Annotated in this window: 102 protein-coding genes, 1 tRNA gene and 1 pseudogene (2 of these 104 running past the window's edge); 65 read left to right on the top strand and 39 right to left on the bottom strand. The window is 60.7% G+C overall.

The features are described from left to right. Together AB7813_RS30680 and AB7813_RS30675 are read right to left on the bottom strand one after the other, a co-directional pair. Positions 1-48: the beginning of a branched-chain amino acid ABC transporter permease gene (locus AB7813_RS30680; RefSeq protein ID WP_441228961.1), read on the bottom strand. It extends 819 nt beyond the left edge of the window; 48 of the gene's 867 nt are visible here — the first part of the coding sequence; the start codon lies at positions 46-48; its stop codon lies off the left edge, out of view. A gap of 191 nt (positions 49-239) precedes the next feature. Beyond that, positions 240-1,409, bottom strand: coding sequence for an ABC transporter substrate-binding protein (locus AB7813_RS30675; protein ID WP_441228960.1), 1,170 nt, complete (start codon positions 1,407-1,409; stop codon positions 240-242). A gap of 247 nt (positions 1,410-1,656) precedes the next feature. Here AB7813_RS30675 and AB7813_RS30670 point away from each other — a divergent pair, with 247 nt between their 5' ends. The 4 genes from AB7813_RS30670 to AB7813_RS30655 all read left to right on the top strand — a co-directional run bounded on the left by AB7813_RS30670 (position 1,657) and on the right by AB7813_RS30655 (position 5,375). Then, complete coding sequence (locus tag AB7813_RS30670; RefSeq protein ID WP_441228959.1) at positions 1,657-2,148, top strand: MarR family winged helix-turn-helix transcriptional regulator; 492 nt, start codon at positions 1,657-1,659, stop codon at positions 2,146-2,148. Between the two features lie 694 nt (positions 2,149-2,842). Continuing rightward, entirely contained in the window at positions 2,843-3,040 is a 198-nt protein-coding gene (locus AB7813_RS30665) for a Trm112 family protein (RefSeq protein ID WP_441228958.1), read from the top strand. 385 nt (positions 3,041-3,425) lie between these two features. Next, the gene (locus AB7813_RS30660) at positions 3,426-4,463 is read left to right on the top strand and encodes an acyltransferase family protein (protein ID WP_441228957.1); all 1,038 of its coding nucleotides are present in this window, start codon (positions 3,426-3,428) and stop codon (positions 4,461-4,463) included. A gap of 33 nt (positions 4,464-4,496) precedes the next feature. Further along, positions 4,497-5,375, top strand: a complete 879-nt coding sequence (locus AB7813_RS30655; RefSeq protein WP_441228956.1) for an acyltransferase family protein — start codon at positions 4,497-4,499, stop codon at positions 5,373-5,375. Between the two features lie 1,178 nt (positions 5,376-6,553). Here the strand turns inward: AB7813_RS30655 and AB7813_RS30650 are convergent. After that, a complete protein-coding gene (locus AB7813_RS30650) occupies positions 6,554-7,654 on the bottom strand; it encodes a glycosyltransferase (RefSeq protein WP_441228955.1) in 1,101 nt (366 codons plus the stop codon). A gap of 205 nt (positions 7,655-7,859) precedes the next feature. Between AB7813_RS30650 and AB7813_RS30645 the strand changes: the two genes are divergently transcribed. Next, entirely contained in the window at positions 7,860-8,087 is a 228-nt protein-coding gene (locus AB7813_RS30645; protein ID WP_441228954.1) for a hypothetical protein, read from the top strand. A 944-nt stretch (positions 8,088-9,031) separates the two neighbouring features. Here AB7813_RS30645 and AB7813_RS30640 read toward each other — a convergent pair. Then, positions 9,032-12,157: an autotransporter outer membrane beta-barrel domain-containing protein gene (locus tag AB7813_RS30640; protein WP_441228953.1), complete on the bottom strand. Its 3,126-nt coding sequence runs from the start codon at positions 12,155-12,157 to the stop codon at positions 9,032-9,034. Positions 12,158-12,539: 382 nt separating this feature from the next. On the opposite strand from AB7813_RS30640, the gene AB7813_RS30635 reads away from it, so the two are divergent. Then, positions 12,540-12,719 carry a hypothetical protein gene (locus AB7813_RS30635; protein WP_441228952.1) on the top strand — a complete coding sequence of 60 codons (180 nt, stop codon included), beginning with the start codon at positions 12,540-12,542 and terminating at the stop codon, positions 12,717-12,719. 28 nt (positions 12,720-12,747) lie between these two features. On the opposite strand, the gene purU is transcribed toward AB7813_RS30635, so the two are convergent. Continuing rightward, entirely contained in the window at positions 12,748-13,608 is an 861-nt protein-coding gene (gene purU / locus AB7813_RS30630) for a formyltetrahydrofolate deformylase (protein WP_441228951.1), read from the bottom strand. A gap of 144 nt (positions 13,609-13,752) precedes the next feature. Between purU and AB7813_RS30625 the strand changes: the two genes are divergently transcribed. The 7 genes from AB7813_RS30625 (at position 13,753) to AB7813_RS30595 (ending at position 22,357) form a co-directional block, all read left to right on the top strand. Further along, positions 13,753-14,589: a uroporphyrinogen-III synthase gene (locus AB7813_RS30625; RefSeq protein WP_441228950.1), complete on the top strand. Its 837-nt coding sequence runs from the start codon at positions 13,753-13,755 to the stop codon at positions 14,587-14,589. A gap of 61 nt (positions 14,590-14,650) precedes the next feature. After that, entirely contained in the window at positions 14,651-17,095 is a 2,445-nt protein-coding gene (locus AB7813_RS30620; protein WP_441228949.1) for a CoA transferase, read from the top strand. 128 nt (positions 17,096-17,223) lie between these two features. Beyond that, positions 17,224-18,456: a branched-chain amino acid ABC transporter substrate-binding protein gene (locus AB7813_RS30615; protein ID WP_089268117.1), complete on the top strand. Its 1,233-nt coding sequence runs from the start codon at positions 17,224-17,226 to the stop codon at positions 18,454-18,456. Positions 18,457-18,658: 202 nt separating this feature from the next. Beyond that, a complete protein-coding gene (locus tag AB7813_RS30610; protein ID WP_068738207.1) occupies positions 18,659-19,606 on the top strand; it encodes a branched-chain amino acid ABC transporter permease in 948 nt (315 codons plus the stop codon). Further along, positions 19,603-20,916 (top strand): branched-chain amino acid ABC transporter permease, encoded by a 1,314-nt coding sequence (locus AB7813_RS30605; protein ID WP_441228948.1) that lies wholly within the window; start codon positions 19,603-19,605, stop codon positions 20,914-20,916. Before AB7813_RS30610 ends, AB7813_RS30605 begins: the two co-directional genes overlap by 4 nt. Further along, the gene (locus AB7813_RS30600; protein ID WP_441228947.1) at positions 20,913-21,662 is read left to right on the top strand and encodes an ABC transporter ATP-binding protein; all 750 of its coding nucleotides are present in this window, start codon (positions 20,913-20,915) and stop codon (positions 21,660-21,662) included. Before AB7813_RS30605 ends, AB7813_RS30600 begins: the two co-directional genes overlap by 4 nt. Beyond that, the gene (locus tag AB7813_RS30595; protein WP_089268120.1) at positions 21,662-22,357 is read left to right on the top strand and encodes an ABC transporter ATP-binding protein; all 696 of its coding nucleotides are present in this window, start codon (positions 21,662-21,664) and stop codon (positions 22,355-22,357) included. The genes AB7813_RS30600 and AB7813_RS30595 overlap by 1 nt, the downstream gene beginning before the upstream one ends. Before the next feature lie 7 nt (positions 22,358-22,364). Here the strand turns inward: AB7813_RS30595 and AB7813_RS30590 are convergent, their stop codons facing one another. Further along, positions 22,365-23,039 (bottom strand): Crp/Fnr family transcriptional regulator, encoded by a 675-nt coding sequence (locus AB7813_RS30590; protein WP_093760121.1) that lies wholly within the window; start codon positions 23,037-23,039, stop codon positions 22,365-22,367. A gap of 228 nt (positions 23,040-23,267) precedes the next feature. On the opposite strand from AB7813_RS30590, the gene AB7813_RS30585 reads away from it, so the two are divergent. The 6 genes from AB7813_RS30585 (at position 23,268) to AB7813_RS30560 (ending at position 30,385) form a co-directional block, all read left to right on the top strand. After that, complete coding sequence (locus AB7813_RS30585) at positions 23,268-24,089, top strand: ABC transporter ATP-binding protein (RefSeq protein WP_120290615.1); 822 nt, start codon at positions 23,268-23,270, stop codon at positions 24,087-24,089. Beyond that, entirely contained in the window at positions 24,086-26,017 is a 1,932-nt protein-coding gene (locus AB7813_RS30580) for a long-chain fatty acid--CoA ligase (protein ID WP_120290613.1), read from the top strand. The genes AB7813_RS30585 and AB7813_RS30580 overlap by 4 nt, the downstream gene beginning before the upstream one ends. After that, positions 26,014-26,907, top strand: a complete 894-nt coding sequence (locus tag AB7813_RS30575) for a branched-chain amino acid ABC transporter permease (protein ID WP_120290611.1) — start codon at positions 26,014-26,016, stop codon at positions 26,905-26,907. Before AB7813_RS30580 ends, AB7813_RS30575 begins: the two co-directional genes overlap by 4 nt. A 3-nt stretch (positions 26,908-26,910) precedes the next feature. Further along, on the top strand, positions 26,911-27,984 hold the full coding sequence (locus AB7813_RS30570) for a branched-chain amino acid ABC transporter permease (protein ID WP_120290609.1): 1,074 nt from the start codon (positions 26,911-26,913) through the stop codon (positions 27,982-27,984). Between the two features lie 60 nt (positions 27,985-28,044). Continuing rightward, the gene (locus tag AB7813_RS30565; RefSeq protein ID WP_120291147.1) at positions 28,045-29,325 is read left to right on the top strand and encodes an ABC transporter substrate-binding protein; all 1,281 of its coding nucleotides are present in this window, start codon (positions 28,045-28,047) and stop codon (positions 29,323-29,325) included. Between the two features lie 220 nt (positions 29,326-29,545). Beyond that, positions 29,546-30,385: an ABC transporter ATP-binding protein gene (locus tag AB7813_RS30560; protein WP_441228946.1), complete on the top strand. Its 840-nt coding sequence runs from the start codon at positions 29,546-29,548 to the stop codon at positions 30,383-30,385. On the opposite strand, the gene AB7813_RS30555 is transcribed toward AB7813_RS30560, so the two are convergent. Further along, the gene (locus AB7813_RS30555) at positions 30,382-31,008 is read right to left on the bottom strand and encodes a VTT domain-containing protein (RefSeq protein ID WP_441228945.1); all 627 of its coding nucleotides are present in this window, start codon (positions 31,006-31,008) and stop codon (positions 30,382-30,384) included. The genes AB7813_RS30560 and AB7813_RS30555 overlap by 4 nt on opposite strands. Positions 31,009-31,081: 73 nt before the next feature. Between AB7813_RS30555 and AB7813_RS30550 the strand changes: the two genes are divergently transcribed. Then, on the top strand, positions 31,082-32,311 hold the full coding sequence (locus AB7813_RS30550; RefSeq protein WP_441228944.1) for a phenylacetate--CoA ligase family protein: 1,230 nt from the start codon (positions 31,082-31,084) through the stop codon (positions 32,309-32,311). Positions 32,312-32,402: 91 nt separating this feature from the next. After that, positions 32,403-32,855, top strand: a complete 453-nt coding sequence (locus AB7813_RS30545) for a GtrA family protein (protein WP_441228943.1) — start codon at positions 32,403-32,405, stop codon at positions 32,853-32,855. Positions 32,856-32,868: 13 nt separating this feature from the next. On the opposite strand, the gene AB7813_RS30540 is transcribed toward AB7813_RS30545, so the two are convergent. From AB7813_RS30540 to AB7813_RS30520, 5 genes are all read right to left on the bottom strand, one after another. After that, positions 32,869-33,975 (bottom strand): AGE family epimerase/isomerase, encoded by a 1,107-nt coding sequence (locus AB7813_RS30540; RefSeq protein ID WP_439066613.1) that lies wholly within the window; start codon positions 33,973-33,975, stop codon positions 32,869-32,871. Between the two features lie 194 nt (positions 33,976-34,169). After that, positions 34,170-35,537 (bottom strand): DUF2142 domain-containing protein, encoded by a 1,368-nt coding sequence (locus tag AB7813_RS30535; RefSeq protein WP_441228942.1) that lies wholly within the window; start codon positions 35,535-35,537, stop codon positions 34,170-34,172. A gap of 213 nt (positions 35,538-35,750) precedes the next feature. Beyond that, complete coding sequence (locus AB7813_RS30530) at positions 35,751-36,554, bottom strand: FkbM family methyltransferase (protein ID WP_439066321.1); 804 nt, start codon at positions 36,552-36,554, stop codon at positions 35,751-35,753. Continuing rightward, entirely contained in the window at positions 36,551-37,321 is a 771-nt protein-coding gene (locus AB7813_RS30525) for a class I SAM-dependent methyltransferase (protein ID WP_439066320.1), read from the bottom strand. Before AB7813_RS30525 ends, AB7813_RS30530 begins: the two co-directional genes overlap by 4 nt. Beyond that, positions 37,321-38,784, bottom strand: a complete 1,464-nt coding sequence (locus AB7813_RS30520) for a glycosyltransferase (protein WP_439066319.1) — start codon at positions 38,782-38,784, stop codon at positions 37,321-37,323. Before AB7813_RS30520 ends, AB7813_RS30525 begins: the two co-directional genes overlap by 1 nt. Positions 38,785-38,986: 202 nt before the next feature. Here AB7813_RS30520 and AB7813_RS30515 point away from each other — a divergent pair, with 202 nt between their 5' ends. Continuing rightward, a complete protein-coding gene (locus AB7813_RS30515; RefSeq protein ID WP_441228941.1) occupies positions 38,987-40,384 on the top strand; it encodes a hypothetical protein in 1,398 nt (465 codons plus the stop codon). Here the strand turns inward: AB7813_RS30515 and AB7813_RS30510 are convergent. Further along, positions 40,381-43,326, bottom strand: a complete 2,946-nt coding sequence (locus tag AB7813_RS30510; protein WP_441228940.1) for a glycosyltransferase — start codon at positions 43,324-43,326, stop codon at positions 40,381-40,383. The two genes, AB7813_RS30515 and AB7813_RS30510, sit on opposite strands and share 4 nt — an antisense overlap. A gap of 162 nt (positions 43,327-43,488) precedes the next feature. Between AB7813_RS30510 and asnB the strand changes: the two genes are divergently transcribed. Beyond that, positions 43,489-47,418: an asparagine synthase (glutamine-hydrolyzing) gene (asnB, locus tag AB7813_RS30505; RefSeq protein WP_441228939.1), complete on the top strand. Its 3,930-nt coding sequence runs from the start codon at positions 43,489-43,491 to the stop codon at positions 47,416-47,418. Here asnB and AB7813_RS30500 read toward each other — a convergent pair. The 3 genes from AB7813_RS30500 to AB7813_RS30490 all read right to left on the bottom strand — a co-directional run bounded on the left by AB7813_RS30500 (position 47,397) and on the right by AB7813_RS30490 (position 50,752). Beyond that, a complete protein-coding gene (locus tag AB7813_RS30500) occupies positions 47,397-48,845 on the bottom strand; it encodes a class I SAM-dependent methyltransferase (protein ID WP_441228938.1) in 1,449 nt (482 codons plus the stop codon). The genes asnB and AB7813_RS30500 overlap by 22 nt on opposite strands. Positions 48,846-49,206: 361 nt before the next feature. Further along, a complete protein-coding gene (locus AB7813_RS30495; RefSeq protein ID WP_441228937.1) occupies positions 49,207-49,929 on the bottom strand; it encodes a class I SAM-dependent methyltransferase in 723 nt (240 codons plus the stop codon). 85 nt (positions 49,930-50,014) lie between these two features. Beyond that, complete coding sequence (locus AB7813_RS30490) at positions 50,015-50,752, bottom strand: class I SAM-dependent methyltransferase (RefSeq protein ID WP_439066313.1); 738 nt, start codon at positions 50,750-50,752, stop codon at positions 50,015-50,017. A 105-nt stretch (positions 50,753-50,857) separates the two neighbouring features. On the opposite strand from AB7813_RS30490, the gene AB7813_RS30485 reads away from it, so the two are divergent. The 4 genes from AB7813_RS30485 to AB7813_RS30470 all read left to right on the top strand — a co-directional run bounded on the left by AB7813_RS30485 (position 50,858) and on the right by AB7813_RS30470 (position 56,203). Next, positions 50,858-51,985, top strand: coding sequence for a class I SAM-dependent methyltransferase (locus AB7813_RS30485; protein ID WP_441228936.1), 1,128 nt, complete (start codon positions 50,858-50,860; stop codon positions 51,983-51,985). Positions 51,986-52,178: 193 nt separating this feature from the next. Next, a complete protein-coding gene (locus AB7813_RS30480; protein ID WP_439066311.1) occupies positions 52,179-53,246 on the top strand; it encodes a methyltransferase domain-containing protein in 1,068 nt (355 codons plus the stop codon). 337 nt (positions 53,247-53,583) lie between these two features. Then, entirely contained in the window at positions 53,584-54,423 is an 840-nt protein-coding gene (locus AB7813_RS30475) for an FkbM family methyltransferase (RefSeq protein WP_439066310.1), read from the top strand. Positions 54,424-54,538: 115 nt separating this feature from the next. After that, positions 54,539-56,203: a hypothetical protein gene (locus tag AB7813_RS30470; RefSeq protein WP_441228935.1), complete on the top strand. Its 1,665-nt coding sequence runs from the start codon at positions 54,539-54,541 to the stop codon at positions 56,201-56,203. Between the two features lie 80 nt (positions 56,204-56,283). On the opposite strand, the gene AB7813_RS30465 is transcribed toward AB7813_RS30470, so the two are convergent. Further along, complete coding sequence (locus AB7813_RS30465) at positions 56,284-57,606, bottom strand: ABC transporter ATP-binding protein (RefSeq protein ID WP_439066308.1); 1,323 nt, start codon at positions 57,604-57,606, stop codon at positions 56,284-56,286. Continuing rightward, positions 57,603-58,382: an ABC transporter permease gene (locus AB7813_RS30460; RefSeq protein WP_439066307.1), complete on the bottom strand. Its 780-nt coding sequence runs from the start codon at positions 58,380-58,382 to the stop codon at positions 57,603-57,605. Before AB7813_RS30460 ends, AB7813_RS30465 begins: the two co-directional genes overlap by 4 nt. A 336-nt stretch (positions 58,383-58,718) precedes the next feature. Here AB7813_RS30460 and AB7813_RS30455 point away from each other — a divergent pair, with 336 nt between their 5' ends. From AB7813_RS30455 to AB7813_RS30425, 7 genes are all read left to right on the top strand, one after another. Next, a complete protein-coding gene (locus AB7813_RS30455) occupies positions 58,719-58,973 on the top strand; it encodes a hypothetical protein (RefSeq protein ID WP_441228934.1) in 255 nt (84 codons plus the stop codon). A 140-nt stretch (positions 58,974-59,113) separates the two neighbouring features. Further along, positions 59,114-60,019 (top strand): hypothetical protein, encoded by a 906-nt coding sequence (locus AB7813_RS30450; RefSeq protein ID WP_439066305.1) that lies wholly within the window; start codon positions 59,114-59,116, stop codon positions 60,017-60,019. Between the two features lie 123 nt (positions 60,020-60,142). After that, positions 60,143-61,204, top strand: coding sequence for a dTDP-glucose 4,6-dehydratase (gene rfbB / locus AB7813_RS30445; protein WP_441228933.1), 1,062 nt, complete (start codon positions 60,143-60,145; stop codon positions 61,202-61,204). A gap of 29 nt (positions 61,205-61,233) precedes the next feature. Beyond that, positions 61,234-61,791: a dTDP-4-dehydrorhamnose 3,5-epimerase gene (gene rfbC / locus AB7813_RS30440; RefSeq protein ID WP_439066303.1), complete on the top strand. Its 558-nt coding sequence runs from the start codon at positions 61,234-61,236 to the stop codon at positions 61,789-61,791. A gap of 6 nt (positions 61,792-61,797) precedes the next feature. Next, positions 61,798-62,697: a dTDP-4-dehydrorhamnose reductase gene (gene rfbD, locus AB7813_RS30435; RefSeq protein WP_439066302.1), complete on the top strand. Its 900-nt coding sequence runs from the start codon at positions 61,798-61,800 to the stop codon at positions 62,695-62,697. 19 nt (positions 62,698-62,716) lie between these two features. Continuing rightward, positions 62,717-63,631 carry a glucose-1-phosphate thymidylyltransferase RfbA gene (gene rfbA / locus AB7813_RS30430; RefSeq protein ID WP_439066301.1) on the top strand — a complete coding sequence of 305 codons (915 nt, stop codon included), beginning with the start codon at positions 62,717-62,719 and terminating at the stop codon, positions 63,629-63,631. Between the two features lie 42 nt (positions 63,632-63,673). After that, positions 63,674-64,717, top strand: coding sequence for a rhamnan synthesis F family protein (locus AB7813_RS30425; protein WP_441228932.1), 1,044 nt, complete (start codon positions 63,674-63,676; stop codon positions 64,715-64,717). Between the two features lie 8 nt (positions 64,718-64,725). Here AB7813_RS30425 and AB7813_RS30420 read toward each other — a convergent pair whose 3' ends face one another. Both AB7813_RS30420 and AB7813_RS30415 read right to left on the bottom strand, forming a co-directional pair. Then, positions 64,726-65,655, bottom strand: coding sequence for a glycosyltransferase family 2 protein (locus AB7813_RS30420; RefSeq protein ID WP_441228931.1), 930 nt, complete (start codon positions 65,653-65,655; stop codon positions 64,726-64,728). Positions 65,656-65,773: 118 nt separating this feature from the next. Then, positions 65,774-66,622 (bottom strand): SDR family oxidoreductase, encoded by an 849-nt coding sequence (locus AB7813_RS30415; RefSeq protein WP_439067352.1) that lies wholly within the window; start codon positions 66,620-66,622, stop codon positions 65,774-65,776. A 162-nt stretch (positions 66,623-66,784) separates the two neighbouring features. On the opposite strand from AB7813_RS30415, the gene AB7813_RS30410 reads away from it, so the two are divergent. The 3 genes from AB7813_RS30410 (at position 66,785) to AB7813_RS30400 (ending at position 69,391) form a co-directional block, all read left to right on the top strand. Then, positions 66,785-66,910 (top strand): hypothetical protein, encoded by a 126-nt coding sequence (locus AB7813_RS30410; RefSeq protein WP_441228930.1) that lies wholly within the window; start codon positions 66,785-66,787, stop codon positions 66,908-66,910. Between the two features lie 235 nt (positions 66,911-67,145). Beyond that, positions 67,146-68,339 (top strand): CaiB/BaiF CoA transferase family protein, encoded by a 1,194-nt coding sequence (locus AB7813_RS30405; protein WP_441228929.1) that lies wholly within the window; start codon positions 67,146-67,148, stop codon positions 68,337-68,339. 122 nt (positions 68,340-68,461) lie between these two features. Continuing rightward, positions 68,462-69,391, top strand: coding sequence for a glycosyltransferase family 2 protein (locus tag AB7813_RS30400; RefSeq protein ID WP_441228928.1), 930 nt, complete (start codon positions 68,462-68,464; stop codon positions 69,389-69,391). A 29-nt stretch (positions 69,392-69,420) separates the two neighbouring features. Here AB7813_RS30400 and AB7813_RS30395 read toward each other — a convergent pair whose 3' ends face one another. The 5 genes from AB7813_RS30395 to AB7813_RS30375 form a co-directional block, all read right to left on the bottom strand. Beyond that, positions 69,421-70,938, bottom strand: coding sequence for a tripartite tricarboxylate transporter permease (locus AB7813_RS30395; protein WP_441228927.1), 1,518 nt, complete (start codon positions 70,936-70,938; stop codon positions 69,421-69,423). 10 nt (positions 70,939-70,948) lie between these two features. Then, positions 70,949-71,491, bottom strand: coding sequence for a tripartite tricarboxylate transporter TctB family protein (locus AB7813_RS30390; protein ID WP_441228926.1), 543 nt, complete (start codon positions 71,489-71,491; stop codon positions 70,949-70,951). Positions 71,492-71,730: 239 nt separating this feature from the next. After that, positions 71,731-72,738 (bottom strand): Bug family tripartite tricarboxylate transporter substrate binding protein, encoded by a 1,008-nt coding sequence (locus AB7813_RS30385; RefSeq protein WP_439093835.1) that lies wholly within the window; start codon positions 72,736-72,738, stop codon positions 71,731-71,733. Positions 72,739-72,940: 202 nt separating this feature from the next. Beyond that, positions 72,941-73,738 carry an enoyl-CoA hydratase/isomerase family protein gene (locus AB7813_RS30380; RefSeq protein WP_441228925.1) on the bottom strand — a complete coding sequence of 266 codons (798 nt, stop codon included), beginning with the start codon at positions 73,736-73,738 and terminating at the stop codon, positions 72,941-72,943. Positions 73,739-73,849: 111 nt separating this feature from the next. Further along, complete coding sequence (locus AB7813_RS30375) at positions 73,850-75,049, bottom strand: aminotransferase class V-fold PLP-dependent enzyme (protein WP_120290503.1); 1,200 nt, start codon at positions 75,047-75,049, stop codon at positions 73,850-73,852. Between the two features lie 232 nt (positions 75,050-75,281). Between AB7813_RS30375 and AB7813_RS30370 the strand changes: the two genes are divergently transcribed. The 7 genes from AB7813_RS30370 (at position 75,282) to AB7813_RS30340 (ending at position 84,169) form a co-directional block, all read left to right on the top strand. Next, positions 75,282-78,251 carry an FAD-binding and (Fe-S)-binding domain-containing protein gene (locus tag AB7813_RS30370; protein WP_441228924.1) on the top strand — a complete coding sequence of 990 codons (2,970 nt, stop codon included), beginning with the start codon at positions 75,282-75,284 and terminating at the stop codon, positions 78,249-78,251. Between the two features lie 12 nt (positions 78,252-78,263). Then, positions 78,264-78,695, top strand: coding sequence for a GlcG/HbpS family heme-binding protein (locus AB7813_RS30365; RefSeq protein ID WP_439061255.1), 432 nt, complete (start codon positions 78,264-78,266; stop codon positions 78,693-78,695). Between the two features lie 7 nt (positions 78,696-78,702). Beyond that, the gene (locus AB7813_RS30360) at positions 78,703-79,668 is read left to right on the top strand and encodes a metallophosphoesterase (protein WP_441228923.1); all 966 of its coding nucleotides are present in this window, start codon (positions 78,703-78,705) and stop codon (positions 79,666-79,668) included. Between the two features lie 114 nt (positions 79,669-79,782). Beyond that, on the top strand, positions 79,783-80,796 hold the full coding sequence (galE, locus tag AB7813_RS30355) for a UDP-glucose 4-epimerase GalE (RefSeq protein ID WP_441228922.1): 1,014 nt from the start codon (positions 79,783-79,785) through the stop codon (positions 80,794-80,796). 97 nt (positions 80,797-80,893) lie between these two features. After that, positions 80,894-82,324: a hypothetical protein gene (locus AB7813_RS30350; protein WP_439083745.1), complete on the top strand. Its 1,431-nt coding sequence runs from the start codon at positions 80,894-80,896 to the stop codon at positions 82,322-82,324. A 154-nt stretch (positions 82,325-82,478) separates the two neighbouring features. Beyond that, positions 82,479-83,471 (top strand): glycosyltransferase family 2 protein, encoded by a 993-nt coding sequence (locus AB7813_RS30345; RefSeq protein WP_441228921.1) that lies wholly within the window; start codon positions 82,479-82,481, stop codon positions 83,469-83,471. Positions 83,472-83,485: 14 nt separating this feature from the next. Then, positions 83,486-84,169, top strand: coding sequence for a class I SAM-dependent methyltransferase (locus AB7813_RS30340; protein ID WP_441228920.1), 684 nt, complete (start codon positions 83,486-83,488; stop codon positions 84,167-84,169). Position 84,170: 1 nt separating this feature from the next. Here AB7813_RS30340 and AB7813_RS30335 read toward each other — a convergent pair whose 3' ends face one another. The 4 genes from AB7813_RS30335 to AB7813_RS30320 form a co-directional block, all read right to left on the bottom strand. Beyond that, entirely contained in the window at positions 84,171-85,562 is a 1,392-nt protein-coding gene (locus AB7813_RS30335) for a hypothetical protein (RefSeq protein WP_441228919.1), read from the bottom strand. A gap of 156 nt (positions 85,563-85,718) precedes the next feature. Next, positions 85,719-86,498 carry an enoyl-CoA hydratase/isomerase family protein gene (locus AB7813_RS30330; RefSeq protein WP_439089484.1) on the bottom strand — a complete coding sequence of 260 codons (780 nt, stop codon included), beginning with the start codon at positions 86,496-86,498 and terminating at the stop codon, positions 85,719-85,721. A gap of 45 nt (positions 86,499-86,543) precedes the next feature. Then, positions 86,544-87,194 carry a glutathione S-transferase family protein gene (locus tag AB7813_RS30325; RefSeq protein ID WP_120290486.1) on the bottom strand — a complete coding sequence of 217 codons (651 nt, stop codon included), beginning with the start codon at positions 87,192-87,194 and terminating at the stop codon, positions 86,544-86,546. A 240-nt stretch (positions 87,195-87,434) separates the two neighbouring features. After that, positions 87,435-88,724 carry an acyltransferase family protein gene (locus tag AB7813_RS30320; protein WP_441228918.1) on the bottom strand — a complete coding sequence of 430 codons (1,290 nt, stop codon included), beginning with the start codon at positions 88,722-88,724 and terminating at the stop codon, positions 87,435-87,437. 268 nt (positions 88,725-88,992) lie between these two features. Between AB7813_RS30320 and AB7813_RS30315 the strand changes: the two genes are divergently transcribed. Further along, complete coding sequence (locus AB7813_RS30315; protein WP_120290482.1) at positions 88,993-89,178, top strand: hypothetical protein; 186 nt, start codon at positions 88,993-88,995, stop codon at positions 89,176-89,178. 126 nt (positions 89,179-89,304) lie between these two features. On the opposite strand, the gene AB7813_RS30310 is transcribed toward AB7813_RS30315, so the two are convergent. The 4 genes from AB7813_RS30310 to AB7813_RS30295 form a co-directional block, all read right to left on the bottom strand. Then, entirely contained in the window at positions 89,305-90,060 is a 756-nt protein-coding gene (locus tag AB7813_RS30310; RefSeq protein WP_120290480.1) for an IclR family transcriptional regulator, read from the bottom strand. 83 nt (positions 90,061-90,143) lie between these two features. Next, entirely contained in the window at positions 90,144-91,232 is a 1,089-nt protein-coding gene (locus tag AB7813_RS30305; protein WP_120290478.1) for an extracellular solute-binding protein, read from the bottom strand. A 31-nt stretch (positions 91,233-91,263) separates the two neighbouring features. Continuing rightward, the gene (locus AB7813_RS30300; protein ID WP_199712078.1) at positions 91,264-93,057 is read right to left on the bottom strand and encodes an ABC transporter permease subunit; all 1,794 of its coding nucleotides are present in this window, start codon (positions 93,055-93,057) and stop codon (positions 91,264-91,266) included. Then, a complete protein-coding gene (locus tag AB7813_RS30295; RefSeq protein WP_441228917.1) occupies positions 93,054-94,205 on the bottom strand; it encodes an ABC transporter ATP-binding protein in 1,152 nt (383 codons plus the stop codon). The genes AB7813_RS30300 and AB7813_RS30295 overlap by 4 nt, the downstream gene beginning before the upstream one ends. 251 nt (positions 94,206-94,456) lie before the next feature. Here AB7813_RS30295 and AB7813_RS30290 point away from each other — a divergent pair, with 251 nt between their 5' ends. The 9 genes from AB7813_RS30290 to AB7813_RS30250 all read left to right on the top strand — a co-directional run bounded on the left by AB7813_RS30290 (position 94,457) and on the right by AB7813_RS30250 (position 102,801). After that, on the top strand, positions 94,457-95,263 hold the full coding sequence (locus AB7813_RS30290; protein ID WP_320447567.1) for a CoA transferase subunit A: 807 nt from the start codon (positions 94,457-94,459) through the stop codon (positions 95,261-95,263). Next, a complete protein-coding gene (locus AB7813_RS30285) occupies positions 95,263-96,030 on the top strand; it encodes a CoA-transferase (RefSeq protein ID WP_441228916.1) in 768 nt (255 codons plus the stop codon). Before AB7813_RS30290 ends, AB7813_RS30285 begins: the two co-directional genes overlap by 1 nt. 33 nt (positions 96,031-96,063) lie before the next feature. Continuing rightward, complete coding sequence (locus AB7813_RS30280) at positions 96,064-98,376, top strand: molybdopterin-dependent oxidoreductase (RefSeq protein ID WP_441228915.1); 2,313 nt, start codon at positions 96,064-96,066, stop codon at positions 98,374-98,376. 15 nt (positions 98,377-98,391) lie between these two features. Continuing rightward, a complete protein-coding gene (locus tag AB7813_RS30275; protein WP_441228914.1) occupies positions 98,392-98,961 on the top strand; it encodes a peroxidase-related enzyme in 570 nt (189 codons plus the stop codon). Positions 98,962-99,037: 76 nt separating this feature from the next. Next, complete coding sequence (locus AB7813_RS30270) at positions 99,038-99,724, top strand: L-fuculose-phosphate aldolase (RefSeq protein WP_441228913.1); 687 nt, start codon at positions 99,038-99,040, stop codon at positions 99,722-99,724. Between the two features lie 33 nt (positions 99,725-99,757). Beyond that, positions 99,758-100,720, top strand: a complete 963-nt coding sequence (locus tag AB7813_RS30265) for a sugar kinase (protein ID WP_441228912.1) — start codon at positions 99,758-99,760, stop codon at positions 100,718-100,720. Between the two features lie 42 nt (positions 100,721-100,762). Continuing rightward, a complete protein-coding gene (locus tag AB7813_RS30260; RefSeq protein ID WP_089267913.1) occupies positions 100,763-101,509 on the top strand; it encodes an SDR family NAD(P)-dependent oxidoreductase in 747 nt (248 codons plus the stop codon). 296 nt (positions 101,510-101,805) lie between these two features. Next, on the top strand, positions 101,806-102,225 hold the full coding sequence (locus AB7813_RS30255) for a hypothetical protein (RefSeq protein ID WP_120290464.1): 420 nt from the start codon (positions 101,806-101,808) through the stop codon (positions 102,223-102,225). Positions 102,226-102,564: 339 nt separating this feature from the next. Continuing rightward, a complete protein-coding gene (locus AB7813_RS30250) occupies positions 102,565-102,801 on the top strand; it encodes a hypothetical protein (protein ID WP_120290462.1) in 237 nt (78 codons plus the stop codon). 354 nt (positions 102,802-103,155) lie between these two features. Here AB7813_RS30250 and AB7813_RS30245 read toward each other — a convergent pair whose 3' ends face one another. Next, the gene (locus AB7813_RS30245; protein WP_441228911.1) at positions 103,156-103,635 is read right to left on the bottom strand and encodes a hypothetical protein; all 480 of its coding nucleotides are present in this window, start codon (positions 103,633-103,635) and stop codon (positions 103,156-103,158) included. A 227-nt stretch (positions 103,636-103,862) separates the two neighbouring features. After that, a complete protein-coding gene (locus AB7813_RS30240; protein ID WP_158596812.1) occupies positions 103,863-104,315 on the bottom strand; it encodes a helix-turn-helix domain-containing protein in 453 nt (150 codons plus the stop codon). Positions 104,316-104,317: 2 nt separating this feature from the next. Here AB7813_RS30240 and AB7813_RS30235 point away from each other — a divergent pair, with 2 nt between their 5' ends. The 7 genes and pseudogenes from AB7813_RS30235 to AB7813_RS30205 all read left to right on the top strand — a co-directional run. Continuing rightward, positions 104,318-105,565 (top strand): MBL fold metallo-hydrolase, encoded by a 1,248-nt coding sequence (locus AB7813_RS30235; protein WP_441228910.1) that lies wholly within the window; start codon positions 104,318-104,320, stop codon positions 105,563-105,565. Further along, a complete protein-coding gene (locus AB7813_RS30230; RefSeq protein ID WP_441228909.1) occupies positions 105,562-106,584 on the top strand; it encodes a hypothetical protein in 1,023 nt (340 codons plus the stop codon). Before AB7813_RS30235 ends, AB7813_RS30230 begins: the two co-directional genes overlap by 4 nt. A 113-nt stretch (positions 106,585-106,697) precedes the next feature. Next, on the top strand, positions 106,698-107,456 hold the full coding sequence (locus AB7813_RS30225) for a PP2C family protein-serine/threonine phosphatase (protein ID WP_439083761.1): 759 nt from the start codon (positions 106,698-106,700) through the stop codon (positions 107,454-107,456). Positions 107,457-107,515: 59 nt separating this feature from the next. Further along, complete coding sequence (locus AB7813_RS30220; protein ID WP_441228908.1) at positions 107,516-107,929, top strand: hypothetical protein; 414 nt, start codon at positions 107,516-107,518, stop codon at positions 107,927-107,929. Between the two features lie 11 nt (positions 107,930-107,940). Then, positions 107,941-108,717, top strand: a complete 777-nt coding sequence (locus AB7813_RS30215) for a hypothetical protein (protein WP_441228907.1) — start codon at positions 107,941-107,943, stop codon at positions 108,715-108,717. Between the two features lie 31 nt (positions 108,718-108,748). After that, entirely contained in the window at positions 108,749-109,321 is a 573-nt protein-coding gene (locus tag AB7813_RS30210) for a hypothetical protein (protein WP_441228906.1), read from the top strand. A 435-nt stretch (positions 109,322-109,756) separates the two neighbouring features. Continuing rightward, a pseudogene (locus AB7813_RS30205) lies at positions 109,757-110,168 on the top strand (transposase); the annotation flags it as partial. An 89-nt stretch (positions 110,169-110,257) separates the two neighbouring features. Here the strand turns inward: AB7813_RS30205 and AB7813_RS30200 are convergent. After that, positions 110,258-110,674, bottom strand: coding sequence for a hypothetical protein (locus AB7813_RS30200; protein WP_441228905.1), 417 nt, complete (start codon positions 110,672-110,674; stop codon positions 110,258-110,260). Between the two features lie 651 nt (positions 110,675-111,325). Here AB7813_RS30200 and AB7813_RS30195 point away from each other — a divergent pair. From AB7813_RS30195 to AB7813_RS30180, 4 genes are all read left to right on the top strand, one after another. Continuing rightward, positions 111,326-111,820: a hypothetical protein gene (locus AB7813_RS30195; RefSeq protein ID WP_439083766.1), complete on the top strand. Its 495-nt coding sequence runs from the start codon at positions 111,326-111,328 to the stop codon at positions 111,818-111,820. A 116-nt stretch (positions 111,821-111,936) separates the two neighbouring features. Continuing rightward, positions 111,937-112,350, top strand: coding sequence for a hypothetical protein (locus tag AB7813_RS30190; RefSeq protein ID WP_441228904.1), 414 nt, complete (start codon positions 111,937-111,939; stop codon positions 112,348-112,350). A 209-nt stretch (positions 112,351-112,559) separates the two neighbouring features. Next, positions 112,560-112,823 (top strand): hypothetical protein, encoded by a 264-nt coding sequence (locus AB7813_RS30185; protein WP_120290438.1) that lies wholly within the window; start codon positions 112,560-112,562, stop codon positions 112,821-112,823. A 13-nt stretch (positions 112,824-112,836) separates the two neighbouring features. Beyond that, positions 112,837-113,877, top strand: coding sequence for a hypothetical protein (locus AB7813_RS30180; RefSeq protein WP_441228903.1), 1,041 nt, complete (start codon positions 112,837-112,839; stop codon positions 113,875-113,877). 39 nt (positions 113,878-113,916) lie between these two features. Here the strand turns inward: AB7813_RS30180 and AB7813_RS30175 are convergent. The 3 genes from AB7813_RS30175 to AB7813_RS30165 all read right to left on the bottom strand — a co-directional run. Next, positions 113,917-113,992 (bottom strand) — tRNA-Lys (locus tag AB7813_RS30175). 173 nt (positions 113,993-114,165) lie between these two features. After that, positions 114,166-114,819, bottom strand: a complete 654-nt coding sequence (locus tag AB7813_RS30170) for a Spy/CpxP family protein refolding chaperone (protein ID WP_439089082.1) — start codon at positions 114,817-114,819, stop codon at positions 114,166-114,168. Positions 114,820-114,957: 138 nt separating this feature from the next. After that, positions 114,958-115,343 carry the end of a TRAP transporter large permease gene (locus AB7813_RS30165; protein WP_175366840.1) on the bottom strand. Its footprint extends 940 nt past the window's final position, so only the last 386 of its 1,326 coding nucleotides appear in the window; its start codon lies beyond the right edge, outside the window; it ends in the stop codon at positions 114,958-114,960.

The following is a 115,343-nucleotide window of genomic DNA, read 5'->3' as shown; positions in this document are numbered from 1 at the left end:
CAACATGCCGTAGGCGACGCCGTCGAACAGAATGGTGAGAAGGGTCATGCAGGCTTCGCACTTTCTTGTCCCTCCCCCTTGCGGGGAGGGTGGCCGGCCGCAAGGCCGGTCGGGTGGGGGTGCCGCATACTCTGCAGAACTCGGGGCACCCCCACCCCGGCCTCCGCTTCGCTCGGCCGACCCTCCCCGCAAGGGGGAGGGAGACCATTAGCGACGTCGCGTCACGTCAAGCTTGATACTTACTTCTTCGTCTTGCCGGGATCCTTCACCGCCTCGAACGTCGCGAATTCGATGTTGTAGAGTTCGCCGTCCACCTTCTCGACCTTGCGGATATAGATGTTCTGCACGATGTCGCGGGTCTCCGGATCGATCGAGATCGGGCCGCGGGGGCTCTCCCACTTCATGCCCTTCATCGCCGCGATCAGGCTGTCGCCATCGGCCTTGCCGCCGGTCTTCTTCAGCGCCTCATAGACGAGATGGATGCCGTCCCAGCCACCGACCGCCATGAAGCCCGGACGCGTGTTGTAGGCCTTCTTGTAGGCCGCAACGAACTCCTTGTTCATCGTCGACGGATGGGCTGCCGAATACAGATGCGCGGTCACGGCGCCAAGCGCTACGTCGCCCATGTTGTTGAGCAGGTCGTCGTCCATCACGTCGCCGGGTCCGATCACCTTGATGCCGGACTTGTCGAGGCCACGCTCGGCATACTGCTTCATGAAGTTGCCGCCCTGCCCGGCCGGCACGAACACGAACACCGCGTCGGGCTTGCTGTCCTTCATGCGCTGCAGGAACGGCGCGAAGTCCGGATTGGCGAGCGGCACCTTGACCTCTTCGACGATCTCGCCGCCGCCGGCGGTGAAGTACTCCTTGAAGAATTGCAGCGCGTCGTTGCCCGGTGCGTAGTCGGAGGTCAGCGTCGCGACTTTCTTGATGCCGTTCTTGGCAGCCCAGTCGCCGATGATGGTGGAGGACTGCGCCAGCGTGAACGAAGTACGCACGATATAGGGCGAGCGTTCGGTGATGATCGAGGTGCCGGCAGCCATCACGATCTCTGGCACCTTCGCCTGGGTCGCGAGCGGCGCTGCGGCGAGCGCAGCCGGCGTGACGCCGAAGCCGGCGATGATGTTGACCTTCTCGTTGACGATCAGTTCCTGCGCGAGGCGCTTGGTGTTGTCAGGCAGCGCCGCGTCGTCCTTGAGGATGACTTCGACCTTCTTGCCGGCAACGGTGTCGCCGTTCTTCTGCTGATAGAGCTTGATGGCGTTATTGATCTGCTGGCCAGTCGAAGCCTGGCCGCCGGTCATCGGCACGATCAGGCCGATCTTGACGGTCTCCTGCGCCTGTGCGAGCCCGCCGATGGACAGCACGCTGACAGCGGTCACGGTCGCGGAAATCAAATTCCTCAGCATTAATTCCTCCTCTGTAGGTGATGCCGGCTCTTCAAGGCCGTGAAGTCATAGTCCCCATACGCTGTCGCCCGCGATGATGATCGCCCGCGATAACGGAGCCATGTTGACCTGTCAACGGGTGGGTTGACAACACAACGCGGTCTGTTGAACTGCGTAATGCCGACGCATCGTGGCATGCTGCTAAAGTCTAGCCAAGCATTCACGGGCCGCTCGATTTCCGTTCATTCAGATTGCAGATCGTATCCAGATGACAAAGCCGGTGATCAACCATGGACGATATGTACCGGCGCTCATCAATTTCCTGGGCAACAAGCTCGCCGCGGGTGCCTCGAGTGCCTATCGACGCGAATTCGGCGTCGGCGTCACGGAATGGCGAATCCTCTCGAAGCTCGCCAGCGAAGACGCGTGCACCGCACAACAGATTTGCCAGTATTTCGACCTCGACAAGGGTCTCGTCAGTCGCACCCTTAAATCTCTGGTCGATAACGGCAGCGTGACAGTGACCGATCTGGCCGGCGACAACAGGCGCGTCGTCATCCTGACCAAATCCGGCCGCGCGCTGCATGACCGGATCATCGAACTGGCGCTGGACCGCGAACGCGTGCTGCTGGATTGCCTCGATGAGAAGGAAGTCGAAAAGCTGATCGACATGCTGGGCCGCCTGCTGGCACAGGCTCCGGCGGTCAACGCGGTACAGGTTCGCAAACCCACGACACCGCGCCGGAAGACTGCCGTCTGACGCAAGTCTTTGGTAAAGGAGAGGTCCCCAGCTCAATCCTGTCTGGCGCACCACTCAATCTTTTGATTTGGTTTATTTTATTGGAATTTCGGTCTTTAGCGCCACTCAATGTGCCACACAGATCATGGTTTCCCTAAAATTTTCGATGGTCTCCCGCTCGCGCTCTTCCGTCTCTCAGTTCGTGTTCCGACGAGGCTTGTTAACCAGCTAAGGGCCAGGCTCGTCCTGCTGTACCTCAGCAGAAATAATGCCCCCTGAGGCCTGCGATGGTCCCACTTGACGACGACACCGCTCCAGCTGCTCTCGGTAACTGTGCCGGCGTCGCCCGCATCGTTCTTCCAATAGACGCGAGCGCCGATCTTCAGTTTTCTCGATTGGTCGCCGGTCATGCACACAGCCTTTCAGTGAACGTTATTCCCGTTTCTTCCTGAAAAGACCACGTGCGCCGGCCCTGAACGCCGCGGCAGCACCGGCTTCGCTCGCCCACGCCGGTCGTCAGAAAGAACCACTTCCAGCGACAGATCGCGTATCCGTAGAAATAGTCCCGCCAAGCTTCAGTAACGCTGGCGTCACGCCACGGCATAGGATCTGGCACTCGCCATCGGCATCAGGGATCGCGATCAGCCGGCCCTTGCGCTCTGGCGGGCTTTGCCCAAAAAGAGTTCGCGGCAAAAGAATGCCGCTGAGCGGAGGAATGATGACAAGCGAGAATGAGCATCAGGCGAGTTTCGATCCCAAATTGCTTGAAATTCTTGTTTGCCCTGTGACGAAGAGCAAGCTCGAATTTGACGCGGCCCGGCAAGAGCTGATCTCGCGCCAAGCCAAGCTGGCGTATCCGATCCGAGACGGCATCCCGATTATGCTGCCGGAAGAGGCGAGAATGATCGCATAGCTGAAGCTCAATTTATACGCCAGCACGAGACTGATATGAGGGGCTATTACCCGGCTGCCGAAGCAAACGTATGACACGCCGCCATGGCAGAACGCGATGCACGTCTTGATTCAGGCGGCCGAGTACGACGGGCCGATCGAGTTCGCGCGCCTCGGTATGCTGCAAGCACTCTTCCGAAAGGAACGCCGTCTATCATTCGGTCGACAAAGACCGGAAGTGGCGCAACCGCTATACGCGCGTGGGGGAAGATGAACCTGTCTGACCAGGAACTCACGCACACCGCGGCCCAGGTGATTGCGAGTTCCTCTAGCCGCGGTCATTGATTGCTACGCCGTATTTCAATATGTTTCCATTGATGACACGTCGCCCAGGAAATTTCGATCTCATGCGGCTGTTGGCCGCCTCAATGGTTTTCTGGTCACATCAATTCCCGATAGCCGGACTCGCAGAACCTTCCATCCCGACGGTGGGGTCGTTGGGCGGCTTGGCTGTATTCGTGTTCTTCGCGATTAGTGGGTATCTCAATTCCAAAAGCATTCTGCGCTCACGATCGTCGACAGAGTTTCTGGTCAGTCGGGCGTTTCGCATCTTTCCCGCTTTAGTCGTCTGCATGGTTTTCTGCGTCGTCTTGGGTGCTTTTGTCACGACCCTACCGCTGAGCGAATACATATTCCCGCATGAACTAGGTTTCAGCGGTCGCGCTGCTCCTTTTTCGTTTCTTTGGCGCAACTCCACGCTTTTCTTTGGGCTAGATTACTCGCTTCCAGGAGTTTTCCAGTCGAGCCTCACCGCGAAAGCGATGGCTGGCCCTATATGGACACTTCCTGAAGAAGCGAAGTTGTATATTTTTCTCGCAATTATCGCGTTCTGCCTTCGCTTTAACGCGCGCTTCTTGGGAAGCTTGATCGTAATCGGAATTGGCGGCTTCGCTATCTCTGGCATTTGGTACGACTTAACGCCCGCTTGGCTCAGTCACCGGGGCCTGACTTGCGCCATCCTGTTCGCCAGTGGCGCGGGCGTCGCAATAGTAGAAAGCTGCAGCAACAAGACGGCTTCAATCGCATGCTTTGGTATAATTTCATTGTTGCTGTTGGGGTGCGGGCAGATCGAAACGATGGTGCTTGTCGCAATCGCTCCAGCATGCGTCCTGCTAAACGACGTGCCACTTCCATCGTGGACTGCTCCAAGGCTTGATATCTCGTTCGGTGTTTACCTTTATGCGTTCCCCATTCAGCAATTAACAGCGGGACTACTACCGGAGTTTTGGGCGAACGGATTATTCGCGTTCGCACTGACGTTGATCGCTGGCGCTCTTTCGGCATTGCTGGTTGAACAGCCCATGCTGAACGTTCGGAAGAGGTTGAAAGCTCCGGCGAATTCGCACCAGTTGGCAACGGCCCGGGTGATGTCAGTCGCTGGATAGAGAAACCGAAGCGCTAGCGAGTCTTTGGGGGAAATGTTGCGCTACGGATTGATCCAAGCCTTGCGAGCCATAGCCGCCAACATGGTGGTGGCTTCACACATCATCGGCCTTCACGAACGGTTCTACCCGCAATTCGGCAAGTGGCACGACCTCTCCCTAAATCTCGCCATTTGGGGCGTCGGCTGCTTCTTCGTGATCAGCGGTTTCGTTTTGACCCGCGCTGCCATGCGAGAGGACTGGCTACAGTTTCTGATGCGCAGATTATTGCGCATCTATCCAATCTACTGGATTTATCTGCTTATCACAGCGGCTTTCATTGTCCTCTGGCAAGGTGAACATATCGACTTCTCCCGCGTCGTGGCATCGACCTTACTCATCCCCGGCGCACCCCAAATAGTCTCTGTCGCGTGGTCGCTGGTGTTTGAAGTCTACTTCTACGGTGTGATCGTCGTCTTCCTTTTTCTCGGTGCAAATCTGCGCTACGCTTACGGCTTATGGGCACTAGCCGTCGTTGGCCTGAGCCTCGTCGCACCGAGCAGTTTCCTTGGTCACCTAATTGCCTTGAAATTCATGGCTGGTGCGGTTGGCGCGCTGTTCCTACGAACGTTGGTTGATCGAGCGATATCGGCCGTCTGGACGCCGCGTTGGCTGCAGCCGATCGGTGATGCATCCTATTCCATCTATCTTGGGCACTTTCTAGTGGTTGCGGCGCTCAGCCGCGTACTGTTCGCAGTAATACCCGGCCAGGCCGTATTGAGTTGCACTACTTGCCTGCTAGCCGCGAACGTCGCCGGGTTGGCCAGTTATAGATGGGTCGAGAGACCGATTCTGAATTTGCTCAAAAATTTCCAATGGGCTCGTTCAGCCACGTCGGCATCCGCACATAGTCGCCAGCGATCGTTGGAAATGTGAGATCGCCACGCTGGTTTAGAAATTCATAAGCCAAAGCCTTGCCGGAGTGATCAGCATCAATCGCACTCTTCATTGCGGTAACGGTCTCTTCCACGGCAACAATACACTCGTGATCCTGTCGCCCTCTCGAGACGAATCGATGCAGCGTGCCCTTGACGTGTCGTGATCCGCACGAAGGCCACCGACTGTTGGCCCTGTTCGTCACCGTGACGTGGCTGCCGAAGCGCTTGGTAGCATCCCCCGCGCCGATGGTGGACGTCCGCTTAGGTGCCGATAACGGACTCAGGTCGGACATCGCCTCGAGTTCGAGAAGTGCCAGGATCGGAAGTCGCGATCCATGGTTCAAGTCTCAGAGCAAGGCTACCAGAGCCGCACAACACGATTTTGCGGCGCTATTCCGAGACCTATCGCAGGGCGGTTGCGCGCGGCGCCGTCGCGCGTCGGGGTGGAACGTATTTCGTTAGTTGAGATTTCAATCTCGACTAAGCAACCGGGATACTTGCGATGTTCACCAGAAACGGAACTACAATTCCAGGGACTACCCCCGAGCAGGCTGCCCTGCTTGAATTTGCCCGCAGAATTCTAGCGGAGGCGCGAGCTAGTCGAGAAGGGTGTATCCCACACGCAAGGGTCCCAACGCAACGAGTGCGGCGATTGACATCATTGGATTATCATCTGGATGTGTACAAGCAGGTTATTTGAAGGTTTGCCCAAATGACCGCGAATGGTCAAACGGCGTTGGATTGCGTGGGTAGCGCTTTTGTCATCCGGCTTGACGTGCCCGATCCGGCGCCAGCGATGTTCAGTCTTAAGTGCCCGAAATGCACAAAACTCTGGCTTTACTCTCCCCGCGATATTCGAATTATAGCCGCACCGGATTGTCCGCCACCGGATGAGTGAAATCGCTCGCTACAAGGGGAGCGACCGTCATTGGATTTTCCTTCACGGTGATTTGCGCGGGTGCGCGATACGACTCTTGATAAGCGTGATTTTGCAGGCAAGGATTCCGGCGTCGGAGAGACGGCCGATGTGCATTCTCGAAAAACTGCTGGTCGGATTCGGGCGGCGCGCCGCTGCGTCGGGGATGCTCATGGCAATAGCCATCTACGCTTGAAGCCCTCGCTCCAGCTCAAATCATGGACCGAAGCCCGCCACAGGGGCGCGGCGGCTCATCGGTCCTAGCTCGCCTTCATCATCTGCCCGTAGATGCCGAAATACTGGTCGCGCATATTAGCGATATCGAATTCGGTGACGAAGTCCTTGGCGGTCTTCGCGATCTTCGCGGCAAGCTCGGGCTGCGCCGCAAGCGCCGCGATCTTGTCGGCAAGATCCTCGGCGGATCCGACCTTGAATTTGATACCGTTCGAACCGTCTACCAGCAGTTCGGCCGGGCCATCGACATCCGCGGCGATGACAGGCAGGCCGACCGCCATGGCTTCGAGCAGCACCAGTCCGAAACCTTCGAAACGCGATGGCAGGACGAAGATATCGGCCTCGTCCAGCGGATGGCGCACATCGGTACGCCCGCACAGGAAGCGAACGCGATCGGCGACATTCTCGGCGATCGCCTGCGCCTTCAAACTCAGAAGGGTCGACTCGTCGCCCTCCGGTGGGCTGCCGACGAAATCGCAGCGAACGTCGAGCCCGCGCGCGACGCAGAGGCTGACCGCCTTGATTAGGATGTCCTGCCCCTTCTGCTTGGGATAGATACGGGCGACATTGATCAAACGTAATGGCGAGCTGAAATGGCGTTCACGGGCCATGGCGCGGAAGGCGCCCAGAGGAATGCCGTTATGCACCTTGAACAACCGCTGTAGATGCACGGCCTGGCATTCGCGTTCGACGGCGGCGGAGATGGCGATGTTCCAGTCGACGAAGCGGCGGTGCAGGCGCAGCTTCACGCGATCCCAGGTACCCGCGATGCCGGTATTGTGGATCGTGTAGCCGACGCTCATGGGCCGATACAATTTGCTCAGCATCGCGAAATGTTTCGCCCCGCTGTCATGCGCATGAATGACGCGAATGTCATGGCGGCGAATGATATTGAGCAGCGTCAGAATGATGCGCGGATTGCGATTGCCCGGCGCGCGTTTCAGAAAATAGATCGGGTGACCGGTGGCGGAGAGTTCGGCGGCGAGATCGGGATTGAGCCGGTCATTGATGACGACAAACACCTGCGGCACGCCCGCACCCGGTTCGCAACTGGCCGCAAAGTTGATCAGCAGCCGTTCGGCCCCGCCCACGGTCAGGGATGAAATCAACTGAAGTACAGACGCCACGTTTAAAATGCCCCCGGCCCGGATGCCGCGCAAATTCCCAGCTAGACCGTCATCCGGATTATTCCGCAGCAGCAATTGCGTAGAATTTCACAGGCGTCCGGACCGTGTTTCGCAACCTATTTCGACTGATGGTCATGGCTATTCTGCGGCGCACTGCGCCACGGAAACGAATTTAGGCGGAAAAGGCCAGGGCAACAACAGCGCGGTGTTTCCGACCTATGTGCAGGGCATCTGCGCGCAGTCGGGCCTCTGGCGGTCGTCGAAAAACTACAAGGACAAGACCTTCGCGGCGGCGATTGCGGTCTGGTCCGGCGGCAACAACGTCGAACCTTATATCAAGTTCGTCCTCGATCGGGTCATAACACCTTACGAGCCATGTGTACCGCATGGGCAACCGAGCCAGATCGCTTCAGGCTCAATCCAACCCACTTGACCTCGGGACTGATCGAACTTTCATAAGAAAATAATCTGAGAACACGTTATGAGCATGGAGGTATTTGAGAACCAGGTTATGAGATTGAAGCAGCAGCCTTTTACTCGGTTCGGTTGCCGGGCTAGGCTGATTGCGTGGGGGAATCGGCCGAAGCAATTTGCCGGGATAGGAAGCAAAAAATTGGAACGTCTATTTCTGACGTGGATCTATGCTGAGGGGTTCGGCGCGCGAGCCTTCAAGAGCCGAACGATTTGTGTCGCGGTTGTCTTTGTTGCCTCACTTTGGATGCTCGGAGTTTCTTTCGAGAAGATCGCTCTCATCGCAATATGTGCGACGTTCATACGCAGAGCCCCGATCTCAGTAAGCCTGATCGAAACCGCTGCGGTCGCGATTTTTCTTTTAGCTGTCTATCAGGAACTGAGGATTCCGCTCGGAAGCTTCGCACTGGCAGCCGTCCCGTAGGCGGTTTGAAAAGCTGGCCTTTACAGCACACGAAGGTGTCCGTCGGCAGGTGATTTGAGACTGATCAGGGGTTTATTGAAGGGAGGCTCGCCGAACCGCAGAGGCCGCGGAAACGCCTTTCGACGCTCCATCGTGGCGATTTCTGTCCCCGGGACCGTTCTTCCGGGCAAAGGCGCAGACCTCCGCAGTCCGCTTATCCCGACGGTTTCCCGCCGTTCACCAATGCCACGTCCAGCCAGCATGAGTGGCAGACCCCCGTAGTGGGGCCGGACGGTGACCAAGGCCTCCCGAGTGCGTGAGGGAACGTCTCCCTCCCGCCCGCAGGCGCCACATTCCGCCCCGCGCTAACAAGCGTCCCTGGCAACGCCCCTCAAAGTGGGACGGGATGCAGGAGAATATAATCTGCACCGGAATGGCGTCAAGGATTATTTTCAGATCCCTGCCGAACGAATGCGCGCACCGCACCGCGCCCTCGGCGCCTGCTACCACGTATAACGCGCAACACCCTTGCCAGCATAGCTGCGCGTGACATCCGAGAACTCGCCCTCGAATGTCGCTGCCAGCGAGAAGCCGCTGATGAAGCTCATCTCGGCCGAGGCGGTTGTCAGCGCTGCATCGCGTGCCGGCGCTGCGCCCGACACCGTGAACGATGCGCCTGGCAGCGACTGGAACGTGGCGGCGATGCTGCGATCGCTGTTGAAGTCATGCGCCCATGCCGCGCGGCCACGCAGCGTGAGGATCGCATCGGCCACGGCGAAGGACTTGTCGGTGCGCAGGCCGAGTTCGCTGCGGGTCGATGTCACTGTCTTGCCCGCGTAGTTCAGCGCAAAGGTGCTGGCGCCGCCATTGACGGTTTCCGCATAGGACGGCAGGTCAAATGCGATCACCTGCGCGGCGACATAGGGCGTCACGCCGACGCCGCCGAGCCATGGACCCACAGTGCGATTACCGCCTTCGACCCGCGCCGAATAGGAATTCGCAGTGAATTGCGCATGCAGGCGATCAAGGCCGGCGACGGTCACGATGCGATCGGTGGTGATGTCCTGCCAGCCATAGGCGGCCGCGGCGGTGATATAGGCAGACGACACGCTGTGGCGCACGAAGGCGCCCATCTGAAACATGTCCGAATGACCGCTGCCGCCATTGGCCACGGAGAAATTCGTGCCGGCGCCCGCGAGCGAGAATCCGGCCACCGTGTTCGGCGACAACAGCACATCGGCGCCGACGGCGGTGCCGCCGATGCTGCTGCGCGCGGTGTTCGATCCCGTCGTCGCATTGCCGTCGGTGGTCTGCGAGCCGCCGAAGCCCGCAGCCCAGACGCTCCAGCGTGTCTCGAAGGACGGCGCGCGCGGCGGCGCCTTGGTGAACATCGCGAAGGCATCGCGCGGCTTGCGCGCCTCCGCATATCCCATCGCGCCCGGCGCATCGAATCCCCTGCCCGCGCTGAACGGATCGGTCATCATGCCCATGAACTGCGTCATGGCGTTGAATGTCGTCTGCTGCGATCCCGTCGCCGTTTCGCCGGAGGTCTGCGTCAGCGCGTTGCGCAGCGCATCGCCGGTGAGTGCAAACAGCGCGTTGAACTGGCTCGGCATCGTGCCACCGCTCACCAGCGCATTGTCGATGGCAGTTGCGACGGCCTTCTGATTGCGGCTGGCACTGTCCGGCAGGTTCGGGCTGAGCAGGCCGGGATCGACGGTCAGCAACACGTCGTTGCCCACATAGCTCAGCCGCGCATTGCGCGCGAAGTTATTGACCACGGTTGTTGTGTCGAAGCTGCCGCTGATCGTGCCGGCAGTCAGGATCGTATAGGTCGTCGTCGCGGCGATGCGCGCCAGCGGATCGACCTTGACCTTGCCAGCCAGCGTCGCGGTGCCGGTGACGATGGTCTTGTCGGATGATGCTCCGGAGATCTGCACCAGATAGGTCGATGCCGCCGTCATCGTCAGGCTGCCGCTAACGGTGAGCGTGCCGATCGAATTGCCCGGCGCCAGCACGCCGCCATTGATCAGCATGTCGCCGACAAAACCGTTGCCGCCGAGCGTGCCGCCTAGATTCACCGTGGTCAGCGACGACGACGCGATCGAACCGTTGACGCTGAGCGTGCCGGCGTCGACCGTCGTCGTGCCGGTATAGGTGTTGATCCCGCTCAGCACGGTGTCGCCCGCACCGGTCTTCACCAGTTTGCCCTGGTCGGCGCCGCTATCGGAAATGACTCCGTCGAAGCTGTAGAAGTTCGAGCGATTGAAGATCAGCGTGCCGCCGTTGGTGACATCGCCGACAATCGAACCGGTGGGGCCGCCATTGCCGATCTGCAGCGTCGAACAGAAGCAGATCGCGGTGCCCCCGGTATAGGTGTTGGCGCCGGTCAGTGTCGTGACGCCGGCGCCGTCGATCCACAGCGACATCTTCGCCGCCGCGCCATCCCTGATCACGCCGGCAAAGGTCGTGCTGCTGTTGTTGAGGCCGACGACCAGAACCGCATCGGCGGCGTTGGCATTGGTCACGCTGCCGGCGCCGGCCAGCGAGCCGATGAACTGGAACGGGCTGTCGAGGGTCAGCGTGGCGCCGGCCGCGATCGTATAGGCGCTGTCCGGGCTGAGCGAGCCGCTCGCGAGCAGCGTGCCGGCAAGAATATTGGTGGCGCCCGTATAAATGCTGTTGCCGGTGAGCGACAGTGTACCGCCGCCGGTCTTGGTCAATGCGCCAGGCGTCCCGCCGCTGTCCGCGATATTGCCGGACAGTTCGAGAGTGCCGGTATCGACCTGCAGGGTGCCGCCGCCAGTGCCCAAAGCAATGTTGCGCGCCGATGAAAAGCCGGCAGTCGTCTGCAGCGTGCCGCCGGTGAAGGTCAGCGCACCCGCTGCACCGCCGAGGTTGGCATCCTGCGCGACGCTGATGGTGCCGCCGGCAAAGGTCGTGCCGCCGGTGTAGGTGTTGATCCCGGACAGGATCATCGTGCCGGCGCCAGTCTTCACCAGCGAGCCGCCGGTGCCGCCGTCGGCGATGACGCCGGTGACGTTGGTCGAGAGGTTGTTGCCGCCGACCGTCAACTCTTTTTGGCCCAGTCTGAAAGTGCCGCCGCCGTTGATAGAGCCGGCGCTGAGCTTGTTGTCGCCAAGGGGCCCGGTCGATCCGCCGAAATCCGTGGTACCCGCCGCGCCATTGGTGATGGCCGCGTTGCCGGCCGTGCTGGTGTTGATGAATTGCAGTTGGAAGTTGTTGGCGATGGTGGCACTGCCGGCCGTGCTGGAGTTGGCGAAAGCCATTACGCTGTTGTTGGTGATGTCGACTGAGCCGCCGTTGACGACGATGCCGGCGCCGACGAAAAAGAGACTGCTGCCGACGGCGAAGCTGTAAGCCGAAGCACCGGCATTGAAGGTCCAGCCGCCGAGGGTCGTAGAGACCGAAAATGACAGCGCGGCGACGCCGGACGTGCCGAAGAAGGCGGTGCCGGTCGGCACCGCGGCCGGGCCCCAGTTCGCTGCCGTGTTGAAGTCGCCCGAGCCAGGCGCGCTCAGCCAGGTTGCGTCCTGCGCCGCCGCAGGCAGCGTCGTCAGAACCAGCGCCGTTGCGGCGACAAGGTGGGCGAGCCAGCGGCGCGCCACTCGTTGATTAAAAACCCGCATCGCTACCCGCCACCCGTTGCAATTTAACGCAGAGAGCGCGGTGAGTTCATGCACTCGAATCCAATATGGCATGATGCTACCGCGTCGTCGCCTCATTATTTCTCACCGCAAGCGACTGGAGGAGCTGGTCGGCTTTTGGCAGCGAGATTGCCGGCGCACTGAGGCCGCCCAGCCACGCTCGGTAATATTCGACCATTGATTTGCCTTCAATTGTCGGCAAAACCCGTCGCAGATCTGCTATATTCCGCAGACCGCCTCAAATGATGTTGCCGCCATGCCAGTAGCCCGCCGCGTCCCCGTTTTTGTCTGTCTTGTGCTGTTGTCCTGCAGCCTTGGCGGTTGTGGCTCAATCAGTTCATTCATGGCCGGCGGCATGGCCGACCTGATCCCGGCATGGGCTGGCGGACTGCCAGCAGACGCGCCGCCGCGTCCGGGCTCTCCCGAATACGAAGCCTATGCGAAGCGGCACGAGCAGCAGCAGTCCGGCGCCATGACGGGGCCCGACGCCGCCACATCGCCCTCTGCAGAAGCCGTTCGCTGATCGCGCTATCGCGCCCCGACGGCGTCGCTCAGTTCATGAAAACAACGGTCTTCATTCCGTTGAGGATCACGCGATCCTCGAGGTGATAGCGCATCGCGCGTGCCAGCACGCGGCGTTCGATGTCGCGGCCCTTGGCCACGAGTTCTTCCGGCGTGTCGCGATGGCTGATACGCTCGACGTCCTGATCGATGATCGGACCTTCGTCGAGATCGCTGGTCACGTAATGCGCCGTGGCGCCGATCAGCTTGACGCCGCGCGCGTGCGCCTGGTGATACGGCCGTGCGCCCTTGAAGCCCGGCAGGAACGAATGATGGATGTTGATGCACTTGCCGGACAGTTTCGCCGACATCTCGTCGGACAGGATCTGCATGTAACGCGCCAGCACCACGAGCTCGGTCTCGGTCGTGCCGACCAGATCCCAGATCGCCTGCTCCTGCTCGCGCTTGGTCTCCTTGGTGATCGGCATGTGGTGGAACGGGATGTCGCCGAAATCGAGATCCTTGAAGGCTTCGCGCGGATGGTTCGAGACGACCGCGGTGGGGATCATATCGAGATCGCCGGTGCGCCAGCGATACAGGATATCGACGAGGCAGTGATCGGACTTCGACACCAGCAGCATGACGCGGCGACGCGTCGCCCGGTCGCGCATCTGCCAGTCCATCTTGAAGCGCTCGGCGATGGCGCCGAAGCCGGTCTTCAGCGCCGCCAGCTCGACATTGACATCTGCGGCGTTGAACACGACGCGCATGAAGAAGTGGCCGGTCTCGACATCGTTGAACTGCTGGGCATCGAGAATGTTCTGGCCATTTTGGGCCAGAAAGGTCGATACCGCGGACACGATGCCAGGGCGGTCTGGACAGGACAGGGTCAGGACGAATTGATGGGACATGGGACGGGCTGATCTGCTTCAAGTGAACCGGAAATCGAGGCCCTGCTCTATCATCCGCGGCGGCCTTGCGCCAATCCAATTGCGCGCTGCAATATGGACGTCATTGCCAGCGAATTAACGTGCGAAAACAGGCAGAAAACAGAGATGGCTGACAAGCTCAACGGTTACCGCATCCTGATCCTGGAGACCCGCGAGGAAGCGCAATTCTCCCGCCTGCTGACCGAACAGGGCGCCAATGTGCTGCAATGTCCGATGTTCACCATCGAGGACACGCCGGATTCCGCTCCGGTCGAGGCCTGGATCGGCCGGTTCATCGCTAACCCGTTCGACGACCTCGTTTTAATGACCGGCGAAGGGCTTCGCCGGATGATGAAAATCGTGCGTCAACGCGGCATCGAAAAAGAGTTCGTCGCCGCGGTCGGCAAATCCCGCAAATTCGCACGCGGACCGAAGCCCGGTCGCGCCTTGCGCGAGATCGGCCTCGAGGCTGACATCACCACCGAGAAGCCGACCTCCGAAGGCGTCGCCGAAATGCTGTCGCGGCTCGATCTCAAAGGCCATCGCCTCGGCCTGCAGCTCTACCCCGAGAAGGACCACACCGTTCTGATATCAGCGATCACCGCCTGCGGCGCCGAGGTCGATACGGTGCTGCCTTACGTCTACGACTCCAAGGCCGCTGAAACGAACATCCTCTCGGCCATCGACGAAATGGAAGCCGGCCGCGTCGATGCCATCGCGCTGACGAGTTCGGGTCAGGTGCGCCGTCTCGTCGATGCTGCGAAGGCGCACGGCCACGAGGATCAATTGCGCAGTGCACTTTCAAAGACACCGATCGCATCGGTTGGTCCCGTCGTGTCTGATGAATTGAAATCGTACGGCCTCGAGGCCGACATCTATCCAGCCAATGATGCGTTCTTCATGAAGCCGCTGATCTCGGCGATGTCGATCGCGCTCGACAAGGCTGCAGCGCGCGCCGAATGACTTGACGCCCGCACACATCTCGACATGATGCCCCGACACATAAAAAAATGATCGGGCGGAAATGCCAAACTTGCCACTATCGGATTTGCGTGTCGCGGAAATCGGATCCGGCGATACGCTGGATTACTGCGGCAAACTGTTTTCCGATTTCGGCGCCGAGGTCATCAAGATCGAACCGCCGGGCGGCGATCATGCGCGGCAATACCCGCCGCTCGTCGATGCCGGCAATGGCCGCCGCGAGAGCGGATATTTCGCCTGGCTGAATACCAACAAGCGCAGTGTCATCGCCGATCTCAACAAGTCCGACGATGTCGCGCGTGTTCGTGCATTGCTTGCGACATGCGACCTGCTGATCGACGCGCGCGCGCCTTCGGAGATTCCGAACTCACTTTTGACGCATGATGATCTGCGCAACGAGCAACCCGGCCTCGCGATCACCGCGATCTCGTGGTTCGGCGAACACGGCCTCTACAGCAATTATCAGACGACGGACTCCGTCTGTCGCAGTCTCGCGGGCAGCGTGAAGCTGGTCGGTGCGCAGGAAGGCCCGCCGGTGCTGCCGCGCGACGGCCAGATCGCCGTCATGGCCGGCCTCACTGCGTTCATCCCGACGCTGGCCGGCATGTATGATCGCAACACCGGCGCACGACGCTTTGCGGTCAGCGCCCATGAGGCGATGCTGCAGATCAGCGAATTCGACACAGGACTCGCGCTGGAAGTCGGCTTCACGCGGCCCCGCATGGCCATCAACCGGTTCGGCCGCGGCTATCCCGTCGGCAATTTTCCGACCAAAGACGGCTGGCTCGGCATCACCGTCGTGACACCGGCGCAATGGGCCGCATTCTGCGTGATGCTCGGCCTTCCCGAACTGGAGACAGAGTCGCAGTTCAACGACGGTCTCGCGCGCACCAACAATTCCAAAGCGCTGTTCGATATCTTCCAGCCCATCCTGATGCACAAGAGCGCAAACGAATGGTTCGAGATGGGCATCAAGCTGCGTCTTCCGCTCGCTGTCGTGCCGGACATGGAGACGCTGCTGAAGCAGCAATACTATCGCGACCGCGGCGCCTTCGCGAAGGTCGACATCGGGACCGCATCATTCGATGCGCCGGTGCTGCCGCAAGCGCTTACCGGCTCGCGGCCGAAGCCCAATGGCCGCGCGCCATTTGCCGGCGACGACACGATCGACGCCCTGCTTGCGCATCAGCGCGTGGCGACGAGGCAGGCAACGCCGGATGATCCGCAGCCGCTGAAGGGGCTGCGCATTATCGATCTCACCATGGGATGGGCCGGGCCATCGGCAACACGGCAGATGGGCGATCTCGGCGCCGACGTCATCAAGGTCGAGTCCTGCCAGTATCCCGACTGGTTTCGTGGCACCGATCCGCGCGGCCCGTATTTTCCCGAGCGCACCTACGAGAAGATCTACTGGTTTCAGCAGATGAACCGCAACAAGCGCGGCATCACGCTGGATCTCACCAATCCGCGCGGCAAGGAGCTGCTGAAACAACTGCTCGCCGGCGCCGATGCTGTGATCGACAACTATGCCGCCGACGTGCTGCCACGCATGGGCCTCGATGCGGCGGCGATGCACAAGATCAATCCGCGTCTCATCGTCGTGACCATGCCCGCCTTCGGCATGACCGGCCCATGGAGCGGCGTGCGCGCCTATGGCTCGACGCTGGAGCAGGCCTCAGGCCTGCCATCTGTCACCGGCCGTGAAGGCGATCCGCCGACCATGCTGCATGCCGCGCTCGGTGATCCCTTCGGCGGCGTCAGTGCTGCGGCGGCATTGATGCTCGGCTTCATGCATCAGAAGAATACCGGCCTCGGCCAACACATCGATCTCAGTGCGACGGAAGCCCTGCTGCCTCTTGTCGCACCCTCGGTCATCGAGCAATCAGCCACCGGCAAATCCGGCCCGCGCATCGGCAACCGGCATCCGCGCTTCGTGCCGAACGGTTGCTTTCCCTGTCTTGGCGAAGATCAGTGGATCACCATTGCCGTGCGCAATGACGACGAATGGCGGGCGCTGTGCAAGGTCATGCATCGCAACGACCTGGCTGAAGATGCTGCACTTGCCACCACCGAGGGACGCCGCGCCGAAGAGGACCGTATCGAGGTCGCGGTCCGGCATTGGACGACGACCGTGCGGCCGGACCTTGCCATGGTGACGCTGCAGGACGCCGGCGTGCCCGCGGGTACCGCGCGACTGCCGCTGGATCTGGCCGGGGATCCGCACCTGCTCGCAGTCGGCCACTGGCAGCCCGTGACCAAGGTATTTATGGGCCCGCATCTACTGCCCTCCGTTGCCTATCGCGAAGGCAGTGCAAAAATGCCCTATCCGATCACCCGGCTGGCGCCGACGCTCGGCCAGCACAATGAGGAAGTCCTGCGCGATCTCCTGGGCCTCAGCGCCACCGAAATCGACGAATTGCGCGCCGCGGAAATCATTGGCGACGCTGCGATATCCAAGAAAGCGAAGGCCGCGCCTACGACCAAGTGAGGCTGCAAGTGAGGCTTGCAGCTTCGGCGGCCATGGCTCACACTCCCGGCATAAGGCCAGCGACGGATGGATCAAAAGATTCGGCGTCGCGAAAACGGCCAGCACAAATGCTTCCAGGGAGAAACACCATGCGCAAACTAGCCCTCATTGCGTCCATTGCGCTGCCGATGCTCGGCGGCACGGCGATGGCGCAGGAGACCGTGAAGATCGGTTATATCGATCCACTCTCCGGCGGCGGCGCCAGCGTCGGCGAAGTCGGCCTCAAGACCTTCCAGTTCCTGGCAGACGAGCTGAACGCCAAGGGCGGCATTCTCGGCAAGAAGGTCGAGATCGTCCCACTCGACAACAAGACCAATCCGCAAGAGAGCCTGATCCAGGCGCAGAAGGCGATCGATGGCGGCATTCGCTACATCACCCAGGGCAACGGCTCGTCAGTCGCCGGTGCGCTGTCGGATTTCGTCACCAAATTCAACGACCGCAATCCTGGCAAGGAAGTCCTGTACTTCAACTATGCCGCCGTTGATCCGGTTCTGACCAACGAGAAATGCAGCTTCTGGCATTTCCGCTGGGATGCCAATTCAGACATCAAGATGGAAGCGCTCACCAATTACATCAAGACCGTGCCCGCGGTGAAGAACGTCTACCTGATCAATCAGGACTACTCGTTCGGTCAGTCGGTGCGGAGCCAGGCGCGCGCCATGCTCGGCGCCAAGCGGCCCGACGTGAAGATCGTCGGCGACGAACTGCATCCGCTGCTGAAGATCACCGACTTTGCGCCATACATTGCGAAGATCAAGGCATCTGGTGCCGACAGCGTCATCACCGGCAACTGGGGTCAGGATTTTGCCCTCTTGCTGAAGGCAGCGGCTGACGCGGGCCTGAAGGTGAGCTGGTTCACCTATTATGCCGGCGGCACCGGCGGCCCAACCGCGATCAAGCAGGCCGGCCTGAACCACCAAGTGTTCCAGATCGCCGAAGGCATCCCGAATCTCGGCCACGCCTCGGCCGACGTGTTCGAAAAGGCACTGCGCGCGAAGTATGACTTCAGCCTGTTCTATCCGCGCGCTGTGAACGAGATGCGCATGTTCGCAGCGGCCGCCGAGAAGGCGAAGTCACTCGATCCGGTGAAGGTGGCCGCAGCCCTCGAAGGCATGGAGTTCGAGGTGTTCGACGGCGGCAAGGGCAATATGCGCAAGGACGACCATCAGTTCTTCCAGCCGATGTATATCGCCTCGTTCGGCGAACGCACCGACAAGGAGCCGTTCGACGAGGAAAAGACCGGCTGGGGCTGGAAGCTGGCCGCCAAGATCGACACGCCGCAGACGGTGCTGCCGACGACCTGCAAGATGGAACGGCCGTAAGCCCTGCCTTCTCCCCGCCTGCGGGGAGAAGGTGGACCGAACTTGCAGAGCAAGTTCGGGACGGATGAGGGGGACTCTCAGTTTCACTCACTGCCTCCCCCTCACCCGGATTGCTGCGCAATCCGACCTCTCCCCGCAAGCGGGGAGAGGTTAAGACGCCGCCGCACTCCGGCACACTCCTCACCCGAGAGGCAGATACTTCGTGCTTGAACTGATCGTCATTTCCACGCTCAACGGCGTCCTCTACGGCATGCTGCTATTCTTGATGGCCTCTGGCCTGACGGTGATCTTCAGCATGCTTGGCGTGCTGAACTTCGCCCATGCCAGTTTCTATATGCTCGGCGCATTCTTCGGCTTCCAGATCAGCCGCTGGTTCGGCTTCTGGCCGGCGCTGATCCTCGCACCGCTGCTGGCCGGCGCGCTCGGCGCCGCCGTCGAACGCTACGGCCTGCGTCACGTTCACAAGAACGGCCACGTCGCCGAGCTCCTGTTCACCTTCGGGCTTGCTTTCGCCATCGAGGAGATCGTGCAGATTATCTGGGGCAAGAGCCCGGTCGATTTCCGCGTACCGCCGCTGCTCGACTTCCCGGCCTTCACGCTGTTTTCCACCAACTATCCGGCCTTCAAGATCTTCATGCTGGTCGTCTCCATCGTGATCTTCATCGGATTGCTGGTAGTGCTGAAGCGCACGCGCATCGGCCTGATCGTGCAGGCGGCGTTGACCCATCCGCATATGGTCGGCCATCTCGGGCACAATGTCGGGCGTATCTTCATGCTGGTGTTCGGCGTCGGCACAGCGCTTGCGGCCGTCGCTGGCGTGATCGCAGGCCCGGCCCTGGTCACGCAATCCAACATGGCCGGTCTGCTGGGTCCGATCCTGTTCGTCGTCGTGGTCGTTGGTGGCCTCGGCTCGCTGCCCGGTGCCTTCATCGCATCATTGCTGATCGGCCTCGTGCAGACTTTTGCTGTGTCGATGAACGGCTCGCTGGCCGGCGCCTTCGGCCCGCTCAGCCCCGACTATGCCGCGACCTGGCTGTCCGACATCTGGAACGTCACCGTCGCCCAGATCGCGCCGATCATGCCCTATCTGCTGCTGGTGCTGATCCTGATCTTCCGCCCGATGGGCCTGCTGGGAACACGCGACACATGAGCGACGCCACCGCCAAAATTCCGGCAACCATCGCGCCGCCCCGCCCCGCCGCCTCCGACCGGCTGAAGTTCTACGGCATCTGGATCGCCGCCGCGCTGGCGCTGCTGGTGCTGCCGAAACTGTTCTCGTCGGGCGGATCGCTGACCACCTTCAGCCTGATCGGCATCTCGATCATCTTCTCGCTGTCCTACAACATCCTGCTCGGCCAGACCGGCATGCTGTCGTTCGGCCATGCCGTTTATTACGGCCTCGGCGGCTTCCTCGCGATCCACGCCATCAACATCATCGCCAGGAACAAGTTCGCGATCCCGCTGCCGCTGGTGCCGCTGGTCGGCGGCGCGGCTGGCCTCATCTTCGCCATGCTGCTCGGCTGGGTGTCGACGCGGCGCTCCGGTACGGCCTTTGCGATGATCTCGCTTGGCGTCGCAGAACTCGTCGCATCCTCGGCGCTGATCCTGCGCACCTTCTTCGGCGGCGAAGCTGGCGTCTCCGCCAACCGCACAAAGGTGCTTCGTCTATTCGACTGGAGCTTCGGCCCGCAGATCCAGATCTATTATCTGGTCGCGGCATGGACGTTGATCGCCGTCATCGCGATGTATGCCCTCACCCGCACGCCGCTCGGGCGCATGTGCAACGCCGTGCGCGACAATCCCGAACGCGTGCAGTTCGTCGGCTACGATCCGCACATCATCCGTTATATCGCCTTCTGCTTCTCTGGCCTGTTTGCCGGCATAGCAGGCGCGCTAGCCGCGATCAATTTCGAGATCGCCAATTCGGCCTATCTCGGCGCCGTGCAATCGGGCACCGTGCTGTTCGCCACCTATATCGGCGGCGTCGGCTTCTTCATCGGCCCGATCGTCGGCGCGATCTTCGTCACGCTGCTGTCGCTCGGCCTCTCCGATCTCACGCAGGTCTGGCAGCTCTATTTCGGTCTGATTTTCATCGCCGTGGTGATGTTCGCGCCCGGCGGCATCACCGGACTACTGATGATGCACCGTCCACTGCTGAAAGGCGGCACGCTCAGCCGCGTGCTGCCGAGCTATCTCGTCGCCTTCGTACCGACGCTGGCGATGATCACCGGCCTGATGCTGGCGATCGAGACCACCGTCCACTTCACCGTCAATCCCGGCGAGGATTCACACATCAAGGCGTTCGGCATCCCGTTCGACGCGGCGAACCCGGCAATCTGGGCCGTTGCCGCCGTGCTACTGATCGGCGGCTTCATCATGGCGCGCAAGACCTGGGCGCGCGTCGCCGGCAGTTGGGACGGTGCCCTGACCGCCGCGCGCGAGAAGGGAGTGGCCGCATGAGCACCGCCATTGAATTGCGCGGCGTCGAGAAGACCTTCGGCATCACCTCCGTGATCCGCAACGTTAATCTCTCGGTAGCCCAAGGCGAACGCCACGCGCTGATCGGCCCCAACGGCGCCGGCAAGTCGACACTGTTCAATCTGATATCAGGCTATATGAAGCCATCAGTCGGCAGCATCCTGCTGCGCGATCAGGTGATCTCCGGCCTGCCGCCGTTCCAGATCAACCGCCGCGGACTGTCGCGCAGCTTCCAGGTCACCAACGTCTTTGCCAAGATGAGCGTGTGGGAAAACCTGCGCTGCGCTGTGCTGTGGGCCACCGGCCATCGTTACGCGTTCTGGAAGAATGTCGACAACCTGCCCGAGGTGCGCGACCGCACCGCGCAGATCCTGCAGGATATCAACCTCGTATCGCGCCGCGACGTGCCCGCAGGTCTCTTGACCTATGCCGAACAGCGCGCGCTTGAAATCGGCATCACCATTGCCGGCGGCGCCGATGTCATCCTGCTGGACGAGCCCACGGCCGGCATGAGCCATGCCGAGACCGAACGCGCCGTGGCACTGATCCGGCGGCTGACGGAGGGCCGCACGCTGCTGATCGTCGAGCACGACATGAGCGTGGTGTTCGGCCTCGCCGACCGCATCTCGGTTCTGGTCTATGGCCAGATCATCGCCTCGGGGACGCCGGAGGAAATCCGCGGCAATCCCAAGGTCAAGGAAGCCTATCTCGGCGAGGAAGTGGCGTGATGCTCCAAGTTCAGGACCTGCACGCCTATTACGGCAAGAGCCACATCCTGCAGGGCGTCGATCTGCATATCGATGCCGGCGAAGTAGTCTCGCTGCTCGGCCGCAACGGCGTCGGGCGTTCGACCACCGTGAAGGCCATCATGGGTGAAGTGCCGCCACACGGCACCATCACCTTCAAGGGCGCCAATATCGCCGGCCTGCCGAGCTTCAGGATCGCGCATCTCGGCCTCGGCTATGTACCGGAGCATCGCGACATCTTTCCGGGCCTCACGGTACGGCAGAACCTGATGCTGGGGATCAAGGATCCGCGTCATCCCGGCAAGTGGAAACTCGACGACATGCTCGGCATGTTTCCGAACCTCGCCGCGCGCGCCGACACTGCGGCCGGCGTGCTGTCCGGCGGCGAGAAGCAGATGCTGACGATCTGCCGGACGCTGATGGGCGATCCTGAACTCGTGATGATCGACGAGCCCACCGAGGGCCTTGCACCGATCATCGTCCAGCAGGTCGGCGACCTCATCGCCGAGATCGCACGCCGCGGCGTCGCGATCCTGCTGGTCGAGCAGAAGCTGTCGATCGCGCTGCGCATCTCGCATCGGGTCTATGTGATGGGGCACGGCCGTATCGTGTTCGAGGGAACGCCGGCCGAACTCAAGGCCAATGACGCCGTGCGCAGGGAATGGCTGGAAGTCTGAGCATCGCTTAATCGCCGTAGCTGCCCAGCTTCTCTAGATCGACCACTGTCACGCCACCATATTCGAGGCGCAGCAGACCCTCCTTCTCCAGCGTCTGCAGGCACTGGTTCGCCCTCTGCCGCGAAATGCCGCTGATGGCACCGAGCTCTTCCTGGGTGATATCCAGATGCCTAGTCGCGTCGCGATAGAGGATCGGGTTGAACAGCGAGGCAATGCAGCGCGCGAGACGCCCTGTAGCGTCGAGCCTGCGGCCATATTCAGTCAGTGCGATGAACTGACCGAGCCGTTCGTTCAACAGCGAGACCAGGAAGCGGTTGAAGCCGACGCTGTTCTCGAACAGCCACATAAATGCCGGGCGCTCCATGAATGCGAGCTTGGAGTCGCGTAGCGGGACAATGTCATAACGTCGCGGTTCGTTCTTCAGCACGCTGCCCTCGCCGAACCACGCGCCCGCCGTTAGGCCGGTGATGCTGACTTCCTTGCCACTGCGTGAGATGGTGCCGATCTTCGCCAGACCACTCACCACGCCGGTCCAGTATTCGAACTGGTCACCGCGCATACAGACGAATTCATTCGCCTTGAACGACTTCTCGACGATGCCCGCGCGCGCGACCTCGATCTCCTTCTCGTTCAGGTCCCGCGCCCAGGCCGCAATGCGCTTGAGATGATCTGCAGCAATCATAGGGTCCGGCTTCACTTCGCATGTTGCGGCGCAAAAGAACGCCCGCGCGACAAATTGGCAGGCAGATTGTCCGCCGCGAGACATTTCAGGATACCGATTTGACGTAGGGAAGACCACCGCGAAAGGTCATTAGTAGAATGGCTTAGCGGGGTCGGGCGATGTAGGCTCGGGACCAACCGAGGAACGAGGATAAAGAGCGCGACAAGCGCCGTATCTGGGAGGATTTGAGTGGCGGTTGCTCTGGACGTGCGCGGCGTGTCACTGCGCTTTGGTGGCGTTCGCGCGCTCACCGATGTGAGCTTCGCCGTCAATGACGGCGAGCTGTTCTCGATCATCGGGCCGAACGGCGCCGGCAAGACCTCCATCGTCAACTGCATCTCCGGTCGCTACCGCCCTACCGAAGGCCAGCTGTTCTATCACGGCACGGACATCACCGGGCTCAACCCGAATGCCCGCCCCGGCCTCGGCATCGGCCGCACCTTCCAGAACCTCGCGCTGTTCCACCATATGAGCGTGCTCGACAACATCATGGTCGGCCGCCATCACCTCCTGAAGAACAACTTCCTCACCGGCTCGCTGTACTGGCTCACCGGCGCCCGAAAGGAAGAGCTCGAGCATCGCCGCAAGGTCGAGGAGATCATCGACTTCCTCGATTTGCAGAGCGTGCGCAAGGCGACCGCCGGCACCCTTCCCTATGGTCTGCGCAAGCGCGTCGAACTCGCCCGCGCGATGGCGCTGGAGCCGAACCTCATCCTCCTCGACGAGCCGATGGCCGGCATGAACTTCGAGGAGAAGGAGGACATGGCGCGCTATATCGTCGATCTCAACGAAGAATACGGGATGACGGTGATGATGATCGAACACGACATGGGCGTCGTGATGGACATCTCGCATCGCGTGATGGTGCTGGATTTCGGCCGCAAGATCGCCGAGGGCGATCCCGCTGCCGTGCTGGCCGATCCACACGTCAAGCGCGCCTATCTCGGTGAAGAAGACGAAGCTCTCGTCGATCCCGACCATGCACCCATCGCTGCGGAGAGCGCCGCATGATGGACTACGCCGGACGCGTCAAACAGGCCGATACCTATCCGAAGCTGCTGCGCCTCAACGCCAGGGAGCATGGCAGCGAGATCGCGCTGCGCGAGAAGGATTTCGGCCTGTGGCGGGAGTTCACCTGGAACGATTACCATGCCCGGGTGAAGGATTTCACGCTCGGCATGGTCGAGCTCGGTATAGCCCGTGGCGACGTCATCGGCATTATCGGCGATAACCGGCCGGACTGGGTCGCTGCCGAGATCGCCGCGCATGCCATCGGTGGCATGAGCCTCGGTCTCTATCGCGACGTGCTGGATGAGGAAGCCGCCTATCTGCTGAACTACGGCGAAGCCAAGATCGTATTCGCCGAGGATGAAGAACAGGTCGACAAGCTGCTCACACTCGCCGACCGTGTCCCCGCGCTGAAGCACATCGTCTATAGCGATCCGCGCGGCATGCGAAAATACGATGATCCACGTCTGCTGGAAGCCGACAGGCTCGCCCAGATGGGCCGCGACCGCGCGGCGCGCGAGCCGGGCCTCTACGATCAACTGGTCGATGCGACCAAGGGCGAGGACGTCGCGATCCTCTGCACCACGTCAGGCACCACGTCGAACCCAAAGCTCGCAATGCTCGCCGCGGGCCGCGTGCTCGGGCATTGCGCTGTATATCTGACATTCGATCCCAAGGGACCGGAGGACGAATATGTCTCGGTGCTGCCGCTACCCTGGATCATGGAACAGGTCTATGCGCTCGGCAAAGGCCTCTTGAGCCGGATGAAGGTCAACTTCGTCGAGCAGGCCGATACCATGATGAACGATTTTCGCGAAATCGCGCCGACCTTTGTGCTGTTCGCACCGCGCGTCTGGGAAGGCATCGCCGCTGATGTCCGCGCGCGGGTGATGGATTCGTCGCCGCTGAAGCAGAGCCTGTATGAGCTCGGCATGAAATCCGGGCTATCCGCACTCGCGCAAGGCAAGCGCTCCGCCGTTGCCGATACGCTGCTGTTTCGTGCGCTGCGCGATCGACTCGGCTTCACACGTCTGCGCTCGGCGGCCACTGGCGGCGCGGCGCTGGGCCCGGATACGTTCAAATTCTTCCGCGCCATGGGCGTGCCCCTGCGCACGCTCTATGGCCAGACCGAAACGCTCGGCGCCTTCACGCTGCATCCGCCAGACGCCGTCGATCCCGACACCACCGGTATCGCCATGGGCAGCGGCATCGAGATCGAAGTCCGCGATCCCGATGTGCAGGGCGTCGGCGAGATCGTGGTCAGGCACCCCAATATGTTTCTTGGCTATTACAAATCGCCGGAGGCCTCAGCCGCCGATCTGCGCGATGGCTGGATGCATTCCGGCGATGCCGGCTATTTCAATGATAACAAGCAGCTCGTCGTCATCGACCGCATCAAGGATCTGGCACAGACCGCGCGCGGCGAGCGCTTCTCCCCGCAATATATCGAGAACAAGCTGAAATTCTCGCCCTATATCGCCGAGACGGTGGTGCTGGGCGATAACCGCGACGCGCTCGCGGCGATGATCTGCATCCGTTTCTCGATCATCTCGAAATGGGCCGAGAAGAACCGCATCTCATTCACGACTTATACCGACCTCTCGTCGCGGCCAGAGGTGTACGAGATGATCCGGAAGGAAGTCGAGACGGTCAATGCCACACTGCCGCCCGCGCAACGCATCGCCAAGTTCCTGCTGCTCTACAAGGAGCTCGACGCCGACGACGGCGAGTTGACCCGCACCCGCAAAGTCCGCCGCAGCGTCATCAACGAGAAATACGCCGACATCATCGACGGCATCTATGGCGGCGCCCGGGATATCCCCGTCGACACAACGATCCGCTTCCAGGACGGCACCTCCCAGCGTATCCGCACACGGTTGGTCGTGGTGGATATGGCGCGGGATGGCGCACGGATGGAGGCGGCGGAATGAACACGCAGTTCCTCCTCCAGCTTCTGGTCAATGGCCTCGTGGTCGGCACGCTCTATGGCGTGGTCGCGATGTCGTTCGTGCTGATCTACAAGGCGACGCAGGTCGTGAATTTCGCGCAAGGCGAATTACTGCTGATCGGCGCCTGGGTGTGCTGGACGCTGCTGACCAAATATCAGGTGCCGTTCTGGCTGGGCATGCCGATGACCCTGGTGTTCATGTTCGCCTTCGGCATCCTGATCCAGCTCGTGATCCTGCGGCCGCTGGTCGGCGAGCCGGTCATCTCGGTGATCATGGTGACGATCGCACTATCAGCCGTATTCCAGGCGGCGCTAAAATGGATCTATGGCGTCAACCCGCAGCCATTCCCGCGTGTCTTCACCAGCCAGTCGGTGACGATCGGTAGCCTGCAGATCCAGACCGTCTATGTGATGAGCCTCGTAGTTTCGGTCGCGATGATGATCGGCATGGCGTGGTTCTTCAAGGTGTCGAAATGGGGCCTGGCGATGCGCGCCACCGCGTTCAATCAGCAGGTGGCGCAATCGCTCGGCATTTCCGTCAAAACCGTATTCGCGATGGCCTGGGCAATCTCGGCCATGGTCTCCGCGGTCGCCGGCGTCGTCGTCGCCGTCGTCAACGGCGTATCATCGGGCCTGTCGATCTACGGCATCAAGGTATTCCCCGCGGTGATCCTCGGTGGCCTCGACTCCATCGGCGGCGCCGTGGTTGGCGGCATCATCATCGGGCTCCTCGAGAACTTCGCGCAATTCATCGACAGCGAATATCTGCACTGGGGCAATCTCTATGAGGTGGCGCCGTTCTACGTGCTCATCATCATCCTGATGATCAAGCCTTACGGCCTGTTCGGCACCAAAGACATCGAGCGGGTGTAATCCATGGCCAGTCCTTCCCTTATACCGGCCGGCGATTTCCGCAGTTCCTATGCGGTTGACACCACCATCTTCCCAACCAAGACCAGCCGCAACGCGGTGATCCTCGGCGTGGTGCTGATCTGCTTCGCGCCGCAACTGCTCAGCGAATACTGGCTCAGCCAGCTGATCATGATCGGCATCTACGGCATCGCGGCGCTCGGGCTCAACATCCTGGTCGGCTTTACCGGCCAGATTTCCATCGGCCACGCCGCGTTCTTCCTGTTCGGCGCTTTCACCTCGGCCTATATCTCCAACAACTATCCGATCCCGGTGTTTTTCTCGATTCCCATCGCCGGCGTAGTAACGGCCATCGTGGGACTCATTTTCGGCCTGCCTGCGGCACGGTTGAAAGGGCTGTACCTCGTTATCGCTACGCTGGCCGCGCAATACATTCTGCTCGACTTCTTCTCCCGCGCCGACTGGTTCAGCGGCGGCTCGGTGCCGGCGACGGCCAAAGCGTTCTCGATCTTCGACTATACGCTGCGCGGCGACCGGCAGTATTTCTATGTGGTGCTGGCCTATGTGGTGGCGAGCTATCTGCTGGTTACCAACCTGATGCGCTCGCGCGACGGCCGCGCGCTGGTGGCTGTGCGTGATCACTATCTCTCGGCCGAGATCATGGGCATCAATCTCACCAAATATCGCACGTTGTCCTTCGGCCTCGCGGCGTTCTTCGCCGGCATCGCCGGCGCGCTGTACGCGCATAACCAGCTCGTGGTCTCCAACGAGGGTTTCGGCATAGAGCGCTCGATCCTGTTCCTGGCAATGGTCATCATCGGCGGTACCGGCTCGATCATGGGCACGCTGATGGGCACGGCCTTCGTCGTGCTGCTGCCGGAAGCGATGGAATGGATCAGCATGGAGCTGAAGGGCGGCGTCATCGACAAAGCGCTGGCGCTCAACAACAACCTGACCTTTCTGCGCGAGATCGCCATCGGCCTCGTCATCATCGCGTTTCTGGTGTTCGAGCCTGACGGGCTCGCGCATCGCTGGCGGCAGATCAAGACCTACTGGAAACTCTACCCGTTCTCGCATTGACGCTTGAACGGGACGGACGACACGAGACCACAAAATATAAAATCCAACGGGAGAATGCTCATGACGATGAAATCTTTTCTAACGTCCGCATCCATTGCCCTTCTCATCGCGGGCGCGTCCGCCAGTGCGCAGGCGCAGATCGCCGTCGGCCACCTCGCCGATTATTCCGGCGGCACCTCCGACGTCGGCACGCCCTATGGCCAGGGCGTGGTCGATACCTATGCCTGGATCAACAAGAATGGCGGCGTTGGCGGCAAGCAGGTCAATCTCGATAGCAACGACTATGGCTATCAGGTGCCGCGCGCGATCGCGCTGTACAAGAAGTGGTCGGGTGCCGACAAGGTCGCGGCGATCATGGGCTGGGGCACGGCGGATACCGAAGCGCTCACCGGCTTCCTGGCGCAGGACAAAATCCCGGATATCTCGGGCTCCTACTCGGCGGCACTGACGGACCCGACCGGTGCCGGCGGCAAGGCGAAGCCGGCGCCGTATAACTTCTTCTATGGCCCGTCCTATTCGGACGCGCTGCGTGCCGAACTGACCTGGGCCGCGGAAGACTGGAAGTCCAAGGGCAAGTCGGGCAAGCCGAAATATGTCCATATGGGCGCCAACCACCCCTACCCCAACGCGCCCAAAGCGGCTGGTGAAGCGCTTGCTGCCGAACTCGGCTTTGAAGTCCTGCCGCCATTGGTCTTCGCACTCGCGCCCGGTGACTACAGCGCGCAGTGCCTCAGTCTGAAGAGTGCCGGCGCGAACTATGCTTATCTCGGCAACACCGCGGCTTCGAACATCTCGGTGATGAAGGCCTGCAAGGCGGCCGGTGTCGACGTGCAGTTCATGAGCAATGTATGGGGCATGGATGAAAATGCCGCAAAGGCCGCAGGCGATGCTGCTGACGGCGTGATCTTCCCGCTGCGCACGGCGGTGAGCTGGGGCGGCAACGCGCCGGGCATGAAGACGGTGCAGGAGATTTCCAAGATCTCCGACCCGTCGGGCAAGATCTATCGCCCGGTGCACTACATCGCGGCGGTCTGCACCTCGCTCTACATGAAGGAAGCGCTGGACTGGGCCGCGAAGAACGGCGGCGCCACCGGCGAGAACGTCGCCAAGGGCTTCTACCAGAAGAAGGATTGGGTGCCGGCCGGCATGGAAGGCGTCTGCAATCCCTCGACCTGGACCGACAAGGATCACCGCCCGACCACCAAGGTCGACCTGTATCGCTCGAAGGTCTCCGGCGCGACCGATGGCGATCTCAACGACCTGATGGCCAAGGGCACGATCAAGCTCGAGAAGGTCAAGACAGTCGAACTGCCGCGCAAGCCGGAATGGCATGGGTGGTAGTAACTTAGACGACGACGCCAGTGGCCTCCCTCCCCCCAAGCGGCGAAGCCGTGCAGTGGGAGGGTCGGCCGATAGGCCGGGGTGGGGTGTCTCCGCAAGCGCCGTCGGAGTTTGCGACTTCCCACCTGTCACGTTGTTCGCTTCGCTCTCAACGCGCCACCCTCCCCACTGCGCGGCCTCGCCGCTTGGGGGGAGGGACAAGAAAGACGGAGTTCATCCAGTGCAACCAACCATCGACACCGCCACGCGACCGGCAGCGGCCCCCGCCATCGCCCCGCTCCTCGACATCCGCAATATCGAGGTCGTCTATGACGACGTGATCCTCGTGCTGCGCGGTTTGAGCATGGAGGTGCCGAAGGGCGCGATTGTCGCGCTGCTCGGCGCCAATGGTGCTGGCAAGTCGACCACACTGAAGGCGATCTCCGGCCTGCTGAAAACCGAAGACGGCGAAGTCACGCGGGGCGAGATCCTGTTCGACGGCGCGCGCATCGACGGCATCGATCCCGACAAGATCGTCCGCCGCGGCATCTTCCAGGTGATGGAAGGCCGCCGCATCGTATCCGACATGACGTCACTGGAAAACCTGCGGCTCGGCGCCTTCACGCGCAGGGACAACGAGGTCTCCACCGATATCGACATGGTCTACGACTACTTCCCGCGCCTGAAGGAGCGCACCGGCCTCGCCGGCTATCTTTCGGGCGGCGAGCAGCAGATGCTGGCAATCGGGCGAGCGCTGATGGCGCGGCCAAAGATGATCCTGATGGACGAGCCGTCGATGGGCCTATCGCCGCTGCTGGTGAAAGAGGTGTTCGCCATCATCAAGAAGATCAACCGCGATCTCGGCGTTACCATTCTGCTGGTCGAGCAGAACGCGCGCGCCGCGCTATCGGTGGCCAGCCACGGTTACATCATGGAACAGGGCAAGGTGGTGCTCGACGGCACCGCCGACGAATTGCGCGACAATGAGGACGTGAAGGAATTTTATCTCGGCGGCGCCGGCGACCAGCGCAAGAGCTTCAAGAACATGAAGAGCTTCAAGCGCAGGAAGCGATGGCTTTAGCTGCTCACGGGCCCGCAGGTTGCGATACCGGTCTTGCGCGCAAGGATCGTGCGGATGCGGCGCGACACCAGCAACAGGATGATGAGCACAATGACCAGGGCCATGGCAATCAGCACACGATTGAATGGCATTGGTCCATCATCGAGCAACAACGCCCGTCCGGACGCACCGAGATACACGTAAAGCACGATCTGCGGCAGCGTGAACACGAAAGTGACCAGGGCAAACGGGAGCAGTCCGATATTTGTCAAACCGAACAGATAATTTTGCACCGAATTGGGCAATGGTCCGCCGAACCGCATCAGTGCGACGATGCGCCAGCCCTCGTCATCGACGGCCTGGGCAATGAGGCGCCAGGCCGCGCGTTTCTCGGTCTGCCGTTCTACCCAACCGCGCAGAATGGAGCGCGCCAACATAAAGGCCAGAGCGGATGCAGCCGCAGCGACTGGGACAATGACGACGAGAGAGCGCAAACCAAATGCAGCACCGGCACCGAACACGATGAATGTTCGTGGGACCGGCAAAAACGAAGAGGCAACCACCAATGCGGCCAGCACGACGGCAGCGGGAAAATCAAGCTGGCCGAAGCTTTCGAGCCATTGGACGATGCGTTCTGACGACATGATTTCCCACTAGCACGGCGCCACAAGCTACCGGAATAACCGCGACGACGCCAAACCACCAGGACACACCCAGATGCGCCACTTCGACACACTCGAAAATTGCGATCCGTCGCAGCGCCAGGCCAATCTGTTTTCGCGCCTGCCGGACGTGCTGCGCCACGCGATGCAGGCGCCCGCTTATGCGGAGCATCTCAAGGGCATCGATCCCGCCGCCATTATCAGCCGCGCGGCGCTGGCGCAATTGCCGGTGCTGCGCAAATCCGACCTGCCGGCCCTGCACAAGGCCATCCCACCTTTCGGAGGTTTCGTGTCAGGCGCGACCGGCTCGTTCGGCCGGCTGTTCACCTCGCCGGGGCCCATTTTCGAGCCGGAGTCGAAACAGGCCGATCCCTGGCGCGGCGCGCGTGCGCTCTATGCCGCCGGTTTCCGCGCGGGCGACGTGGTGCTGAATACTTTCAGCTATCACCTGACCCCCGGCGGTTTCATCTTCGACGGCGCTGCGCGGGCACTCGGCTGTGCTGTGATCCCCGCCGGCCCGGGTAATACCGAACAACAACTCGAACTGATCGAAGCCTATCGTCCATCAGCCTATAGCGGCACGCCGGATTTCCTGAAGATCCTGCTCGATGCCGGCAAGGCCGCCCAGCGCGACATGTCATCCATCAAGCGCGCCATGGTGTCCGGCGCGGCCTTCCCACCCTCGCTGCAGGCCGAGATCGCATCGCGCGGTGTCGAGGCCTATCAGGCCTTCGCCACAGCTGATCTGGGTTTCATCGCCTATGAGAGCACCGCCCGGGACGGCCTGATCGTCAATGAGGACCTGATCCTAGAAATCGTGACCCCCGGGACCGGCGAACCCGTGGTCGAGGGCGATGTCGGCGAAATCGTGGTGACCTCACTGGACACCCACCACCCCTGGATCCGGCTGGCTCTGGGCGACCTGACGGCCGCCCTGCCCGGCCCCAGCGCCTGCGGCCGGAGCAACATGCGGATCAAGGGCTGGATGGGCCGCGCCGACCAGGCCACCAAGGTCAAGGGCATGTTCGTGCGTCCCGAACAGGTCGCCGAAATCGGCAAGCGGCACCCGGAACTCGGCCGGCTACGGCTGGTAGTGTCCAGAGACGGTGAAAATGATGCCATGGTGCTGAAAGCCGAAGCGGCGGCGCGGGACAAGCCTGGCCTGCAGGAGGCCGTCACAGCCACGCTCAGGGCCGTCAGCAAGCTCGGTGGCGCCGTGGAGCTGGTGGCGCCGGCATCGCTGCCCAATGACGGCAAGATCATCGCGGACGAGCGCGGGAACTGACCACGCAGGACTGCCGCGGCGCATCATAAAAAGCCGGACTTCCCCGGGCGATCCTGCTATGCAGCCGCCCAGATTGAGGATGCCTGCTGCCGTGAGACTGATTTTACCACCAATTGTCGAGACCTGGCTGTCGCGCCCCACGGTGTCGAAGATCATCAGCTTCGGCGTGATCGGCCTCGGCAACACCCTCATCGATCTCGCCATCTTCACCCTCGCCTATCAGGTGCTGAAGCTGCCGCTGGTGCCCGCCAATGTCATAGCCTGGCTGGTGGCCGTATCGTGTTCCTACGTGATGAACACCATGATCACGTTCCGCGCCGAATCCGGCCGCGTGCTGCGACGGAAGGATTATCTCAGCTTCGTCGCCTCGGGTGTATTAGGCGTGATCGCGACCACCACCACGCTCGTGATGCTGTCGCACTTCATGCCGGTCTATGCCGCCAAGCTTCTGGCCATTTTGGTCAGCTTCATCGTGAATTTCACGATGTCGCATTTCGTGGTGTTCCGGACCAAGCCGACGGATCCGAACGAAGCCATCCGCTAGATCGCAGAAGCAGTCAGGCGCCGAGCACCCGTTCGGCTTCGGCGACCGCGCATAGAATATGATAGAAGGACGACGCCGGGATCGTATCGACCAGCGAGCGTCCCTCACCGTCGAACTGATCGTACCAGCCGCCTTTGACGGGATGCTGCAGATAATATTTGTCCAGCCGCATCAGCGCTGCCCGTGCCTCGTCGGCCGCACCCTCGACACCTGACTCTGCCTGCGCGACGAAGGCCTTGATGATCTCGGTCTGCGGCCAGCAGCGGCGTGTCGCCTTGACGATATTGCCCTCGGCGTCGCCTTCGTCGACCAGACAGCCAGTGGCGTCGCGATAGCGCAGCGCGGATTCGAGCAACGCGGCACGCTGTTTGCCGGTCGGGCAGCCGGTGATGCGTTCGAAGCCCTTGAGCAGCCAGACCCATTCAGCCTGATGGCCGGGCTCGACGCTGACCGGCTCGATCCGCGACCAGTCCTGTTCGAAATATTCGCCGAGCACGCCCTTTTTCGCATCGAACAGGCTCGACGTGAACAGGCCGAACAGATCGCCGGCACGTGCCTGGAAAGCCTGATCATGGGTCGCGTCAAAACCCACGATGAAGGCCTCCAGCAGATGCATCTGCGGATTCTGCCGACGCGGCATCGAAGCCGGCACGCCCTCGAGATAACCGCCGTCTGGCGAGCGCAACTGCGTATCGATGAACTGCATCAATTCGTCGATCTCGGCGCGCACCTTTGCATCGCGATCCAGCTGATAGACCGTCGCCAATGCCAGCAGGACGAAAGCGTGGTCATAGGTGTCGCGCAGCGGATTCAGCACCGAGCCATCTGGCGCGAGAATATGCACGAAGCCCGGCTTGCCATCCGGCGCCTTCGCCTTGGCAAGCATGTAATCGAGACCCTTGCGCGCAATCTCGGCGCCGTCAGGATACCAGCCAAGCTGCGCAACCTTGGCGAAACAATAAATCTGGCGCGCCTGCACGCGGACACGGCGGGGGGCGGATGTGTCGGGCGTGCCATCGGCAGCAAGACGTTCGATGAAGCCGCCGGCACGGTCATCCCAGCCCCGGCTCACCCACAGGGCGCTCGACAGTTTTATCCAGTCTTTCCAGTGCGGCGCCATGTTCTCGCCATTCACCGAAAACGACCGCGCCTGATTTTGTCCGATCATATCCGAGCCGCTCTCGCCTAATCACCGATCACCCTTCTTCGCGATCAATCTAGAACTTAAATATGGCAGATGATACCCATTGTGCGGCAATCGCCTGCGAATGGCTGGATCGGCGTGATCCAGCGCTAGCGTCAGCCGTCAAAGGCTCAAACGTAATAGCGTGCGACCACCGCACGAACCAGCTCAGCCAATGTCACGGCGGGAAACGCGACGACGACGAGCATCAGAGTTTTTCTGAGAGACCCGATCCGGTCCAATTGCGGGAACGCCAATATGAATGCAAAAGCGAGCGGGATGAAATAACGCCCGGATGGTCCCTCGATCATCGTGGCGGCGACACCATTCCATGTCATGTAGAGCAGCAAGAACAGCGCAAGAAACGCAACGAGGAGGATCGACAGCGTCGTGCTGAGTACAACGACGCCTCTCGCATCCAGCCGCGGATTGACCGTCGCGGCAGCTCCACAAAGGAGGCAACCGAATGCTGCCGCGAGATAACTACGGGACAAAGGAACGTCCAGCCAGCCCAATCGCCCGATAAAGCTCGCGGCATAGCCCGTGGCGTTGGTCGCGATGGTAGAGATCATAATTTTGACGAAAGCCAGCGGATGCGCCATCACCCATCCGAGCTGCGCAGCCGGATCAATGTAAGCATCAGGCCGCGCACTCGGCGTGCCGGCCTGAAGCACCGCGAAAACGCCCCAGCCAAGCACGAGGACCCAGACCGCCAACATGGCCGATGCCTTCGTGGTTCTCGAAGCGCCGGTTGCAAGCCCGAGGAGTCCGGCCATCGCGGCGTAAGGCGGGCGCCCCATGGCGACGACGCTGATGGCAGCGACGAAGCCCCACACCCGCCGCGTCGAGATGACGCTCGCGCCGCCGACCGAGGGCGCCAACATGCCGACGCTCAATGCCGCCATAGCGAAGATCATGCCGTCTTGCGTGACAGCATTCATCTGCGACAGCGTCATCGGCAGCAACAGGACGCAGAACAGCCAAAGCGCAGAACGCGCTGCGAGCAAGATGGCGATCGCACCGATGAGCGTCGTCGTGATGCCGGTCAGGAGACGCGCCAGATAGAGCGTGTGAACGATGGACAGACCGGACGACTTGCCCAACCAGATCCCGGCGATGGCCGGCAAGTAACCGACCGGCGGATAAAGCGCGACCCCCGGATAACTCGCGAACTCCGTCATGCCACTCCAGCCGATCACGTTCGCCCGGGCATACATGTCGGCCGTAACCTTGACGTCCTCGTGAAACGGCAAGTCCCGAAATGGCCCGGCCGCTGCGATGACCGCCTGATCGACGAAACCTCCGGTCGTGCCCTGGCTCGGCGTCCCGACGAGGCCTCCCCGGCCGATTTGATCGGCTCGAAGAAAATGCGCCAACTCATCAGGATTCTGGAACGGAGGCATCCAAAAGCCGAGAAAAACGGTCGCGGCCATGGCGTAGAACGCAAAGACCACGGCCAGAAATCGCGGACTGTCGATCGGCCGAGCGAGTTCGCTCATCGCCCCGCCTGTCGATGGATGGCGAGATGGAGGAGCGATCAAACCCAGACCCACTGACGACATTCAGCTGAACAAATCAGAGACAGCGGCGCGCAAACCGGCATGATCAATACCTGCGAAAGGCTGGGCTTCGTCGCAGCGATTGGAAATCATTTGCCCGCAGGACGCAAGCCGCGCCGAGCCCCCGAATTCCAGGGGCGACGGCGCAGGGCCTCAAGACGCAAGGGACCTGCGGCCGACGTCCTGCTTGAGGAAAAGAACGTCGACATAGCCGCCTTCCGCCAGACGGGTGCGAAGCGCTGACGTCTCGAACGGCGTCAAACTGCCATCTTCGCCGAGTTCGTAGCCGCTATAGCCGAAGGACTGGAGATGGGCGAACAGCGCGTGGGACGAGGTCCCGAAGGCCGTCAACGCCTTCTCGTCGACTTCGATGAAAAGCGCCGCGCTTCGTTCCTGCAGGACCTTTCGCGCACCGGCCAAGACAACCATTTCGGCGCCCTGAACATCGATCTTGATCATCGAGACATCACGCGACGCGTGTTCGGCCACGATATCGTCGATCGCCACCGCGGCCACCTCGATGCCTTCGCCATCCGTTGCGATCTTGTGGTCGCCCGGATGGACTTCGTTGCGCTTGAGGAAAAGGCTACCGGGCTGGCTTGCGGCAACCGCATTCAAGCGCGTGGTGCGCCCGATACTTCCATGCTGCCGGAGCCTCTGCTCCAACGAGCCAAAGTTTTCCAGATCCGGCTCGATCGCGACAACATGCCCCTGCGGGCCGGTCCAGTCGGCAAAGCGCGTGGTGAAAAAGCCGATATTGGCACCGACATCGATCACCAGGGTTCCGCCCGGTATAAACTTTCGAAGCGCCTCGACAGGGCCTGCCTCGATCCGCTCCTTATACCATGTATAGGCATAGACGAAGGCGCGTCGTGCGAACGGCAGACGCATCACACCGGAGCGCACCAACAAGGCGTTTGTCGTAAGACCGATCTTCTGAATCGCCTGCTTGATCATGCCTGGCGCTCCTGCGCGCTCTGTTTTTCCAGCGTCACGAACAAACGAAACCCGAAGAAGCGACGAACCGGCCGCGGCAGCGCATCTTCGAGGCCGAGAATGGGATTGACTGCGCCATCCGGGACCAGGCACCAGCGCTTGAATCCGCCGCTGAGCGGATAGGCGAACAAGCTCAGCCAATCCGCCCGCTTCAGCGCGAGCTCCGGCACCCGGCGTTTGACTTCGTCTATGTTCTTCCTGTTCTCGAACAACAGGGTCGGAATCGCCTGATTGGAATCGAACGGGTCGCGTTCGGCATCGAGTGGCGGCTCGTAAAACGGGTCTGCGCCCATCTCGGCCGGTTCCTCGTGCAAGAAGCGATAGAACGGATAGGCCACCGTCGACATTCCCGGCTCGATCATCGTCAGTCGCCCGCCCGGCCTGAGCACCCGCGCCGCCTCTTGCAGAAACACTACCGGCCGCGCCAGATGGTGGAGCACATCCAGCATCACGATGCCCGAAAAGTGCCCATCCCGGAAAGGCAACCGATGCGCGTCGCAGGCAACGTCGATTCCCCGAAACGGCAGGATGTCGATCGAAAGGACATCCGCGCGGACATCCTTGATGTTCGCCGTTCCGCCGCCGATGTCGAGAACCGGACCGTCGCCGCATTCCGCGAGCAGTCTGCGATGATAGTCGGCGTAAAGCCGGCGCAGCGTCGGTTTCTTATCCCAAATCTGACGATACTCGACCGGCCGAGCATCGAATTGTTGCTCCCCGCTGCTCATCAGACCGCCTTCAGCTTCCGGAATGCGAACATCACCATGCGCAGCAACAGCAATCCATCGCGGAAGCGGGAAATCTGCGTCGAGCCATAGGTACGGGCTGCATAGTGGATCGGAATCTCGATGATCCGCAGGTTCTGCTTCGAGGCGCCCAGGATCAAATCGAAATCTCCGAACGGATCGAAGTCGCCGAAGTAGCTACGATTTGCGGCAATCCTCATATAGGCGCTGCGCTTGAGCACCTTGGTGCCGCACAGCGTGTCGGTGAAGCGTTGGTTCACCAGATAGCTGAATGCCGCAGCAAAGAAACGATTGGCGATGAAGTTGAGCGGACGCATGGCCTCGCCTTCCATCGGATAGACGAGTCGCGTGCCATTGACGAACTCGCCCTTGCCGGACGCGATGGCCGCATAGAACTTCGGCAGCGTCTCGGGCGGCACCGTGAGATCGGCATCGAGTATCATCAGGATGTCGCCTGTCGCTTCGTCGAAGCCCTTGCGAACGGCATCTCCCTTGCCCTTGCCCGGCTGCTTGAAGACCTTGATGTCATACTCCGAGGCATAGGCGTCGCGCACGCGTTCGCATTCTTCGTAGGTTCCGTCGCTGGAATTGCCTTCCACGAACAGGATCTCGATATGCTTGCCGAATTTCGGCAGCCGACGGACGGCATTCTCGATATTGCCGCGTTCGTTTCGGCACGGCACGAGCACTGTCGTCGACAGTTCTTCCGGAACCATGACACGGCGTGACCGCACCACCACATAGGTGCGAAGGCACATCCGATCGACGAGCGGCAGCGGCGCGATGTACTTGTTCACCAAAGTCCCGAGCCCGAAGACGCGCCGCGGCAGCAACTGGCGCGCGTCGCGCCTTATCGGCTCGAACTCCGCCAGATCGAGAATGTTCTCGAAATCGATATGCGAGATGAAGTTGGTCTCCGGTTGCGGCATGCGCAACCCGAGCTTGGTCGCCAGTCTGAGGGCCGGCCCCCAGATCTGCGAAAAGTAGGAGATGACGATACGCGTATCGCGGGTGCACAGACGATGCAGGCGCGACAACGCGATTTCGATGTCATCGAGCAAGCCGATCGTGTCCGACAGGATGATGAAATCGAATGGACCTTCGATCGCCTCAATGCAGGCATCGTCTTCGATATTGCCGACACGGAAATCGAGGCCAGGATGATTGCGTCGTGCGACACCGATCATCTTGTCACTGAGATCGATACCAAGCCCATAGGACGGTTCCAGTGCGGCAAGCAAGCCGCCGGTGCCACAGCCGAGATCGAGTACCCGCGCGCCCACAGGAATAAGGAACCGCATGAACTCGCGGTCGTCGTTATAATAAGCTTGGTTCTTTTCGATCCAGCCGTCGCGTTCCACGGCCACGCGATCCGCATGCTCGCGCACCAACTCGCGCCGCACCTGCCCGCGCTTAACGTATGAACAGTCTGAGATTTCGGTCATGTCGGAATTTCACATCAAAAAGAACATTCGCGGGCTTTAACTCGCCCCCCGTATCACAGACCGGATCAGAGAACCATCGATCGGTTGTCTTTTTCGACCGCCGAGCCGCCGCCATGCCCCAATTGTGCCTTGTTCCCTTCGCGCGTATATTCGCGCGTGTAAACCCCATGAGGCCGCTCAAGGTCGCGAGGAAGACCTGTCGGTGAATGGCCTGTCCGTGAACACCCTGAAGCGCCTCGAAAAGCCCGAGCTTCTCACGATATTGGCTCTCGCGGTGGTGTTTTGGGGGACCCGGATCCTCTACTGGCTGCAGATATCGGAAGCTCCGTTTTCCGACTTGCTCGACTACGTAAACGTCGCGCGGAATGTCTACACCCATTTTTTCTGGGGAGAAAATCCTAGCCTCTCCACTTATTTTGCCCCCACCACTCCGGCACTCATAGCCCTCTCACTCGTCATCGGCGGAGAAACGGGCTTCCAGTGGGCTTTCAGGTTCCTGCTGCAGGGCATCGCGTTCGCCGGCATCCTGTTGCTGTATGTCGAGATTTCACTGTTCGCCCGCAATCGGTACCATGCCTATGCATTGCTGATCGTGGTTGCCCTGTGTCGCCCCTCGATTTTCTGGAGCTACAAACTTGGCACCGAGGCCGTCAGCGAGGCATTGCTCTGGCTGACGATGGCTGCGGGGCTTCGCACCCTGCGCACCCATGGCTGGGGAGCGGCGATGCTCGCGGGCGCCGCCGGGCTGGCGCTGGGCCTCGGTCGTCCGCAGTTCTTTCCAGCCGTCTTGCTGATGGGCCTGACCATCGTTCTATGCGCAAACTCCGATGGCCGAATGGCCTCACCGCGGATCGCCGGCCTCCTGTCGAGGACGGCACTCAGGCAAGGCTTCGCTTTCGCGATCGGCATCCTGATCGTATGGTCGCCCTGGCTGATCCGCAATTACCGGATCACACATGACTTCGTCGCCGTCGGCACAAGCGGCACAGAATCCCTGCTGTGGGAAGCCGGCGGAGGCCCGATCGGCCGGCAGACCTATACAAGCCTGCCCCTAAGCGACGGCACGGTGATTACCGAATTTGGCTTGCCGGCCCTAAGGCGCCAAGTCGCCCACCTGCCGACGGATTATGAACGAAACAAACGGTTGCAACTGGTCGTGGATGCCTGGCTCCGGGCCAATTGGCAGGAGTTTCCTGCGCTGGTAACGAAGCGGCTTCTGTATTTTGCCAGCACGCGCGGGCCAAGTGCATTGACCACCGTTTCACGCGAGCGGCTGTTCGGAGACGCCGACCGGCCCGGCTGGACGAAGATGACGCGCGTCCTGAACGCGATCCTGTTCGACAAGTCGGCCGCCACGAGCGCGATCGCAGTCGCCGGCGCGGTGATCGCCGCCCTCACGCTGGGCGGCGCTGGATGGGTCCTCGCCATCATGGCAATCGTCCCCTCGATCGTCGCCGCATGCGTCATCAGCGTCGAACGCTCCGTCGAACCACTGATCCCGCTGCAACTATGGCTCGCGTTCTTCGCCATGGCGACGGCGTTCGCGTGGCTCACGCAGTGCGTCGAGACGAAGAGACGGCATAGCGCGAATTTGCGTTAGCCGACGACGTCTTTAAGCACGCGCGTCCAGGACGCCAGATAGCGGTCGTGATTGAACACATCCATCGCTTTACGACGTGCAGCAGCCGCCATGGTCGCGGCAGCGGTACGGTCGCGAAACAGGTGGTTGGTAAAATCGGCCAATTCCTCGGGGCTATCCGCGTAGAAGCCATCAACTCCCCGTTCGATGAACAGGTCGACATCGTGGTTGCGCAGACAGACCGGAATGACGCCGGTCATCATCGCCTCCCCGCGCGAGCGCGGCATCGGCGAGCGTAACGTGGTGTTGAGATAGCAGGTGAAGCTGCGGATACGATCGACATAGGAGCGAAAGTTCCGCACCGCAAAAGCGTTCGTCCCGCGCATCTCTAGCGGGGCGGCGGGATGTCGAGCGGTCTCGATCCTGATGCCCGGATCGAGCAGGTCCTCGACGATGCGATGCTCCCATGCTCCTCGATAATGCGGCCGGTGGATATCCGGTTCGAGCGCCAAAACATCCCGCATCAGATTGCCTTGCGGGAATTCCTGCGGGTCGAAACCATGCCAGATGACCTCGCTGTTCTGAAACTGCCATTCTCCCGCAGCCTGATGCGAATTGCAGATCACCTTCACACCTGCAGCCGCGAGCATCGCGACAAGTCGGACACGCTCATCGTCGTGAATGAGGAATTCAGTCTTGCGGGCTGGATCGGCGCCGTACTGGCCGACGAACTGCACCGTACCGTGGCAGATCGCGATCTTGGGAATGTCCGGCAGGCTCAACAGCCAACGAAATGGCTCGCCCCATACGGACGATACGACGCCGTGGGTCAGGTGGGGTGCAAGGACGTTTTCGTCGAAATGCAGGATCGCTACGTCGTAGTCACGCGTATCTATCGTTTCGGCGGGACGCAGCCTGACATTCGGCCGAAGCGGGCGCTGGTCGAACTGCCACGCATCGACCATGCCGTTGCCGAGCTTGGTTGCCAAGGTGAAGGCATGCGGCAGCTTGTAGAGTTCATACTGGTGCGGCACATGCCAACGATAGGTCAAGACACGGAGCGGTCGATGGGCACGCGCCCGGGAAGCACACACGTCACCAGGCAGCGCGCGATCTGTCCCATCCCCACCTGTAGTAGCCCAGCGACGAGATGCTAGCGCGAACTCCGGCTCGGCCTGAAGCGCCCGGGCAATTTCGCTCTTTGACACAGCCAACGAAGCTGGTTCGGCAACGGTCTCTGCATGGCCACAGCGCACGGCAAACGCTAAATTCGTGGACCGAATGATGGCGCCGTCGGTGTAAAGTCGGTAACCGAGTTCGATGGCCGCCCGATCGGGACACCTCTGCTCATCGGCAAAAATCAGGGCCTCGAACGCGGCGGCGCACCGAGCGATCGCACCGCGCTTGAGAGAGAAGTTCTGCCGATTGCAATTCAGAAAGCCGTCGGCCTGGACCGGATCCCTCAGTCGCGCATTTCGATCGGCATCCGCGAGCCGCCCCTCCAGATCGCTCAGCATGCCTTCGGGACGAGAGCCGCTCGCATCGACCGGATCTGCACCAACGACGGCGGCGACATCCGCGAACCAGTGTTCAAAAACATGCGCAGCGATGAAGTCGCGGCTCATCAGGGCCTCGCCGTCAACCAAGAGATAGAGATCCGTCTCGCGCGAGTTCTCCTCGCCCGCGCCCCCCGAGACGTAACTGCGAAACGTGTCCCTGTCCGCGAACAGGCGAACCTCTCGTGCGGCGTCGCCCGATGCGGCGACGGCAGCGGCGTATCCGCGAACAATCGAGAGCGATCCGCCCGCGGGATATTCGGTCACGAGCCCTAGGACCATCGGACCTGGATAGCTCTGGCGCACGACATGATCGAGGAATCCGTCGGCAATCGCCGGCTCGCGGCTCAAGGAGGCAAAGATCGTCACCCTCGGCAGCCTTTTGCCCTGAACGTCCTGGCGCATTCTGCAGAGCAGGTCGGCATCGACATGCGCATTGCCCTCGTCGCCGGCCAGCGTCCACGACGCATCGTCGAGTGACCGGATCAAGGACGGCGGCATCAATGACGATGGCGCATCCAGCAATGCGAAGTGGCATCGGCGGCGCTGCGCCTTGCGCCATGCATCGTCCTGCGCAAGCCGACCGCCATAGGATACCGCAGAGGTGCCCGAACGATCGGGATATGCACGTGACTGATGAAAGACCGTTACGCCCCCCCGGCGGTGCAGTTCGAAGCACAGCGCATCGAAATCGGCGGCGCCGTTGCCGAGCGTGTAGACGTCCATGAAAATGACGACACTCGCGTCAGCCAGTGTCGACCACTGCTTGACGTAATCGGCTACGTGCAAGAGTTTGATCTTTTGTCCAGGCCAGCGCTTCTCGAGCGTTGCAACCACGAAGCCGAGCGATCCCGAGCCATCGAACAGAGCGACGATATCGATCTGGCGGGGCAAGGCGCGATACGCGAAGCTGCGTCGATTTGAAAAGCCGAGAAATTCCCTGTTGAGTTCCTGCTTACCGGGAGGTGCCCTGAACGCGCGCACCCGCAGGCAATCAATATCATCACCGTTCTCCGACGATAGTCGGATGTGATATTTTTGACCTGCTTCGAGCCGAAGTCCGATACCGTCGATCAGCACCGGATGTCCGTTCGCCGCTTTGACACCGGCGGGATCAATCTGTCCCCGTGCCAGGACATGCCCCCGGGTATCGATCAATTCGCCCCAGATTGTTGCACCAACGCGGCCGACTATGGAGCATTCGAGCGAAATGCCGTCAATTTCTGCTGCAGGCGCGATGAGGTCGAACGAAAATTCCTGACCACGTCTAACTTGCACCCAAAGCAAAGCGGAACCCATCAGGGGAGCGCTGGGATAACTGCTCCACATGGCCGATTGATCGGACCACCGCACGCGATAACGAGCGACCCTGTCGTCCGATCCGGATTTGACTTGCTGCGCTCGCATGAAGTACCCGTGCTGCGAGGCGCGAACCACGCCTTGTCAGACTCAAAGTGCAGCCGTCTTCATAGATGAATGGAACTGTCAGGCGCAAGTTCTTCTCTACTGGTGTCATCTAAGATATACAAACCACTACTAGACGATGTTGCCAAAAGGAACTAGCGGGATATGTGTGGGATTGCCGGACTGTTGATGCCGAGGCGAAAGCCTTTCGACGGACCAACAGCCGAGAGAGCCGTCAGAGCGATGTTGCCGTCGATGCAGCATCGCGGCCCCGATGGCGACGGCGTATGGCAGGATCCCGACGGTCGCTGTGTGCTCGGACAATTGCGCCTCGCTATCATCGACACGTCCCCTGCGGGATTGCAGCCGTTCCCGTCAGGCGACGGGCGATGGTGGATTACCTTCAATGGCGAGATCTACAACTTCAAGGAATTGAAGCCGCAGTTGGAACGCGCCGGCGTCAATATTCGCGGTCGCACCGACACCGAAGTTCTTGTTGAGGGCATCGCACTCTGGGGTGCCGACGCGCTTCCGCGGCTCGACGGGATGTTCGCGTTCGCGGCTTTCGATACCCAGACAGGCGAGACCATTCTGGCGCGCGATCCGTTCGGCGAAAAGCCGCTCTACTACATGCATCTCACCGGCGGCGGCCTCGCCTTCGCCTCCGAACTGCAAGCGATGGAGCGTGTTCCCGGCTTCGATCCGACCGTTAATGTCGATGCCGTCGCGGAAGTACTGTCGTTCCAGTATATTGGCGCACCGCGTACCATCTATCAGCACGTCCATAAGCTTCCTCCGGGGCACTGGATGCGCGTCCGTGCGGACGGTACGACGGAGATCAATCGGTATTTTCGTTTTGAGCCGGGCAAGAACCTGTTTGTCGGCCGCTCGATGGCCGACCTCGCGGACGAGCTCGAAGACATTTTGGTCCGGAGTTTGGAGCGGCGGCTGATTGCCGACGTTCCGCTTGGCGCGTTCCTCTCGGGCGGCGTCGATTCCTCCACCACATGCGCGCTGATCCGACGGCGGCTCAACCGTGACCTGAAGACCTATTCGATGGGCTTCAGCGGAGCCCAGGAGAGCGAACACAATATCGCACGCGCCTTCGCGGCCCACCTCGGCACCGAACACCACGAAGAGCTTATCGACCCCAAGGGGGCGGAATTCCTCTACCGGATCGGCGAATTTCTCGACGAGCCCAATGCGGACTCGTCGTGTTTTCCCACCTACCTGCTCTCGCAATTTGCGCGCAAGCACGTCACCGTCGCAATCTCTGGCGATGGCGGCGACGAGATGTTCGGCGGCTATGGCCGCTACTTTGCGACGCTTGAGGAATGCGCCAACAGGGAGCGCGGCACAGCGGGCTGGCATCCCGGCGACAATTACTACGGCGGCCGAATCCTGATCGCGGCCGAGGCCGGCGTCGAGGAACTGCTCGGTTTTGTGCCTGTCGGTTTTGCCGACCATCTCGCGACCTTGCGGGCCGACGTGAATGCCAGTGCCCCCACTCTTTTGAGCGCCATGCGCCGCACCGACGTCGACAACTACATGCCCGGTGCGGTGCTGCCGAAAGTCGACCGGATGAGCATGCAGCATTCGCTCGAGGTTCGAACGCCATTCCTGAACGTCGAACTGGCGCGCTTCGCCGAAAGGCTGCCTGAGAACGTCCTGACCCAGAATGGTAGCGGGAAGCTGGTCTTGAAGGAGATCGCGTATCGATATCTCCCGCGCGAGCTGATCGACCTGCCCAAGCAAGGCTTCGGATTGCCGATGTCCGACTGGGCCAAGAAGAGCCTTCTCGATGTGGCGTCCACGATGCTGAGCGGAGATGAAAGTCGGCTGGCACAGGGACTGGGGCCTCAAGGCATCAATCGCTTCCTCGGCAGGCAGCGGACCGCGACCGGTTTTTCGAGCTACCAAGTCTGGGCAGCTGCGATGCTGGAATCCTGGCTCCGCAAACATCCAGTCAAATGGCCCGCTCTGGAAGGGCTTTCCCAGGCATCGGCCAAGCGAGCCGCTAGGACCGCGATGTTTGCGCATCAGGGAGAGGACAATACCTGGGTCGTGACGCGACATGGCAGCTCAGTGCCTTTCGACGTGCCGGTCCCTGCAACCAAAAATCAAAAGGCCTTCGCGGCGCTGTTTGGCTTTCAGAGCCTGGCGCACCCTAAGAGCTCTCCGATCAAAGACACCGCTCCGTCCATTCAGCTTCCTGAATGGACGGAGGCGCTGACCGATCAGGGGCGGTCGAAACTCGCACCGCTTGCGGGCAGCCAGCTGTTCTTCATTGACATCGAAGAACGTGAGAATTTCGACTATGCGGCGCTGTCACGCCTGGCTGATCTTGGCGTCCGGAAACTGATTGCCAGAACTCCGTATTCGCTCAAGGAATTCGACGAAATCAATCTCAAGAAGCTACCGAAAAGCAAGCGCGCGCTTGGGCTGCTACGGCTCTGGCGCCACAAGATTGCGTCTGTCGCCAATCGACGATTGGCGCGCGTCGGCCTAAAGTCGCTGCCGTTTTCACATCAAGAAGGTGAGCGACACGTCGTCGCCGGCATCCGCGGCCTTGCGGTGAATGACGGGATGGAGTTGGCGGCCCAATACGCGGTGTTCGAAGGCACGCGGCAGTTGCCGCCGCTCCAATTTTCTCATGCGACGATCGCCGATCGCGGCGGCGGGCGGTATTCGATCTTGAACTCCAAGCTCTATCTGTCGTCAACGGACCAGCGGCGACTACTGACGCGTCCGTATTGGCTCGTCGAAATCTCGCCTGCATCCGCGAAATTCCTGTCTTGGGTGCCGGCGCGCGTTGAGACCCCCATCGGCCGACCTGAGGCCAAAGAAGCGCTCCGGCACATCTTTCAACCGACGGATGGCGACGGTTTCGATCTTCAACCTGGCGATTCACTCGTCGTCATCACCCACGCACTGCCGCCCGGCGGGGCCGAGCGGCAGTGGATCTATCTGGCGCAATCCCTCGCCGCGCTCCGCTACAAGGTCACCTTCGTCACCTACGAGTCGCTCGACGGCGCGAACGGTCACTATCTCCCCATGCTGGAGCAATCCGGCATCGCGTTGATCGATGCAGCCGAATTGAGTGCCGAGCAACTCTGGCAAGAACTGCAAGACGTTCCCAATCTACACAACGCCGTCGAGGCCAATCTCACGGGGGATGCGAAATGCCTCTTGAGAGTGATGAGCGCAATCGCCATGGCAAAGCCAAAGGCGATCTTCGCCCAGCTGGACCATCCCAACGTGGTCGCTGCCGTGGCCGGACGCATTCTCGGGATCCAGCGGATTGTCGTCTCGTTCCGCAACTATAATCCGACGAACTTCCCATATCTCAAGGGTCATACGTTCCTGCCGAGCTACAAGCTCATCGCAGAATCAGGTGCGGTTCGATTCACCAGTAATTTCTCCGGCGCCGGCGAAGACTATGCCGATTGGATCGGTATCGACCGCTCGCGCGTCTCGACCATTCCAAACGCCGTCGATGTCGAGGCACTTCAAACGCCATCAGCCCAGCAGCTGCAATGCACCGCCGCGTCGCTGGGCCTGGAGGCATCAACACCGATTGTGCTGGGCGTTTTTCGTTTTTCAGCCGAGAAAGATCCCCTTACCTTCATCGAGGTGTGCAAGAGGATCGTCGCGGACTGTCCCGACGTCAGAATTCTCATCGCCGGGATGGGTCCGCTGTGGAGAGAACTGGAGCAGAAAATCCAGGACTACGGTCTCGCAAACCACGTCCGCCTGCTCGGGCGCCGCGACGACGTCTACGCCCTGATGACGCTCGCAACGACCTTGCTATTGACCTCCACTAAGGAGGGAATGCCTAATGTCGTGGTTGAAGCCCAAGCGCTTGGAACTGCCGTGGTCGCCACCGATGCAGGTGCCGTCCCCGATATTATCGAGCACGGGAAAACCGGGTTCATACGACCGATAGGAGATGTCGAGGGCCTAGCCGTAGATTGTCTCAAGCTCTTGGCAGACAAGTCGCTTGCCAAGGCCATGGGGGAGGCCGGCCGGCTTGCAACAATCACCAAATTCCCAAAGTCTCAGCTTGCAGCGGGCTATTTAGCTGCGCTTGCCTGATGACCGGCATGCGTCAAAAGCAGCCGATAGGAGCGTCCGTTGGTGTTCGGGTCGCTGTTGTCACTGGTGGAGAAGAAGATGTGCTCTCCCCAATGCGCGAAGCGCCCCTTGCCGAGTCCGTCGATGTCGGCATGCATTGAATGCGGTGTCGGCAGCTGCTGGCCATCCTCGAAAATGAATACCGGCGACACCCGTTCGCCACCGAACGGATAGTCCGCAAGCGACGCAAGATGCGGAATGTCGGCCTGCCACATGTTACGGCGCCAAGTGCGCGTGAACGGTCCGTGCAGTTCGATTGTCTCGGCGGCCACAACGAAGTTGGCCTTCCCCTCCACGTCAGCGGCGCGTGTACGATCTGATGGAAAGACACAGATCCCGGGCTGGTCCAGTCTGGTTTCGGACACGATCCGGCTGTTCGACAACAGGAAATGGCTCTCCCCGTCCTGTAGCGGCGGCAGGGCCTTGACCGAAACCGACAGCCCGTTCTCTACGTCGGCGAAAGGACCGACGACGCGATAGCCGAACCGTCGACCGAACGTGTTGGCGCCTTTAATCGGCGTATCGATTACCGTGCCGGACAATGCGTCACGGCTGAAAACGAATTCGTTGCAACCATAGCCGCTGCAATCGAACGTCTTGGTCAGCCTGAACCCGTCGACACTGTAGAAATCGACGATCTCCTCGATGGTCGCGCGCTCATATGGCAGGCCGCCGATCCAGTCGATCCAGTCGTACCAGCGGTTCATGCCGCGCGTGGAAATCTTCGCATAGTCCCGCCACGAGCGCACATACTGATTGAACGTGCCGTTGCGCAGATTGCTGACGACGGCAGGATATTCCTCCCTGCCGATGATCGAGAGCGCGTAGACGAACGCCAGCGGCGTTGGAAGCTCGTTGTAGCGCCGCTTCACAGTGTCCCACTTGTCCGTGATCTCGCCCTGATCGTTGTAGATCGCGATGAACAACTGCCCGCCGACCGGAACCAGCGGCTTTACGTTGGCCAACGCCTCCCACATGCTGCCCGTGTGGTGGAGCACCCCCCATGAGTAGACGACATCGAAAGTCCCGAGCTTGCCGAGATAATCCTTGTCCAGCACGGATCCTTGTTCGACGTTCCAGTCGAGGTCATCCGGGAAATAGCGGCGGCGCAGCTCGCGCGTACATCGCACGGAATCGGAATCGTAATCGAACGAGAAAACCTGGGCGCCCAGGCGGCGGGCAGCCAGGCTGAACAGTCCACTGCCGCTTCCAACATCCAGGAACGTCTTCCCAACCAGGCTATCGGTAGCGAGGGACGATGACAGCGACTTGACCGCAAGCGCGATTCTTTCCTCGTTAATACCGGAAAGAAAGTTCGCCCAATTCTTGCCGAATGCGAAGCGGTTTCCCTCGTCGACTTCCGCTTTGTGCTGGTCTGCGATGTTCATGCGTCACCCGTATAAGGTCTAAATCGACGGTCACAATCTTGGCAACCCAGCCGATTTCCGGCAACTGTTGGCACGCGGCGGCGCATACCACAAGATGAATGTCGGACATTCAATTATTCGGCCACGCGCTGCCGTCTTTCACCGAGCAGCGTCCCTTTATGCCGAGCTCAAGCAGACTCTCCGCGAGCAATAGCGCCCCTGAAGCAAGGAGCGCGAGCAGCAGAAGTTTCGGCTTACTTGCAAGCTTTGGTTAATCGGATGCGGGCACACGACGCAAGCTGCGTGGCCGAACCTATGACGTTCGATCATTCTAGAGATGGTAGTCGCGATCAGAGATTCGAGCGCCGGTATCTAAAACCCCTTACGGCGCGTCCGTGTATTGCCCAAACCATGTTCCCCACGGATAGACTCCGAGTTCGGTCACGATCCCGGCGTCGGCGGCTGATGCCACCCAACTACGGACGCCCACTTCCTTATCGGCAGCATCCGCCGCAACGGTCATATAGTCGTCCAGAACAATGACGCAGCCTGGCGCCAGATACTTTTGATAGATGTCCATGTCGCGGCCAACCTTTCCATCTGAATCGATGAACAGGAGGTCTATCTTCCGGCCGTCCAGCACGCGGGCAACCCTCTCAACGACATCATCGGCATCGGAATATCCCTCGATGAGATTCACGATCCCCTCGACGCCATACTTTTTGATGTTCGATTTTAGGTCTCGCAGGATATCTGTCGTCGGGTAATCGGGATGATTGGGATGACTGCCGCCGGGCTCCACAGTAATCTGCAGCCCCCCGCCCGTCTCTTGAAGAGCCTTTGCGATCGGAATCGTCGATCCGCCGAGGTAGGCTCCCAATTCAAGCACGGCGCCGTTCGCGCGTTTTGCAAAGTAGGAAAGCAGCATCAGCGTCTCCTGATGCAGCATCGAGAACCCCTTGCATTCGGTGATCAGGGCGGATTTGTCACTCGCGGTCCAGTGGCTCGCATAGTTATTGATGAATACACGAGAGACGCGGCGCGGTGAAATACGCGCGTCACGATCCGACGTGCTGTAGAATTCGCGCCAATTACCAATTGCCATGCCGAGCGGCCCTTCATCCTGACAGTGTTCTAGCAGACAATGCTTCCAAACGCCCGAGACACAACGACATATGGAATAGCTGTTATTAGCCCCGGTAACGTCCGACCCAAGTTCCCCAGCCATAGACGCCGTAGCTTTCAAGTCGTCCCCGTGCGACCTCTTCATCGACGACACGACGCACACGCTGCTCTTTCTGCTCCGCCCCCGGTGCGGTGTAGTCATCAAAGACCAACAGGCAATTTTTCGCGAGCAGCGAACGGAACAGTTCCATATCGCGATCGACCGCCCCGTCCGCGTCGATAAAGAGCAATTCGATGGGATTTTCGCGAAACAGTTCGAAAACCTCTTTGACAACCGAGGGCGAATCCGACTTGCCCTGAAAGATCGAGACAAAGCCGCTAAGCCCCTCGGCAGCGAGATTTTTCTTCAGATCCTCGATGATATTGGACGACGGATAGAATGGATGATCGCGGTAAGCGCCTCCGATCTCCTCCTCGACACCGCCATGCTCGACGCTGGCATAGGGGCGCCCGCCGCCGTCGCGCACGCCGGATCCGATCCCGATCGACGAGCCGCCAATATAGGGGCCAATCTCCAGAATGCCGCCACACGTCGCCCTGGCAAACAGTCGCAACAGCATCAGGACATCCACGTGAAGCATGGAGATGTCTTTTACCGTCGCCATCTTCGCATAATACGGATGCGCCTCGATATTCTTCAGGTAGGCGTCGATCTCCGCACGGTCGATCGGCTTGCGACGGCGCACCGCAGCGGAATCAAAAGCGAGGTAATCATGGGGGGTAGCAGTTTGCGGGAAGGCCAAAATCTATTCTTTCAAGGGTTGAACAGCAATCGTTCACACGCCGGATTAGCTTTTTCGATAGAATGAAGACCCCTCAAAGGCAAGAACCAATCAAATGCCTCCCAAATGCCTGCCGGCGCCGGGGAACTTGCAGTCAGAGATATGAGGGACAGTAGACATCTCAAGGGGCTGCAACTAAGAAGGCGACCCAAGATCGCTACGAGGGCCGTTGCCCGCGCGCATTTGGAGCGCCGCCCCTTTGACCCAAATGCAGAGAGAAAGAGGAATATAATGCTGGCTCCAGGCCTTGAAACCGTTGCCTGCAATCTTTGTGGCTCTAAGGCCACCAAGCACCTCTTCAGCACCAAGGATTATCGATTCCTGGTCGATGATCGTGACTTCAATGTCGTGAAGTGCACGAATTGCGGATTGGTCTATGTGAATCCGCGTCCGGACGAGAACGATATCCACCGCTATTACAACAACGACTTCTATAATGCCGAGGAGACACCGGAAGCCGCGTTTCTGGGCGTGAAAGATCGCATCCTCGGCATGGCCGCGCACGTCAAGAAGTATCCGGTCGGACGGCTGCTGGATGTCGGCTGCTATCGGGGCGAGTTCATCTACCATATGAAGGGCCTCGGTTGGGACACGTCCGGCGTCGAGTTCTCGAGCCGTCCGCCCAATCTTTTCAACCAGGACATCTTTTACGGTGACGTCGCAGATGCGCCGTTCAAGGAACAATCATTCGACGTCATCACGATCTGGGCTGTATTCGAACATGTCTACGATCCCCGGAAAATTCTTCGTTCGGTCAACCGCCTCCTCAAGCCCGGTGGGGCCCTGATCGTGCTCGTGCCGAATTACAACAGTTTGCCGGCCAGGTTCATGCACCATGACGACGTGCCGCGGCACATCACGATGTTTACGAAGAAGACCCTGGATCGCATGTTGCGCGAAGAAGGCTTCGCGGCCCAGTCGTGGGAATGCGGCCAGGACGTCTATGGCGGCTCGGCGCGCGGATGGCTGAATTTTCTCGTCAAGCGCCTGGCTGGCGAGCCGATGGGCGACATTCAGGCCCAGAATCGCAGTGTCGAGCGCTGGCCTGAATTCTCGCGTCAGATCCGCGGCAAGGACAGCGCGTTCATGAAGAAAGTGGACGATTTCGACGTGTGGCTCACGCCACATCTCGACAAGGTGCTGGATCGATTGATGCTCGGCTTCATCATGACCGTGCATGCTCGCAAATTGTGATACACCCTCGTAAGCGGGGTTAGCGCCGCCGGCCGGTCTTGGTCTTAGCGTAATAGTCTGACGCATCCGGTCGAGATTGCGCGGACGCTGGATTTTTCAGACACAGGCTCGCGGCAAAAGGAATAGCCGCAGGTGATATTCCCGGATCGCGAAACGACAGATTAAAATCCTATCCAACAGCCGGTGACAAGACATGGGTTTGGCTCTCAACGTCGCTGTATTGTTACGCGAGTGGTTTCTAGCCGCGGGAGCCAAGGGTCCCGTCGGCACGCTAGGCGTCATGGATGTCGGTTTTGGCGACAAGACCTTTCTCAAGGTGATAGGCGAAAGAACACTGTGGATGCGCGCCGAGCGCCCAATGGATGTTCATCACTATTTCGAGACGTGTGGCCTCACCGAACTGCTGAGTATCGATGTCAGCAATTATGAAGGAGCCGATGTCGAGTTCGATTTGAACAGCGAACAGCTGCCTTCCGACTTGCAGGATCGATTTGGCGTGGTTCTCAATGGCGGCACGTTGGAACATGTCTTTCATGTCCCGAATGCCCTTTCGAACATCACGCAAATGCTGCGGCCCGGCGGATTGGCGGTTCACATATTGCCCATGAACAACTGCGTGGACCATGGCTTCTATCAGTTCAGCCCGACCCTCCTGCTCGACTATTATGCCGCAGCGAAGTTCGATCTGCTGAACTCGGTGTCGCTGCACTTTGGCTCGCAGGGTCCGTCCGCCGAGCGCTGGCAGGTCAAGCCGGCGCTTCCAGGATCATACGGCGAGGGATTGCTGGGCATGCTGGACAGCAGAATTGCTTTCCACATGTTCGTCGCTCGCAAAAAACACGATTCTCTTGATAGAGCCACCCCAGTTCAAAGTCTCTATAGCCGCAAATTCGCGGGTACTGCGCCAGCCCTCGATGGGATCGAGTGGTTTAGTCCATTCGAAATGGAAGACGGGCGTCGACTTCCGTCTCCTACCTCCCTGGAATTTTCGCTGTCTTCGCTGACGGCAAGCGGCGGTTTGATGTGGAGCTGCACACTGCCCGCCTCCTTTCCACACGGGGATGATAGCGCCAGTCCTATTTCCTCCAGTCTGGCCTTGTTCGAAGATGGTAAACTAATCGGACCTGCGCATTCATCTCACGAGACGATCAAGACCGTCGGCAAGGGCGCGTACTCGCATTGGGGAAATGCTCTGTATTTCTCGTCGAGCGACGGCTCAGACCCGACCTCCAACGGCCGGCTCTATACGTGTAAATGTTGAGTTGAGCGCGCAAACTTCGACGTCCGTTTTCCTCTCGCGTCCGACTGCAGACAACCCGGCGCGATGCTTGCGCAGCGTGGCTCCCCATTGCCGAGAGCAGGCCAGAGCAGTTCCGCGCAGACATTGCACACAAGGGTTTCGAGAGTGAAACAAGACTTGCTTGGACGACATTTTCAGGCATAAGAATGTTTCGTTTGATTGCTCATTGCAAAGCTGGGATGATTTAGAAAACGACTGGCTCGAGCCTTGGCACAGCGATCGCAGGGGGTAAACATCACGCCTCCTGCTGCGGCGACACCTGCGTTTAACCTCAGCTTGTACCAACAGAGATTTTCGGATGAAGACCGCGCACAAAATAACGATCGCTCGAGCATTGTATCGTGCAGTCCATTCCGGCCGCTCAATCGTTGGAAAAACAGATCTCCAGACTGTCACGCGGGATGGCATCGTCTACGACCTGGATCTGTCGCAGGGCATCGATTTCGCGTTGTATCTTGGAGGAAGCTACGAGCGGCAGACCAAAGCGCGGTTGCGGAACCTCGTCGTTCCCGGATCGCTTGTCCTGGACATTGGCGCGAATATCGGCGCCCACACGCTCAGCCTCGCCCAGCTCGTCGGCCCCAACGGCAAAGTCATCGCATTCGAGCCAACCGAATTTGCGGTTCGCAAGTTGCGCGCCAACGTTGCCCTCAATCCATCATTGGCCCCGCGGATCACGGTCAATCACTGTTATCTGACGAAAGATGACAGCACACAGGTCCCGACTGCAATCTATTCGAGCTGGCCGTTGGAGCGCGGGACGGATCGGCATCCGCAACATCTGGGCCGCGAAATGCGCACTTCCGAAGCCGCTGCGCGCAGCCTGGACAGCATTATCAAGGAACAGAGCGACCGCCCCGTTCATCTGATCAAGATGGACGTCGACGGCTACGAGTGCGACGTCCTCCGAGGTGCGACCCAGGTCATGCAGGAGATGAAGCCGATATTCGTCATGGAAATTGCGCCCTACTGTCTGGACGAGCGTGGAGCATCTCTCGACGAACTTCTGACCTACTTTGCACCACACGGCTATAAATTCTACGATGAGCGCACGCTGAATCTCCTGCCCGTTTCCGCACCGGAGCTGAAGAAGCTGATTGGAACAGGCGCAGGCATCAACATCGTTGCCCGCGCGTAGTAGCTATCCCCATAGCCGGTGAAGTTGGACGATGCAATCTGTAGCGAGCTTCACCGCGTATCTGCCCCAGACATTGTTGGTCGCTTCTGTCCTGGGCTGGCTCGGGTCACTAGTCTTGTCGAGGCGGGCGAAGATTTCGCCGTTTCTCGGCTTCACGTTGATCGCGGGCGCAATCCTGTTCCTGCTGCGCTTCGGTGTATGGAGCGGCTATGCAAGCTCGAGCGACATGAACTACTTCGCGATCGCGGGACGCGTTCCGCAATCGGATGCCGGTGCGTATCAACTTGGATCGTTCGACGTCGGCTATTCAGGCCGATGGTCGGTTTTCTCTAGTAACCGTCCATTGGCAGCAGCTCTGCGCGACATCATCAACGGCCTCGCAGGGTTGTCCTACACAAGGGCGATGATCGTGCAGGCGCTTCTGCTGGCGGGGGCGACCTTCCTCGCAGCGAGAAGCGTCTATCGATGGTTGGGGCCGTGGTCGTCGCTTGCCTTCGTCGGGCTCGCCCTCGTTCTTATCCGGCCCTTTCTCGGAACCGCCGCAACCGAAAATCAAGGCCTCATGTGGGCCATGCTCGGTGTGGCCTTTATCGCCGATGCGCTGAGAAAGGAGCAGTTCTCCTCGGCCGCCTTGGGCGTTGCTTGCATGTCTGCAGCGTTGACGACCAGAAACGGTGCGCTGTTCGTGCTGCCGTCCTTGATGGCTTGGGCATTCGTCGCATTCGCCGACCGCAATTCATGGAAACGACGAGCAGCGATCGTCCTCGCAGCCGGTGCAGTGCCGGTCCTTCTCGCACTGCTTCTCGGCCTCCTGTACGGCGCCAAAGGCACGTCAGCCGGCTGGAATTTCGCTTACGTGTTGTGCGGATTGACCACCGGCACGAACTGGCAAGGCTGCGTTCCTGCAATCACGAACAGCGGCATCACTCCCGGCGACACAACTGCATTCGGCGCGGCGCTTTACGCCACGGCCTGGGAGACGTTCAAAGCGCAGCCAGGCGTTCTGTTCCATGAGCTGTGGCTCGGCCTTTACAGCTATATCAATTGGGGTCCCACCCAAATGCTGACAGGTTACATGAACAACCCGCCTGTCCCGCCTTGGCTGGTACAGACTGCGATGCTTGTGCTGCTGCCTGGCATGGCGGTTCACTTTTGGCGTTCTCGCTGGAGCGAACGGCTGTTCTGGCCGTTACTGTTCATCGGCCTCGCCATTTCAGTCGGCTTCATTTTCGCGACCGATGGCTGGCGCGTGTTGTATGCGACACATCCGCTCATCGCGCTGTTCTGCGTATTGGGCCTGCGATCAAGTCCCCGCTCGGGTGCGGCAGCGCTCAACCCGAAATATGCGCTCTCCGCGCTCAGTGCGGCAGCGGCAGCTCTGATCGCCACTCCGTTCCTGCTACACGTCTTCATGGCGACCAAGCCGACCGACACATTCTCCTCGCGCGCCATCACCGGATTTGTCGTGATCCCGGATGGCGCTGCAGCGCCCAAGAATGCCCCCTATTTTACGACATCCGAATTTTCCAAGTTGATCGGCCTGACGACACTTGAGAACGAATGGGGAAAGTTCGTCGCCCCAACGATCGCTCAAGCGCCATTCTCGTTCTTCTGGACGGCACAGATCTTCCCGGCGTCACAAATGACGCAGGTCTATATCGGGCCGCTCGACATCATGGAACGATCTGACGTATCAGCGTGGCTGTTCAAATTCACCGAGCCCGGCTGGAAAAAGCCTGGCCAACCCGTAAGGGTTATCGAAAGCGCGGAGCCGCGATAGCAGGCTGGTCGCTCAAGACGCATGATGCGATCGCGGACGCTTCCCGCGATCGCCATCGAAATCCTCATCGCAGCCCGTGCCTACGACACAAGATGCGCATCGAGATTGACGAGCGACGCGGTGAATATAGTCGGCGTTGGAGCTACCGTGAAATTAAGACAGTCGAAACGCACATCCAGCTTCGTCTGATCGGAGCGCGCCAGCGCAGCCGTGATAAAGAAATGCCCCGCTGACAAATTCGCGCAAAACTCAATGCTGATCTCGCGTTGCTGTCCCGCAACCAAGGGCGGGAGCGGACCTACGCCGTTATTGTTAGTGTCCCAGCCAAACAGATCGAGCCCGCGGGCATCCCGAACGAGAAAGCCGATCTGCAAATCGTCGAAGCTGACTTTCGCCCGCACGGTCATGACCAGACGATAGCGGTTCAGGGTCTCAAGGAAGGTCACCGGACCTCCGCTGACATCCTCGATCCGTACATCGGCAATTTCGGCCTCGTGCAGGCCATAGCGCCGCTCGCGTCCGCTAGCCTGGAGCTCGCTTTGAGCCGTCGTATCGGCACCGGCGGCGATACTGTCGATCAGCTTCGGACCATCCGCGGGATCATCCTCGCGATGATCGTCGACAATGTCCCCAAGAGAGGGCGCCGGCAGTTGCGGGATCGTTGCTGTCGGTGCGGGAGCAAAAAGAAGCTCATGATAGATTTTCCCGACTACGTTGGGGTCGCCGTCTTCTAGCACGCGTCCCTTATCGAGAAGGATGGCACGATCGCAGATCGCAACGATCTGACCGATATTGTGGCTGACCAGAAGGATCGATTTGCCCTGCTCCTTGAAACGGCGAATGCGATCAAAAGACTTGAGCTGAAACCGAGCATCACCGACGCCGAGCGCTTCGTCGATGATGAGAATGTCAGGATCGACGCAGGTCGCGACCGCAAAGGTCAGTCGGGCCTGCATGCCACTCGAATAGGTCCGGAACGGCTGATCGATGAAGTCCCAGAGTTCGGCGAAATCGACGATCTCGTCAAACCGCTGCTTGATCTCGTTCCGCGACAATCCCAGGCACAGGCCACCCAGGAAGACGTTCTCGCGACCGGTATAATCCGGATGGAAGCCGGTTCCCAGCTCCAGAATTGCTGCAATACGGCCCGCGACCACCGCGCTACCGCCGGACGCATCGAGCGTTCCCGCGATGATCCTGAGCAGAGTGCTCTTCCCTGCACCGTTTCGTCCCATCAAACCGACAACGGAACCGGCCGGAACGTCGAACGAAATGTCGGTCAGAGCCTGAAATTCGGTATGACGCACACGACCACTCAACCCTTCGATCAGGAGATCCCGCGGATGCTTCCAGACGCGATAGATCTTGTTGAGGGATTTGACCGAAATGGTTTGGATTGTCACAGCGCATTTCCGAACGTGGGCCGCAAAGAGCGGAAAACACGCCAACCGAGCAACAGAAACACGACGCCCAGGATCGGGCATACGATCCACGCCGCGGGGCGGGTTATCGTGCCTTCATAGAGAGCATCGCGAAAACACCAGATCAGGTAACTGAACGGGCTGCAGTAGAACAGCCTCTCAAGCCAGGCCGGCACCGACGATGGCGGGTACAAAATGGGGTGCAGGAACAGCCCGATCGAGAGCAGCAGGCCCACTACGTCCTTCACATCGCGAAGGAATACTCCGATTCCGGCAAGCGCATATGCGAGGCCCGTCAGCATCACTAGGAAGAACACGACGCAGACAGGCAGCAGGACGAACAATCCGAGCAGGGTCGCATGGCCCGTCACGACCGACAGAATAACGACGACGCTGCCGCAGACCGCAAGCGTCGGAAGTCCCGCAAGCACGATTTTAAATGGCAGTATCTCACTGGGAAACACGATCTGCTTCACCAGATTACTGCTTTGAACGATCGCAACGGGCGCGCGGCTGAGCACTTCGCTCAAGGCTACCCACACCGCCATTCCCGACAGCACGAAAACGGCGTAAGCGGCACCGTCATCCTGCGCGTTCATCCGCACGCGAAAGATGAACAGGAAGGCAAGCACGTTGGCGGCGAAGATTGCCAGCGGAGCGCCGATCGCCCAGGCGAGGCCTAGCGAATTTCCCGAATAACGATCCCGCAGCTCCCGGACAGTCATCTCCCAAATGAGTGCCGGATGACGGCGCATCATGCCGATTACTTCGGTCAATGCCGCAGCATTTCCGCGCATGTCGAGCGCTCGGCTGATCACACTCATTAAGGGCTAGGTCTCCGACAAATACGCCCCGCCTTTAGCAGCAGGTGCCATCGATATCCACCCCGAATTGGCGTGGCAACGGGACCTTCCAGGCGCCCGCTTCGCTCCGTCTGTACGGATGATCCGAGCCTAGGTATGGCACGCGCGCAAAGGCGGCTGCTGTCGCTCGCGACAACCACGCCAGCAAATTGCCAAACAGATCAATGCCTAGGTTCGCTCGCGATTGCGTCCCGCGGAGCGATACGGTATCGAGGGAGCAGGAGGAACCTTATGTCCGCATACGATGTTGGCGGTGGCCGCCTCAGGGGCGTCGACCAAGGCGGCTTGATTGGCTCCGTGATCGCGCATCCGCCGGCCGGCTCCGTCTTCGGGCAACGGCGCCTGCGGATTACCCAGAAGCACCGGGGCGAGGTTGGTCATCCGCTCACCGCAATTTCGGCTGCTGCGAAAGACGGCAGCAACCAGGCCAACGCCCAGCAAGAGAACGCAAACGTGCGAAATGCGCATGCGGCGGCCCTGCTTTGACCTTCGACGCGTCCGATCATGGATCAGACAGCCCCGGGTCCGAGTTTTCTCCGCCCGGAGGGCTTCGACGCGCAATTGAATTGCACGCCCCGAATTCAAGGACTATTATCTTAATTTCTGATTCAAAGCCGGACCCGATCGTGTCGTTGATCGGCCAGGCCTCTCCCGATGCAGAGCTTCGTATCGTCACGCTGAAGCAGTCCCCTGCTGCTGGCGGGGATTCTTCTGCCCTTGTCGCGGACGCCGTTCGTGAATTTGTGAAGACTATGAGTGGGCGGTCCTGGGACCTGATCCTTGACGCAGGCGGCACGGATCTGACGACCCGTTTCGGCTTTGTCTGGGAATTGTCACCCTATCTAACGTCCAACGGCTGCTATGTGCTGGCGGCAAATGCCGCGCAGCGCGGTGGACCATTAGGAGACGAGGTTCTCGACGCGATGTCTCCGATAATGGCCATCGTCCACGGTCGCTACCCATTCGCAACCTCCACGGATACAGGGCTTCGCGCTGCCGATTTGGCGTCTGACCGGTCGGGCGTGAACGAGCACGCCTATTTCGGCATGCTGTTCGATCGGATCGAAATTCTCGATTCCGCTGTGGTGCTTCACCGAACCCCGGCCACGCAGGCTGCGCGGCCCCCGTTCGACTATGCTACCTCGAACCTGTTTCATTGGGCGCAATCCTCAGGCGCCCATGACGTGACTGAACGCATCGAGGCGGAGAGCGGATCGACACGCCCACGATATGGAACCTCTCAGCAACGAAAGATCGCCGCGTTGTCCTCCGAGCTGCATCGCTTGACAGCCGCTTTGGCGCGGCGCGACCGCGATATCCTCGCTCTGGAGGAAGAGCGGAGCCAGCTCGGCGATGCGCTGCGACGCGGGCGTCACGCTTTTCTTCCTCATACTATCGCGCGACGCATTGCAAACACTCCCCGCGCGTTCAAAAATCGGATGCGAGACTGGGGTGCCGCGAAATTCCAGACGCTAATCGCGTCTCCGCGCATCAGAGCGCATTTGCAACGCGTCCGGAATTTGCTTCACTGACCGGATCGTTCCGACAAGATCGCGTTCTGCGTCGATCGCAGATAAGATGGCAACGCCGGTATGGCATTCGGTCGGCTATATGCTATTTGAACTCCACACAAACTTGGCCAAGCGCTTGAACCTATGATGGTACGATATCTTGTAACGGGCGGTGCCGGCTTTATCGGATCCGCTGTTGTGCGAAGGCTGCTTCAAACCGCGGGCAACGAGGTCCTCGTGATCGACAAGCTCACTTATGCCGGCAATCTGGAATCGCTGGCTCCGGTAGCGTCGCACCCGCACTATCGATTCATGCAGGCAGACATCGTCGATGGCGCCGCGATGCGAGGCGCGTTCATGGAATTCTCGCCAGATGTAGTGATGCATCTGGCTGCTGAAAGCCACGTCGACCGTTCGATCGATGGGCCCGGCGAATTCATCCAGACGAATATCGTTGGAACGTTCTCGTTGCTGCAAGCAGCGCTTGCGCATTGGCGTGAGTTGCCGGTTGAGCGCAAGCAGGGATTCCGTTTCCATCACATTTCGACCGACGAAGTATTCGGCTCACTCGGTGCAACCGGCTACTTCACCGAAGAGACGCCGTATCAGCCCAACTCCCCCTACTCCGCCTCCAAGGCCGCATCCGATCATCTCGTACGGGCATGGCACCACACCTACGGCTTGCCCGTGGTAATGACGAATTGTTCGAACAATTACGGGCCGTATCACTTTCCAGAAAAGCTGATCCCGCTGACCATCATCAATGCGCTGGAAGGCAAGCCGCTTCCCGTCTACGGCACGGGCGAGAACATTCGCGACTGGTTGCACGTGGATGATCACGCCGAGGCGTTGATTCAGGTAGCACGACGGGGCGCGCCCGGCCAAAGCTACAATATCGGCGGCCACAACGAGCATACCAATATTTCGGTCGTCAGGGCGATTTGCGCCTTGCTCGACGAGCTTGCACCAGATGCGTCGATCGGCCCGCGCGAAATGCTGATCACATTCGTCACGGACCGCCCCGGCCACGACGCGCGTTATGCCATCGACGCCGCGAAGATAGCGAAGGAACTCGGCTGGCGACCGTGGCACAGTTTCGAGAGCGGATTGCGTGAGACCGTGCAGTGGTATCTCGACAACAAGACGTGGTGGGAGCGTGTGCGCTCCGGGGTCTATCGAGGCGAGCGGCTCGGCGTCGCCATCTAAAGATACCCGTCATTGATGCAGGAAACGAGATGTTGACCGTTACTCCGACCGCCATTGAGGCCGTCAAGATCATCACGCCTCAGTCCTTCGCTGACTCACGCGGGGTGTTCTGCGAGACTTACAACAGCAGCCGGTTTCAAGAGCACGGCATCGCGCTCGACTTCGTGCAGGACAATCAATCGCGATCCGTCCACGCGGGCACTGTGCGTGGCCTGCACTTCCAGAGTCATCCAGCCGCCCAGAACAAGCTGATCCGCGTGCTGCGCGGCAGCATCTACGATGTTGCAGTCGATTTGCGACGCTCGTCGCCGACCTACGGCAAGTGGGTCGCAGAGACATTGACAGCCGAGGATGGTCGGCAATTGCTTGTGCCCGTCGGCTTCGCGCATGGCTTCTGCACCCTCGAACCGGATACCCATGTCCTGTACAAGGTGACAGGCTACTATTCGCCGGCCAACGATCTTGGCGTCGCGTGGGACGATCCCGACTTTGGGATCGACTGGCCGGTGTCGCCGGACAAGGCCATGCTGTCCGACAAGGATGCGGGATTGCCCCCCTTCAAGTCGCTTCCGACCTATTTCGAGTAAGACCTCATGCGGATAGCAATCACCGGACGAAACGGGCAGGTGGCGCTGTCTCTGCTTGAGCGGGCGGCTGCTACAGTGCTCGACGTCGCGACAATCGCACGGCCGGACGTCGATTTGACGCGGCCGAGCGAGATTGAACCGGCTCTGGTCGCACTCGCCCCGCAGGTCGTGGTCAGCGCGGCTGCCTACACCGCCGTAGATCTCGCCGAAAGTGAACCCGACCTCGCTTACGCCGTCAATGTCGAGGGAGCCGCCGCGGTCGCGCGCGCGGCCAGCCGGCTTGGCATTCCCATCGTCCACCTATCGACGGATTATGTCTTCGACGGCACGCTGAATCGCCCCTACCGCGAAGACGATGCAACAGGCCCGCTGGGCATATATGGACAAAGCAAGCTGGACGGTGAGCGTGCCATCGTTTTGGCGAACGACGACCACGCCATTCTGCGCACGGCCTGGGTTTATAGCCCTTTCGGCAAGAATTTCGTACGCACGATGCTCTCGCTGGCCGGCAAAAGCGACGAGATCAAGGTCGTCAGCGACCAGTCGGGAACCCCGACAAACGCGCTGGATATCGCGGACGGTATCATTGCCGTCGCACGAAATCTCGTTCGGAAGCCGTCGGCTGCGGAATTGCGCGGCAAGTTCCATATGACAAGCGCAGGCGAAACCACGTGGGCTGGCTTTGCCGAGGCGGTCTTTGAGGTGTCTGCCGCGGCAGGTGGCCCGTCCGCGCGCGTCAAGCCGATCCCGACGTCAGCCTACCCCACACCGGCAAAGCGGCCCGCCAATTCAAGGCTGGACAACAGCAAGCTGTTTAAGGTTCATGGCGTTCGCCTTCCGGAATGGCGCCAATCGCTGCCCTATACGGTTGAGCGCCTGCTAACGCAGGGTTTTTCAAAGACATAGCCGGTAGGAACAGCCAGTCATGGGTTCGATCAGTAAAGGCATCATTCTGGCCGGTGGTAGCGGCACACGGCTGCATCCGATGACCCTCGCCGCCTCCAAACAGTTGCTGCCGATCTACGACAAACCGCTGATCTATTATCCGCTCTCCACCCTGATGATGGCAGGCATCCGCGACATCCTGATTATCTCGACACCGGTCGATCTCCCCAAATTCCAGTATCTGCTCGGCGATGGCTCGAAATGGGGCATGTCATTCAGCTATGCTGAACAGCCGAGCCCCGACGGGCTGGCCCAAGCCTATATCATCGGCGCTGATTTCGTTGCGGGACAGTCGTCAGCATTGGTGCTTGGCGACAACCTGTTCTACGGCCACGACCTGATCCCACTGCTCCAGAATGCGCGCAAGCACGCCGCAGGCGCGACGGTCTTCTCTTATCACGTCAGTGACCCACAGAGTTACGGCGTGGTCGAATTCGACGCCAACAATCGTGTCCTCTCGATTGAGGAAAAGCCGCAGCAGCCGCGTTCGAACTGGGCAGTAACGGGGCTCTACTTCTACGACGGAAGCGTGGTCGATATTGCAGCCAATCTGAAGCCTTCCGCGCGCGGCGAACTCGAAATCACTGATGTCAACCGAGCCTATCTGGAACGCGGACAGCTGCATGTCGAGAAGATGGGCCGTGGATTTGCCTGGCTCGATACCGGGACTCCGGACAGCCTGCTCGAAGCCGCGGAATTCGTCCGCGTCCTCGAAAAACGCCAAGGCTTCAAGATCTGCTGCCCCGAAGAGATCGCCTTCCATCTCGGCTGGATCACTGCCAGCGAGCTTGAGCAGTTGGGCAAGCCCATCGCCAAGGGAGCCTATGGGCAATACCTGCTAAGGATCGCCCGTGAAGGCAGTACGCCGAGCAGCATACAGCTCCGTTTGTCGTAGAACCCGCCTGGTAATACACTAGCGAATTCACCGGAACGACCATTGACGACAGAAAACGCCCAGAGCTTCCAGCAGCATGTTTTGACGGCCAAGCTAAAGTCGTTCGTGCAACTCGTTCTTGCGCCGTTCATCGTGGCCCACGACATGGTGATCGAATTCGCAGCACGTCTGCTGCGGCGCGGATCGTTGCTACGCGAGCGCATTCCCGGGGACGATCCCCTCAGCCGATCCCGCAAGGCCGCAGTGTATGTTCACTTTGATCCTCAGGGAACCATTCACGACTACGTCCTGCATCAGCTCCGCGAACTTGTTGCAGCCGGTTTTCGCGTCACCTTCGTCTCGAATGCGCCGGTGTTTCCGGCCACCAGCCGAACGGCTGTCAGTTCATTCTGCAAGGACATCATCTGGCGCTTCAACACAGGTTATGATTTTGGCGCCTACAAGGACGGTATCGCTTCGCTTGGCGATCTCGATGACATGGACGCCTTGCTGATGATGAATGACAGCATTTACGGCCCGTTCTGGCCTCTCGGTGAGATGCTCTCGGCGATCGACCAGTCCAAATATGACTTCTGGGGCATCGTGGATTCCTGGGAGCAACAACGCTATCACTTGCAGACGTTCTTCATTGTGTTTTTCACCAACGCATTGAAGTCCTCTGCCTTCAAGACGTTCTGGCGCACGCTGCCCTACGTCAACAACAAGCGATGGGTGATCCGCAACGGCGAGACCCGGCTGACGCAAGTTCTTGGACGACAGCACCTGCGGTCCGGCGCCCTGGCAAACTATTGGGCGGTCGCCGAAACGATGAAAGACCGGTTGGCCGCCTCGGTATCGATGGGACGCCCCGCTTCTGATCAGGCTTTTCTCGCGCATCTTCACATGCTGCTGCTGACCGGCCGACCGATCAATCCGATGCATTTCTACTGGGATGTGCTGATTTCAGACTACAAATGCCCGTTCATCAAACGAGAGCTCCTCAAGGCGAACCCGGCGGGCATTTCAACCGTGTCGAAATGGCCCGACGTGATCACATCAAACAGCTCCTACGACGTGTCACTGATCGAGCGACACCTCAAACGCTAGATCGCAGGCTAGAGGCGGCCGAACAGCGCACCGACAAACAGGCCGATATTCTCGACAGTGCTTTGCCGATAGACACCCGACCGGCGGATCAGATACAGCCGCCGCAGCAGCGACGCCCGGCGGGCAGTGATAAAGTCATCGAGCGTTGCGGCATTGACCGATGTGAACGACGCCCGCATTCTGTCGAGCAGCTTGAGGTTCACGTCATTCCACATCACGACGCGGCCATTGGCAAAGGCCGCCATTCGGATCAGCCGCGCGCGAAGTCCAATATTCGACCCGACCAAATTGTTGCCATGCTGTCGATACTTCAGGCTTGGCCACGGATCGTAGTGAGCAAGCCCACCAACTCCCGTCACCACCTGATACGTCCACCAATCATGAGAGACCATTGCAGCATCTTCCGGCGTCGCACGCAGGATAGTCAGCGCCGCACGGTTGAACACCATAGTGTTGCCTCCGCCGATGTTCTGAACCAGCGCATTGTGGAAGAGCGGCGGTCGCGTGAAAAGCGGTGAGAAGCCGGCGGACGTCCCATCGCCTTCGATCAGCTCTGTGCGGCTGAAGTAAAGTGCCGGTAGATCGATAGACCGGGTCCGGAACCAGTCCACCGCTTTGGCCAGCTTTTCCGGAAACCACACGTCGTCCTGATCGCTATAAGCGAACAGGTCTCCTGCGATGTCGGCGTTGCGCACCAATGAAACGAAGTTCTGCCAAAAGCCCTTCTGTGGCCCGGCAAGGATGGTCACACGCTGGGATATGGATCTTGCGAACTCCTGAATGAGTTCAACGGTTACGTCCGTCGATCCGTCATCGGAGACCAGCAATTCCCAGTTCGAATATATTTGCAACCGATAGGACTCAAGCTGTTCCGGGAGGAATTGAGCGCCGTTTCGAGTGGCAAGCAGAATGATAACTTTCGGCTGGCTGGACGGCAATTTGGCAGAATTCCTTATTGGCGGAGATGATCGCGGCGCGGCAAACGTCGGCGGCGGGTGATTCTTAGACCATTTTGAGCGACAGGGAAATCGGACGATCCAGAGTACCGTTGGCTGTTTAGAGCTTGCCGTCGAATCTGGGTTGGAAGCCACGCGGTCTCCAGCGGAAATCCCGTATCGCAGCGGATGCGTCGAACGTCATGTCCTTGGCCATTCTATTGCCCATGGCGACATTCGTATGCGGAAGCAGCGGCTTCGCTAGGGTGAAAGCGATTTTCCAGAGCAACGGGGGGACCGAAACAATTCGTCGCGCCTTGCCGAGCGCATCGAATATTCGGCCGACCATCTCGCGATAGCTAAGAATCTCGCCACCTGGCACCGCATAGATTCGATTCATGGCCGCTGAACTGCCTGCAGCAGCAATCGCACCGATCGCCAGATCTTCCGCATGCACCGGCTGCCGTAGTCCGGCGCCGCTCCCCATCAGTGGCAGAAATCCAAAGCGCTTGATCAATCGGGCAAGCCGCGAAACGTTGCCATCTCTGCCCTCGGCATAGATCACCGTCGGGCGTAGGATCGTCCATTCAATACCAAGCTTCTCGCAAACCGCGCCAAGGCGACATTCGCCATCGGCCAACCGCTGCAGCAATTCCCGCTCTGACGGAATCTCCGAATTGATCTTGGTCACGATGCTGGTCGAGGTAAAGGCCACCACGCGCTTCAGCGACGGCGTGGCGATCTGCGGCAGGGCTTTCGCTAGCAATCCGATCTCAACCGTGCAGTACAACGTCTTAACGGCGGGAACTTGTAGCGCAGCAGGGACCGCCAGATCTCCCTGCAGCCAATCCACACCAGCGCTTTGCCGCGGCTGGCGGGAGAGCGCTTGTGGACGCTGCCCCGAGCGCACAAGCTGCTCCACGATATAGCCACCGACAATGCCGGAAGCGCCGATCACCAGACTTTCCATATTCGATCCCACCGCTTGGCGCGTAGCCGCAACCATAGCAGTCCGCAACCACACGAGATCTAGTCGATCCCGTCGCGCAGGGCTATCGATCAGTCGCCTCCGTTTGCACCGGGCCAGCGACCGGGCTCCGGTTAGAACGAGCGACACCAGCGCGAGCAATGGATGCATTCGGACGGCCCGGGACGACGCCTGCGACTGAACAAACTCGCCATGCAGGACATCCGCCCGAAGGGCATCACCCGCATGGCCCATGTGCGGCCGACAGTGAAACGATCAGTCCGCAAGTGATACCTTCAAACATACGCAAAAATCAAAATAATTCCTGATTGTTCAACCAGTTAGGCCACGGGCCGAGCACCGACGCGAGTTCGCGAGGCAGCTATGGCATCCCGGTCACATGGATTTTCACGCAGCCTACCAGCGATGCACGCCTCGCCAGCCACGGGAGGCATGACAAGCTTGTCGGTTTGCGCGAAAGGTAAGAGGACCTTCCCGACCCCACGGCACCACCGGAGCCCTCTGAATGCCCTTCCCGCGCGCCTCGCAGGCCCTCTCCCGCTTTACCGTGCTCGACCTCACCCGGATCCGCTCGGGCCCGACGGCGGTGCGGCAGTTCGCGGATTGGGGGGCCAATGTCATCAAGATCGACGCACTGAGCGATGACGCAGGTTCCGAGCAGCCCGGCGGCCCGCGGCAGGGCTCGGACTTCCAGAACCTGCACCGCAACAAGCGGGCCATGACCCTGAACCTGAAGGACCCGCGCGGTCTCGCGGTGTTCAAGCGGCTGGTCGAGAAAGCGGATGTCGTGGTCGAGAATTTCCGACCGGACGTGAAGACCCGGCTTGGCATCGATTATGAGAGCCTGAAGGCGATCAATCCCGGCATCGTCTACGGCAGCATTTCCGGCTTTGGCCAGGACGGCCCGTATCACAAGCGGCCGGGCTTCGATCAGATCGCTCAGGGCATGGGCGGCCTGATGTCCATTACAGGCGCCCCCGGCGAGGGCCCGATGCGGGTCGGCATTCCCGTGGCCGATCTCACCGCCGGGCTGTTCTGCGCGCTGGGCGTCCTTACAGCGCTGCTGGAGCGCGACGTCTCCGGGCAGGGCCAGTGGGTCCAGACCTCGCTGCTGCAGGCGCAGATCTTCATGCTGGATTTCCAGGCCGCCCGCTGGCTGATGGAGCAGGACGTGCCCAAACAGGCCGGCAACAACCACCCGACCAGCATTCCCACCGGCGTGTTCAAGACGTCCGACGGTTACATCAACATCGCCACCACCGGCGGCAAGATCTGGGAGCGCTGCGCCCAGGCCATCGGCGCCCCCGAACTGATCACCCATCCCGATTATGCCACCGGCCCTGCCCGCTCGAAGAACCGCGTCGCCCTCAACGCCGCGATCAGCGCCTGCACCGAAAAGCGCACCACCGAGGAATGGGTCAGCGACCTCAATGCCGCCGGCGTGCCCTGTGGTCCGATCTACTCCGTCGACCAGATGTTCGCCGATGCGCAGGTCAAGCATCTGGGCCTCGCGCAGGACGTTCCCAACGACCAGAACCGCAAGATCACGCTGGTCGCTCAGCCATTCACGCTGTCACGCACGCCGAGCCACATGGCCGCTCGGCCGCCGGAAGTCGGCGAGCAGACTGAGGAGCTACTCGCCGAATTTGGCTTCGGTGCCGAAGAGATCGCCGAACTGCGACGAGGCAAGGTGGTCTGAGGCCACGAGCTTTCAAATACTGTGAAAATTAACGCCAGATGCTGCATTGATCGGGAGCACATCTTCGTCCAGGCGCAGTCGATCGGAAATCGTGCTGCGCCTCGAACCCGCAGGAAGGCTCCATGACCGCACCGCACCGCGTGGCTATCCTGATCCCCTGCTTCAATGAAGAGGTCGCAGTCGCAACAGTCGTGAACGACTTCCGCAGGGCGCTGCCCGCCGCCACGATTTATGTCTACGACAACAACTCGACAGATCGCACGTGCGAAGTAGCCTCGCAGGCGGGCGCGGTTGTTCGCAGCGAGCCGCGTCAAGGCAAGGGTCATGTCGTCCGCCGCATGTTCGGTGACGTCGATGCCGATGTCTACGTTCTCGTCGATGGCGATGCGACCTACGACGCGACATCCGCACCAGCTATGATCGATGCGCTGTTAAACGATCGCCTCGACATGGTGGTGGGCCGCCGCATTGAGCAGCAGGTTACCGCCTATCGCCTTGGCCACCGCACCGGCAACTCACTGCTCACCGGCTTTCTGTCAATGACGTTCGGTCAAAATTTCAAGGATGTGCTGTCAGGCTATCGCGTATTCTCGAGACGCTTTGTCAAATCCTTCCCCGTGCTGTCCGATGGCTTTGAGATCGAGACCGAACTGAGCGTTCATGCGCTACAGCTCGCACTACCGGTCGCTGAAATCGAGACGCCGTATTTCGCGCGACCGCAGGGCTCCATCAGCAAGCTCAACACGTGGAAGGATGGCTTCCGGATCCTCGGCACCATCATGAAGCTCTATCGTTCGGAAAAGCCGCTGCGCTTCTTCGGCACAATTGGCCTGTTTTTCGGCATCGTCTCCGTCGGCCTCGCGATTCCCATCACCGTCACCTATCTGGAAACGGGGTTGGTGCCTCGGCTACCCACCGCCGTGCTCTCGACTGGCCTGATGATCGTCGGCGTGCTCTCATTTTCGTCGGGCCTCGTGCTCGACACGGTCACCCGCGGACGCCGCGAGATAAAGCTGCTGGCATATCTCGCGCAGCCGTCATTGCCGGACTAGGCCTCCATCCAGCTAGGCGCGAGCCCGACTTACGTCGTCACCGGCGTCGGCCGCCAGATGCGTGCAGCGGCCGTAAAGGCACGATCGATCAGTGGCCAGAACAGCAGCGTAATCGCCAGCGTGGTGATGGTGCCGACGAGGCCATTGGACCAAAACACACCGACACTACCGCCGGAGCCGATCATGGCGAGGCGGAACGCATCCTCGGCGCGGCTGCCGAGCACCAGCGCCAGCGTGAATGGCGCCAGCGGAATGCCGATCTTCTTGAAGACATAGCCGACCACGCCGAAGCCCAGCATCAGCCAGATGTCGAACATCGCGTTCTGAATCGCATAGGCGCCGATGGCGCAGGACACCACGATCATCGGCGCCACGGCCGCAAACGGCACCCGCAGGATCGAGGCGAAGACGGGCACGGTCGTCAGCACGATGACGAGACCGACCACATTGCCGAGATACATCGAGGCGATCAGGCCCCAGACGAAATCCTTGTGCTCGACGAACAGCAGCGGCCCCGGATTGAGCCCCCACACCATCAGGCCGCCGAGCAGGATCGCCGCGGTGCCTGAACCGGGAATGCCGAGCGCCAGCATCGGCAGCAGCGCCGCGGTGCCTGACGCGTGCGCCGCGGTCTCCGGCGCGAATACGCCTTCGATGCGCCCCTTGCCGAAGCTTTCGGGATCCTTGGAGAAGCGCTTGGCGAGGTTGTAGCCCATGAAGGACGCCGCAATGGCACCGCCCGGCGTGATGCCGAGCCAGCAGCCGATCACCGACGAACGCAGCAGCGTCACCCAGTATTTCGGCAGGTCCATCCAGACCTTGAGCACCGTGCGCAGGCTGATCTTGGCGGCATGGCCGCGCAGCGCGAGGCGTTCTTCCATGGTCAACAGAATTTCGCTGATGCCGAACAGGCCGATCACCGCGACGAGGAAGTTGATACCGCGCAGGAGATTGTCCGAGCCGAAGGTCATGCGCAGATTGCCCGAGACCGTGTCCATGCCGATGCCGGCGATCAGCAGGCCCAGCGCCATCGAGATGACGGTCTTATGCTTGGCCTCGCGGCCGAGACCGACGAAGGAGCAGAAGGTCAGAAGATAGACCGCAAAGAATTCCGGCGGCCCGAATTTCAGCGCGAAGGATGAGATCATTGGCGCCAGGAATGTGATCAGCATCACCGCCACCAGCGACCCGATGAAGGACGAGGTAAACGCCGCTGTCAGTGCTTCCGCGGCCTTGCCCTGCTGCGCCATCGGATAGCCGTCGAAGGTCGTGGCCACCGACCACGCCTCGCCGGGGATGTTGAACAGGATCGAGGTGATGGCGCCGCCGAACAGCGCGCCCCAATAGATGCAGGACAGCATCACGATGGCCGAGGTCGGGTCCATGGTGAAGGTCAGCGGCAACAGAATGGCGACGCCGTTGGGGCCGCCGAGGCCCGGCAGCACGCCGACAAAGATGCCAAGCACGAGACCGACGACCATCAGCGAGATGATCTTCCAGGTCATCAGCACGGCAAAGCCGTGCATCAACAGTCCGAACGCTTCCATTTCAGTAGTCCTAGCGACCGAGAGCCGATTCGATCGGCCCCTTCGGCATGATGACGTCGAAGGCGACATCGAAGGTGACGAACATGATCGCGGTGAACACGAAGGCGGTGAGCAGCGACTTCCACAGCGCGATCTTGCCGACCATGCGCATGAAGCCGGCGATCAGCACGAAACTCGCGACATAGATGCCGAGAAACTGCGTGCCGAGACAAAACAGTGCGGTGGGAATGAACACCAGCGCCACGCGCCGCAATTGTGCGCGGGTGACGAAAGTGTCGGAACCGCCACTGCGGGCGAAGAACGTCGTGATCAGCCCGTAAAGGCTGGCGCCGCCGAGAATGACCGAGAGATAGAATGGGAAATAGCCGGGCTGAGGCCCGGTGGAATCCCAGGCGATGCCGGTGCGCCAGTTGTCAAAGCCAAGCACGATGGCCAGTGCCAGCAGGACCAGCGAGACGATGATCTCGATGGTGCGCGTGCTGACGACGGAGGGCGAGTCGTCCTCCGGAGCGGTCGGATCTTCGACGATGATTTCGAGGTCGGTGTTGGACATTGGGTCTCGCAGATGGGAGCTAGCGGAATGATGTGGTGCTAACCTCTCCCCGCTCCCGTGCACAGCGGAGCTGTGCTAGGCGGGGAGAGGTCGAAGCCTGAGCGAAGCGACGGCTTCGGGTGAGGGACGAGGCACGAACGCAAAGCAAATCGCCGAGCCTGCGGATCGAAGAGCCCCTCACCCCACCCCTCTCCCCGCAAGGGCGGGGCGAGGGAGAAGAGACGTCGCTTCGCAGTTACTTACTTCGCCACGAATCCCGCTTCGGTCATCAGCGATTTGTTGAGTGCATCGTCCTCTTCGAGGAACTTGAGCATCTCCGGCCCCTTCAGGAAGATCGGCTTCAGCGCCTGCTTCTCCATGTAGTCCTTGTATTCGGCCGTCTTGGTCACCTTCTCGAACAGGTCGACATAGAAAGCCTGCTGCTCGGGCGTCACCTTGCCGGGCAGGAACATGGCGCGCAGCATCAGATACTGCACGTCGAGGCCCTCTTCCTTGCAGGTCGGGATATCGTTCCACGACTGCGTCTCGGTGACCTTGGTCTTGTAGGAGATGCGTTCCTTGTCGAACACGCAGAGCGCGCGCACCTGACCGGCGCGCCAGACTTCGAGATTCTCGCTGGGGTTATTGACGTTGGCTTCGGTGTGATTGCCAACCAGCTGCGTCGCCGCCTCGCCGCCCGACTTGTAGGGCAGATAGGAAAACTTGGCGCCAGTCTGCTTTTCCATGAACACCGTCAGCACATGGTCTTCACGCTTGGATCCGGTGCCGCCCATCTTGAACGGCGACGATGCAGCCTTGGCCGCCGCGATGAATTCCTTCACCGTCTTGGCGCCACCCGCATTGTCCCACAGCACGAACTGGTCCATTGCGACGACGGACACCGGCGTCAGGTCGCGCCAGTTGAACGGAATCTTGGCCGACAGCGGCAGCATGTAGATCAGGGAATAGGCGATCAGCACCTTGTTGGCGTCACCGTCGCTAGACTTCATGTAAATCAGCGCTTCGGCGCCGGAGGCCCCGCCCTTCAGCGACACCACCACCGGCGCCTTCATCAAATTGTTCTTCTGGATGGCAGCCTGCATCATGCGCGCCATCTGGTCGGAGGCGCCGCCGGCGCCCGCTGCAACGACGATTTCGACGGGCTTCGTGGGCTCCCAGGCCATGGCCGGCGACGTGGCCGACGAGAGGATGGGCGCGCTGGCGAGCACGGCTGCAAGCGCAGCTGTGGCCCTAATCGACTTGGACATTGGTTTCTTCCCTGTAGAGATCGGCAGACATTGGACGCCCGCCATTTTCATTGGTTCTATTGTGCGGGGTATTGACCGTGACTTCAAGCATGTCCCGCGCATGCGAAGGCCGACTTTGGTCAGGGACCGGCACCCTGTTCAGCTGTCGGGCGGCGGAATGAGGTGATTGCCCGAGACCGCCGCCCGGCCTTGATCTCGCCCGTTATTTGCCCTGCCAGTTCGGCTTGCGCTTGTTCAGGAAGGCATCCATGCCCTCGCGGAAATCCTCGCTCATATAGGCCTTGAGCACGAGATCCTTGCCCTCCTCGCGGGTCAGGGTCGGGCGCAGGCGGCGCACAGCTTCCTTGGTCACTTCGAGGGTGATCGGCGCGTGGTTGGCCACCAGTTGCGCGAGTTCCAGCGCGCGGCGCTGCAGCGTCTCGACATCGGGCACGATCTCGTTGATCAGACCCAGCGTCAGCGCCTCGTCAGCCTCGATGAGGCGGGCAGTGAAGATCATGTCCTTGGTGCGGGCCGGTCCGACCAGCGCCATCACGCGGCTGATATTGGACATCGACAAGCAATTGCCGAGGGTGCGGGCAATCGGGAAGCCCATGCGCGTGGCAGCCGTACCGATACGCAGGTCGCAGCAGGCGGCAATGCCGGCGCCGCCGCCGGTGCAGGCGCCGGCGATCGCGGCAATGGTCGGCACCCGGCAGGTCTCCAGCGCGGTGAGCACGCGGTCGATCCGCGCTTCGTAATCGAGCGCATCCTGCGCCGTCTTGAATTCGCGGAATTGCGAGATGTCGGTGCCCGAGGCAAAAGCCTTGTCGCCGGCGCCGGTCAGGATGATCGCCTTGATCGAGCGGTCCTCATTGGCCGCCTGACAGATCTCTGCCATCCGCTCGTACATCGAGAACAGCATGGCATTACGCGCCTGCGGGCGATTGAAAGTGATCTTCGCGATCCCGTTCTCGACGGAATACAGCAGGTCTTCATTGGCAGGCGTTGGCGCATTCATGTGATTCGTCCTCTGGTGCAGCGTTCCGCCGCAACATGTTGAAAAGGCTGGAGCGATTATGCTCCAGCCTCCAGTAGATTGTTAGGCCTCAAAGACGGGAATTCGTGCGCTTTAAGCCACCGCCGCCTTGGTCATCGGCACTACGCTTTTGCCGGTCAGCACATCCATCGCTGCCATCACGCCGCCAGCGCGGTGCGGGACCTTGGCGAGTTCGAGACCCATCTCGACGCCGGACAGTGTGCCCATCAGCATCAGATCGTTGAAGTGGCCGATATGGCCGATGCGGAAGATCTTGCCCTTCCACTTGTTGAGGCCGGTGCCGAGCGACATGTCGAAGTTTTCGAGCACCACCTTGCGGAACACGTCGGCGTCATGCCCTTCCGGCATCAGCACGGCGGTCAGTGCCGGCGAGTGATCATGTGACTCAATCGAGACCGTCTCGAGACCCCAGGCCTTGACGGCTGCACGGGCGGCGGCGCCATGGCGCTTGTGGCGCGCGAACACGTTGTCGAGCCCCTCCTCCTCCAGCATCGCCACGCCTTCCTTCAGCGCATAGAGCAGATTGGTCGCGGGCGTATAGGGCCAGGAGCCGAGCTTGTTGGCGGCGATGATTTCGGCCCAGTCCCAATAGGACCGGAACGAGCTGTTGGCCTTGGAGGCGGCCAGCGCCTTGTCGGACACGGCGTTGAAGCCGAGGCCCGGCGGCAGCATCAGGCCCTTCTGCGAACCGGCGACAGAGACGTCGATGCCCCAGGCGTCATGTTCGTATTCGAGCGAGCCGAGGCCGGAGACGGTGTCGACCATCAGCAGCGCCGGGTGCTTCACCCGGTCGAGCAGCTTGCGGACGTCCTGCGGATGGGTGACGCAACCGGTCGAGGTCTCGTTATGGACGATCATCACCGCCTTGATGGCGTGCGACTTGTCCGCAGCGAGACGCTTCTCGATCTCGGCGAGATCGGCGCCGTGGCGCCAGTCGCCCGGCACGAAATCGATACCGAGCTTGAACTTCTCGGCAAGACCCCGCCATAGCGTGGCGAACTGGCCGGTCTCGGCCATCAGCACCTTGTCGCCCGGCGACAGCGTATTGACGATAGCGGCTTCCCAGGCGCCCGTGCCCGAGGAGGGATAAATGATGACCGGCTGCTTGGTCCGGAATACACGCTGCATCGCAGCAATGACATGGAGACCGAGCTCGGCGAATTCGGGACCGCGATGGTCCAGCGTGGGCATATCCATCGCCCGCAGCACCCGGTCGGGTACGTTGGTCGGGCCAGGAATCTGCAGGAAATGCCTTCCGGTGTGCACGGTCATGTCTCGTCCTTCCCAGGGAGTCCATTTTTATTGAAACGCCCGGATAGCACCTTTCAAACGGCTTGTCCCGCGTCTGGTATACCAGAGCGCTGAAGAAAAGCGTGGGGCAGCCATGAGGATTTCTTATCCCTCCCGTATCCCCTCCTTGCCACCGCCGGAGCACAGCACCTCCGGGTTGCCAAGCCGGAATCCGGATGCAAGACAGGGCGATAGAGGGATAAGGCTGGAATCCATGACGAAGGCGGCAATCATTCGGAGCACGGCTGCAGACAGCGCGCTGGCGGCAAAGCTCGCGCGTGAAGTCTCCGGCGACGTGTTCTTCGACCCGTTCAATCGCGGCCGTTATGCCACCGATGCCTCGTTCTACCAGATCGTTCCGTTCGGCGTGGTCGTTCCGCGCACCATCAACGAGGCGCTGCGCGCGCTGGCGATCTGCCGGGACGATGGCCGCATCGTCACGCCGCGCGGCGGCGGCACCTCGCAATGTGGACAGACCGTCAATGACGGCATCGTCATTGACCTCTCCAAACATCTCAACAAGCTCATCTCGCTCGACGTCGAGAACCGCACCTGCATCGTCGAGCCTGGCATCGTGCTCGACGATCTCAACCGGCAGCTGAAGAAACACGGACTGTGGTTTCCGGTGGATGTCTCCACCGCGTCGCGCGCCACCATCGGCGGCATGGCCGGCAACAATTCCTGCGGTGGCCGTTCGCTGCGCTATGGCACCATGCGCGACAATACGATTGCAATGGATGCTGCGCTGGCGGATGGCAACCTGCTGAATTTCGGCGAAGTAAATTCCGGGGACGATGCGCCTGCCCTGTTTCGCGACATGCTGGCGCTCGGCGAGCGCGAAGCGACCGAGATCGCGGAACGCTTTCCGCAGGTGCAGCGCCGTGTCGGCGGATACAATCTCGATGCGCTGACGCCGCGCAACACCGCCAACAACCTGGCGCATCTCCTCGTGGGCTCCGAAGGCACCCTCGCCTTCACCACACAGGTCGAACTCAAGCTGTGGCCGCTCATCGGCAGCAAGGCGCTCGGTGTCTGCCACTTTGGCAGCTTTTACGAGGCCATGGATGCGACCCAGCATCTGGTCAAGCTCAAGCCCATCGCCGTCGAACTCGTCGACCGAACCATGATCGCACTCGGCCGCGACATCGCGATGTTCCAGCCGATCATCAAGAGTGCCGTGCGCGGCGATCCGGATGCACTCCTGATCGTCGAATTCGCGGAAGAGGATCAGGCCGCTAATGCCGCCAAGCTGAAAGAGCTGGGTGCGTTGATGGGCGATCTCGGCTTTGGCTGGAACAACCCGGCGCGCAAATGGGGCGGCGTCGTCGACGTCACCGAGCCAGCGCTTCAGGCGGGTATTGCCGAGTTTCGCGCGGCCGGCCTTAACGTCATGATGTCGATGAAACAGGACGGCAAGCCGGTCTCCTTCATCGAGGACTGCGCGGTGCCGCTGCCGCATCTGGCCGACTATACCGAGCGCCTGTCCGCGATCTTCAGGAAGCACGACACCACCGGCACCATGTATGCGCACGCTTCCGAAGGCTGCCTTCATGTTCGCCCGGTGTTGAACCTGAAGCTCGACAAGGACGTCAAGGCGATGCGCGCCATCGCCGAAGAAGCCTTCGCGATGGTCAGGGAATACAAGGGCTCGCACTCCGGCGAGCACGGCGACGGACTCGTGCGCTCGGAATTCCACGCCGAAATGTTCGGCGAGCGCATCATCAGCGACTTTGCCGAAGTGAAGCATCGCTTCGATCCGCAGAATATTCTCAATCCCGGCAAGATCGTCGATCCGCCCAAGATGGACGATCGTTCGCTGTTTCGTTACACGCCGGACTATCGCGTCGGCGAATTGAAGACCGCGCTCGACTGGTCCGCATGGCCCGGCGCTGGCGGCGGTTTTCAGGGCGCCATCGAGATGTGCAACAACAACGGCACATGCCGGAAGTTAGAAGGCGGCGTGATGTGCCCGTCCTATCGCGCGACGCGCGATGAGAAGGATGTCACCCGCGGCCGTGCCAACACGCTGCGGCTGGCAATCTCCGGCCAACTTGGCCCGGATGCGCTGACGTCGGATGCCATGGCCGACACGATGAAACTTTGCGTGTCGTGCAAGGCCTGCCGCCATGAATGCCCGACCGGCGTCGATATGGCCAAGATGAAGATCGAGGTTCTGTCCGCACGCGTCGCGAAACATGGTCTCACCCTGCGCGATCGCCTCGTCGGCTATCTGCCGCGCTATGCTGCACTGGCCGCACGCGCTGCGCCGCTTGCGAATTTGCGCAACAGGAGCCCGCTGCTGCGCAATCTGCTGGAACGCTATGCGGGCATCAGCGCCAAGCGCAGCCTGCCGGAATGGCGCAGCGACGTGTTTCACAGCGACGCCGAAGCCGTCGGCCCCGCCGATGGCCGCGAGGTCGTGCTGTTCGCCGACACCTTCAACCGCGCCTATGAGCGCGAGAACCTCGACGACGCACTGCGCGTGCTCACCGCCGGTGGCTATCGCGTGCATCTGCCGAAGCCGGTGGATCGCAGCAGTCGTGCCCTGTGCTGCGGCCGTACCTTCCTTTCGGCAGGCCTAATCGATCAGGCCCGCGCCGAACTCGACCGTCTCGTCGCCACCTATGCGCCCTTCGCGGCACGCGGCGTCCCCATCGTCGGCCTGGAACCGAGTTGCCTGCTGACGCTACGCGATGAATTACTGTCGCTACGTTCCGACGAGATGGCCAGGAGCGTCAGCGCGCACGCCATGTTGTTCGAGGAATTCCTGGTCCGCGAAGCCGAGGCCGGTCGGCTGCAACTGCCGCTGAAGCCGATCGCGCCGAAGGCGATAGTGCATGGCCACTGCCATCAAAAGTCATTCGGTGCGTTCAAGCCGGTCGAACAGGCCTTGCGCCTGATCCCGGATCTGAAGGTCGAGACCATCGAATCCAGTTGCTGCGGCATGGCGGGCGCGTTCGGCTATGGTGCCGACACCTACGACGTCTCGATCCAGATGGCCGAAGCGTCCTTGCTACCCGCCGTGCGCAAGGCCGACGCCGATACGCTGATCGTCGCCGACGGCACATCCTGCCGGCATCAGATCGCTGATGGCGCCTCGCGCCATGCGTTGCATGTCGCGCGCGTGCTGGCGATGAGCCTCGACGGCGCTGCAACAAACGTCCATTCTTCCACGCTCAACTAGGAAACAACCGACATGGCCGACCTCACCCTCGACGTAGCCCGCAAGATTCTCGACGCCTCGCTCGCCAAGGTGATCGAGATGAAGTTCAAGCCGATGGTCATCACCGTGCTCGACGCCCGCGGCTGCGTAAAGGCCACCATCGCGCAGGATGGCACCAGCCTGATGCGCGGCGAAGTCGCCCACGGAAAAGCCTATGGCGCATTGGCCATGGGGCTCGGCTCGAGGGCTTTGCTCAAGCGTGCCGAGGAACAGCCGTTCTTCATCGATGCCGTGAATACCATGGCGCGCGGCGCGCTGATCCCGGTGCCGGGCGGCGTTCTCATTCATGACGCATCGGGCAGCCTGCTCGGTGCCATCGGCATCTCCGGCGATACATCGGACAATGACGAGATCGCAGCCGTCGCGGGCATCGAGGCGGCCGGCCTCAAGGCCTCGACCGGCTAGATCGACGTTGACTCAGCCACCGCATCCCCCGATCGACGACAGCGCGCTCCGCTCGCTGATCGACCGTATCGGGGATGCGCATGTGAAGGCACGGCTGGAGATCGAGACCCATCGCGATCACCAGCTGTTCGGCCAGGGCCGCTTGTTCTTCAATCTGGAGAACTGGCTCACCGCACCACCGATCGTCCGCACCGTGCTGCAACTCGCCGGCCTCTATGGCCGCGCCCGCCGCGAGGCCAACCGCGTATTGGTGCGCGAGAATATCGTCGCCTCACCGCGCCTGCCCGCCGCGTTCGACGGCTTCACGATCCTGCATATCAGCGATCTCCACGTCGATCTCAGCGAGGCTGCGCTGCGCCACCTGATCTCCTTCGTCGGCGATCTTGATTACGACATCTGTGTGCTGACCGGCGACTATCGCGGCAAGACCTATGGGCCGTATCAGCGCGCCACCGCAGGTGTCGGTGAACTTCGCAAGAGGCTGCGCGATCCCGTCTATGGCGTTCTCGGCAATCACGACAGCATCCGCATGACGCCGGCGCTGGAAGCCATGGGCATCCGCATGATGTTCAACGAATGCGAGACGATCGCTCGCGGCGACGAGAGGATCTATCTCGCCGGTGTCGACGATCCGCACTTCTACCTTGCCGACGACATCCCGAAGGTCGCGTCGCAAATTCCGACGGACGCCTTCTCGATCCTGCTATCGCACACGCCGGAGACCTATGCCGAGGCGGCCGAGCACAATTTCGATCTGATGCTGAGCGGCCACACCCATGGCGGCCAGCTCTGCCTGCCCGGCGGCTACGCCATCAAGCTGGAGGCCGTGTTGCCGCGCCATATGGGCAACGGCGCGTGGCGTCATAAAGGCATGGCCGGCTATACATCCGTCGGCGTCGGCACCAGTCTGCTCCCGGTGCGGCTGAATTGCCCGCCGGAAGTGACGCTGCACCGGCTGAAACGCGCGGGCTAGTTCTTGAATATGATTTACTAACCAAGGCGGCTATCGCTACAAACTGCAGTTTATTAAGCTGACGGAGCTAGCCTCAGTGCTCGTCCGACGCCTTCCAAGCAGGACCATTCCGACATGACGGTGATGATTACAGGCGGCGCCGGCTTCATTGGTTCGCATATCTGCGTGGAGCTGATCCACGCCGGTCGCAAGGTCGTGGTCTATGACAATTTCTGCAACAGTCATCCCGAAGTCATCAACCGCATCCGGCTGATCACCGGCACGGCACCGGATGTCATCAAAGGCGACGTACGCGATGTCAACACGCTGATATCGGCACTGTCGGCGCATGGCTGCAGCGCTGTCATTCACCTTGCCGGACTGAAGTCGGTTGCGGATTCCGTCAGCAAGTCTGCCGAGTATTATGATTACAATGTGGTCGGCACGCTGAGGCTGGCGCAGGCCATGCAGCAGACCGGAGTACGCAATATCGTGTTCTCGTCGTCTGCGACCGTCTATGGCGAGCCGGACGTATTGCCCCTGCGGGAGGACCACAAGCTCGCACCATTCAGCCCCTATGGCCGAACCAAATTGCAGGCCGAGGAATTGCTGAGCGACATTGCGCATTCCCTAGCCCCGTTGAACGTGGCAATTCTCCGCTATTTCAATCCGGTCGGCAGCCACGAAAGCGGGCTGATCGGAGAAGACCCCAATGGCGCTCCGAATAATCTGATGCCCTATATTTCGCGCGTCGCTATTGGACGACTGCCCGTGCTCAATGTCTATGGCAACGATTACCCGACATCGGACGGCACCGGCATACGTGACTATGTCCATGTGGTCGATCTGGCCGCCGGCCATGTCGCCGCCCTCGACCATGTCCACAAGCAGAAGGTCCTCAAGGTCAATCTGGGAACCGGACGAGGCACAAGCGTGCTGGAGCTCGTCGACGCCTATACAGCTGTGAGCGGCAGGACGATTCCTTTTGCCTTCGCACCACGACGGGCCGGCGACATCGCCAGCTACTACGCGAGCGGCGACGTTGCCGAAGAAACGCTGGGATGGCGTGCCCGGCGCGATATTTCGGATATGTGCCGCGATGCCTGGAACTGGCAGCAGAAAAATCCCAATGGCTATCTCGACCAGTAATCCCGCCCCGGCCAACATGCGGTCCGCGGGAATAATCGTTTTTGTATTGCTTGCGGGCGTATCGCTTCTCCCGACTGTGCTGACTCCGATTCCGGCGATGGTCGATTATGTCAACCACCTCGCCCGCATGTATCTTCTGGCCCAAAATGGGCAGCCCGGCGCCAACCCGTATTACGAGGTGCACTGGGCGCTGTATCCGAATCTCGGCATGGATCTGCTCGTCCCGCAGATCGCACGATGGGTCGGCGTCGAGAACGCAACCCGGCTGTTTTTGCTCTGCAGTCAGTTACTGATCATTAGCGGGGCGCTCGCGCTGGAGCGGGTTGCAAAGGGCCGTGTTCAGATCGGCGGCTTTGCTGCGCTTCTGTTCGTCTATTGCCTGCCCTTCAGCTGGGGGTTTCTGAATTTCGAATTCGGCCTGGGTATCTCGCTCTGGGGCATCGCCGCCTATCTGGCGGTGATCGAGCGTGCTCCGCTGATACGGCTCGTCGTCAATGCCTGTTTCGTCCCGGCACTTTTCGCGGTCCACTTCTTTTCGCTCGGCATCTATGGCGCAGCCATCGGTCTGTATGAACTTTGGCGCGCCCATCAGCGGAAGGTGCCCTATCGCGCGACTCTGTTGCGCCTCGTCCTTCTCGCACTGCCTGTGGTGCTCTTGCTGATCGTGATGCGCGCGACCTCCGGATCGGTCGGCAGTGACGGCACGGAGTGGCTGCTTCAGTACAAGCCAGTTTGGGTATTCCGTATCCTCAATGGCTATAACATGACGGTCTCCGCCATCAGCGTTCTGGTCCTGCTGGTATCGCTGTATCTGGCGTTCAAATACGAGGTTCTGAAGATCGAACCGGTCGGCATCTGGCTTGTTGCCGGCTTTTCGTTTCTCTATCTCGTCATCCCTTCGAAGCTTCTCGGCACGTCATTTGCCGACCTCCGGATTATCCCCGGGGCGGTGATCATCGTGGCGGCCTTCTGCTCACTATCCCTGCCGAACCGGCGGTGGCTCGCTGCCGCCTTGCTGGTGGTCAGCGGCGTCATCCTCGCCAATCTCGCAACCGTCTTTGCCGTCTGGCTCTCCTATCGCGCCGACTACGCGGCGCTGATCGCTTCGTTCCAGAAGCTTGATCGCGGTGCACTGGTTCTTGTCGGGACAAGCGGCAATGGCGATGACCCGCCGTTCAACGACCTGACAGATTATCCGATGGCCTATGCCCCGACCCTGGCCGTGCATTACGCCAATGCGTTCGTCCCCAACGTGTTCACCGAGACCGGCAAGCAGCCGCTTCGCCCCAGTGCCACCGTGCAACGTCTTGCCATTCCTTATGGCGGGCCCGTGCCGATGCGGTTGCTCAGTGCAATCGCCACCGGCAACGCGCCAGACGGCGCGCCGTCCTTCATCCAGACCTGGCACCGCGATTTCGACTATCTCTATGTACTCGGTCCCGCTTCGGCGAACCCGCTGCCCGACAGACTGCAAGAGGTGGACAGGTCAGCACGATTTGTCCTGTACAAGATTGACAGGCGGCCATAGCCGAGCGGACTGCCACGCGGTCTGGTTCGCACGTAGGCCTGCATCATGGAACCGCGCAAAGGCGGGTCAACGCGCCTGATTTCAAGGCTCTTTGCAAGGCCGCCTTAACCATCGGGGCTTAGGATCCCGCCAATCAGCGGGGCGGAACTCCAAAATGGCGATTGATGGCGGGCAGATCATCTACAGCATCGTCGTGCCGGTCTATAACGAGGAGGCCGTCCTGCCTGTGCTGGTCCGCCGGCTGGGACTGCTGCTCGACCGCCTCGACGCGTCCGCGGAAGCCATCTTCGTGGACGACGGCAGCAGCGACACCAGCCCCATCGTGCTGCAGGCACTCGCCAAGAGTGATCCACGCTTCCGTTACATCGGCCTGTCGCGCAATTTCGGCCACCAGGTGGCCATCACCGCCGGCATGGACGCCGCGCAAGGCGACGCGATCGTCGTCATGGACGCGGATTTGCAGGACCCGCCTGAAGTCGTCGAACAACTGATCGCCAAGTGGCGCGAAGGCAATGACGTGGTCTATGCGCGCCGTCTGTCCCGCGCAGGTGAAAGCGCGTTCAAGCGCGCCACCGCCCATGTGTTCTATCGGGTGCTTGGCCGTATGACCTCGGTGCGTATCCCGGCAGACGTCGGCGACTTCCGACTGATCGACCGCAAGGTGCTGGACGCGTTGCGCCAGATGCCGGAGCGTGATCGCTTCGTGCGCGGCATGATCGCCTGGCTCGGTTTCCGCCAGGCCGAAGTGAGCTTCCATCGCCTCGAACGCGCCGCCGGCGAAACCAAGTATCCGCTGTTCAAGATGGCGCGGCTCGCCATGTCGGCCGCGCTGGGCTTTTCCGACGCGCCGCTGCGGCTGGCGATCTGGTGCGGTCTCGCGGTCTCGAGCCTGGCTCTGCTGTATGGCGGCTGGGTGCTGCTACTGTGGATGACGAACGACCCGCATCTGGTCGCGGGCTGGTCGTCGATCATCGTCATCGTGTCCCTGCTCTGCGGGTTGAACATGCTGATGACCGGCATTGTCGGCCTCTATGTCGGCCGCATCCACGCAGAAGCGAAACATCGTCCACTTTATGTCGTGCAGAACCGCGTCGGTTTCGAGCGCGATCAAGCCGACGCATCTTACCGCACCTCGCGCAGTGCCTGACGGAGTGGATTGTCATGAGCCAGCTGTTCGACAGCTACCGCAGCAACTACCGCGACGTCGTTCAGTCCTCGATCGACTTTTCTGGCCTGCCGCATAGCTTCTTCATGCGCGCAAAGGCCGATCTGCTGCGCGAATTGATCGCAGAGCGGCTTCAATCAAAAAAGCCTGACATGCTCGATGCCGGCTGCGGCGTTGGCAGCTTCCATCCGTTGCTGCGCGGCATGGTCGGGCGCCTCAGCGGCATCGACGTCTCCTCCGCCAGCATCGTCCAGGCGCAGACCGACAACCCCGACGTCGCCTACCAAGATTTCGACGGCCGTATTTTTCCGTTCGCCGATGCCAGCTTCGATCTCGTCACCACGATCTGCGTCATGCATCACGTCCCGCCTGCGGAATGGGCGGGTTTCATGCGTGAGATGCGACGTGTGGTGCGGCCGGGCGGCGTCGTCTGTGTCATCGAACACAACCCTTTCAATCCGCTGACACGCCTGGCCGTGGCACGCTGCGAATTCGATCGCGACGCGGTATTGCTCCGCGCGGGCAAGACGCAAAAGATCATGGCAGGCGCCGGCCTGCGCGACATCGCATCGCGTCACTTCCTGCTACTGCCCTGGGAAGCGAAAGCCGCGCGGCGTGTCGAAAACGCCTTCAGCGGCCTGCCACTTGGCGCGCAATACGCAACGTTCGGTACCGTCTGAACTATTTCGCGGCAGCGCTCTGTCGCTTGTGCACTACTGCGACCTCGTCGCCATAGACGCGCTTCCAGTCCGGCAGCCGGTCGAGCAGCGCAACCGCGGGGGTTTCCGGCTCCAGCAGCGTGGTATCGATTTTATAGTCGTCGAGCAGCTTCAGAAAATCATTCAGGTCCGCCAGCGAGAGGCCGCTGTTGTAGCGATGAAGAAATCTGCCGCCATAGAGTTCGCCGCGACCATCGATGAAAGTGGGAATTCCCGCGAAGATCAGATAGCCGCCAAACGAATAATCGTTGAGCACGCGGTTCGCCGCGGTCAGACCGGCGCTGGCCACCGCTGCCTGCGGCGTATTTCGTGTGGCGGGGCGAACGTCGCGCGCCGAAGCGATTACGGTCGCCAGGATCATGACACCGAGGGCACCGACCTGCAGCGCCCGACCTGAGCCGGCCTCATTGGATGCGGCCCAGCTGCGAAACTGCTGCGCGATCGGCGCGGCAAGATAGAGTGGCGCCAGCATGGCAAGCAGATCCGCGTTGCGCACCTGCGCCAGAGCAAAGTGCAACAGGCCGATTAAGACCAGAGCCCGCACCACGGGAAGCGTCACGCCGCGCGACAGCGCAAAGATTCCCGCCAGCAGCAGCATCTCAAAGATCCCGATGCGGCCGAAATTCTGTGGCCGCCATTCGCCGATCCAGTTGAGCGCATCGCCAAGACCGAGCGTCGTCAGCGGCATCAACAGCGTGCCGGGCCCGTAAGGGGTCAGGCAGGATGCGGCAACAGCAAGAGCCGCGAAAGCGAGCCAATGGAGCACTTCGCGAGGCCGCTCGCGGAGCTTGTTTCGTATGAGGACTTCGAGGATTGCGGGTCCGATCAACCCCAGTGCCAGGATGACGCTGCCGTGGAGATTGGCCCACAGAACCAGCAGGGGTAACGCCCAGTACGGCGGCCGTGCACGCGTATCCATGGCACGAACGAGCGCGGTCGCCCAAGTCATCATGACCGGCAGTGCCAATACATGCGGCCGCGCCAGCAGATGCGGCGCGAGAAGAACGACCACGGCTGTAACAATGATCAATACCGGCTTCGGCGCAAGTTCGCGCAGCAGGAACCGGGTCAGAATCCCGACGGAAAGCGCGATGGCCGCGGCAGCGAGCGCCACGACGCCTTGCCAGCCGGCAAACGTATAGACCGCCCCGTAAATGACCTCGGAGAGCCATTCGAAGGCAAGCCAATGACCGCCATGCATGGAAAAGGAGAACGAGTCGGTCGACGGAATGACGCCATTCGCCAGGATCCAGCGGCCGATCGCGATATGAGAAAAGCTGTCCGGATCGTTCAGCAGCCGCGGCCCGAGCGCCAGCAACAGGCCATAGACGCACGCGCTCACCAGCAAAGGCATCGTTGCCCGCACCGGGAACTGTTTGGCTGGGCTGCTGATGGCCTGGTCGCTCACGGGCTACGAGGGTACGGCGACACTGTTAATTCCACTTTAAGGCTGACGATGCGCCCGTGCGCCGGCTCGATGGTCTGTCGTGGCGCGCCACCGAGAGCCGCCCTATTTGCCTGGCCACACCGGCTTGCGCTTCTCTCCAAACGCCTTGAGGCCTTCTTTCGCATCCTCGGTCATCGACAGGATCGCGATCTGGCTTTCGGTATAGGCGATGCTCTCGTCGAACGACATCGCGGCGATGGCGCGCATCGCATATTTACCGCGGCGGATCGCGGTCGGCGACTTGTCGGTGATGCGCGAGATCAGCCAGTCGACCTTGCTGTCGAGCTCGGCCGCCGGCACCACGTGATTCAGCAGGCCAGCGCCAAGCGCGGTCTGCGCGTCAAACGGCTCGCCGGTGATGCACCATTCGTTGACCAGCCGACGTGGCGCAATGGACTGCAGTAGCGCCAGCACCTGCATCGGAAACACGCCGACCTTCACCTCAGGCAAACCGAAGATCGCGTTGTCCGCGGCCACCGCCATGTCGGTCATGCACAGCAGCCCCATGCCACCGGCCATGCAGACGCCGTTAACGCGGGCGATCGCGGGCTTGGTGGCGTTTTGCGACAGCCGCATCAGATCGGCGAGATCGCCGTTGGGCTTGGAGAAATCCATCGAGAAGGCCGCACCCGCATTCGCCAGATCAGCGCCGGCGCAGAACGCCTTCTCGCCCGCACCGGTCAGCACGATGACGCGCACGCCCGCGTCCTCATGCGCCGTGCGATAGCCGTTGGCGATGCCGGCGATGACATCGCCATTCATGGCATTGCGCTTCTCCGGCCGATTGATGGTGATCCAGAGTGCGGCGCCCTTCTTCTCCAGGATTACGCTATCATTGGCCATCGGTCTGCTCGCTCGTTTGGAATATAGTTCGGTCGGTATAGCCGCTCAGAAGCGGCGCGCCAAACCCAGCGCGTCGCCGGCGCGGTTCTCGGACTCAACCGCACGCAGGTAGCCCTCGCGCTGCTGCAATCGCGCCCAATAGGCTGTGACACTCGGCCCGAATTGCGATGCAAGCCCGAGACGATTGGCCAGCAGCAGTGCATAGCCGACGGAAATGTCCGCCGCGGTGAAACGGCCGGCGCAGACATAGTCGTTGCCGGTGGTGATGGTCTCGATCATACGCAACCGTCCAAGAAAGAACTTCGAATAGTCCTCGACCACCTGCGGATGACGGCGCTCCTCCGGCTCGAGCTTCGAATAACGCAGCACCAGCGCCTGCGGGAAGGTCAGCGTGGCCTCGCCGAAATGCAGCCCGTTCAGGAACGCGCCGTAGTCCGGCTCGTCGATGCCGACGGCCAGCGGCGTCGGACCGTATTTGGTCACCAGATATTGCGCGATCGCCGCCGATTCCGTCATCCGGATCTCGCCATCGAGCATCAGCGGGATGGTGCCGAGCGGATTGATGCCGAGATATTCCTTGGCAAAGACACGCGGCGGGAACGGCAGCATCTTCAGCTCATAGGGCAGCCCGAGCTCTTCAAGCGTCCATAGCGGGCGGAACGAGCGCGCGCGGGCGCAGTGATAGAGCGTGATCATCGGGCGAGACCTCCAGGCAGGCACGGACATCGCCATGCTGCCAGCCAATGAGAAGCAGCCGCGAGGCTTCGTCAAGTCTTGCCCTTCTTCGTCAAGACTCGCCCTTCAGTACATGGTCCCGGTAGACCGGTTTCACCCTCCCCGATCGAAGACACCTGACACCACGCGCGCGTCACCGAGGCCGATCACGACGGCTTCGCCCCTCGGTTGCAAATGATGCGGCCGGCGGCGCAGCTGACATTATTTCGCCTGACTGCGACGAACTCCCGGCCAGACCGTCGTCTGCTGCGGAGGCTCGTCGGCCGGTCTGGTGCGATCCTCCGGGGAGAAAAATGCTGCGCGCGCAAACCCGGCGAGCCGGCCGCCCTGGGTGACGTTTGCTCCCTTTGTGCTGACCGGTTCCACCGGCCTGGTACCACTGAAATTCTGTTTCAGCTTCGCCATCGGATTTTCCAGCAGATAGTAAGACAGGATCGACAGACCAAGCGTAATGCCGAAAGCGATCGCGACCTGGAGGATCGGCACCTTGGTGCCATGGGTCGCAGCATCGTTGAGGCCGAGATAGAACAATACCGGCAGGTGAAACACATACATCGCGTAAGAGAGAGAGCCGAGCCCACGGAACAGGGACAGCGACAGGATCGCCGTCATCACACGCCGGACAATGCCGCGATCGAACACCAGCGTCGCAACGAAGGACACGCTCACCATGGAATAGGCCACCAGCGCGAGAGTCCAGTAGACTGGTTGCGAGGTGATGATGCCGAGGTCGCGGCCCTTGCGATCAATCACGAGGATCATCAGCGCTACGACCACGAGCGCTGCACAGCGCCAGCCGCGCAGCGGCCGGTTCTCGAACTCGCGCAGCGCCAGCCAGCCGCCGAGTGATAGCGACAGCATGCGGGTGAACAGCGACATATAGACGACGTCGCCCGCCTCTCGCGGCTCGTGATTGATGAGCAGCAGCGCCATCAACAAACCGCTCGCCACCGCCAGCAGCGGGATCACTCGCCCGGTCACGACATTGAGCCATGCCGGTGCCACCATCAGGATCAACAGCGGCCAGAAGAAATAGAATTGCTCTTCCACCGACAACGACCAGGTGTGTTCCAGCGGGTTCGGCGCCGCATGCAGCGGATGATAGAAATTGAACGTGTAGGTCAGAAGGCTCAGTGTATCCGCTGGACCTAATCTGAAGATGAAGTAGCAAGCAAGCACCGTGAGGTAATAGACCGGGAAGATGCGCAGCGCCCGGCGCATATAGAAATCCTTAAAGGAGATGCGGCCGTTCTTGGCTCGCTCGCGCAGCAGCAAACGCGTGATGAAGAAGCCGGAGATCACGAAGAAGATGTCGAGCGCGATATAGCCCACGCGCGACAGCTGGTTGACGTACCAGATCGCGTTGTAGGCGCTGCTGTCCAGCACCTGCGGGCAATGGGTGAACACGACCACCACCACACCGATTCCTCGAAAGCCGTCGAACGCCGGAAATTTCTCCAGCCGCTTGGCGACGCCTGCATTCTCCGACATTGCGATCTCCCCGTTTGAACCGGGGATAGCAACGGCGCGAATAACGAGGGTGAAGGCGATTTACATGTCTACCACCTCAGGCGAAATGTTCGGGCTTAACCTGAATGCCCGTTTGCGCGGGAGCGTTAGGGTTGATGCCGCCGCATTTACTATAACCCAGGACATCTTCACTGACTCCAGTGTCGCTTACGATCCGTTAAGCATCTGGGAACAGGCTGGGAACGATCGAAATTGACTCAACTTGTATTGGCAAGTGTGAGGGCACCAGATGACCAGGGTACAGCATCTCAGGGAACAAGCGATCCGCGCCGAACGGTTGGCAAAGACCATTCTGGATGCCGTCACCGTCACGCGACTTGTCGAGGCATCGCACGCATACCGCCAGGAAGCCGATCGCCTTGAGCAATACGAGGCGAGCGATCAGGCGACGACAAATGGATGCCTCACTAGTTGAACGAGTGCATGAGGCATCGGAATCCTTTGCTCGACAAAAAGGACGATTGAAAGCCGCCAAATCCGCCGGCCCTGCGAGTCGGAGCCCAACTAGTGGACAGCGCCCCTCGCCGGAAAATTACCGTGTTCACATCGCACGAACATGGCCGAGTGCCAGACCGATGGTGTGCGCCGCTTCCATCACGTGAACGGCGTATTCCTTGATCTGCTTTCGCTTGACCCGGATGTCGGGGCCAGACATGCCGATGGCTCCGACGAGTTCACCGGAGCGTCCAACGATGGCGCAAGCACAGGCGGCGATACCTTCCCGCCACTCGCCATGCAGCACTGACGAGTAACCTTGTACCCGTGCCGCATGGATGTCTTCGCGCAACTCCTCGATGGTCGTTCGCGTCGTATCCGTATAACGCCTGAGATGCGGGCGAAAGTTCTCCAGATATTCGTCTGGCATTTGCGCGAGCATCGCCTTCCCGGTTGCCATGGTGAATGCAGGCGCACGCATGCCGACGCTGGTATGCGCGCGGATATGATGCGCGCTTTCAATCTTGTCCACATAGACAACGTCGGTACCCTCGAGCACCGACAGATGGACGGTCTCTCCAGTAACTTCGGCCAGCGCCGTCATCGCCGGACGTGCGATACGGATCAGATCCATGCGCTGAATGACGTGGTTGCCGAGCACCCATAGCTTGGTTGTGAGCTCGTAGGTGCTGTGCGGCGGAATCTGGCGAACGAAGCCCTGCGATTGCAGCGTCGCCAGCAGGCGATGCACATTGCTCTTGGTGAACTTCAGCTCATTGGCGAGATCGGTGACCCCGCGCGGCTGCTCGCTCATCGCAAGTGCTTCGAGGAGCCTCAGTCCCTTGATAAATGCCTTATCCATCCAAGCAGCCGATGTGAGGTAGTTCTCTGTTGCGAACAGACCGGCGGCGCTGGGCCGCCGGTCTCATTGTTGTATGGCGCGATTTACTGGGCAAGCAGTGCGTTCAACTTTTCCTGCGCATATTCTTCATTGGTCGAATTGCCCGCGGGCGATGGCGCCCCCCAGAAGTCCGGGCTCCATTCGATTGCCTTGGAGATGTTCTCAGGATTGTTCGCCCAATAGCGCGCGACGTTCTTGTCCGTCGCCGCATCGAACACGACCTTCGAAGGAAGCGCGACCGGGAAAGTGGAGGTCAGCTGGGCCGCGCGCTTGGGGTCGAGACGCCAGGACAGCAGCTTGAGCGCGTTATCATAGTTCGGCGCGCCCTTCGGGATCGAGAAGAAGTCGTAATAGACGAAGCCCTGATTGAAGGTGAGATCAATCGGAGCGCCTTCCAGCGCCAGTTTGCTCATCGAGCCCGTATAGGCCTGGCACATATCGGCTTCGCCATCGAGGAGCAGCTGCGGCGGCTGCGCGGCGGTGGTCCACCATTTGACGATGTGCGGCTTGATCTCCTTGATCTTCTTGAGCGCACGCTCCATGTCGATCGGATACAGCTTGCTCTTGTCGACACCGTCGGCCATCAGCGCGGCCTCGAAGGTGAAGCGCGGCCAGGCTGGCATGCAGCGGCGCCCCGGAAACTTCTTCACGTCCCAGAAGTCGGCCCAGTTCTGCGGGGCCTTATCGCCCTTGAACTTGTCCTTGTTGTAGACGAGGCCGACGCCGATCACCTGCAGCGCGACACCCTTCTTGCGCTTCAGATTGTCCGGCATCGCCGCCAGGGTCTTCTGCGCGGATTCCGACAGCTTGGAATAGTCGATGTCAGCTAGGCAGCAGTCGCCGAGCAGCTTGGTTTCCTGATCGAAGATGAAGGTCAGATCCCACTGCGCCTTGCCGGCTTCGGCCTGTGCCTTGATGCGCGGACCGCTGCGCGCTTCCTGCACGGTGACGACCTTGATGCCGGTTTCCTTCTCGAACGGATCGTACATCACCTTGCGCAGCGCATCGCCATAACCGCCGCCCGGATCCTGCATGATGACGACGTTGCTCTGGGCAACGGCCAGACCCGTCCCCATGGCGATGAACGCCGCCGAAGCCAAGGCCGGCAGCCTGAAGCGTTTCATTCCCAGCATAGTGTGTTTCCTCCTGTTTGATCGTTTGTCATCAGGTCGCTTTTTGCGACGTTGCGAGCACTGGCCGCGCGAGGAACAGTCCTCCCACGACCAGCAGCACTTCGAGCGTGGACACGACAGCCAGCACCGGATTGAGCCGGTAATTGATGTCCCCCCACAGCATTAACGGAAGCGTCTTCAGCTGCGCGCTCGACAGGAACAGGGTGAGCACCAATTCGTCGAACGAATGCAGGAACGCAAAGAAGGTCGCGGCCGCAAGGCCCGGCGCGATGGCCGGCAGCGTCACCAGCCGCAGCACCGTGAGCGACGACGCGCCATGGACCGAGGCGGCCTGTTCGAGCCGCGAGTCCACGCTCTGCAGCGCAGCAGACAGGATCACCACCACGATCGGCAAACCGCCGATGGCGTGGGCCGCCGCAAGGCCGAACACCGAGCCGACCAGATCGAACTTCAGGAACAGCGTGTAGAGCGACAGGCCGAGCACCACCGGCGGCACGATGATTGGGCTGACCAGCAACAGCATGATCGCGGATTTACCGCGCACATTACCCCTGACGATGCCAAGCGCCGCGCATGTGCCGAGACCGACCGCAATGAAGGCCGAGACTGCCGCGATCAGCGCGGATGTCCAGAACGCGCGCATCCAGTTGGTGTCGGAGAAGAACTGCTCGTACCAGCGCAACGAGAAGCCCGGCGGCGGGAAGGTCAGATAGCTGGCGCTGCTGAACGAGATGATCATGACGACCATGATGGGCAGGATCAGCAGCGCGACCACCACGCCACCCATCAGGCGGACCGTCCATGTGCCGCAACTGGCCGGCAGCATGCCGAACAGCCGGAGCAGCGGCCAGCCCATGGCGTCAGCAAATGCGCTGCCGAAGCTGCGACGTGCGGTGCCGGACGTTGCCGCTGGCGCGGCCTTCCCTGCTGTCGTCTCGGTGAGCTTGCGCCCGCCCCAGATGAATTCCAGGCCGAGGAAACGCCCGGCGATGGCGACTACCAGCAGCGTGATCAACAACAGCACGACGCCCAGCGCCTGCAGGAAGCCCTCCGACGTCACGGAGTCCGCCTGTTGCGTGATATGCATGGCGAACATCTGGTCGCCCGGGCCGCCGAGCAGCGTCGGCGTGATGAAGAAGCCGATCGCGGCCACGAAAACCAGCAGGAAGCCGGCGCCAATGCCGGGCAGCGTCAGCGGCAACAGAACGCGCCAGAACACGGCGATAGGCCCGGCACCGCTGGCCAGCGCCGCGCGCGTCAAGCCGGGATCCAGCCGCGACACACTCGAATAGATGGTTAGCACCATCAGCGGCAGCAGCACCGCCGTCATGCCGAGCAGCACCGTGCCGCGGTGAAACAGCAACTGGACCGGCTCGCTCAGGATACCGATCGACACCAGGAACTTGTTGACCGGGCCGTTGCGGCCGAGCAGCACCATCCAGGCATAGGTGCGGATCAGGATCGCGATGAAGTATGGCAGCACGATCGCGGTGGCGATCAGAGCACGGGTGATGCCGCGGGTGCGATGGATCAGCAGCGCGGTGGGATAGCCGAACAGCAGGCACAGGAATGCGACCGTGACCGAGATCTGCATGGTCCGGACCAGCGATTCCCAATAGAGCGGCACCGCAAAGACACGCTGGAAATAGGTCAGCCAGCTTGGCCCGCTGATGCTGATGCGAATGAGATCGACCAGCGGCAGCAGATAGATGAACGACAGGAAAGCGACCGCGGGCAACAGCAGCAGCGCGGGGTTCTTGAGCTTCATGGCCAGGCTGGAACTCGCCTGATGCCTCGGCTCATCGGACAGCGAGATCGTCGTCATGTCAGCACCCAGCAGTCTTCCGGACCCCAGCTCACATGCAGGCGATCGCCGACATCGGGCAGCGGCCGCCTTGCGGTGTCGGTACAGCGGATCAGCAGGGTGTCGCCGCCGTCCATCTGCGCCTCGATGCGCAGGATCTCGCCAAGGAAGATCGCCGACGTCACAGTCACCGGCGTCGAGCTTGCGGTCGGCTCGTTGGGGATCGCGATGCGCTCGGGCCGCACCAGCACGGTGACGCGGCCGACATCGATGGCGTCGCGGCTCTCGGCATCGAACACATAGCCGGCGCGGTTCTTCAGCGTCACTGTGGTGCCGCGCTTCTGCATGATCTCGGCTTCGATCAGATTGCTCTCGCCGACAAACGACGCCACAAAACGATTGGACGGGTGACGATAGATCTCGACTGGGCGGCCGATCTGCACGATCCTGCCGGCATCCAGCACCGCAATGCGATCGCTCATGGTAAGCGCTTCGCCCTGATCATGCGTCACGAACAGGATCGTGCTGCCGATCGTCTGATGCAGATCGCGTATCTCGATCTGGATCGATTCGCGCAGCCGACGGTCGAGCGCGCTGAGCGGCTCGTCCATCAGCACGACCTTCGGCCGCATCACGATGGCGCGCGCAATCGCGACGCGTTGCTGCTGTCCGCCGGACATTTCCGACGGCGATTTGTTCGCGTGATCCGACAGGCGCATGATTTCCAGCGTCTCGGCGACGCGCCGCTCGGTGGTGGCGCGATCGACGCCGGCCATGCGCAGCGGGAACGCGACATTCTGTGTCACCGTCATGTTGGGAAACAGCGCGTAGCTCTGGAACACCATGCCGAATCCGCGCTTATGCGTGGGCACGTTGTGCACCGGCCTGCCGTCCACGAGAATCTCGCCGCCGTCGAGGCTCTGGAAACCGGCCAGCAGGTTCAGCAATGTGGTCTTGCCGCTGCCGGACGGGCCGAGCAGCGTGATGAATTCGCCGGGTTCGATATCGAGATTGATACGATTGACGGCATGGAACTGGCCGTACCGTTTTTCGGCATCGCGAACTGCGATGCGCGAACCGATGACCTGACGCTCGCTTGCGCCGCCCGACTGCGACGCCGGAACACCCGCGCCGGAATGTCCCACGCGCAGCGCCAATGGCTCAGCCATCATCAACCTCCCTCGTCGTTCTATATTATGAGACGTTATTCCAATTATTGTTGGCATCACGCATCGTCTTGTCAAGTGAATGCGCGATGCGACGACGCGTCGATCGTCATCGACTTACCGACGGGTTTGCATTTTCCCCTATTGGCAAAGTGCTTCGCGACACAAACGGATTGACAGCCGCGGCGCCGCGCGACTAATTTTATTTAGAACCACGTTCTACAATATAGAACATATAAATCGGGAGGCGAATTGTGGTAAGCGATCTTCGCGCGTTGGCGAAGTATGTGGAGCCGGGAGTCCGGCTGGCGCTGCCGGTGGATTATGCCGGCGTCTCGATGGCGATGACGCGCCCGATCATTGAACGCAACACACGCAATCTCGATCTCGTCTGCGTGCCGACCGGTGGCCTTCAGGTGGACCAACTCGTCGGCGCCGGTCTGGTTCGGTCGGTCGAGACCAGCGCCGTATCGCTCGGCGAAGCCGGCGGCGCGCCGCGCTTCAACGCAGCCGTCAAGGACGGCGCGATCGCATTGAAGGACGCCACCTGCCCCGCTATCCATGCCGGCCTGATGGCCGCGCAGAAAGGCAGCCCATTCATGCCGATGCGCGGGCTGATCGGCAGCGACCTGCTGCACCACCGCAGCGACTGGCGCGTCATCGACAATCCGCTGGCGGATGGCGGCGATCCCATCGTGCTCATCCCCGCGATCAAGCCCGACATCACGATCTTCCACGCACCGATGGCCGACCGATTCGGCAATGTGTGGATCGGGCGACGCCGCGAACTCGCCGCGATGGCCTATGCATCGGCCACCACGCTTGTCACTGTCGAGCGCATCGTGGATGAAAGCCTGCTCGCCAGCGAAATGAGCGCGGCGGGCGTGCTGCCGGCGCTCTATGTCACCGAAATCGCCGTCGCGCCGAAGGGCGCGTGGCCCTACGGCCTGTGGGGCGAATATCCGACCGACACGACCGAGATTCTGCGCTATGCGCGTGCCGCGCGCAGCGCCGAGGGTTTTGCCGACTACATGACGAACGCACAGATGGAGCCCGCATGATGAGCGAGGTTCACCCGCGCGAGATCCTGATCTGCACCGTCGCCAAACTGCTCGACGGCGTCCGGCATGTCGCTGTCGGTGCGTCCTCGCCGATCCCCGCGGCCGGCGCCATGCTGCTGCGGGCGCTGAAGCAGCAGACCAGCGAGAAAGGCCCGCGTATCTCGATCCTCGGATCGGTGGAGCACAATTTCTTCACCAACGGATCGGCCGAACTGTTCGATTGCGCCGGCCAGGGCCGCATCGATGCCTTCTTCCTCGGAGGCGGCCAGATCGACGGCCGCGGCAATGTCAATCTGGTGGGCACCGGCGACTATCCGCAAACGCAAGTGCGATGGCCCGGCTCGTTCGGATCGGCCTATCTGTATTACGTCGTGCCGCGCGTGATCCTGTTTCGCGAGGAACATACGCCGCGCGCTCTGGTCGAGAAGGTGGATTTCATCAGCACGCCGGGCGTCAGCGACAATGGCGTTTACCGCAGTGGCGGCCCGATCGCGCTGTTGACCAGCAAGGCCCTGTTCCGTTTCGACAAGGCGCGTCCGGGCTTCGATCTACAGAGCATCCATCCCGGACACGACCTCGCAGGTATCAAGGACGCCACCGGCTTCCAGTTCGCCCATGAAAGCCAGCCGGAACAGACCGCGCTGCCGGATTCGCAGACGCTGGCTTTGCTGCGCGGGCGTGTTTACGACGAGGTTGCCGAAACCTACCCGGACTTCGCCGCGCAGATGCGGCGCGAGATCGAACGGCCGCTGTCCCATGCATCCTGACAGGACCGGCGAGCAACGACACGGAGACGCTGCGTGAGTGAGATCAAACGGATCCCGCATTGCAGTCACTGGGGCGCCTATACGATCCTCGTGCAGGACGAACAGATCGTGGGCATCGAGCCGTTCGCCCATGATCCCGCCCCCTCGCCGATCATCCATTCGGTGCCGGAATGGGCCAATCCTGAACGCCGCGTTCCGCGTCCGATGGTGCGCTCCGGCTGGCTCGACAAGCGCGAGCACAGCGATCGACGCAATCGCGGCGCGGAGAAGTTCGTGCCCGTCAGCTGGGATGAGGCGACCACGCTGGTGGCCGACGAAATCTGTCGCGTCTCCAACACCCACGGCAATGCGTCGATCTTCGCGGGCTCCTATGGCTGGACCAATTCGGGCCGCCTGCATCATGCGTCGTCTTTGCTCAAGCGCATGCTCAATCTGGTCGGCGGCTTCACCCGGCATGTGGATACGTATTCCATTGCTGCAGGCCCGGTAATCCTGCGCCATACGCTGGGAAGCTCGGATGCTTGCGACGGCCAGGCCAATACGCTCGACACCATAGCCGCACACACCGACACGCTTGTGGTGTTCGGCGCGCTATCGCCGCGCACTGCGCAGACCGAGGCCGGTGGCATCGGCACCCACCGCCTCGAATCCTATCTCAGGAAAATCGCCGAGCGCGGCATCCGCATCGTTCACGTCTCGCCGCTGAAGGACGATATGCCGGATTGGGTCGATGCCGAATGGTGGCCGATCCGCCCGAACACTGACTCCGCGCTGATGCTGGGCCTCGCCGGCGAGATCGTGAAGGCAGGCCGGCACGCCCGGGATTTCCTTGATCGCTGCACCAGCGGCGCCGAGCAACTGCTCAGCTATCTCGACGGCTCGTCGGATGGCATTCGCAAGGATGCAGCCTGGGCCGCGGAGATCTGCGGGCTCGACGCCGATGGCATCCGCCAGCTGGCGCGGCGCCTCGTCGATACCCGCAGCATGCTCACCGTGAGCTGGAGCCTGCAGCGCGCACATCATGGCGAGCAGCCGTTCTGGGCCGCGCTCGGCCTCGCCTCCATCGTCGGCCAGATCGGGCTGCCGGGCGGCGGTGTCGGCTACGGCTATGCCTCGCTGGGCGGCGTCGGCTCGCCCTTCAATCTCGGCAAGTCACCGGCCATCTCGCAATTGACGCGCCCGATCGACAGTTTCATCCCTGTGGCGCGCATCAGCGACATGCTGCTCAATCCCGGCGCGACCTTCACCTATGAGGGCGAGACGCGAATCTATCCGGACACAAGGCTGGTCTACTGGGCCGGCGGCAATCCCTATCATCACCATCAGGATCTCAACCGGCTGTCCGAAGCCTGGACGCGGCCCGAGACCATCATCGTCCAGGATCCGATGTTCACAGCGACGGCACAGCGCGCCGATATCGTGCTACCGGCGACCACATCGATCGAACGCAACGACCTTGCCGGCAACAGGCGCTCCGACTTCATCATTGCGATGAAACAGGCCATCAAGCCGGTCGGAGACTCGCTGCCCGACTTCGAGATTTTCGACCGCATCGCCGGCAAGCTCGGCGTTGCCGACCGCTTCAACGAAGGCCGCGACGAAATCGGCTGGGTCCGTCATCTTTATGAGGCGAGCCGGCAGGACGCCTCCGAGCGGCTCGGCTTCGACATGCCCGATTTCGAAACATTCTGGCACGACGGCTACGCGCGCTGCCCGGTGCGCGCCGACCACACTTTCCTCGCCGATTTCCGCATCGATCCCGAGGCGCACGCGCTCAAGACCGAAAGCGGCAAGATTGTGCTCGGCAGCGAGACCCTCGCCCGGCTCGGTTATGCCGATTGTCCGTCGCATCCGGCCTGGGTTGAGCCGGCGGAATGGCTCGGAAACGGTAGCGATGCGTCCGACTTGCACATGATCTCGCATCAACCGGCCGGCCGGCTGCACAGCCAGATCGAAACCGGCGTCGCCAGCGTGGCCAACAAGCGCAACGGCCGCGAACAGGCACGGCTGCATCCCGACGACGCCGCGGCGCGCGGCATCAGTGACGGACAGACCATCCGCATCTGGAATGCACGTGGCGCCTGTCTCGCCACCGCTGATGTCACCGACAGCGTGCGCTCCGGCGTGCTGGTGCTGCCGACCGGCGCCTGGTTCACCCCGCGCGCTGAGACTGGTCTCGAAGTCGCCGGCAATCCGAACGTGCTGACGCTCGACATCGGCACCTCGCAATTCGGCCAGGGCTGCTCGGCGCATACATGCCTGGTCCGCGCCGAACCCCATATTGCAGATCAACGCGACGCTTTTGAAGAATACCAGGACAGACTGGTTGCACTCGCGACTGCCTGAGAGGAAACAGAAACCATGACCACCCCAGCCATCAGCCGCTTCCCTGTCCCCGAAATCTCCAGCCTGCCGGAAGACATCCGCACCCGTATCCTCGCGGTGCAGGAAAAATCCGGCTTCGTGCCCAACGTGTTCCTGACGCTGGCGCATCGGCCCGACGAATTCCGCGCCTTCTTCGCCTATCATGATGCGCTGATGGACAAGCCAGGCCCAATCACCAAGGCCGAGCGCGAGATGATCGTGGTGGCCACCAGCAATGCCAACCAGTGCCAGTATTGCGTGGTGGCGCATGGCGCCATCCTGCGCATCCGCGCCAAAAATCCGCTGATTGCCGACCAGATCGCGGTGAACTATCGCAAAGCCGACATCACGCCGCGGCAGCGCGCGATGCTCGATTTCGCCATGAAGGTCTCGATGCAGGCTTACGAGGTCGGCGATGCCGATATCGAGGCGCTGAAGCGCCACGACTTCACGGAGGACGACGTCTGGGATATCGCTGCCATCGCCGCCTTCTTCGGCATGTCGAACCGGTTGGCGAATGTCACCAGCATGCGGCCGAACAACGAATTCTTCGCCATGGGGCGCTGACCCGCCTCGCACCGATATAACGATGGCCCGCAGCGGCCGGTAAGAGCCGCAGCGACGACTTTCGAGGAAACAAGCCATGACGCATCCAAGCGCCGCAGACGTCGCAACCCGGCAGGCCATCATCGATGCCTGCCACGAAATGTCGGCTGCCGGTATCAATCAGGGCACGTCCGGCAATATCAGCGTCCGCACCGGGGACGGCATCCTGCTGACGCCGTCCGGTGTTCCCTATGACAGCATGCGGCCGGAAGACATCGTCGCGATGAAATGGGATGGCGCGTGGACGGCGCCGGCAGGCCGCGTGCCCTCGACGGAATGGCGTTTCCACCTCGACATACTCAAGGCCAAGCCCGAAACGAATGCCGTCGTGCACGCGCATCCGATCTTCTGCACGATCATCGCGATCATGAATCGCAGCATTCCCGCGATCCACTACATGATCGCGGCGGCCGGCGGCAACGACATCCCCTGCGCGCCCTATGCGCAATATGGCACCGCGGAACTGTCGCAAGCGGCACTGGAGGCGCTGCGCCATCGCCGCGCCTGCCTGCTCGCCCATCACGGGCTGATCGCCATCGGCCCCAATCTGCGCAAGGCGATGTGGCTTGCAGTGGAGGTCGAGGTGCTCGCCAAGCAGTATCACGGCTGCTTGCAACTCGGCACGCCGCCGCTGCTGCCGGATGCCGAGATCGACAGCATCCTGAAGCGATGGGGACAATACGGCCTGCGCGACAGCGACGGCACGCCGAAAACCTCGACCTAACCAACCAGCACCAACAATTGCGAGACTTGCCATATGGCCCATCCCCACGACGTCAGCGTCTGCGGCACCTATATCCTGGACATCCTCGGCGTCCCCGTCACTGAAATCCCGGCCGGCGGCGGCCGCGCGCTGATCGATGAGATCCGGCTCACGGTCGCCGGCACCGCGGGTGGCACCGTGGTGCCCTGCGCGCGCCTCGGACTGAAGGCGCTCGCCATCGGTGCGGTCGGCGCCGACGAGAAGGCCGACTGGGTGCTGAATGCGATGGAGCGCGAAGGCATCGATATTTCGGTGATGGAGCGGATGGCCGGCGTGCCGACCTCCGCCACCATCCTGCCGATCCGTCCGGATGGCTCGCGCCCGGTGCTGCATGCGCGCGGCGCCTCCGCGCGCTGGAAGATTTCGCCCGAAGCGCAGAAAGCCGCCTGCCGAAGCAAGGTGCTGCATCTTGGCGGCGTCGGATCGCTGCTGGCGATGGACGGCGAACCGACGGTGGCGCTGCTGCGCGACGCCAAGGCGGCCGGCTGCATCACCACCGTCGATCTCATCCAGGCACGCGGCGAGACGCTGGCGCTGGTCGAACCGCTGATGCCTTATACGGACTTCTTCATGCCGAGCATCGACGAGACCCATGCGCTGGTCGGCACCAACGACCCCGCGGCCTGCGCACAATATTTCATCGGCAAGGGTGCCGGTGCCTGCGCGATCTCGCTCGGCGAGCACGGCTCTTTTGTCATGACGCGCGACGGGCGGCAGTTCACGGTGCCGGCTTTCGAGGTGACGGTGCGTGACACCTCCGGCTGCGGCGATTCCTATACCGGCGGCTTCATCGCCGGCCTGGTCCGCGACTGGGACCTGCTGGACTGCGCAAAACTGGCGACAGCCACCGCCGCCATCGTCGCGACGGGGCTCGGTTCCGGCGCCAATCTCGTGTCCTTCGAGGAGACGGTCAAGGCGATGAACACGCTGCCCATCCGCGGCGCCGCCCGCGTTTAAGTCGCTTCGCGTTACGCTTTTCTGAACAACAGGATCGATTTCATGACCAGACATGCCATCGTTACCGGCGCCAGCCGCGGAATCGGACGCGCCATCGCCCTTGGCCTCGCCAAGCGCGGCTACAATCTCGCTCTGACTGACATCGCAGCGCAGGAGAGCACGCTGCTGGAGACCGTCACGGATGTGAAGAAGCTCGGCGGCAAGTGCATTCCGGTGCTGGCAGATGTCAGCAAGCTCGAGGATTGCCAGCGCTCGGTTGCGGAAGCGGTCGCGGGTCTCGGCCATGTCGATGTTCTCGTCAACAATGCCGGCATCCTGCGTCTCGCGACCATCGAAGAAACCACGCCCGAACACTGGGACCAGACCTTCGCCGTGAACGTCCGCGGCGTGTTCCAGATGACCCAGGCGATGGTCGTCCACATGAAGGAGCGCAAATACGGGCGCATCGTCAACATCGCCTCGTTGGCCGCGCGCACCGGCGGCCCCGGCCAGTCGCATTATGCCGCGTCGAAATCCGCCGTGGTGGGCTTCACGCGGGTCTCGTCGATGGAATTCGGTGGCCATGGCATCACGGTGAATGCCGTATGCCCCGGCATCATCCTCACCGAGATGGGCCGCAACAACCTGCGCGATCCCGAGAGGGTCACCTATTTCGAGAAGATCACCGACCTGCATCGGCTCGGCGAGCCGGAAGACGTCGTCGGCCCCGTCGCATTCTTCGCCTCGGACGATTCCGCCTTCGTGACGGGCCAGGCACTCAACGTGGATGGCGGTATCTTTTACAGCTGAGCGACCTCAATCCGAGATCAACGTCCGGCAACGAACACACGACTTGCCGGACTTCCGCGGACGTGCGTATCCGGGACCGCGCATCACACGGCATGGGCAGCAACAGGCCGAACCATGCTGGGGCGCCTGCTCGATACTCACGAACGCTGGCACAGCGCTTCGTTAGGCTTGGAATTTTTGGCGCGCTAAGAATGAGGTGGCGCCTAGGCCGGCAGCTTTTTTTGCCCCGCGCTGCAACCAACGGGGTTCACGGATGTTGCAGCATTTGCTGGGTGGCCGTCCATAGGAGCGCATCCATGTGTGATTACAGCCTGCACGCGGTCGCCAACCGTCCCGCAGAGGTGGCGGATAGGTTGGTATCGGCAAGATTTCCTTCGACGACGACTAAAGGGTTCGCAAGCTTCGACGATCCAAACGTTGCGGTATGCCTTCGCCCTGGCACCGAGATCGCTTTTGAAGAAAACGTCCGGATCGATGGATGGGTGTTTCGCCGCAACGTCAACGATCGACTAGCCCGCTTTCGTCAAATTGACATGGGCCAGTATCACAATCACCACGACGCGCTGGAATTCTCAAATGGCAGGATTGTTCTCGTCACCGACCTGAAGCCCGGGCAGAAGGCAATCGTGCTGCAATTACCGGTCAGTCAGGCAATCCAGAAAACCAGGACCGCTGCGCCTGCAGCGACGCCGCGGGCCGCTCGGACCACTCCCTGACGAGCCCTATCGCCAGTAGGCAGAAGAAACCCGCCGGCGCAGCTCGGCGGGTTTTCATTGCATTGGTAGGGTCTTGGCTATGCTCGACGTCTCGCGGCATATCGCCGAACCGCACACCGCCATAACCCGCTCGATCCCGCGGGCGTTTTTTCTTTGGCTCCCTTGAACCTTTCAGCCACGTCCATCGTACCAATTTGAACTGGGGATTTGAGGGCCCAGTGTTTAGCCAACGTCGCCGGGGCGATCATACTCCGCCCAGGGCGGCGTTGCGCGTACGATCCCCACCCGCCTCACCCGCGGGCTTTTGCAGAGCCGCACGCCATCGTTTAGAATGCCGGAATGACGAACACAAAAGCATGGCAGTCCAAGCTGCTCGACGAACCCAGGATCGGCTTTGTTGAAGAGCACGGTTCGCGCGCGGCCAATGCCGAGCGCGCCATGGTCGTCGAGCGCCGACACAAACCGACGGCATCCCCTCGGACGACTCCGAAACACGATCCCCTGGCGAAGATCCTAAACGAACCGCGCGTGGGCTTCGAGACTATCCATCGATCCGCCCCCAGGTCGCCAAAATGAAAGAGCCGCCCACTGAGGCGGCCTTACTGCTTGGGAGGCCTAAAACCAGATTGGTGCCGAAAATGAAAATACAGGCCGGCGCCTATTCCCAACACCCAGCATATCGTTGCGATGCCATGGATCATGTACTTCACCACAGGATGATCGTTGGGTATTCCGAACTGACTGACGCCCAGCACGAGCGCTAGACACAAGATTACCGTCGCCAGAATCCCGACCGCCGACCCCGCGCAAAACCACAAAAAGAGCTTCATCTGCAGATAGTGGCCCGTCTGCCCCTAACGTTTCTTAAATTCGGCCACCGCGGTTTTCAAACCAGGCCACTGAGGTCGGAAAGCGGCCAGGACGAATAGTCTAGAGCTTCGCCTGGACCGTCCAGAATGATGCATCTTTATCGGACAGGTCATTGTGGATGGTGCTGTCGCTCGGGGCGTGTGGACGCAGCCGCCAAGCCTCCGAATTGATCTCCAATTCGAGCTCGCTGTGCGAAGCTGAGATCACCTTACCTGACACCCGACTTTTGTTTGGGTATTCGAGCGCTAGCGTTTCTCCCGGCGCCACCGATTTGGCGACGACAGAAATCACGGTACCGGTTTTGATATCTTTTCCGTTGATGAAGGCGCTGAGCATCGACAAACTCCCATTTGCTGCTTGGTGATTGGACTTGAATGCAAAGCGCGCCGCACGACGGCACCAGAATGCTGTTTCTCCACATGTAGGAACGTGCACGCATCCCGGCGGTTCCACCTGGCCACCTCCCACAGAGGGCTCGGGACCAATAGAAAAATTCGATCCGTGTTCGTTTAAGTTTGCAAAGACCTTTGGAATGGTCATTGCAGCGCGCTGAGGTAGCTCAAAGGGTTTTCGACGTAGCGGCAGCGCGGTCTTGCCGAGCAGCGGCCTCGGCGAAGCGTCACATCGGCGCTGGCGCGATGTGCCTTGATGCCCTGCGCATTGAATTGCGGGTGATCACGCACGCTTCACCGCGGGCTCGGATGAAGACACACATAGTCCCAGATACAGCGCGATTACCCGAGGTGGCAGGACGCTGCTAATTGGCGTTACTTCACCGCGAGCAGAACTTGGACGTGTCCAAGCGCAATAGCCAGATCGCGATCAGTGAGGCCTCGCGCCAAATCTCGCAGCTGGAATTCCATCTGCATACGCTTGGGCGTGAGCTGCTCTTCTTGAGGCGACACCAGCAGTTCGGAAAGCGGCAGTCCAAGCGCCATCGCTAAGCTCTGGACCGTTTTGATCCCCGGCTCCTGCAAGCCCCGCTCGATGTTGGAAATACTCTCCGGCGTGCGCGAGATCCGAGCCGCAAGATCTTCTTGCGTCATTCCAGCCCGTTGGCGGGCTAAGCGCAATTTCTGTCCGAAACCATTTTCAGTGGCGTCAACCATTCCCGAGCTTCGCTTCGAGTCATTTGCTTGACCATGAACTTCACTTCGACTTAGATGCCAGAAGACGAAGTAAGATTCGTTTTTTGGCAGATTAATCGAAGTCAGCTTCACCCATGCACGTCCGCATCCATCGAGGGACTCACGAGATCGGGGGCACATGTATCGAGCTAGAGACCGAGGGAGCGCGGCTTTTGCTCGATCTCGGCCTACCGTTGGATGGCGAACTCAGCGATACGGCATCCCATCCGTCCATCGAGGGACTTGCGGGCGATAGCAATCTCTTAGGCTTGGTTCTTTCCCACGGACACGTCGATCATTGGGGTCTGGCGCCGTTGGCAGGCCCAGATCTGCCGGTCGCATTGGGTGCTGCCACGCTCCGCATCCTCCAAGCTGCAGCTCCGTTCGTCCCGCGCCCCTACGTCCCGGCGCGACCGATCGAGTTCACCAGCGGCAGTTCGGTTCATTTCGGCCCATTTCGCATAACGCCCCATCTTGTCGACCACTCCGCCTACGACGCCCATGCCATAGAGGTCGAAGCCTCTGGCAAGCGCCTGTTCTATTCCGGCGACATTCGTGGCCACGGCCGCAAGGCGGCTCTGTTCGAGAAGATGCTCTCTCATCCGCCGAAGGACGTCGATGTCATGCTGATGGAAGGTTCGAGCTTCGGCCGACTCGATTCCGATCACTCCTTCCCGGTAGAGGCGGAGGTCGAGCAACGTTTCCTCGAGCTATTCAGCCAGACTGAAGGTTTAGCCCTTGTTGCAGCATCCGCCCAGAACATCGACCGCATGGTCAGTCTTTACCGCGCCTGCAAACGGACAGGTCGGACGCTGATCATCGACCTCTACACCGCCGAAATCCTGAGGGCGACCGAGAATGCCCATATCCCGCAGTCGGATTGGCAGAACGTCGCGGTTTACGTTCCGCAGTATCAACGGGTGCAGATCAAGCGCGCCGCGCGCTTTGATCTGATCGAACGACATCGAGCGAACCGCATCTTTGCAGAGCAATTGGCCGAGATCGCCCCAAAGTCAGCGCTTCTGTTTCGCCCCGCAATGCTCGACGACCTCAAACATGCGGCGTGCCTGAACAGCGCTCTTGCGATCTGGTCTCAATGGGCTGGCTATCTCCGTCAGGAGCGCGGCCTGGCATTGGTCCAAGAGCTTAGCTCTCTAGATATTCCAATCGAACATGCCCATACCTCCGGCCATGCGAGCATCAAGGACCTTAAGCGACTCGCCAGCGCGATAGCGCCCAAGATGCTGGTGCCTATCCACACCTATGCGCCAGCCGCGTTCCTAGACCACTTTGATGCGGTCGCGTTAAAGCACGACGGCGAATGGTGGGACATCCCCGCATGATCCCGACACAGGTCCAGCATGGGGTCAGCGATGCATTCCTCGATCATCTCGAGCATCTCACCTTTGATGAGACTGATCCGTGGTGGCGGGATGTTCTGCTGAGAGACGATCTGTTCATCGCCGTTCGGCGTAATTCGCTGAATGTCTACCACCGCGGTGCTTCGATCTTCCGCATCGACGACAAGGGCGATGGGACGGTCAGCCCGAAGACGCACGTCAAATATCTCGTGAGGCAGCAGCAGGCATTGGCGGAACTCGTCGAAGGCCGCTTCAGGTCTTCTAAGGAGATCGTCTGGTCGCGATACGATCCTCGGCGCACGCTGGCCGACATGACGCGATCGGCGACTGATCTTGCCGGGGTTGAGAAGGCAGGTCTCCATCCTTTGATCTTGAGCAGCCCACATGTCATCGACGTCGAAGTCTCCTTGGACCGGGCCGGCGATGACATGCCGGCTGAGACGACACCACAGACCCAGGATCCTGCTCGACGCGGCAAGGCAGCCTTACGTCTTCAGGATCGCCTGGACGTCACGACCCTGGAACGTCAGGGAGATGCCATCGCTATTGTGTTCCACGAAGCAAAACACTTCACCAATCCCGCCTTACGCGCCAGGCGAGGCGACCCCGACGTTCTCAATCAACTGCGTCGGTACCGCCGGACCATCGCTCAACATTCCGCAACTCTGCTTGGCCGCTACCAGGCAACCTGCCGTGCCCTCGTACGCATCGGCGCAATGCGTGCGAGTCTGCGTACCGACCGCGGTCAGGTCGTCCGTGCGATCGGGTCTTTGATTGGTGACGTCTCGAATGGCGGAGCAAAGCTCATGATCGACCCGGCCCCTCGCCTGCTGATCTTCGGATTCGACGCGGATCAAAAGAACGGCGTCCTAAGCACAATGCTGTCCGGCCTGAGGGCCGCCGAGCCGATGCTTCCAATCTACGCTGTCGGCGACCCCACGACCGCAACCGGCGCATTCCGTCCGGCCCCGCAAGGCGCGTGGCACAAATGTAACACCTGATCTTTCTTCTTAAAAAACCGCAATTTCTCGGCGCCTGATTTGAATCTAGTGGGGCGACCTACCCGGTCGCATGCGAGCCGGCGACTTCCACAACTATGGGTTGGATTAACGATATGTGCACCACACCGACTTGGCATGTAAGTGCATTCACCCACCGCGGACGTGTTCGCGGCAGCAACGAAGACACCATCGCGATCGGCGGCCAGATTCTCTCGGGCGACCTTTCAGCTCCGTTGGAATTTCACTTGAGCAGCCGAGCCAGCGTTCTAATGGTTGCGGATGGACTGGGCGGGCATAATGCCGGCGCCCTCGCAAGCCGGTTCGTCATCGAGCAGTTGGTCAAACTGATCGATTGCACCGCCACAGCGTTTGACTGCGCAAAGGCGATCACCGAGACCAATCAAAAGCTCTTCGACCTGATGCAGCAACAACCTGACCTTGCCGGGATGGGAAGTACATTGGTCGGCGCCGTGCTTCAGCAAACGGAACTAGTCAGCTTCCACGTCGGTGACTCTCGCCTTTATCTCCGAACGCCGCTTCACCTCATTCAACTGAGCCAAGACGATGTACCCGAGGGCAAAATCGACCCCCAAGGACGGCGGACGACCCACGGCATCACTCAGGCGCTCGGTGGCTCGCTCGGCTTCATCGCCGTCGAACCGAATGTAACCACAGATCCGCTGCCGGCTCCCGACGAAACCCTCCTGCTGTGCAGCGACGGGCTCACCGATCTAGTCTCGGACGACGCCATTCGCCGCGTTCTAGGGACGGCCGATCTTTCCCTTGCAACTCGCCGCCTCGCGGCCCTCGCGCTCCGCCGAGGAGGTCACGACAACATCTCTATTGTCGTTGCGCGACGCGAACGAGCCTAGCCGCCGCTTTCCTTTCACATCTTTTAACTCTGGAGGGGCGGCCTGACCGCCGAATATGCATGATGAAAATCTATTCTGTCTCAGCCTTCGTTTTGTTGTCTTCCGCTCTATTAGCATGCGGCAACAGCTCACCCTGCTCTGATCCGAACGTGCTTACCAAGGTCAAGGAACTGTTCGACCAGCAGGAGTTTGGCCAGTTCATGCCGACGCCTCCGAAGGTCTTCAAGGTCCAGGACAAGACCGCAACATCCATTTCCACAGGTCAGGATAAGGGCGGCAACCGATGCTCCGTGGTGGTCACGTCGGACATAATCGAGATGATGCGCTTCACCGAGCAAGCCACCGAAGAAGAGATCGTTCAGATCAAGCAGGAGGCCGCGAAGCGGAACTTCCCGCTGACCAAGGACTATCTGACCAACTACGCCGTTCAGCCGCTCGCTTCCGGCCAACATTACGTCACCCTCCTGAAATGAGGCCGATCAGCATGCTGCGCATATCCCTCACTGCTGGCCTTTTGCCCGCAATCGGCTGCTTCGCCCCCACCCTGGCAGCACCAACCGGCATTTTGACCGAATCCACCATCGTGTTTTGCTCAGACACACGTTCGGGGAATTGCCTATCGGCGTTTCGAGGATCGACACGAGATTGGCTTTTGGCTGCAACCGAAGGCGTGAAGCGACCAACGCTTCATCGTGATCTCGAAAACCAGCAGATGCATGTCGCCTCTGCCAACCAACCATCAGCTACCAACTCGACCGAAGCACCACCGACCAAAAGGAACGGTTCAGGCGGCTTCGTTTTCGATGCGAGTTCAGTCAAGCATTCAACGAAGCCCGCGCTGCTTATTCGCTTGGGTGAAAAGATCACCAAACAAGCGCTGAAGCGACGATTTGCAGGGAACGATGTCCGTTACACGACAGGTGAAGGCTGCCTGACCTGCGCTGTCATCACCGGGACAGACGGACAATTCGATGTCGACTTCGATCATGATGGCCGCACAGTCATTAATCTTCGGTCCATCGACGATCGCGCCCGCGACGTCAAGGGGAACAGCGTCGGATCACCGCTAGCAGAGGCCATTGGCTCCAACACTGCCAATTGCGATGCCGGCGAGAGCACGACCTGCGCATCCCCAGACGTCAAGGGCTTGCTTTACGTCGTAGCCGAGGACGACCAGTGCCCCTTCACCGTCACGGAAAAACAGCCCACCGATATCCCCGCTTGCGCACGCATCGGCGGATTCCAAATCCTGGGCAATTGACGCCAGCCTGAAGGCACCATTGGAAAGCGCCATGATGATACAACCCAGGAAAGCGTTGCTGACAACAGCCGCTCTGACAATCTCGCTCGCGATTGGGCACGCCATCGCCGAAGACGGTTCGAAGACAGACAAGATACTGCTCGGAACTCACATCGGGAATGCGACGATCGTGTCTTTGGCAGGTGTCGACACCAGCCAAGCGGTCGTCAAGTTCCAGCGCAAGCTCGATGATGCCGTCGAGGAGTGCTCCCGAAACGTCGGGGCGAATGAGGATGGCACGGTGCCATCTGAGAAGGTCGCCGACTGCGCGAAGGCCGGCCTTGCAGGGCGAACGATGAAAGTGCTGACCCGGCGCGCTGTCTGCGCCCACTCCACACTCTACACCGAGTTCGGCAACTATTCGCTGATCGACTATCTGAGAGAAGAAGACCAAAGCGTGGGTGACCAGACGTGGCGGCCCGTTCGCACCAACTGGAAGAATCACCGGGACGATAAGATCGTCGGCAACTGCAGCGGCTGCAACACACCACAATTGCTGGACACCTACCGCATCCTTTGTCCGTCCTGGTACAGGGAAGCATTCGGCGGCCGTGATCCTTATTGACGAAATATATGATTAGCGGAGCCTCGACCGAACAAAGCGAAAACTGCGAAAAATTGGCCTAATCTACGCGAAAGGCTACACGACCAATTGCGCCCTCGTTCATGCGCTAGCCTTGATCAAGCTGTGCGGCAAGCCGAACTGATCCAGGACATGGCCGTTGCCGTTATCTCGGCGCAGCTATCGGTCATCCGCTTCGTCTTTAGAGTGCCGCTCGCTCAGCATCCTGGTCTGGATCCGGTCGAGTGATAGGGACCCGGGAGAAGGACCGTTTGATCTCGGACGACGAGCCGGCGGGCTTTGGACTCCGGCTCTTTAGTTCAGGCGGTCCCGCCTATCGCTGACATCCGCAGCTTATGCTTGGAGGCACAGGGGCCCTGACCCGCTCCCTGCAACGCCCCCGCTTTAGGGTTCTGTTCTCCACCGAGGAGACAGACGATGCGTATTGGCAGGTTCACTGAAGAGCGGATCACCGAAATTTTGAAGGAGCACGCCGCCGGGATGTCGGCGGGCGAACTGTGCCGCGAGCACGGCATCAGCGATGCGACGTTCTACAAGTGTCGATCCTGATTTGGTGGGAGAACATCTCCGAAGCGTCGCAAGCTGAAGGTGCTGGAGGAGAACCGCAAACTGCAGAAGCTGCTGGCAGAGACGATGCTGGAGGCATCGACGTTAAAGAAGATGCTCGAAAGAACTTCTGCCTCCCAGCTCGCGGAGACTTGCTGTGACCTGGGCGATCAATGAGAGGGGCTACTCGCAGCGGCGGCCCTGCCGACTGGTTGGGCTGCAGGCGAAGACCTATCGCTATGTGTCAACCCAGCCTGACAATGGCGCGTTGCGGGCTCGACTAGCGTAAAGTATCCCAACTAACAGTTCAAAAAACAAATGGCGGCACTTGTGCCGCCATTCTTCTTGGATAGTCGCGAAGGAATGTCCCGTCTAAGTTGCGTAGCGCAAGTATTCGATGAAAGGCTTGAGATAAACATAGGCAGCTGCAGGAGGATCGATTCCAAGCTTAAGCATCATCAAAGCATCCTTCACCTCGCCCACATCAGACTGAGTAGAAATGGGGACTTTCGCAGAGACTTTAATCGCCTTGTCGATCTCGGACTTACGAGGCGCTTCATTGAGGCGAATGACCTCGACAACCTTGAAGCGCGCCTTCACGAGAGCACGGAAGTGGTGACATTCGCCGACGACTTCGCCGAAGCGAGAGATCGGAATTCTGCGACGTTGCCCGCTCTTTTTAATGTCAAGTAGAGCGTCACGGAAGCCTTTGTCGTCCTCTGCGATCGGCGGCAGATATTCAAGGTTAAGGTGTGATACCTGAACTTTGAATATGGAAAATCTAAGCATGGTGAGTTCTCGTATAGGTGACGTACATCTCCAAGCAGCCGTCGCTTTGGCTTGTGATTTGCTTAGGGATTCTAGTCGGGGGTTGGCGAACGATCTTATGATCGCGCCAAGTGCGTGAGCGCACTCTCCGTATTAATATGTAGCGCGTCCGATTTTTCCCTAGATTTCAAAGAATTTTTTTTAAACCTGAGCGAAAATAGTTAGCGGTCCGACGTCAAACAATTTTGGGGCGAAAGGTCTGCAAACCACACCCCGATAGGGCAACTAACGTTTCCTGGCGAGCTAGTACCGCAAGACACCTCTTAGCGGAGTCGCATCGCGCGAGTGATGAGCTAGAAGTGGTCAAACCAAGCGGTCGATTATCACCTGTTTAACAGATGGCGTCGCAAGCGATTGAGATCGGATCGTTCTTGAGCAATATCCAGGTAAAAATAGCTTGGCGAATCCGCATCGTGCCATAGATTCTATTGCATTCCCCTTTTCGCACCTCGGAGGTGAAACGGGAATGCGGTGCAACACAATCTAGCGAGTAACAAAATGACTGATACTATTAGTTCGGCGACGACGCCGGACAGCAATTTAGCAGAGACCGCAAAGGCGCGCGTTAGCCGTACGTCTAGCCACACGCCGATTGACCCAGGTTACGCAACATTGCGCTTGCTCAACAGCGAAAGCGTCGAGGAAGCAGAGCAACTGCGTGACGCGGTGATCGCGCATCTCAAACCACGCAACGTGATCGAGAAGATCTTTGCGTCTGATTTCATTCACAACGAACTGGAGTTGCGTCGCCTTCGGGCCATCTCCGCAGCCGCCCTCTCGGCAGCTCGTCCGTGGAGCGTGAGCAGGCTCAACGGTTACCCCGACGACCGTTTTATCGACTCGGCACTGCCGACCGGTCACTATGCTGCAGGCATCCAGGATCTCGCCAACAAGGGATACCCCCTAAAGGATATCGACGCTTACAGCGCCCTCACCTTCGCACCTGCATTTGACTCGCTCGATAAGCGCGCGGCCACATTGGAAGTGCGCCGCAATCAGGCACTGACCGCGTTCGAGGATCGCCGCTCGCAGCAAGATCTTGCCGACCGCACTATCGATGCCGATGCAGGCGACGCGGCGGCTATCGAACATCAGTCGGACGTCTAAAAATGACGTCGTCACGCATCACCGCTAACCGGCGTAATGCACGCAAGAGCACGGGGCCACGCTCAACGGCTGGCAAGCGTGCGGCCGCCTCGAATGCGCTCCGCCACGGACTGAACGTGGCCATCCCGGCAGACATGCCGGCGGTGGCCGCGGTTGCTAGAGAACTATCGGATCATTTCGCTCGTCCTCAATCGGATCGCGATGTGATCGAAACCGCGCAGGCGGTCGTTTCTTATGAACGCATCAAAGAGGCATATTTCGCGCTGTGCCACGGCATCGCGGTGCCGCTCATGATGAGGCCGGCGATCGAGCCGGTCGCAATGACATCGCGGGCTGACGATCCGCTCGGACTGTTGGCCGTTTTCGAGGTCTTCAAGGCTCAGATCGAATTGCCTGACGGCGCCAAGCCGTTGAGCGTCATCGAGTTCGCGCGCGAACTCGAGCGGTTGGCGCGCTATGAGCGCCGTGCTTATTCAGCACGCAAGAAAGCCCTGCAGCGCCTTGGGCGGCAACACCAAGCTCAGACTTAGCCCAGGGGCCCCGAACCTGTTGCCCAAGCGCAACAGGTCAAAAATCTTCCAAAAAAGCCGCAATATCTCGCGCCCTCAATTGAATCTCTCATTTGGGGGCGGTTTCGCGTTTGGCGGAACGAACCCAATCGGCCCAGCGACATTCGCAAAAGCGACGCTGCGTGTTTGGCGGAACGAAGCCAAGCCCACGATGGGCCGGATGGTGCTCAATGATGTTGGAGGTTCGAACCATGATTGTAAGGCCGATGCCGGGGTGGCCGCTGCAGATGCGGGCGGAGACAGCCGCAGCCTATTGCGACGAGACGGGCACTGACGAGTTCCTGCGCGGTGTCGCGGAGGGACATTATCCGGCACCAGGCTCTTCATCCGGCGGCACCGCAAAGTGGCACCGCGCCGCATTGGATGCAGCAATCGACCGGCATCACGCGATATTCACACCGGCGATCGCTAGCGACTTGATTGATTTGCTTTAACGGAGACGCCCGCATGCAGAATACAAAGCCTGCTTTCAACGCCTCGACCTCGGACGCCGCAACTATCAAAGGCAGCTTCGACTGGATGATTGCCGTTTATCTCGCCTCGCCGCAGTTCGATGACCTGCCGGAGCTAACGCAGCGAAGCTACCGTCAAGCGTTGGCGCGAGTTGCAAATTATCCACTCAAAGACGGCCGACGATTTGGCACTATCTGCTTAACCTCCATCACACCGGCCGTCGCCGATCAGATGCATGCGCGTCTCAAGTCGCGAAGCGACGGCAGCAAGCGAGCCCGATCAGCGATGCTGTCAATGCGGGTCGCACAGCGCGCATGGTCGATCACCCAACGGCGCCATATGGCCGACATGCCGCCTCATAACCCCTTCGCGAAGATGGGTATCGTCTATCGACCGGCGCCGACGCGGCCGGTCACCTATCAAGAACTTCTGCGGTTTGTCGCAGAAGCCGACCGAACTGGCGACCACTCCATCGGCACCGCCGCGATGATCGCTTTCTTCTGGCTCCAACGCCAAACAGACATCCTGGCACGACTAAGCTGGCATCACTATCGGCCGCACGATGCGCCGGAGGTTGCGCGGATCTTTCATCATAAAACGCACGAGCTCGTCGACATACCTTTGTTCGACAATGACGGAACTCATCTTTGGCCGGAGCTCAGCATTCGCTTGGACATGAGCCTTCCCCGCGGCGATCTCATCGTGACCCGTGACCATCCAGACCGGCTGAGAAAGACACATTTGCCCTGGCAACCAGACTATTTCCGGCATCGGGTCGCGGGGATTCGCGCGGCCGCAGGGATCGACCCGCAGGTCAAATTCATGGGGCTGCGCCACGGCGGATATACTGAAGGCGCGAATGCCGATTTGACCGATGCGCAGCTTCGTGCGCTGAGCGGGCATCGAACGGCCAGCATGGTCCTAGTTTACGCCAAAGCATCTCTGCAACAGCGGCGGGACGGCGCGCGGAAACGGCGGGAAGCACGAGAGGCGACGGCTGGGATCTCAGAAGGCTGGGAACGAAACCACCTATGACCAATTGCACCTGTCAGATTAGAACGACAGAGATTGGTATGGTGGGCGCACTAGGGCTCGAACCTAGGACCCGGTGATTAAGAGTCACCTGCTCTACCAACTGAGCTATGCGCCCGGATCCAGATCCGGATATCCCCGTGGGGACGGCGTCGTTTAGCAAAGCGATCCGGGGATGTCCAGCGACGCTGTCACAAAAATTGCACCGTTTTTCGCAATCGCGAAAATGCGAAAAAGCCGCTGGATTTCAGCGGCTTCTTCGTTGTTGCGACCGTGGAAAACTGCTCCGGATCAGAGCCGTTCGGCGCCCGGTGCGGCGTCGTGGTCGAATCTGCCGCCGGGGCCACCGGGACCGCGATCGTCGTCATCGCCGAAACGCGGGTGATCGAAGCCGGGAGGGCCGAATCCCTCGCCTTCGAAGCTGCCGCGCTCGAAGCCGGGTCGCGGGCCGCGGTGACGCCAGCCGCCCTCCCCGCCGCCGAAGCCGCGGTCCATATGGGTCAGCACCGCCAGTCGCCGTTTCTGCCCGTCATCGAGGGTCTTGTAGAGCGGGTCGGCGGCATCGGCGATCTTCTTCAGCGCGGCGGCCGTGGTGGCCATGTCGCCGGCGCGCTGCTGCAGGCGGGCGACCGGATTGTCCGGCGTGTCGGCCCGCTTCGCGTCGTCGTCGCGGTTCTTGCGCTCTTCCATGCGCGCATTGGCGCGGTCGATGCGCAGCTTGGCGAAATCGCGCACCGCGCTCTCCACCGCCGGCCACATCTTCTCCTGGTCCGGCGTCAGCTTGAGCCCGGCCTTCACGGCAGCGATGCGCGCATCGGCGAACGCAGCGCGGTCTTCCGGATTCATCCGGACGTGATGATGCATCCATGGACGGTGCTGGGCATAGACCGCGGTAGAACCGGCAATCACGGCAACAGCGGCACCAGCGAGCAAGATCTTCTTCATGGCAACCTCCTTTGGAAAGTTACCCGAAGATGATCCTGCGATGCCGGACCTTCAACTTACGCTTTGGCCATATGTTTTCCGGATGTGTTCGATTTCTGAATATGCATTCACGATGGAACGCACTTCAGAATTCTTTTGTCACAGCATCCCGAGCAATCGCGGCAGCCACAGCGAGAGTTCCGGAATGTAGGTGATGAGGCCGAGGAAGATCAGCAGCGTGATCAGCCACGGCAGCACGGCAATGGAGAGTTCGGTGATCCCCATCTTCGCAATACCGGAGGCGACGTAGAGATTGAGTCCCACCGGCGGATGACACATGCCGATTTCCATATTGACCACGATGATGATGCCGAAGTGCACCGGATGAATGCCGAGCTTGACTGCGATCGGATAAAGGATCGGCGCCATGATCAGAACGATCGAGGACGGCTCCATCACATTGCCCGCGAGCAGCAGCAGCAGGTTCACCACCAGCAGGAAGGTGATCCAGTTGATGCCGCTGTTCGTGATCCAGTTCGACATCG

This window comes from Tardiphaga sp. 20_F10_N6_6 (assembly GCF_052076045.1).
Taxonomy (GTDB): Bacteria; Pseudomonadota; Alphaproteobacteria; order Rhizobiales; family Xanthobacteraceae; genus Tardiphaga; species Tardiphaga robiniae.
This window is presented reverse-complemented; position numbering and strand designations above follow the sequence as displayed.

Excerpts from the sequence above, each read along its gene's own strand:
- AB7813_RS30675 (WP_441228960.1), bottom strand. The coding sequence starts at position 1,409 with ATGCTGAGGAATTTGATTTCCGCGACCGTGACCGCTGTCAGCGTGCTG.
- AB7813_RS30670 (WP_441228959.1), top strand. The coding sequence starts at position 1,657 with ATGACAAAGCCGGTGATCAACCATGGACGATATGTACCGGCGCTCATC.
- AB7813_RS30665 (WP_441228958.1), top strand. The coding sequence starts at position 2,843 with ATGATGACAAGCGAGAATGAGCATCAGGCGAGTTTCGATCCCAAATTG.
- AB7813_RS30660 (WP_441228957.1), top strand. The coding sequence starts at position 3,426 with ATGCGGCTGTTGGCCGCCTCAATGGTTTTCTGGTCACATCAATTCCCG.
- AB7813_RS30655 (WP_441228956.1), top strand. The coding sequence starts at position 4,497 with ATGTTGCGCTACGGATTGATCCAAGCCTTGCGAGCCATAGCCGCCAAC.
- AB7813_RS30635 (WP_441228952.1), top strand. The coding sequence starts at position 12,540 with ATGGCCGGCGGCATGGCCGACCTGATCCCGGCATGGGCTGGCGGACTG.
- purU (WP_441228951.1), bottom strand. The coding sequence starts at position 13,608 with ATGTCCCATCAATTCGTCCTGACCCTGTCCTGTCCAGACCGCCCTGGC.
- AB7813_RS30625 (WP_441228950.1), top strand. The coding sequence starts at position 13,753 with ATGGCTGACAAGCTCAACGGTTACCGCATCCTGATCCTGGAGACCCGC.
- AB7813_RS30620 (WP_441228949.1), top strand. The coding sequence starts at position 14,651 with ATGCCAAACTTGCCACTATCGGATTTGCGTGTCGCGGAAATCGGATCC.
- AB7813_RS30615 (WP_089268117.1), top strand. The coding sequence starts at position 17,224 with ATGCGCAAACTAGCCCTCATTGCGTCCATTGCGCTGCCGATGCTCGGC.
- AB7813_RS30605 (WP_441228948.1), top strand. The coding sequence starts at position 19,603 with ATGAGCGACGCCACCGCCAAAATTCCGGCAACCATCGCGCCGCCCCGC.
- AB7813_RS30600 (WP_441228947.1), top strand. The coding sequence starts at position 20,913 with ATGAGCACCGCCATTGAATTGCGCGGCGTCGAGAAGACCTTCGGCATC.
- AB7813_RS30595 (WP_089268120.1), top strand. The coding sequence starts at position 21,662 with ATGCTCCAAGTTCAGGACCTGCACGCCTATTACGGCAAGAGCCACATC.
- AB7813_RS30590 (WP_093760121.1), bottom strand. The coding sequence starts at position 23,039 with ATGATTGCTGCAGATCATCTCAAGCGCATTGCGGCCTGGGCGCGGGAC.
- AB7813_RS30580 (WP_120290613.1), top strand. The coding sequence starts at position 24,086 with ATGATGGACTACGCCGGACGCGTCAAACAGGCCGATACCTATCCGAAG.
- AB7813_RS30575 (WP_120290611.1), top strand. The coding sequence starts at position 26,014 with ATGAACACGCAGTTCCTCCTCCAGCTTCTGGTCAATGGCCTCGTGGTC.
- AB7813_RS30570 (WP_120290609.1), top strand. The coding sequence starts at position 26,911 with ATGGCCAGTCCTTCCCTTATACCGGCCGGCGATTTCCGCAGTTCCTAT.
- AB7813_RS30565 (WP_120291147.1), top strand. The coding sequence starts at position 28,045 with ATGACGATGAAATCTTTTCTAACGTCCGCATCCATTGCCCTTCTCATC.
- AB7813_RS30555 (WP_441228945.1), bottom strand. The coding sequence starts at position 31,008 with ATGTCGTCAGAACGCATCGTCCAATGGCTCGAAAGCTTCGGCCAGCTT.
- AB7813_RS30550 (WP_441228944.1), top strand. The coding sequence starts at position 31,082 with ATGCGCCACTTCGACACACTCGAAAATTGCGATCCGTCGCAGCGCCAG.
- AB7813_RS30540 (WP_439066613.1), bottom strand. The coding sequence starts at position 33,975 with ATGGCGCCGCACTGGAAAGACTGGATAAAACTGTCGAGCGCCCTGTGG.
- AB7813_RS30535 (WP_441228942.1), bottom strand. The coding sequence starts at position 35,537 with ATGAGCGAACTCGCTCGGCCGATCGACAGTCCGCGATTTCTGGCCGTG.
- AB7813_RS30530 (WP_439066321.1), bottom strand. The coding sequence starts at position 36,554 with ATGATCAAGCAGGCGATTCAGAAGATCGGTCTTACGACAAACGCCTTG.
- AB7813_RS30525 (WP_439066320.1), bottom strand. The coding sequence starts at position 37,321 with ATGAGCAGCGGGGAGCAACAATTCGATGCTCGGCCGGTCGAGTATCGT.
- AB7813_RS30520 (WP_439066319.1), bottom strand. The coding sequence starts at position 38,784 with ATGACCGAAATCTCAGACTGTTCATACGTTAAGCGCGGGCAGGTGCGG.
- AB7813_RS30510 (WP_441228940.1), bottom strand. The coding sequence starts at position 43,326 with ATGCGAGCGCAGCAAGTCAAATCCGGATCGGACGACAGGGTCGCTCGT.
- asnB (WP_441228939.1), top strand. The coding sequence starts at position 43,489 with ATGTGTGGGATTGCCGGACTGTTGATGCCGAGGCGAAAGCCTTTCGAC.
- AB7813_RS30500 (WP_441228938.1), bottom strand. The coding sequence starts at position 48,845 with ATGAACATCGCAGACCAGCACAAAGCGGAAGTCGACGAGGGAAACCGC.
- AB7813_RS30495 (WP_441228937.1), bottom strand. The coding sequence starts at position 49,929 with ATGGCAATTGGTAATTGGCGCGAATTCTACAGCACGTCGGATCGTGAC.
- AB7813_RS30485 (WP_441228936.1), top strand. The coding sequence starts at position 50,858 with ATGCCTGCCGGCGCCGGGGAACTTGCAGTCAGAGATATGAGGGACAGT.
- AB7813_RS30480 (WP_439066311.1), top strand. The coding sequence starts at position 52,179 with ATGGGTTTGGCTCTCAACGTCGCTGTATTGTTACGCGAGTGGTTTCTA.
- AB7813_RS30475 (WP_439066310.1), top strand. The coding sequence starts at position 53,584 with ATGAAGACCGCGCACAAAATAACGATCGCTCGAGCATTGTATCGTGCA.
- AB7813_RS30460 (WP_439066307.1), bottom strand. The coding sequence starts at position 58,382 with ATGATGCGCCGTCATCCGGCACTCATTTGGGAGATGACTGTCCGGGAG.
- AB7813_RS30455 (WP_441228934.1), top strand. The coding sequence starts at position 58,719 with ATGTCCGCATACGATGTTGGCGGTGGCCGCCTCAGGGGCGTCGACCAA.
- rfbB (WP_441228933.1), top strand. The coding sequence starts at position 60,143 with ATGATGGTACGATATCTTGTAACGGGCGGTGCCGGCTTTATCGGATCC.
- rfbC (WP_439066303.1), top strand. The coding sequence starts at position 61,234 with ATGTTGACCGTTACTCCGACCGCCATTGAGGCCGTCAAGATCATCACG.
- rfbD (WP_439066302.1), top strand. The coding sequence starts at position 61,798 with ATGCGGATAGCAATCACCGGACGAAACGGGCAGGTGGCGCTGTCTCTG.
- rfbA (WP_439066301.1), top strand. The coding sequence starts at position 62,717 with ATGGGTTCGATCAGTAAAGGCATCATTCTGGCCGGTGGTAGCGGCACA.
- AB7813_RS30415 (WP_439067352.1), bottom strand. The coding sequence starts at position 66,622 with ATGGAAAGTCTGGTGATCGGCGCTTCCGGCATTGTCGGTGGCTATATC.
- AB7813_RS30410 (WP_441228930.1), top strand. The coding sequence starts at position 66,785 with ATGCATTCGGACGGCCCGGGACGACGCCTGCGACTGAACAAACTCGCC.
- AB7813_RS30405 (WP_441228929.1), top strand. The coding sequence starts at position 67,146 with ATGCCCTTCCCGCGCGCCTCGCAGGCCCTCTCCCGCTTTACCGTGCTC.
- AB7813_RS30400 (WP_441228928.1), top strand. The coding sequence starts at position 68,462 with ATGACCGCACCGCACCGCGTGGCTATCCTGATCCCCTGCTTCAATGAA.
- AB7813_RS30395 (WP_441228927.1), bottom strand. The coding sequence starts at position 70,938 with ATGGAAGCGTTCGGACTGTTGATGCACGGCTTTGCCGTGCTGATGACC.
- AB7813_RS30390 (WP_441228926.1), bottom strand. The coding sequence starts at position 71,491 with ATGTCCAACACCGACCTCGAAATCATCGTCGAAGATCCGACCGCTCCG.
- AB7813_RS30385 (WP_439093835.1), bottom strand. The coding sequence starts at position 72,738 with ATGTCCAAGTCGATTAGGGCCACAGCTGCGCTTGCAGCCGTGCTCGCC.
- AB7813_RS30380 (WP_441228925.1), bottom strand. The coding sequence starts at position 73,738 with ATGAATGCGCCAACGCCTGCCAATGAAGACCTGCTGTATTCCGTCGAG.
- AB7813_RS30375 (WP_120290503.1), bottom strand. The coding sequence starts at position 75,049 with ATGACCGTGCACACCGGAAGGCATTTCCTGCAGATTCCTGGCCCGACC.
- AB7813_RS30370 (WP_441228924.1), top strand. The coding sequence starts at position 75,282 with ATGACGAAGGCGGCAATCATTCGGAGCACGGCTGCAGACAGCGCGCTG.
- AB7813_RS30365 (WP_439061255.1), top strand. The coding sequence starts at position 78,264 with ATGGCCGACCTCACCCTCGACGTAGCCCGCAAGATTCTCGACGCCTCG.
- galE (WP_441228922.1), top strand. The coding sequence starts at position 79,783 with ATGACGGTGATGATTACAGGCGGCGCCGGCTTCATTGGTTCGCATATC.
- AB7813_RS30350 (WP_439083745.1), top strand. The coding sequence starts at position 80,894 with ATGGTCGATTATGTCAACCACCTCGCCCGCATGTATCTTCTGGCCCAA.
- AB7813_RS30345 (WP_441228921.1), top strand. The coding sequence starts at position 82,479 with ATGGCGATTGATGGCGGGCAGATCATCTACAGCATCGTCGTGCCGGTC.
- AB7813_RS30340 (WP_441228920.1), top strand. The coding sequence starts at position 83,486 with ATGAGCCAGCTGTTCGACAGCTACCGCAGCAACTACCGCGACGTCGTT.
- AB7813_RS30335 (WP_441228919.1), bottom strand. The coding sequence starts at position 85,562 with ATGCCTTTGCTGGTGAGCGCGTGCGTCTATGGCCTGTTGCTGGCGCTC.
- AB7813_RS30330 (WP_439089484.1), bottom strand. The coding sequence starts at position 86,498 with ATGGCCAATGATAGCGTAATCCTGGAGAAGAAGGGCGCCGCACTCTGG.
- AB7813_RS30325 (WP_120290486.1), bottom strand. The coding sequence starts at position 87,194 with ATGATCACGCTCTATCACTGCGCCCGCGCGCGCTCGTTCCGCCCGCTA.
- AB7813_RS30320 (WP_441228918.1), bottom strand. The coding sequence starts at position 88,724 with ATGTCGGAGAATGCAGGCGTCGCCAAGCGGCTGGAGAAATTTCCGGCG.
- AB7813_RS30315 (WP_120290482.1), top strand. The coding sequence starts at position 88,993 with ATGACCAGGGTACAGCATCTCAGGGAACAAGCGATCCGCGCCGAACGG.
- AB7813_RS30310 (WP_120290480.1), bottom strand. The coding sequence starts at position 90,060 with ATGGATAAGGCATTTATCAAGGGACTGAGGCTCCTCGAAGCACTTGCG.
- AB7813_RS30305 (WP_120290478.1), bottom strand. The coding sequence starts at position 91,232 with ATGCTGGGAATGAAACGCTTCAGGCTGCCGGCCTTGGCTTCGGCGGCG.
- AB7813_RS30300 (WP_199712078.1), bottom strand. The coding sequence starts at position 93,057 with ATGACGACGATCTCGCTGTCCGATGAGCCGAGGCATCAGGCGAGTTCC.
- AB7813_RS30295 (WP_441228917.1), bottom strand. The coding sequence starts at position 94,205 with ATGGCTGAGCCATTGGCGCTGCGCGTGGGACATTCCGGCGCGGGTGTT.
- AB7813_RS30285 (WP_441228916.1), top strand. The coding sequence starts at position 95,263 with ATGAGCGAGGTTCACCCGCGCGAGATCCTGATCTGCACCGTCGCCAAA.
- AB7813_RS30275 (WP_441228914.1), top strand. The coding sequence starts at position 98,392 with ATGACCACCCCAGCCATCAGCCGCTTCCCTGTCCCCGAAATCTCCAGC.
- AB7813_RS30270 (WP_441228913.1), top strand. The coding sequence starts at position 99,038 with ATGACGCATCCAAGCGCCGCAGACGTCGCAACCCGGCAGGCCATCATC.
- AB7813_RS30265 (WP_441228912.1), top strand. The coding sequence starts at position 99,758 with ATGGCCCATCCCCACGACGTCAGCGTCTGCGGCACCTATATCCTGGAC.
- AB7813_RS30260 (WP_089267913.1), top strand. The coding sequence starts at position 100,763 with ATGACCAGACATGCCATCGTTACCGGCGCCAGCCGCGGAATCGGACGC.
- AB7813_RS30255 (WP_120290464.1), top strand. The coding sequence starts at position 101,806 with ATGTGTGATTACAGCCTGCACGCGGTCGCCAACCGTCCCGCAGAGGTG.
- AB7813_RS30250 (WP_120290462.1), top strand. The coding sequence starts at position 102,565 with ATGACGAACACAAAAGCATGGCAGTCCAAGCTGCTCGACGAACCCAGG.
- AB7813_RS30245 (WP_441228911.1), bottom strand. The coding sequence starts at position 103,635 with ATGACCATTCCAAAGGTCTTTGCAAACTTAAACGAACACGGATCGAAT.
- AB7813_RS30235 (WP_441228910.1), top strand. The coding sequence starts at position 104,318 with ATGCACGTCCGCATCCATCGAGGGACTCACGAGATCGGGGGCACATGT.
- AB7813_RS30230 (WP_441228909.1), top strand. The coding sequence starts at position 105,562 with ATGATCCCGACACAGGTCCAGCATGGGGTCAGCGATGCATTCCTCGAT.
- AB7813_RS30225 (WP_439083761.1), top strand. The coding sequence starts at position 106,698 with ATGTGCACCACACCGACTTGGCATGTAAGTGCATTCACCCACCGCGGA.
- AB7813_RS30220 (WP_441228908.1), top strand. The coding sequence starts at position 107,516 with ATGATGAAAATCTATTCTGTCTCAGCCTTCGTTTTGTTGTCTTCCGCT.
- AB7813_RS30215 (WP_441228907.1), top strand. The coding sequence starts at position 107,941 with ATGCTGCGCATATCCCTCACTGCTGGCCTTTTGCCCGCAATCGGCTGC.
- AB7813_RS30210 (WP_441228906.1), top strand. The coding sequence starts at position 108,749 with ATGATGATACAACCCAGGAAAGCGTTGCTGACAACAGCCGCTCTGACA.
- AB7813_RS30200 (WP_441228905.1), bottom strand. The coding sequence starts at position 110,674 with ATGCTTAGATTTTCCATATTCAAAGTTCAGGTATCACACCTTAACCTT.
- AB7813_RS30185 (WP_120290438.1), top strand. The coding sequence starts at position 112,560 with ATGATGTTGGAGGTTCGAACCATGATTGTAAGGCCGATGCCGGGGTGG.
- AB7813_RS30180 (WP_441228903.1), top strand. The coding sequence starts at position 112,837 with ATGCAGAATACAAAGCCTGCTTTCAACGCCTCGACCTCGGACGCCGCA.
- AB7813_RS30170 (WP_439089082.1), bottom strand. The coding sequence starts at position 114,819 with ATGAAGAAGATCTTGCTCGCTGGTGCCGCTGTTGCCGTGATTGCCGGT.